The organism is Rhodococcus sp. 06-156-4, from assembly GCF_002259345.1.
In the GTDB taxonomy this organism is placed as follows: Bacteria; Actinomycetota; Actinomycetes; order Mycobacteriales; family Mycobacteriaceae; genus Rhodococcoides; species Rhodococcoides fascians_E.
Genome location: NZ_NPGB01000031.1, coordinates 57,672 through 173,014, shown reverse-complemented (window position 1 = coordinate 173,014; position 115,343 = coordinate 57,672). Strand labels below are relative to the sequence as shown.

Sequence of the window (115,343 nt, the reverse complement as noted above, 5' to 3'; positions counted from 1 at the left end):
GTACCTGATTCATACCGGTGCGGGGGTGCGCTCGCGGTACGCGCGCCAGCCACCGAACTTCGTGATGTCCACAGCCGCGTCGGCCGCCTCGTACGAGCAGCAGAAACCCGTGACCCACCGGCCGTCGGACAGTTCCACCGACGTCAGACCCATCGGCACCGGAAGACCGGCCAGGAACGTGCCCAGACCCGCCGCGGACATCCGATACAGCTCCCCGGCAATCGCAGCCCCGGTGCCGGACGCGTGCCGCACCAGTCCGGGTTTCGGCGGCGTCGTCCCCAGATCGACCAGGCGATACGCGTCGGACGTCAGCACGTCGCCGAGGAAACGTGCACCTCGATCGGTCAGCTGGTGGTGCACCGGAAAGCCCTTCAGATGCGCTCCCACGACGAGAACATCGATGCCCTCGGCGACGAGAACAGGTGCCGGGGCCGAGGTGAGCGCAGCCGCGATGTCCACGGCGACCTGATCGTGGAAGCCCGGTACGACGACCATGACCCCGAACGGGTCACCGGCACCGGTCGGCTCTCCGGGAACCGCGACGGCCGCCATGTCCAGTAGGTTGCAGAAGTTGGTGAACGTCCCCATTCGCCGATTGACGGCAAGCGGATCCGCCTGTACCGCAGCGATCGTCGGGTGCTCGGTCGTCGTCGGAAGCACTAGCCCGTCGTAGCCGTCCAGCAGGGCCACGGCAATGCGCTTGCCTGCGGCAATCGTCGACAGATCGTCGACGTACCGGTGCGCCGACGGCTCGGCGGCCCCGGAGACGATGCGCGCCACCGTAGGGTCCGCTGACGCAGGACTCGAGGCCAGGAACTCTCCCACCGCCGAATACCTCTGCGCGACAATCGCTCCGTCGTACAGCAACGTCGCGATGTCCAGAAGCGGCGAGATGTCCACCGTGTCGTACTCGATCCCCCGTACCCGCAGGCCGGCCACCGTTCTGTCGAACGCATCGCGGTACTCGGGACTCAGTGCGGCGAGGTCCTCGGCTCGGGGCACCGCCACCCTCGGCGTCGGCGACGCAGCGAGCCTCACGTCCACCGGCCACGACCGGCTGCGTGGATCGGCCTCGTCGAACCCGGCCATGACGCGGGTGGCGAGGGTCGCCGTGTCGAGGTCGGCGGCCATCACCGTCACGCAGTCGTAGTCGACGCACGCCGGGACCACACCGGTCGTCGGAACGACCCCGAGAGTCGTCTTGATCCCGACGAGACCGTGGAACGACGCCGGCACGCGTCCCGAACCTGCAGTGTCCGTGCCGATTCCGATATCCGCGATTCCCAGCGCGACCGCCACGGCCGATCCGGAACTGGAACCGCCCGACACTCGCTCGGGATCCCACGCACATCGCACTGCCCCGTACGGGCTTCTCGTCCCGACGAGACCGGTGGCGAACTGGTCGAGGTTGGTCTTGCCGAGAATCAGTGCACCCTGCTCGACGAGCCGGGCCACCGCCGTCGCGGACACCTCGGGCACGTACGAGAACTCGGGGCACGCAGCCGTCGTCGGCAGCCCGGCTACGTCGACGTTGTCCTTCACCGCGACGAGCATCCCCGCGAGGGGCAACGACGCGTCGACGAGGTCCGCATCGGCAAGCACGTCGGCCTCACTGCGCAGCGTGATCCACACCTCGGGACGATCGACCTCGGCAATTCGCGCGTACGCCTGCCGAATCCTGTCATGCAGCTGCATCGGACCCCTCCTTCTTGCTGAACTCGCCCGCTGCCGACCATGCAGCACGCTCGGCATCGAACGCTGCCGCCTGAATCGTGCGGAACTGCTCGATCGACTCGTGTTCGGCGGCGAGGAACTCGTCGTGCTCCGCCAGCGAGAATTCACCGTCGGTGATCTCCACTCCGCCGTTGCCCCTCCCGGCCGCCGTGTCCGCGCGCAGATCCATCAGTTCCTCGGGCTCGACCGGATACCACGAAATCCGGTCGAAAAACCTGAGAAGCCAGGGGCTTTCGGGTTGGAACTGGCTCGAGGAGGCAGGAGCGGAGCCTGCGGAGTGACCCGGTTGGGCAGGAGCGGAGCCTGCGGAGTGACCCGGTTGGGCAGGAGCGGAGCCTGCGGACTTTGTTTCGGCAGAATAGCGGTGGTTCCAGACCTGAGTTGTGCGGCCGACGAACTGGTAACCACCGGGGCCTTCCATTCCGTAGATGCAGAGGTATGCCCCGCCGATTCCGACAGCGTTCTCCGGGGTCCAGGTACGTGCGGGATTGTATTTGGTGGTGACCAGCCTGTGCCGCGGGTCGAGTGGGGTGGCGACGGGTGCGCCGAGGTAGACGTCACCGAGGCCGAGGACCATGTAGTCGGCTGCGAAGACGGTGTCGAACACGTCTGCGACGGAATCCAATCCGTTCATGCGCCGGATGAATTCGATGTTCCACGGGCACCACGGTGCATCGGACCGGACGCCGTGCATGTAGCGGGCGATGGCTTCGCGGGTCGACGGGTCGTCCCAGGACAAGGGCATGCGGACCGTCCGGGACGGAACGACGAGCTCCGATGCGGCGGGGAGGTCGGATTCGACCTCGTCGAGCAACCCCATCAGCGTCGTGATCGGCAGTACGTCCGGGTCGACCTTGACCTGCAGCGACCGGATTCCGGGTGTCAGGTCCAGCAGTCCCTTCGGGGCGATCGCCTCGATGCGCTGGTGCAGCGCATGTGCCCGTGCGCGCAGTGCCAGGTCCAGCTTCATGTCGCCGTACTCGACGAGCACGTTGTCGTCGCCGGAGCGCCGATACGTCACCGCGGTCTCACCGTCGCGGCGCGCGATGACGCCGTCGTCCCCGTCTCCGCCGGCGGAGAAGACAACCGGAAGCGATGCCCTGCGTTCGAGTCCCAGTGCGCCGAGCGCGGCGGCATGCGCTGCCTTCACCGGTACGAACCTGATGGTGTCCCCCGGCTTCAACTGCCCGAGCTTCCAGCGCTCGGCAGCCACCACGGTGACCGGGCAGACGAAGCCGCCGAGGCTCGGGCCGTCGGGCCCCAGGAGGATCGGGGTGTCACCGGTGAAATCGAGCGCGCCTACCGAGTACGCGTTGTCATGGATGTTCGACGGGTGAAGCCCGGCCTCACCGCCGTCCTCGCGCGCCCATTCCGGTTTGGGACCGATGAGGCGCACACCGGTGCGGTCGGAGTTGAAGTGGACTTCGTACCGCGTCGCGTACAGCGTGTCCATGTCCGCGCGGGTGAAGAACTCGGGCGCGCCGTGCGGCCCCTCGGTCACCGCGATGTCCCACGTCGTCGTCAGGACGGGACGATGTTCCATCGGAATGGATCGAATGCCGTCTCGACCGGCGCCCCCGGCGACCTCGAGGACGTCTCCTTCGGCAAGGGTGCCGCCGCGGTGGCCCCCGAATTTGCCGAGCGTGAATGTGGCTGCGCTGCCGAGGTAGTCGTCCACCTCGATCCTTCCCTGCACCGTCACGTACACACGCAGGCCTGCGCCGGTGGTGGGTCCGACGTCCAGCACCGCACCGGCCGAGACCAGGACGGGCCGCCACTGAGGCACGTCGGTCCCGTCGATCCGCACACGAGCGTCCGCGCCGGTGACGCACACGTAGGTATCGGCGTCGAACGTCAGCGCCGGGCCGGCCATCGCGGACTCGAGACCCGGGGCGCCCTCGGGATTGCCCAGGGCCACATTGCCCAGTCGGAACGACAGATCGTCCATCGGTCCGGACGGAGGAACCCCCACCTTCCAGTAGCCGACGCGTCCCGGCCAGTCCTGCACCGTCGTCAGCATGCCCGGCCGCACGACGGTCATCTTGGTGGTGCTCATGGCCTGGTCACCACCAGACGAACCGACGTCGGGTCGAACCCGTTGCACGGGTTGTTGATCTGCGGGCAGTTCGAGACCAGAACCAGGGTGTCCACCTCGGCTCGCAAGGACAGTGACTTCCCGGGTGCAGACAAACCGTCGACGATGCCGAGCGTGCCGTCCGCGTCGACGGGAACGTTCATGAAGAAGTTGATGTTGGACACCATGTCTCGCTTGCCGAGTCCCCACTTGGCGCCCTCGATCAGGAAATTCTCCACGCACGCGTGCTGGTGCCGAGTGTGGTGGCCGTACCGCAGGGTGTTCGACTCCTGCGAGCAGGCGCCGCCGACGGTGTCGTGGTTACCGACCTCGTCGGCGACGATCGTCATCAGCGGTGTCGAATCATCGCTGCGCAGCACGGTTCCGGTGGTGAGGAACAGGTTGCGCTGGGCGGTGACCGTCGCCGCGGCGGAGTACCGGAGGGCGTGATCGTCGGCGGCATAGAGCAACGTGTCCACGGCCTGGTTGCCGTGCAGGTCGATCATCGTCAGGACATCGCCTGCCTTCACGACGGCCGACCAGGGGCCCCGGGCGTCGGCGACCTGGTCCAGTACCACTGATCCGAGTGTCGTTGTCATCATGCACCTTTCGGGTTCAGCGCGTTCCAGGCGCTGTCGGTGTTCCATACCGCGCGTTCGTACTCCGGTTCGGTGTTCGCCAGTGCGAGCAACTCCTCCGACGCATCCCAGGCGGTGACGTCGAGCGCCGTCGTACCGAACGTGTCCGCGGGGTCGAGTGGGTGCGCGGTGTTCGCGAGCAGCACGACGACCGGCAGGTGCATCAGTAGATCGACTTCGGTGCCGGGGCCGGCCGAGCCGGTGCTGGTGAGTGCGCCGTCGGCCTCGACGCGTACCCCGTGGAAGAACGAGATCGACGGGGGCAGATCGCGCGGCTCCAGACCGTTCTTGGCAGCGCCGACGGTGAACATCTCGCGGCCCGCCGGCGACGAGGAATGCAGCGCCCCGGTCCCGTACTTCGCCGCATTCGTTGCTGCCGAGGTGGTTCCGCACAGCGCGTCGTGACGACCCGAACTGTCCGCGACGACGGTGGCGAGGACTCTGCCCTGGTCCGACAGCAGCGGATGTCCCGTCGTGACGTACGCCTGCCACGGGACCTTCACCGTGTCGGCCGCATTGAGTCTTTCCCACGGGGCATCGGCGCGGTAGAGCAGCAGGTGGGCGCAGGCGGCGCCGTCGACGTCGCGCAAACGCAGCCGTGTACCGCGGGCCAGGACCTTGGTGGAATACCGGCCGCCGGGAATCGTCTCGGCCCAGGTGAGCGTCACACCGTCGGGGCCGGTGGGGGCGTCGACCTCAGCGGCCTGCGAGCGAGCATGTTCCTTGGCGGCGTGGGTGGTTGCTGTGCTCATGTGTTCTACGCTCCGATCGTGACGGGTCGTGGGTGTGCTTTGGCGCGGGGGAAGCAGGCGATGCCCACCACCACGACGGCCAGGACGGTCAGCGGGGCGGCCCACTGCAGAATCGGGTATTCCCCGGTGGGATTGAAGATTTCGGCACGCGGCCAGGACAGATTGACCACCATCAGCCCGCCGTACAGAACTGCTGCGATGTTCACAGGGATACCGAGCCAGCCGAGGGTGAAGAGTTTCTTTCCTTCGGCATCCACCTGCACTCCGCCGCGGGGCCAGCCTTTCAGTCGCTGGACCAGCAGTGGGACGGTGACCATCATGTAGGCGAGGTAGATCAGGACGATGCAGACACTGGTGAGGGTCGTGAACAGGGCGGCGTTGCCGACGTTGACCGCGAGAACCGCGACACAGGCCAGTCCGATGAGAACCGAAGGGGCAATGGGCGTTCCGGTCTTGGAGTTCACCTTGGACAGGATGTCCGACGCGGGCAGTCGTCCGTCACGGGCCATGGAGAACATCAGTCGCGAGGCAGCGGTCTGGATGGCCAACGTGCAGATGAACACCGCGATGGCGACGTCGATCAGGAGGACCGTGCCCCACGGCGACGTCAGGATGGAGTCGATGACGTAAGGCAGGCCGAGCGTCGCGAGATTGCCGTCGGTGAGCGACGGTGCCGCCATCAGTGCGCCGACGATCATCAGCCCACCGCCGAGGGCCGACGCGGACAACGCAAGCCTGATCGTACGCGGCGCGACCCGACGCGGGTTGTGGGTTTCCTCGGCAAGCTCACCGGCAGAACCGAATCCGACCATCACGTAGGCGGCCATGAGTCCCGAGACGATCCACGCCCAGATGTAACCGGGTTCGGCTCCCGCGGCACCGGTGTCGAGGACGACCTGGGGTCCGCGCTGTGCGTGGGTGAAGAACACGAGTACCAGGGCGATGACTCCGACGATCTCGCACGTCACACCGATCGAGTTGATGCGTGACATCCAGTTCACGCCGATCGAGTTGATGGTCGTCGTCAGGACGAGCAACACGGACCCGAGGACCACTGCGTTGGTGGCACCGCTGGGGGACGTCAGTGCCGGATCGTCGCCGACGATCTGGAACCCGCTCCATATGCTCGGCAGAACCACCTGCAGCGCGATCGCCGCGGCCGACGCCGTGACGATCTGCGCGATGATCATGAACCAGCCGGCGAACCAGCCGACGATCTCACCGCCCATCCTGCGCGCCCACTGGTAGATGGCGCCTGAAATGGGATACCGGGCAGCAAGTTCCGCGAAGTTCAGCGCAACCATGAACTGGCCGAGGAACACCAGCGGCCAGGTGAAGAAGAACGCGGGGCCGCCGAAACTGAAGCCGAGTGCGAACAGCTGGAAGATCGTGGTGAGAATCGAGACGAACGAGAACCCCGCCGCGAACGAGGCGAATTTACCGAGCGAACGGTGCAGTTGCTGTTCGTATCCGAGCTCCGCGAGATCGGAGTGGTCACTGCGCGGTGGCGAGGACCCTTCGGGTGCGGGCAGAGTAGTCGAGCTCATGGATGTCTCCTCGAGAGAAAGAGTGACTGCGGGAAGGTGCCTGACCGCCCGTCTGCGCTGCCGGTGCGGGCTTTTCTGTCAGTCGATAGTTTTCCGGCCCGAGGTGCCCCACGAGTGACAGCAATGAAACAACTACGTTTCGCAGGTTTCTATCGAATGACAGAAACTTCACTGCCGCGTCGTCGATGCCAGGATGGACCCATGACCACCGCAGGCCGACCGAGGCTCAGTACCAAGAAGCGGCCAGGAGACACGGCTCTCGAAGAAATCCTCGACGCCGCGGCGGAGCTGTTCACCACCCGCGGCTTCACCAACACGTCCACGCGCATGATCGCCGACGCCGTGGGCATGCGTCAGGCGTCGCTGTACCACCACTTCGCCAACAAGGACGAGTTGCTGAGTCTGTTGCTGAGCGGAACCGTCGACGGTCCACTGGCCGTCGCACAGCGCATCGCCGATTCCGACGCGGCCGCTGCGGTCAAGATGTACGCGCTCGCATTGTTCGACGCCGACCAGCTCTGCCGATCCCGGTGGAACCTCGGTGCGCTGTATCTACTCCCGGAGATCCGCGAACCTCGCTTCGACACCTTCCGTGCACACCGGCACGCACTGATGGACCGCTACGCCTCGATAGCCGCCGAGGTTCTCCACGGAACGACGGCAGCACTGCCCGGCACCGAGGAGTTGCCGTTCCGGCTCGTCGAGACCGTCGTCAACGGTCGCGCCGACGCCGAGAGTGGCCGCGACGCATCAGGAGAGGACTACGCCCGCGTCGTCGCGGAAGCAGCGGTCCGGGTACTCGGCTGGACCGGCTCGGTGGACGAGCTGCACACCCAGGCCAGGCCGCTACTGAAGTATGCGGCCGATCACGTGCCCGACGCACCCACGAGGTAGGTCGCCAGCCACGTCGTCGCGCTCACACCGCTCGAATCCACCGCGTACGACGCGTATTCCTGGTGAATTCCGGAGCGGTAGAACGCCTCGATCTCACGGCGCCGCTGCTCGTTCGCCTGGTCCGACAATTGCCCCTGCAGAACCGGGAGCCCGCCGGCCGACGCGATGTCACCGAGCAGGATCTGTGCATCCTGCTGTGCCTTCGCTGCGACGTCCGGGCTCGGATCCGACGACACCGCAAGGAAACCCGCGAGCCGCGCCACGTAGTCGTCCTTCGGTGTCGAGCAGTACAGGTCACCGACCGCACAGAACGTTCGGACGACCGGGCTGACGTATCCGAACCCGCCCACCCGAGGCCCACCGACACCGGTGCCGACGACCTCGGGCCCGACCAGCGCATCGGCGTCGGACCGCTTGGGATCGGAGATCAGCCCCACCGCGACGACCTTGTCCGCCGGAACCACGCCGAGGCCGGTACCGATCGACGCCGCGAGGTCGCCTGCGGCATCCGCGCCCTGGCTGTATCCGATGATGCCGAATTTCGTTGCGCCACAACGGTCGGCCACGGACTTCAGCATGCCGCCCGCGTTGGCGGTGGCGATTGCACGCGACTCGCCGTAGATGCCGCCTTCCCACGGAAACGCCGTCGCCGGGTAGGACACGTAGTCGGTTCGGATATCGCTGCTCGCGATGCGGTCGGTGACGGCAGTGAGCATCCCCGGCCGCGGCGCAGCGCCCGAACTGGTCTCCCACGTGCCCGGAATCGCGACGACGTACATGCTGGGGCACGATGCCGGATCCGCCGACGCCGTGCTGGCAGTGACGGTGGACATCGCCGCCGACCCGGCAGCGATCGTCAACACGGATCCGATGGTGGCGACAAGCTTCTTCACGCGCATGGTGCGGCCTCACTGCGTCAGCGGACATTCGACTACTCACTGTGAGAATTCCAGTGCCTGATGTCGAATCGATGCCCAATCGGTAAACGCAGGTTACCTAAATTCATGAAGGTTCACATACGGGAACGAAAACGAGGTTTCAGCGCGTGAAACGTGCTTTTCGACCGGCCCCCAAACGCATGAATGCGCCACCGCAGCCGTCTGACGGTTGCGGTGGCGCATTCATGCCGAAGCGAGAAGAAACTACCTCTGCGGCGCCTGGGTCGGGACGATCGGCGCGGGCAGTGCGGTGGCACCCTGCAGGAAGGTGTCGACAGCGGCTGCGCAGGAGCGACCCTCGGCGATGGCCCACACGATGAGCGACTGGCCGCGGCCCATGTCACCGGCGACGAAGACGCCGGGAACGTTGGTGACCCACTCGTTCGAGCGCTTGACGTTGCCGCGCTCGTTCAGGTCCACGCCGAGATCGGTGAGCAGGCCTGGCTTCTCCGGCCCGACGAAGCCCATGGCGAGGAGGACGAGATCGGCCTCGAGGGTGAACTCGCTGCCCTCGACCTTCTCGAACTTGCCTGCCTTGAACTCGACCTCGTGAGCTTCGAGTCCGGTGACCTTGCCGTCCTTGCCGAGGAAACGCTCGGTGTTGACGGAGAACACGCGCTCGCCGCCCTCTTCGTGCGCCGACGCCACGCGGAACATCAGCGGGTACAGCGGCCACGGAGTGGACGTTGCACGCTCTTCCGGCGGACGCGCCATGATCTCGAACTGGTGAACGCTTGCCGCGCCCTGACGGTGCGAGGTACCGAGGCAGTCCGCACCGGTGTCGCCGCCGCCGATGATGACGACCTTCTTGCCCTCGGCGCTGACCGGAGGCTCGGCGAAGTCTCCCTGCTGCACGCGGTTGGCGTGGGGCAGGAACTCCATGGCCTGGTAGATGCCCTCGTTCTCGCGGCCTTCGATCGGCAGGTCGCGCCACGCGGTGGCGCCACCGGAGAGAACGACAGCGTCGAATTCCGCGCGCAGTTCGTCGGCGGTGATGTCGACGCCGACGTTGACGCCGGTGCGGAACACCGTGCCCTCGGCCTCCATCTGCGCCAGACGGCGGTCGATGTGGCGCTTCTCCATCTTGAACTCGGGGATGCCGTAGCGCAGCAGTCCGCCGATGCGGTCGGCACGCTCGAACACCGTCACGGTGTGGCCGGCACGCGTCAGCTGCTGCGCTGCAGCGAGACCCGCAGGACCGGAGCCGACGACGGCGACCGTCTTGCCGGTCAGGTGCGTCGGGTAGACCGGGGTGACCCAGCCTTCCTCGAAGGCCTTGTCGATGATCTCGACCTCGACCTGCTTGATCGTCACCGGATCCTGGTTGATGCCCAGAACGCACGACGCCTCGCACGGCGCCGGGCACAGCCGCCCGGTGAACTCCGGGAAGTTGTTGGTGGCGTGCAGACGGTCGATTCCCTCACGCCAGCGGTCCTTGAAGACCAGGTCGTTCCACTCGGGAATCAGGTTCCCGAGCGGGCAGCCGTTGTGGCAGAACGGAATTCCGCAGTCCATGCACCGGCTGGCCTGGGTCTGCAGAGTGTCCTTCGGGAAGTCTTCGTAGACCTCTTTCCAGTCCATCAGTCGCAGGTCGACCGGCCGACGCTTCGGCAGTTCGCGGACGGTGTTCTTCAGAAATCCCTGTGGGTCACCCACGAGCTGCCTCCATGATCGCCTCGTCCACGTCCGCGCCGTTCTTCTCGGCCTCGGAGATGGCAAGCAGTACCTTCTTGTAATCGCGAGGCATGACCTTCACGAAGTGGTTCACCTGCTGTGACCAGTCCGCCAGGATGCGCTCCGCGACATCGGATCCCGTTTCCTCGTGGTGACGAGTGACGATTTCCCTGAGCCAGGTGAACTCGTCGCCCTCGATGCTCTCGATGTCGACCAGCTCGGTGTTGAGGTTCGCCTCGAACGTCTTGTTCGGATCGAAGACGAACGCCACGCCGCCGGACATACCGGCACCGAAGTTGCGGCCGGTCTCGCCGAGGATGACGACCTTTCCACCGGTCATGTACTCGCAGCCGTGGTCACCGACGCCTTCGACGACGGCAACGGCACCGGAGTTACGGACCGCGAAACGCTCGCCGACTACACCGCGGATGAGAGCCTCACCCTGCGTCGCGCCGAACAGGAAGACGTTGCCACCGATGATGTTGTCCTCGGCGACGAATCCTGCAGGAGCGTTCAGCGACGGCCGCACGATGATGCGTCCGCCGGACAGGCCCTTACCGACGAAGTCGTTGGCGTCGCCGTTGAGGCGCAGGGTCATGCCCGACGGCACGAACGCGCCGAAGCTGTTACCGGCCGAACCGGTGAACGTGATGTCGATGGTGTTGTCCGGCAAGCCGACTCCGCCGTACGCCTTGGTCAACTCGTGTCCGAGCATGGTGCCGACGGTGCGGTTGACGTTGGTGATCTTGGACTCGAACGTGACCTTCTCGCCCCTGTCCAGAGCATCGCGGCTCTGCACGATGAGCTGCTGGTCCAGCGCCTTGTCGAGTCCGTGATCCTGGACGCCCGTGTTGTAGAGGTCCTGGTTCATGAACGCCGACTCGACCTCGTCGAGGATGGGCGACAGATCCAGCTTGGACGCCTTCCACGCTTCCTTCGCAGCGGTGGTGTCCAACAGAGCGACCTGGCCGACGGCTTCGTTGAGCGTGCGGAAGCCCAGCTCGGCCAGAAGCTCGCGAACCTCTTCTGCGATGAACATGAAGAAGTTCTCGACGAACTCGGGCTTGCCTGCGAAACGCTTGCGCAGCACCGGGTTCTGCGTCGCGACACCGACGGGGCAGGTGTCGAGGTGGCAGACGCGCATCATGATGCAGCCTGACACGACGAGAGGCGCGGTCGCGAAACCGAACTCCTCGCCGCCGAGCAGTGCGGCGACCATGACGTCGCGGCCGGTCTTGAGCTGGCCGTCGACCTGCACGACGATGCGGTCACGAAGACCGTTGAGCAGCAACGTCTGCTGGGTCTCGGCGAGGCCGAGCTCCCACGGTCCACCTGCGTGCTTGACCGACGTCAGCGGCGTTGCGCCGGTACCGCCGTCGTGGCCGGAGATGAGCACCACGTCGGCGTGTGCCTTCGAGACACCGGCCGCGACCGTGCCGACACCGACCTCGGAGACCAGCTTCACGTGGATGCGTGCCTGCGGGTTGGCGTTCTTCAGGTCGTGGATCAGCTGAGCGAGATCCTCGATCGAGTAGATGTCGTGGTGCGGCGGCGGCGAGATGAGGCCGACACCGGGCGTCGAGTGGCGAACCTCGGCGACCCACGGGTACACCTTGTGCGCCGGAAGCTGGCCGCCCTCACCGGGCTTGGCGCCCTGCGCCATCTTGATCTGGATGTCGGTGCAGTTGGTCAGGTAGTGCGAGGTGACGCCGAAACGTCCCGACGCCACCTGCTTGATCGCGCTTCGACGCCAGTCGCCGTTCTCGTCGGGCTCGAAGCGGTCGACGCTCTCGCCGCCCTCACCGGAGTTGGAGCGTCCGCCGAGGCGGTTCATGGCGATCGCGAGAGTCTCGTGAGCCTCGGCGGAGATGGATCCGTAGCTCATCGCACCCGTCGAGAATCGCTTGACGATCTCCGATGCGGGCTCCACCTCGTCGATGGAAATCGCTTGGCGCTCTTCGGTCTTGAAGCGGAACAGACCGCGAAGCGACGCGAGGCGCTCGGACTGATCGTCGACCATCTTCGTGTATTCCTTGAAGATGTCGTACTGACCGGTGCGGGTCGAGTGCTGCAGCTTGAACACGGTGTCGGGGTTGAAGAGGTGGTACTCCCCTTCACGACGCCACTGGTACTCACCGCCGACCTCGAGTTCACGGTGTGCACGTTCCTGACGGTTCTCGAGGTACGCCATGCCGTGGCGGGTGGCCACATCCTGTGCGATCTGCTCGAGCTCGATACCGCCGAGGTGACTGTTCAAACCGGTGAAGTACTCGTCGACGAGGCCCTGCGACAGGCCGATGACCTGGAACAGCTGTGCGCCGGTGTACGAGGCGAGGGTGGAGATGCCCATCTTGGACATCACCTTCAGCACGCCCTTGCCTGCGGCCTTGATGTAGTTGGAGACGGCCTTGTCGAACTCGATGCCCGTCAGTGCGCCGCGCTCGATCATGTCCTCGATGGACTCGAACGCCATGTACGGGTTGACCGCAGCGGCACCGAAGCCGATGAGCAGAGCCATGTGGTGCACCTCGCGGGCGTCACCGGACTCCACGATCAGGCCGACCTTGGTACGCGTCTTCTCGCGAACGAGGTGGTGGTGCACCGCCGAGGTCAGCAGCAGCGACGGGATCGGGGCCAGCTTCTCGCTCGACTCACGGTCCGACAGCACGATGATCCGTGCGCCACCGGAGATGGCGGCGGACACCTGAGCGCGGATGGCCTCCAACGACTTCTGCAGACCTTCGCCACCTTCGGCGACGGGGTAGAGGCCGCGCACGACGACCGAGCGCAGGCCTTCCTGGGTGCCCTCGTCGTTGATGTGGACGAGCTTGGCCAGGTCGTCGTTGTGCAGGATCGGCTGCGGGAGCACGATCTGCTTGCACGCGTCGGGGCCGGGGTTGAGCAGGTCGCCCTCGGGTCCGATCGTTCCGCCGAGGCTGGTGACGATCTCCTCGCGGATCGCGTCGAGCGGCGGGTTGGTGACCTGGGCGAACAGCTGCGAGAAGTAGTCGAACAGCATCCGAGGACGAACCGACAGCACGGCGATCGGAGTGTCGGTACCCATCGAACCGATGGCCTCGGCGCCGGTCTTCGCCATCGGCGAGACCAGAACGTTCAGCTCCTCGGTGGTGTAGCCGAAGATCTGCTGACGGATGAGAACGCGGTCGTGCGGCATGTGCACGTGCGGGCGGTCCGGCAGGTCGTCGATCGAGGTCAGACCTTCGTCGAGCCACTGCTGGTACGGGTGCTCGGCGGCGAGCTCGTCCTTGATCTCGTCGTCGGAGACGATGCGGCCCTGCGCGGTGTCCACCAGGAACATACGGCCGGGCTGCAGACGAACCTTGCGGACCACCTTCGCCGGATCGATGTCCAGGACGCCGACCTCGGAGGCCATGACGACCAATCCGTCGTCGGTGACCCAGAGTCGGCTGGGGCGCAGACCGTTTCGGTCCAGGACCGCGCCGATGACGGTGCCGTCGGTGAAGCACACCGACGCCGGTCCGTCCCAGGGCTCCATCAGCGAGGAGTGGTACTTGTAGAACGCCCGGCGAGCGGGGTCCATCGACTCGTGACGCTCCCAGGCTTCGGGGATCATCATGAGGACGGCGTGCGGAAGGCTGCGGCCGCCGAGGTGCAGAAGCTCGAGCACCTCGTCGAAACGCGCAGTGTCGCTTGCGCCTTCGGTGACGACCGGGAAGATCTTCTCGAGGGCCTCGGATCCACCGAACACGTCGGAGGTGATCAGTGCCTCGCGGGCGCGCATCCAGTTCTCGTTACCGGTGGCGGTGTTGATCTCACCGTTGTGCGCGACGCGGCGGAACGGGTGCGCCAGCGGCCACGACGGGAACGTGTTGGTGGAGAAGCGCGAATGCACAAGGCCGAGAGCGCTTTCCACGCGCTCGTCCTGCAGGTCGAGGTAGAAGCCCTTGAGCTGAGGCGTCGTCAGCATGCCCTTGTAGACGAAGGTCTGCGAGGACAGCGACGGGAAGTACACGGTCTCGCGGCCGGGACCGTCCTTGCCTGCACCCTCTTCGCCGAGCTCGTGCTCGACGCGCTTACGGATGACGAACGCGGCGCGCTCGAGAGCCAGATCGGTAACGGAGCCATCCGGCGAGGCGAAGAACAATTGACGGAACGTCGGCATCGCGTCACGCGCGAGCGCCCCGAGGGAGGAGTCGTCGGTGGGAACTTCACGCCATCCGAGGACCTTCATGCCCTCTTCTTCGACGATGCGGACGACGTCGTCGCTCGCGCGGGCGGCGTCCTTCTTGCCCTGCGGCAGAAATGCGATTCCGGTGGCGTACGAACCAGCGGCGGGCAGCTCGAAATCGACCACGGCACGGAAGAACGCGTCCGGTACCTGGATCAGGATTCCGGCGCCGTCACCGGTGTTGGGTTCGGAGCCGGCGGCGCCCCGGTGCTCGAGGTTGACCAGCGCGGTGATGGCCTTCTCGACGATGTCTCGACTACGACGACCATGCATGTCCACCACGAACGCGACACCACAGGAGTCGTGTTCGTTGCGGGGGTCGTAGAGGCCTTGGGGGCCCGGAGTGTGCTTCATACCTAGCCTTCGGATAAGTCCAGCCTTCAAGTACGTCGGATCGGCGCGGCACAGATAACCGGCCGTCGCGGACGGCTATTCGGTGCCGTTCGCCGTTGAAGCAGCACCACCGGAGGCGATCTTCGGATAACGTCGAGCGGGTGCGCTCGAAACGGTGAAACGAAGGTGCCTTTCGGGCGGATCGACAATTGGGTACGTCGGTCCAACAACAAACGATAAGTCAGCACCTAGGCCAACCTGCAAATAAGGTAAGCCTATTCAGGCTCTCTACCTGGGCTTTTACAATTTCCTGACCCCCGCATTGCGCCCCCCTGGCTCGCTCGATGATCGTTCGAACTCGAAAAATACCCTCATCGGCCCGCGTTCGCGGCGAGTTCTGCGGTACTGGAAGAGGATCCGGTAATTACACGGAGGAAATTTCGATCCGATCGGACGCGTCCTGGACGCACTACCCCGAAAATGACTACTGGCCGCAGCGAGTGAATCAGCTGCGGCCAGTGTTGTGGGCGGAGGGGGACTTGAACCCCCACGTCCCGAAGGACACTGGCACCTGAAGCCAGCGCGTCTGCCATTCCGCCACCCGCCCGGGCGACCGGTGAACATTAACACGCAGATATCGCTGCATGAAAATCGTGCCCGTTCGTCGGCCGACTGCAGCACCGACAGGCTCCGAGCGGCAACGTATATCATGCTGAGACGACGACCTGTAGGCGACACGCGCCTGAGGCGCAATCCAACGAAGCACGACCGGGAAGTGAGGTCACCATGGGCATTGTCCAGCGTTTCGAGCGAAAGCTCCAGGGCGCAGTGGGCGACGTCTTCGCCCGAGTGTTCGGCGGCGGTGTCGTTCCCCAAGAGGTCGAGGCGGCACTTCAGCAGGAGGCGTCGGACAGAGTCCGCCCACTCGACGGTGGTCATTATCTCGCCCCCAACAGCTATGTGATCACCATCAACAGCTCCGATCACGAGGAGCTGGCCGCGGACCAGGACCTGACCATGAAGGCTTTCTCCCGCCACCTGGGCGACTACATACGCGATCAGGGCTGGCAGACGTACGGAGAGATCGTGGTTCGCTTCGAGCCGTCCCCTACTTTGCACACCGGCCAGTTCCGGGCCAGTGGTTCGGTCGACCCCGATGTGGGACGATCACCGACTGCAGCCGGTGCCGCGCCACAGAAACCTGCAGCACCCGGTCCGCGACCCCCGCGCCCGTCCGCCCCACCTAAGTCGACATCAGGAGCCGGCCACATGACGCAGAACCCAGGTTACGACCCGCAACGCGACCCGGCCGACGGCTCTCGCCCCGACCCTCGCGCACGCGGCGGATACCCGGCGCCGGGTCAGGATCCTCGGTACGCACAGCAGAACGGGCGCGATCCGCGCGCAGCAGCAGACCAGGGCTACCGCAACGGTGCGCCGTACGGAGGCGGCTACGGCGCCCCGGCAGCACAGGCACCCGTCCAGGAGGGTCAGTACGACCCGCAGTCCTACGGCCAGGGCCACGACGACCAGGCGTACGGCGACCAGCAGTACGCAGATCAGGGCTACGACCAGCAGTATCCGGATCAGGGATACGACCAGCAGGCATACGGCCAGCAGGCGTACGCGGATCAGAACGGGTACGAGCAGGCAGGGCATGAGCAGGCTGCACGTGATCAGGGCGGCCAGGCCTACTCCGATCCGTCGTACGGACGCCAGGGTTACGACCAGCAGGCATACGGACAGCAGAACTACGGCCAACAAGCATACGCGGACCAGGGCTACGACCAGCAGGCGTACGCCGAACCCGCCGGCTACCAGCAGCCCGCGTACGACTACCCGCCGCAGCAGAACGGGTACCCCCAGGGCCAGTACCCCACCGCGGGGTATCAGCAGCCTGCCTACGGTTACGACGAGCCCGCGTACTCCGATAGCCAGGGCCTGACGGCAACGCTGCAACTCGAGGACGGCAGCGGACGGTACTTCCAGCTCCGCGACGGCCAGAACATCATCGGACGTGGCCAGGACGCCCAGTTCCGTCTCCCGGACACCGGCGTGTCCCGCCGGCACGTCGAGATCCGCTGGGACGGCCGGGTGGCGATGCTCTCCGACCTCGGATCCACCAACGGAACGACGGTCAACGGATCACCGGTCCAGGATTGGCAACTCGCCGACGGCGACGTCATTCGCGCTGGTCACTCGGAGATCCTCGTCCGCATCGTCTGACGCACCTCACCCGTATGGTGATCGACACGCGCAGCTTCCCCTTAGGATGCTGCGTGAGACGTCGTGTCATTACGATCGCTGGCGACTCGGGGGGAGATCCCGGCGTACGCCCGCGACGCCGACCAAGTACGACCTGCGAAGGAGGTGGACGGCTGTGCAGGGCTTGATTCTGCAGTTGACCAGGGCAGGCTTTCTGCTGTTGTTGTGGTTCTTCGTCTGGGCCGTACTTCGCACGCTTCGCAGCGACATCTACGCGGCGTCGGGCATGCGGATGCCTGCGCGGTACTCGGGCGGGTCGAAAGTTCTCCCGTCGTTCAACAAACAGAAGGTTGCCAAGAATCTAGTGGTGACACAGGGCGGTCTCGCCGGAACACGAATTTCACTCGGTACCCAGCCGGTTCTCATCGGCCGCGCGGATGACTCAACGCTCGTGCTGACCGACGATTACGCGTCCACTCGCCACGCTCGAATCTCGCCACGCGGCGGCGACTGGTACGTCGAGGATCTGGGTTCGACCAACGGGACCTACCTCGATCGCGCGAAGGTGACGACGGCAGTTCGAGTTCCGCTCGGCACGCCGGTGCGTGTCGGTAAGACCGTGATCGAGCTGCGCCCGTGACACTGGTACTGCGATACGCCGCCCGCAGTGATCGCGGCTTGGTGCGCTCGAACAACGAGGATTCCGTCTACGCCGGTGCGCGTCTTCTCGCCCTCGCCGACGGCATGGGCGGCCACGCGGCAGGCGAGGTGGCGTCGCAGTTGATGATCGCCGCGCTCGCGCACCTCGACGACGACGAACCGGGCGACGACCTCCTCGGCAAGCTCGAAGCCGCGACGCGCGAAGGCAACGCGTCCATCGCCGATCAGGTCGAGGACGAGCCCGAGCTCGACGGCATGGGCACAACCCTGACCGCAATTCTGTTCGCAGGCAGGAAGATCGGGCTCTGCCACATCGGCGACTCCCGCGCCTACATGCTCCGCGACACCAAGCTGACCCAGATCACCCGCGACGACACGTTCGTCCAGTCCCTCGTCGACGAGGGCAGGATCACCGCCGAACAGGCACATACGCACCCGCAGCGTTCGTTGATCATGCGCGCGTTGACCGGCAACGAGATCGAGCCGACGCTGACCGTGCGGGAAGCGAAAGCCGGAGACCGTTATCTCCTGTGCTCCGACGGATTGTCCGACGTCGTGAGCGACGAGACCATCGAGAACACGATGAACGAGGGCGATTGCGCGTCGTGCGCGGACCGCCTCATCGAATTGGCGCTGCGCAGTGGCGGTCCGGACAACGTGACCGTCGTCGTCGCCGACGTCGTGGACATCGACTACGGGCAGAGCTCGCCCATTCTCGGCGGCGCAGCCAGCACCGAGGACGAGGAAGACGCTCCGCCGCCGAACACGGCAGCCGGACGCGCCGCGGCCATGCGCCCACCCCGGACCACACCGAAGCGGGTGACGACGCCTGCACCGGTGCCGGAGAAGAAGTCGCACAAGCTGCGGTGGACGCTCGTTGCTCTCGCCGTCGTCGCTTTGCTCGTCGGTGGCGCCTTCGTCGCCAATGCGGCCATCCGTGGCAACTACTACGTGGGCGAGGACAACGGCCGCGTCGCCGTGATGCGCGGTGTGCCCGGTTCGATCCTCGGATACTCGTTGCAATCCGTGCACAGCATCGGATGCCTCGGCGACGAGGGGGCACTCACGTTGAGCGCACCCGACACCGTTCCCGCCGACTGCACCGTCTTCCAGGTCGACGACCTCGCTCCTGCCGCCCGTGAGCAGGTGCGCGCGGGGCTGCCGTCGGGCAAGCTGGACGACGTCGACAGTCAGATGAACCGCCTCGCCTCGGGAGATCTTCTCCCGCCGTGCGACGAGGTCGCCTCGACGACGAGCCAGACCACTCCGTCGCCGACGCCCGCCGCGCCGCCCGCGGATCCGGCGGCACCTCCTGCACCGCCCGCAGACCCGGCCGCGCCGCCTGCCGATCCTGCTGCGCCGCCGACCACGACCACTCCGGCACCCACGGTCACCCAGTTGCCGGGTCAGAACTGCAGGACCGGTACTTGATGAGCTCCAATCCATCTGTGGGGGCGTCCTTTCCGAGCCCACCGGGCGGATTCGCGCCTGCTCCGGTCCAGTCCAATCGCCGCAACATCGAGTTGCTTCTGCTCGGTATCGCAGTGCTCATCACGACGCTGTCGCTCGTTCTGGTGGAAGCGAGCCAGGAACAGGCGATCACGTGGGATCTGGCGAAGTACGGTCTGGCGTACCTCGCGCTGGTCACAGTCGCTCATCTGGCCGTACGTCGGTTCGCTCCGTACGCCGACCCGCTGCTGCTGCCGATCGTGGCGCTGCTCAACGGGCTCGGATTGGTGTTGATCCATCGACTGGATCTCGCGGACCAGCAGTCGGCTGCGTATCTGGGACAGGAGATTCCGTCTCCCGACGCCAACCAGCAAGTCCTGTGGACAACCCTGGCCATCGCCGGTTTCATCGCGCTCCTCGTTCTCCTCCGCGACTACCGCACCCTCGCTCGGTACAGCTACACCGTCGGATTGTGCGGTTTGGTGCTGCTCGCCATCCCGGCCGTCCTACCATCGGCGTTCTCCGAGGTCAACGGTTCCAAGATCTGGATCAGGCTGCCGGGGTTCAGCATTCAGCCGGGCGAGTTCGCGAAGATCCTGCTGCTCATCTTCTTCGCGTCGCTGCTGGTCGCCAAGCGTGAACTGTTCACCACCGCCGGTAAGCACTTCCTCGGCATGGACTTCCCCCGCGCCCGCGACCTGGGGCCCATCCTTCTGGTGTGGATCGTCTCCGTCGGTGTTCTCGTGTTCGAGAAGGACCTCGGTTCGTCGCTGCTGATCTTCGGCACCGTGCTGGTGATGATCTACATCGCGACCGAACGCGTCGGATGGCTCATCATCGGTTTCGGCCTGCTGCTCGTCGGGTTCCTGTTCGCGTACCAGGTGTTCGGCCACGTCAAGATCCGTACCGACACGTGGCTGCACCCTTTCGACGACTACAACGACACCGGCTACCAGATCGTCCAGTCGATGTTCAGTTTCGCCACCGGTGGTCTCGCAGGAACGGGCCTCGGCAGCGGACGTCCGTCGCAGGTGCCGTTCGCGAAGACCGACTTCATCATCGCGGCCATCGGCGAGGAACTCGGCCTCATCGGACTCACCGCGGTGCTGGTCCTGTACCTGGTCTTCATCATCCGTGGTCTGCGGACTGCGTTGGCGGTGCGTGACAGCTTCGGCAAACTCCTCGCCGCAGGCCTGTCCTTCACCGTCGCGATCCAGTTGTTCGTCGTCGTCGGCGGCGTCACCAAGCTCATCCCGCTCACCGGCCTCACCACGCCGTACCTGTCCTACGGAGGATCGTCGCTTCTCGCCAACTACCTGCTCGTCGCCCTGCTGATCAAGATCTCCGACGCCGCACGTGAACCCGCGACGCCGAAGAAGAAGCCGGCACCGGCCGCCCCCATCGCCGAGGCACCGACCGAGATGGTGAAGCGCTCATGAACACTCCGCTCCGTCGCGTCTCCGTCGCCGTCATGGTGATGGTCGTCGCGCTGCTGCTCAACGCCACGTACCTGCAGGTCATCAAGGCCGACGACCTGAGGTCCGATCCACGCAACTCCCGAGTCCTGCTCGACGAGTACTCCCGCCAGCGCGGTCAGATCTCGGCCGGCGGCCAGGTCCTCGCCGCGTCGATCGCCACCGACGATCGGTACAAGTACCTGCGTACCTACCCACCGAACCAGTTGGCGCCCAACAGCCCGATGGCCAACGCCCCGATCACCGGGTTCTACTCGATGCTGTACTCGAGCACCGGCCTCGAGCGGACCGAGGATCAAGTACTCAACGGCTCCGACGACCGCCTGTTCGGTCGCCGCCTGTTCGACCTGATCTCCGGACGCGACCCACGCGGCGGCAACGTCGTCACGACAATCGATCCCGTCGTCCAGCAGGTCGCCTACGATCAGCTGTTCTCCCGCGGATACACCGGATCGGTCGTGGCGATCGAACCGTCGACCGGCAACATCCTCGCGATGGCCAGCTCGCCGAGCTACGACCCGAACCTGCTGGCCAGCCACGACGGCGCGCAGACCACCGAGGCCTGGGACGCACTGAACGCCGACCCCGCGAAACCGCTTCTGAACCGCGCCATCTCGGCGACGTACCCGCCCGGGTCGACGTTCAAGGTGCTCGTCACCGCCGCGGCCCTCCAGAACGGTGCAACACCCGACGACCAGTTGACGGCGGCCCCGACCATCACGCTGCCCGGCACCGAGACCACCCTCGAGAACTACAACGGAAGCACCTGCGGCGGCGGCCCGACGGCGACGCTGCGTGAGGCCTTCGCGCGCTCGTGCAACACCGCCTTCGTCGAGCTCGGTATCGCAACCGGCGCCGACGCACTGAAGGACACGGCGAGCGCATTCGGAATCGGCAGCGAGACGACGTCGCTGCCGCTGCCTGTCGCGGACAGCACCATCGGCCAGATCCCCGACGATGCCGCCCTGGGTCAGTCCAGCATCGGACAGCGCGATGTCGCACTGACGCCGTTGCAGGACGCGGTGATCGCGGCGACCGTCGCCAACTCCGGTGTACGGATGGACCCGCACCTGGTCAGCCAGCTGCAGTCCCCTGACCTGTCCAACCTGTCGACGACGGTCCCGCAGTCCGCAGGCGAGGCGATCAGTCCCGAAACCGCGAAGACGCTCACCGACCTGATGATCGGGTCGGAGAACAACACCGGCGGCGAAGGCAAGATCCCGGGCGTGCAGATCGCGTCGAAGACCGGAACCGCCGAGCACGGCACCGATCCGCGGAACACACCGCCGCACGCCTGGTACATCGGGTTCGCGCCCGCCGACAATCCGAAGATCGCAATCGCAGTAATCGTCGAGGACGGCGGCGACCGCGCCCTCGCCGCAACCGGTGGGTCGGTCGCAGCTCCGGTCGGTCGCGCCGTCATCGCTGCCGGATTGCAGGGGAGGTGACCATCTCGTGCCACTGAAGAACGGTGCAGTCATTGCACAGCGCTACCGCCTGCTACGACTGATCGCGACAGGCGGAATGGGCCAGGTGTGGGAGGCGATGGACAACCGCCTCGATCGCAAGGTCGCCGTCAAGGTGCTCAAGGCCGAGTTCTCCGAGGACCCGGAATTCCTGCAGCGCTTCCGTTTCGAAGCCCGGACCACCGCCCAGCTCAACCACCCCGGCATCGCGGGTGTCTACGACTACGGCGAGACCCGCGACGAAGCAGGCGAGTCCCTCGCGTACCTGGTGATGGAACTCGTCAACGGCGAGCCCCTCAATGCCGTCCTCGGACGCATCGGCCGGCTCCCCCTCGGTCATGCTCTCGACATGCTCGAGCAGACCGGGCGTTCACTGCAGGTCGCCCACACCGCGGGAGTGGTACACCGCGACGTCAAGCCGGGAAACATCCTGATCACCCCGGCCGGCCAGGTGAAGATCACCGACTTCGGAATCGCGAAGGCCGTCGACGCCTCCCCGGTCACGAAGACCGGCATGGTGATGGGCACCGCGCAGTACATCGCGCCGGAACAGGCCCTGGGTGAGGAAGCCACCTCGGCATCCGACGTCTACTCGCTCGGAGTCGTCGGGTACGAGGCGTTGTCGGGGACACGCCCGTTCGTCGGCGACGGGGCTTTGACGGTCGCGATGAAGCACGTGCGCGAGACACCTGCCCCGCTGCCCGCCGACCTCCCTGCAGGCGTCCGAGAGCTCATCGAGATCACGATGGCGAAGGACCCGGCACAGCGTTACGCCAACGGCGGTGAATTCGCCGACGCCGTCGCCGCTGTCCGCGCGGGCCGAAGGCCGCCCGCTCCCGGTACCAGCCGGGGACCCGGCACGGGTCGAGTGATGATGCCGGGCGTCGTACCGGCGCCGACGCCGACCAGCACGCAGATGATGCCGACGTCGCAGAACCGCTACACCGGCCCACCAACAGGTGCCGCTGCGCCTGCGGTACCCGAACAGACCGGCATGTCCTCGGCGCAGAAGGCCCTCGCCTGGGGCGGCGGAGGTCTGCTGCTCCTCGCGATCGTCATCGGAGGGTTCGTGCTGCTGAATCGGGAGGACGAAACTCCCGCGCCGTTCGTTCCGCCGACGACGTCTCAGCAGCCGGTCACGACCACGACGACCACCACGGAGCCGTCCACCACCACGACCGAGCCGACGACGACCACCACGGAACCGACGACCACCACCACCACGACGACCACGACGGAACCGACGACTACCGAACCGACCACCACCTCGGAGACCACGACGACGAGCCGCGGCGGGATCACCATCCCGTCGTTCACGTTGCCGTCCATCCCCGGAATCGGCGGCGGCCAGGAGGAAGAACCTCAGGCGTCGGGCACCACGGACGGCGCCGCCGCAGCGGACGAATTCTCGGATCGACCCCCCACCGATCGACCCTTCTTTGATCGACTAGGACAGCCATGACGACTCCCCGCAACCTCTCGTCCCGCTACGAGCTGGGCGAGATTCTCGGATTCGGTGGCATGTCCGAGGTTCATCTCGCGCGCGACAACCGCCTCGACCGCGACGTCGCCATCAAGGTCCTGCGTGCCGACCTCGCCCGCGACCCCACGTTCTACCTGCGTTTCCGTCGCGAAGCCCAGAACGCGGCCGCACTCAACCATCCCGCGATCGTCGCGGTCTACGACACCGGTGAAGCCGAAACGGAAGCAGGACCGCTTCCGTTCATCGTCATGGAGTACGTCGACGGCAGCACACTGCGGGACATCGTGCGCGCCGAAGGTCCGATGCCCGCCAGGCGCGCGATGGAAGTCATCGCCGACGTCTGCGCTGCGCTGGATTTCTCGCACCGCAACGGAATCGTCCACCGCGACGTCAAACCGGCGAACGTGATGATCAACAACGCCGGCGCCGTCAAGGTCATGGACTTCGGCATCGCCCGCGCCATCGCCGACAGCTCGAGCCCGATGACGCAGACCGCCGCCGTCATCGGAACCGCGCAGTACCTGTCGCCGGAACAGGCCAGGGGCGAGCAGGTCGACGCACGGTCGGACGTGTACTCGCTGGGCTGCGTCCTGTTCGAGATCCTCACCGGGGAACCGCCGTTCAAGGGTGACTCGCCCGTCGCCGTCGCCTACCAGCACGTCCGTGAGGATCCCGAGCTTCCGTCACGCGTCAACCCAGACGTTCCGCGCGAACTCGACTCGATCATCCTCAAGGCGATGGCCAAGAACCCCGCCAACCGCTATCAGTCCGCCGCGGAGATGCGTACCGATCTGGTCCGCGTCCTCGGTGGGCAACGCCCCAGTGCACCGACCGTCATGAACGACGAGGATCGCACCACGATCCTCGGCGCCATGGACGCACGTGCACCGCAACCACGAGCGAAGGCGACCGCCGACTCCGCCGACAGCACGAGCACCGGGCGCCACGCGGACTCCGATGATTCCGAGCCGCGGCACCGCGGCGTCAGGATCGCCCTTCTGTCCGTCGCGGCACTGGTGATCGTGGGAATCGTGGGTGCGTTCCTGTGGTCTCTGGGCCCCGGCTCCTCACCGGACCGCGTCGCGATCCCCGACGTGTCCAACCTGTCCGCGTCCGACGCCGAAGCACGCCTGCAGGAGGCCGACCTGCGGGTGGCGATCCAGGAGAAGCCCGACGCCACCGTCGCATCCGGCGACGTCATCACCACCAGACCGGGCGCAGGCGCCGAAGTGGACTCCAAGAGCACCGTCAACCTCGAGGTGTCGACCGGACCCGAGCAGGTTCAGGTGCCGCAGTTGACCGGCAAGACCGAACAGCAGGCCGCACAGGCCCTGTCCGCGCTGGGCCTCGAACTCGACGGCACCCGCGCACGTGCACCGTCGACGCCGGAGAACCTCGACAAGGTCGTCGAGCAGAATCCGTCGTCGGGGGTCGGCATCACCGTCGGATCGTCCGTGAAGATCACCCTCGGCTCCGGTCCTGCGCAGATCCGTGTGCCGGACGTCGTCGGCCAGCAGGTCGCCGTGGCGCAGCCGAACGTCGAAGGCGCCGGATTCAGAGTTCAGGTCGAGAACATCGACTCGAGCCAACCCGTGGGAGAGGTCGTCTCGACCAGCCCGGCAGGTGGGTCCAACGCAGTCGAAGGTGACACCGTCACCCTGCGCGTGTCCAACGGCGACAAGATCCCGATGCCGGACCTGCTCGGTCTGACGGTGTCCCAGGCACTGTCCGCCCTCGAGTCCGCAGGCTGGACCGGCACGACGTCCAACATCAGCACCACGACCGAGGTCCAGCTCGACCCGACCGTCGTGAACCGCATCGTCAATCAGGCCGAACCAGCCGGGTCGGAAATCACCAAGACCCAGACCGTCAACGTCACGGTCGGCGCCCTGGGAATTCCGGGGCGCTGACGTCCGCTCTCGTTCACACACGGCGAGCGGGCAAAAACCTCCACTATCGGGGCGAAAAGTGCACGTCCTGCCGACTTCGGCCGAACAGTGGAGCAAAATGCCCGCCGCGGTGCGTGCACGTACGGATTCGAGCGGCGGGATGTGCAGGTTGGTTCGACGGGCGCCCGATGGCCGTCACATCGGCACGTTCGCTGCTACCGAAACGCCAGCGCTACCTCGGCCTCGAGCCGATCCACCAACGCGTCGTCGGCTTCCGCCCCGCATACCTTCAACCAGTTCGCCAACATTCGGTGCCCGCCCTCGGTCATGATCGATTCCGGGTGGAACTGGACACCGTGGATCGGAAAGTCTTTGTGCCGCATGGCCATCACGAGACCCGAGTCGGTTCGGCCCGTCACCTCGAGCTCCTCGGGAATGGTGTCGGCAAGCACCGTCAGCGAGTGGTACCGAGTAGCGGTGAACGGTTGCGGCAGCCCTTCGAGGACTCCGATGCCATCGTGATTCACCGAGCTGGTCTTGCCGTGCAGTAGTTCCGGCGCGCGGTCGACCGTCGCACCGAACGCGGCCCCGATCGCCTGGTGCCCGAGGCACACCCCCAACAGAGGGGTCCTTTCCTTCGCGGCGGCGGTGACGAGATCCATCGTCGCTCCCGCACGCTGAGGAGTGCCTGGTCCCGGGCTGAGCAGAATGCCGTCGAAGTCGCGGGCCACGGCATCGCGGTCGTCCAAGCGCGGATCGTCGTTGCGCCACACCGTCGCGTCGACTCCGAGCTGGCCCAGGTACTGGACGAGGTTGAAGACGAAGCTGTCGTAGTTGTCGACGACGAGGATGCGCATGCGCCCCAGAATAGGTCACGGCCTGTCGGTCATCCTGGCTGGGCGAACTGCAGCCGGAGAGACCCCTGGTATGCGGGCACCGTCAGATCGTCGGAGGCTCCGACGGTGAGACCCAGGCCGTATCGGACCGAGTACTGGCGAAAGAGTTGCACACCCGGCTCGGCGTCGAGAGCGGCGTTCAGTGCGGCCGCGTCGCCCAGCGCGGTGACGATGTACGGCGGGCTGTACGTCCGCCCGCCCAACAGCAGCGTGTTTCCGATGCACCGGGGTGCGACATTGCCGGCGACCCGCTGGTCCTGCATCGCGATCGCGGTAGCGCCGCCGGACCACAACGCGTTGAGAACGCTCTGCACATCCTGTTGATGGACCACGAGATCGTCCGGGGATGCGTCCGAGGCGTACCGCCCGTCGCTTCCCCTCGGTGCATCGGTCAGTGTCACCACGACTCCCGGGCCCGACTCCGCCTCGAGCCCGGCAGGCGCCAACAGTGGGCCGACGCCGGCGAGCGCGTCGGCGACGTCGGAGTCTCCGGCACCGGCTTCCCGCTGGAGTTGCTCGACCTGCGCCGCCAGCTCGTCCCGCGTGTTCTCGGCCTGGTCCGCATCATCCTGAGCTGATCTGACCAGCGTCGACAGGCGTGTGGTGTCGGTCCGACGGATCTCGTCACCGCTGGAGAACTGCCGCGTGGTGGACAACAGCACACCGACGAGAAGGCACACGACGACCACCATCACCTGCCACGCGCGCGACACGAGCACGCCCGAGCGGTCGTTGTCCGAAGCCATGAAATCCTCCGGTGCTCTCCCCAGCGTTTCCGCTGAGCTAGCGTGTACAGGACATGTGCACGCAGTTGGGCCTTCAGGCTGCCGTGATCATGTGACAGCACCGAACGCTACCTGCTCGGGGGATCTCCGCGGGCCGCAAGGTCACGCAGTGGCGACTCGGCCGTGTTCATCCACAGGCCGGTCCGCGATTGTCCACAGCTGTTCACAGTCCGGTATCCACAGGCACCGCTTCCGTGCACACCCAGACGAAGACCGCGACGACGAAAGGGCGAGGAATGCCGAAATCGAAGGTACGCAAGAAGAAGGACTATGTGATCGCTCCCGGGACGCGTACGCCCGGTTCGGTGGCGTCGGGCCCGTCCAGCCCGTTCTACGTTGCCGTGATGCTCGGATTCATGCTGGTCGGGCTCCTGTGGCTGCTCGTCTACTACTTGGCCGCCGAGGACATCTCGTGGATGAACAGCCTCGGAGCATGGAACTTCCTGATCGGCTTCGGGTTCATGGTGGTCGGTCTCGTCATGACGATGAAGTGGCGATGACGGCGTCGCCCTACCGTCGTCCGGCCGATCTACTTACACACATGTTATTCATCCCCAATGTGGATAAAGCCTGTGGATGAATCGGGCAGCCATCCACAGAATGTGGACAACTTGTCGTGGGCGACGCCCCTGCCTGCGGTGATCGCACTGACCGTCGGCGGGTTTGCCCTGCTCGTGGCCGCATTTCTCACCGACAACGATCCAGCGGGCCGCGTGCTGATCTCGATCGGCGCCCTGGGCCTGTGGATAATCGCCGGTCTCGCTGCGTATCAGCGACCGCGCCTGTGGATAGATTCGGCGGGACGGCTGTCCGTGAAGCGGTTGTCCGGCATTCACACGTACACGCGCGACGAGATCTCCCGGATCACGCTGGTGCCGTACCCCCGGCTGGGACGTCGCGTTCCGATGCTCGAGCTGAACGTCCGCCACCCGGGCGAGGACGACGATCGACTCGTGATCTTCGGCCGGTGGGATCTGGGGACGAGCCCCCAGAACGTGTACGACGCCCTCGAGCAACGCGGATTCGTCGAGGAGCGCTGACAGCACTCCCGACACCGGCCCCCGGAGACAGGCAGAGCGTCAGAGGCCCATTCGGGACCGGAGGTCGAGCACCCGGAAGGCGATGACCGCGAGCGCCACCACTGCGACCGCGGCTACGGCCGCCCATCCGAGGTAGCTGCGGGTCCGACGGTTCTGCACCCGCGCGGGAACGAACAGAATGCCCGCCGTCGCGAGCGCACCGGCGACCAGGCCACCCATGTGTCCCCACAGCGAGATGCCGGGGATGGTGATGCTGATGACGATGTTGAGGCCGATCACGACCAGCGCAGGCGTCGGGCTCCGGCGGAGTTTGAGCAGGATGATCGCCTGTGCGCCCAGTAGGCCGAAGATGGCACCGGATGCGCCGACCGTCGCGGTGAACGGGTCCTCGAGCAGCATCACCGACGCACTACCGCCGACGAGAGAAACCACGTACACCGCGATGTAGCGGGTCTTTCCGAGGATCGCTTCCACGTCGCGACCGATGATGTACAGCGCGAACATGTTGACGAGCAGGTGAATCAAGCCGTAGTGGAGAAATCCGCTACCGATCAGCCGCTCGTAGTCTCCGAGCGCGACGGCAGGCGGAAACAAGGCCCAGGACTCGTACAGCGACGACGCGCCGGTGTTGTCCATGACACTGCGGGACTGCAGGGCCGTCGCCGCGAACACCAGAACGTTCAGCGCCATGATGACGTACGTGACCAGACCGTACGTCGAGTCCGCAGACCCGCCGGCGACGGTGCGTGCACGACGAACCTGCACATTGCCTGCACGCACACAGTCGACGCAGTGCTGCCCGACGGCCGCTGCCTGCAGGCACTGTGGACACGCGGGACGACCGCACCGCGAGCACGCAAGGCCCGTGGGCCGGTCCGGGTGTCGGACGCACCTCGACTGAGGTGGAGTGGGCTGATCGCCGTACGCGCCACCCCAGCCGGGGTTCGTCATCTACCGATGCTCCTCTTCGAGAAAGAGAGTTGAAACTCGAGGTATCAGGCCAGCGTGACGCTGGTGATGACGACCTCGTCGACGGGACGGTCACCGCGTCCGACGGGAGTGCCGGAGATAGCGTCGACGACCTTCTTCGACGCCTCGTCGGTGACCTCACCGAAGATGGTGTGCTTGCGGTTGAGGTGCGGCGTCTTCGTCGTGGTGATGAAGAACTGCGATCCGTTGGTTCCCGGTCCGGCGTTGGCCATGGCCAGCAGGTAGGGGCGGTCGAACTGGAGTTCCGGGTGGAACTCGTCGGCGAACTTGTAGCCGGGGCCACCTGCACCGGTGCCGGTGGGGTCTCCGCCCTGGATCATGAAGCCGTCGATGACGCGGTGGAAGATCGCGCCGTCGTAGAACGGACCGGAATCGGAGCCCGACGCGTTGGACGTCGTGTACTCCTTGGAACCGTCCGCGAGGCCGGTGAAGTTCTCGACGGTCTTCGGCGCGTGGTTGCCGAACAGCTCGATGACGATGTCGCCGCGGTTGGTGTGCAGCGTTGCCGTTGATGTCTTGTTTGGTGTGCTCACCCCACCATCGTGCCACCCCGCGCTCGTCGGCCGGTCGCGGACGGTCGGATGTGGCCGCACAGGATGTGGAACAGTGGGGGCATGACGAGCACAACGAAGTCTGCGCAGTTCCGGGATGTCGCCGTGAGCACCGGGGGCACCCTCGTCAAGGCAGCGAAAATTTTCGGAACCGGATCCGCAGGCGTCGGACTACAGCTGGCGAACCGGGCGTACGCGCTGGCCCGACGCGAAGCCGCCCGTCGCCGAGTCCGTCGAGTGACCTCGGCATCGTCGAAGATCCAGACGGCGAAGACCCGTGCGTCGAAGACCTCCTCGGGCCCGTCGCTGCTCGGTACTCCGACACGCAAGATCGTCGCGGTCGGCGCAGTTCTGGGTGCGGCCGGAGGCATTGCGGTGCTCGTGTCCAAGCGGCGCAACGCGTTCGACCCGCCGGCAGACGCTCCGCCGAGCCTCGAGGACTACAGCGAGTCCCCGGTGAACGGATCGTCCGCACAGGCCGCGACGCGCGCGGACACCCCGCAGCAGACGTAGCGTCTAGCCGCTCACCTCATCGGCTCGACCCGCGATCACCAGGCCGACGTTTCGCTGTGTGGCGGTGCCGTCCGTCAGATACTCACTGTGTCCTCGGCTGTCCGAGAGACCTCCGTCGGACCGCGTCGCCAGTGGCCTGACACCGTCGAGCTCACTCGGATCCGATCCGAAGAACCCCGTATCGGCGACGACGTCCTCGCGCGCCTCCGCCACGAACGTGTGTCCCGGCGGTACCGAGAGTGCCGAGATGTCGTCGAAGCCGAGACCGGGTGAGCCCAGCGCCACGAGATCGTCCACGCCGGACACCCCTCGTAGGGCGAGCGCGGCAGTGAGAGAACCGTACGAGTGCCCCAGCAGCGTCAGATGCGGATCGTCCGTACGTGAGGCGTCGAGACCATCCAGGAACGCAGCCAAACGGGGAGCGCCGACCGCGGCCGCCATCGGCGAGACGACTGTGCGCGTCGGATCGAGCAGGTTCCAGCCGAGATGCGGCGCCTCGTAGTTCATCCACGTCACGCACGCCACCGATTCGTCCGGGGGCAGCACGCTTCGCACGGTCGAAGCCAGCGCGTCCATGTCGGAGTCGTAGCGCCCGACATCGCCGCCGATATCGGAATCCAGTCCAGGGACGAACACGGCGACGTGAGTGGCGGTCGACACGTTACCCACCGAAACAGCCGCCAACGTGTCCTCACCGCTGGTGTTGTCCAGCACCAGCAATTGGCGATTACCCTCTGCCAGAACGGCTTCGATCTCGTCGAGTGCTTTCAACCGCTTCTCGGTCTGAGCGAGACCGGCGTCCGCGTCGTCGAACAGCCCGCCGAAGACGTTGCCGTCCAACGTCCGAGCAAGCTGGTCGGCAACCGATTCCAGACGCGCTCGCTCGGAGATCAGGAGCCTCCGATTCGCGGCGTCGCGTACCTCGGCCGGAACGCCGTCGAGATTCCCGACAGCGCCGGGATCACGGACGAGCAGTGCCGTTCGCTCCGCCGGACTCGCCATCTGCCAGGACACGTTGTTCGCCGCTGCTGCCGCTGTCGGCGTGGGTAAGACGTCCGGGGCTGTATCGACGTCCGCGGCAAGCGCAGCGGCCGTTGCGACGTCGATGTCGGTGGCACGACGGATCACCTGCCGGGCTCGGGCCTCGAGCTCACGTATCACCCTGAAGCGATCGCGTGCATGGTCGAACGCATCCTCGGCCGCGACGGAGTACGTCATCAGCGGATCGGCCACCGTTCCCGAATCGGAAATCTCGAGCCTGTGTTCGACGCCGATGCTGTCGCACTCTCGCAGCGCGGCCCGCACAGGATGGGCCTGTTTCGCGAACGTCGTCACAGCGCGGGCGATGCGACCCAGCTCGTCGGCGTGAGCGCGGTAGTCCGCGATCAGGTGCGACACCGAGAACTGTGCGGCATCGGCCGCGTCTCCGCTCCACTCGAGCTGTGCAACGGCGGCCTCGATCTCGCCGACCGTGGAGGCGAGAGAGTCGGCCGTCCGTGCAACCCGCGCACCCAGCAGGGTGATCTCCGACGGTTGCCATCGCTGAATTTCGTTCCACAACAACACATCCACCCCGATGTCGGTCAGGTCGACGCGGACGCGATCGACATGACAGACAGTCAACCCCGGCCGGCGCCAGGCTGCGGAGCGTTGTCCACAGCCTGTGGACGAAATCTGTGGAGCAACGTCAGCGCGCTATTCTCCACTCCGACTGATCAGGCCCCGACGTGCCCGGCCGGGGCGGTGTGGACGGGCGGGGCGGTGCGGACGGTGCGGACGGGCGGGCCGACTTGGGAGGACGGCTTCGCTTGGCTCGATACAGATCGGCGTCAGCCGCGCGGTAGATCTCCGCCCAGCGACGCGCAGCAGGCATGCAGACGATGCCCACACTCCACTCGGCACGATGTGCACGCCGAAGACGGTCGATGATCTGCCACGCCTCGGCCTCGAGCACTCCGGGCATGAAGAGCACGAACTCGTCGCCGCCCAGACGGCCCAGCACGTCCCGTCGGCTCAACTCCGCCTTCCAGGCCTTCGACACGCGCGCGAGAAGGACATCGCCTGCGATGTGTCCGTACTCGTCGTTGATGTCCTTGAAATGATCCAGGTCCAGAACGGCCATGCTGACCGACAGACCGCGCGCCGCGCATACGGGCAACATCTTGGCGACCTTGGACTCGAAGCCGAATCTGTTCAACAATCCGGTGAGCGCATCGTGGGTGGCGGTGTATCGCATACGCCTGGCGAAGGCCCCGAACACTTCGGTGGCACCCACGACGCCGAGGGCGATGAGTACGTACGCGATGAACGAGGACTCGAACGGGCCTGCCGCGGCGCCGAGTACCGCGAACACCGCAAGCGCGCCCACCCACATCCCGGCGTTGCGCTCGGACCAGAAAGCGCCGATGTGCATGCCGAGGAACATCGTCGCCAGGACACAGATCAGGTACGTCGGCAAGGTGTTGCTGGCCGAGAAGGACAGTGCGACAGCAACGATCCCCATGAAGGTGACATGACCGATCGTGCGCTTGGGGCTCGGACCCTTCAACCGCATCAACATGACGGTCGCCGCGACACCGAGAATCAGGGACACGAGAACCGCACACCGCGCCCAGGTACTTGCGCTCGGCCAATACGCGCTTCCCCCTGCCGCGTACAGAACCGTCGTGCCCCCGATGTACACCAGAAGGGTGAGCGCGGACTCGTCCAGCTTTCGAGTTTTCGCCATCAGACGATCCAGCATTGCCGCCCCACCTCCCCCAGAACATCGCATCCAGCGTCGACGGCGACGTCTGTCGTGCGGGACTTTAACACCTTCCGCCGACATCCGAACGCGAAGCGAACCCGGTGAACCGTAGGGAACGAGCCGAAGGGGAGAAAGCTAGGACACCAGTTCGGCTCGAGCCGACTCGCGGGCAAGGAGGCGATCGCGCGACTCCTCGAACTTGGTCGCCTTCACCCCGAGTTGCTCGACGAATGCCGCGAGGCGATCCCTGTCCTGCTCGCCGTCGGGCCCGAAGTCGTTGCGGTCGAAGATGCGCCACTTCCGCAGGACCGGCATCAGTACCTCGTCGAGGTGCTGGCGTAAATCGTAGATTCCGTGCTTGGCCAGGGACATCGCATTCTTGCGGAAGTTGGGCATGTTGAGTCCTGGCATGGCGAAGTCCGTCACGACGTCGGCGATTGCCCGCACCGTCTGATCCGGTGTCAGGTCGAGCGCGGCCTCGCCGAGGTTCCGGTAGAAGATCATGTGCAGGTTCTCGTCCGCGGCGATTCGAGCCAGCATTCGGTCCGCCACCGGGTCACCGCACGCATGGCCGGTGTTGCGGTGGGACACACGGGTCGCAAGCTCCTGCAACGTCACGTAGGCGACCGAGTGCAGGAAGTTCGCACCGTCCATCGGAGCGTCGACGCCTGTGGTCATGTGCTGCATCCGTGCCCGTTCGAGCTCCACAGGGTCCACCGCTCGGGTCACGACGAGGTAATCCCGCATCACGATGCCGTGCCGGTTCTCTTCTGCCGTCCACCGACCGACCCACGTACCCCAGGCCCCGTCGAGCGAGAAGTTGTCCGCCAGACCTCGGTGATACGACGGCAGGTTGTCCTCGGTGAGCAGGTTCGTGATCATCGCCGTACGCGCCAGGTCGGACAGTGACGACTGCGACTCGTCCCAGTCGTCACCGCCCATCGCCGCGAAGTTCCTGCCTTCGTCCCACGGAATGTAGTCGTGGGGATGCCATTCCTTCGCTATCGCGAGGTGGCGGTCGAGGTTCAGCTCCATCGTCGCCTCGAGTTCGGTCAGCAGTTCGGTGTGATCGAGGTTGCGCATCGCTGATTCCTGTTCACGAGGTCGATACGCACGTCGCGTCCGAGTGGCCTGATACGCGCTGACGCTAGAGCAGTCCCCGGCGCCCGGTCCCCCGTCCGCCGGTTGTCTGGGAATCTCCACATCCGGACCGCGGCCGTTTGGCCACCGTCACAGACATTGGCAGTTTTTCGCGGAAGTATGACATAACTGCCACTGTTCGACGTGGCCTGCACCGATCGACACTTGCACCATGGCAACTTTCCTCGCACTGGTACTCGTACTCGGATTCATCCACGTCGCCGCCACCACCTACGTGCGGCACCAGACCTCGAGCTCGGTCAGCAGACTCTGGGCCAGCCCATACCGATACAACTACTTCCGTCCCGACGAGGAATCCGTTCCCACCCACCGCACCCCGACGGACAGCCGCGCTGCTGCCGACTGCATATCAGGGACCTGAACCCTGACACACGCACCTCACGATGAAGTCGACCCCACAACACAGTGACCCCACAACACAGTGACCCCACAACACAGTGACCCCACAACGCAGTGACCCCGACACGCATTCGCGTATCGGGGTCACTGTCGATCTGTGGGGCTATCGAACTATGGAGCTATCTAATTGTGGAGCCTAGGAGATTCGAACTCCTGACATCTGCCTTGCAAAGGCAGCGCTCTACCAACTGAGCTAAGGCCCCGGGGTGGTGCAAGCGAACAGTACCTTACGAAATCTCGAACTCGAAATTTCCTGGTCCTGACGCCTCCGTGCGGACGATCAGCGAGTGGAAACCTCGTGCCACACACCGTCACTGTTGCGGAGGGACCGCACCTTCGACGCTGCCGACACGACTGCTATCACTGCACCGATCAGAAGAAGGATTTTCATGATCATGTCCCTCTTCCGTATTGCTCGGTGTGGGCCTAGGAGGACTTGAACCTCCGACCTCTTCCTTATCAGGGAAGCGCTCTAACCGCCTGAGCTATAGGCCCGTGAACCTCGATTCGGACAGAAGATTTCTCTTTCCGAACCGAGGAGAGAGATTACCGCATCGAACCGCCGTACTCCAAAACGGCTCGATCCGGCACTCTCGAGCGACCTGGTTCAGTCCCGATCCGCGAGGGTTACTTCGACGCCCCCGACCAAGTCGGAGGACAAGTTGTAGATGAACGATCCGATGGTCGTCAACGCCGTGAACAACACCACGTTGATGACACCGATCACTGCGGCGTAGCCGAATACCTGTCCGGCACTGACCAAGCCACCGTCACCCGACTCGGACACAATGTCGGTGAACGCACTGTTCAAGCGATCCCAGACACCCATTCCGTCGAGAACCGCGTACAGCAGCCCGACTGCGACCATCCACACGAAGAACAGCGATACCGCGATGACGAGGGAGATCTTGAGCGTCGACCACGGATCGATCTTGCGCAGTTGAATCGTGGCACGCAGAGGAGTTCCGTCCTCACGCGCTGCGATAGCGACCGGCTGAGCGATCTGCTGCGTCTCCGACGCCGGTGCCGTGTGCCGGACCTCCGACAGGTCCGGCATGTCCTTCGCCAGATCCTTGCGTTCGATGTGCCGCGTCGGTCCGTCGATGCCGGCGGCCTTCGTCTTGGCTGCTTCTCGACGCTGTGAACTGTCCGCCGAACTCTCGGCGCCCACTGCGGCGGTGGCTGCTGCTGCGGCCCCTGCCTGGGTTCCACGACGATCGTCGCCTGGCTGTCCGGACTGTCCCGGCTGGCCCGATTGAGCGCCCGGTCCGACCGGCGGCAGCGTTCCGCCGCGCGCCGACAGGTTGGTCTGCGGCTGGCTCTGTGCGCCGTTCGCCGGACCGCGCTGCCACGGAGGTGCGCCCTGACCCGAACCACCGACCTGTCCCGAGGCACTGCCCTGACCCGAACCGTTCTGGACAGGCGCACTGCGCACCGGTCCCGGACCGTTCTGGTAGCCACCCGCCGGCGGCTGCGTGACATCACCCGCACCCAGTGGATCGAACGGACGCTCGTTGTCCACCCGTGGTGCCGCCTCGGTGGGCGGCTGCTGGGCAGCAGCCGGGCGTGCCGGTGCAGGCGGACGCGGCTGATTCTGCGGCTGCGACTTCGGTGCCTCCGCGGGCCGCTGGTTCTCCGGCTGACGCTGATCCGGACGCTGAGGTGCCGATGCCGGAGCCTGCTGAGTAGCCGGCGGCTGGGCAGTAGTCGGCGGCTGGGGAGCTGCCGACGGCTGAGGAGGCCGAGCTGTGGCCTGCTCACGCGCCGAGCCGTCGGACGTCCTCGCGGTTTCCGGAGCACCTCCCTGACGTTCGGGTGCCTGACGTTCGGGTGCCTGACGCGCCGGCTGGCTCGGCGGTTGCCGATCGCCGCCGGCGGGACGCGCACCGTTCCCTTGCCGTGGGTCGGACTGCTGTGGAGCGCCCTGCTGAGGACCGGCCTGCTGAGGGGCCGGCGCACCGGGTCGCGACGGAGGACGCCCGCCGCCGTTCTGCGGCGTTCCGGGGCGAACCGCCGGCTGCGGCCGCGCAGAAGTGCGTGGCTGCTCGGCGTCGCTGGGCGGAACGGGCCTGCTACCAGGCCTGTTGGGAGTGCTCACTTACGACTCCTTCGGTGCGTCGTCTTCGTCTCCGGCGGCGCCGGGCTCGGGTTCGGCTTCGTCGGCGTTACGGGCAATAGCGAGCAGTGTGTCGCCTTCCCCGAGATTCATCAACCGAACGCCCTTCGTCTGTCGACCGGCCTTCCGTACCTGCTTCGCTGCGGTCCGGATTACACCACCACTGGAGGTGATGGCGTACAGCTCGTCCTCGTCGTCGACGATGAGAGCCCCCACCAGGGTGCCACGCTTCGGGTCGTACTGGATCGTCAGCACGCCCTTTCCGCCGCGGCCCTGCGCCGGGTAGTCCTCCATCGCAGTGCGCTTGGAGTAGCCACCGGAGGTGGCCACCAGCAGGTACTTGCCCTCCCGCACCACGTTCAGCGACAACAGCTCGTCCTCGCCGTTGAACCGCATGCCCTGGACACCGGAGGTCGCGCGACCCATCGGACGCAGAACCTCGTCGGTTGCGGAGAAGCGAATCGACTGACCCTGAGCGGACACCAGCAACAGGTCGTCGTCGGACGACGCCAACACAGCGCCGACCAGTTCGTCCTCGCCGCGGAGGTTGACCGCGACGATGCCGCCGCTTCGGTTGGAGTCGAAGTCGGTGAGCTTGGACTTCTTGACCAGGCCACCCTTGGTGGCGAGCACCAGGTACGGCGCGTCCTCGTAGGTCTTGATCTGAATGACCTGCGCGATGCGCTCGTCGGGCTGGAACGCCAGAAGGTTCGCGACGTGCTGCCCGCGGGCCGTCCGGTTGGCCTCGGGAAGCTCGTACGCCTTGGCGCGATAGACCCTGCCCTTGGTGGTGAAGAACAGAATCCAGTCGTGCGTCGAGCAGACGAAGAACTTGCTGACGATGTCGTCCTGCTTCAGTCCCGCGCCCTGCACTCCCTTGCCGCCGCGCTTCTGCGAGCGGTACAGGTCGGTTCTGGTGCGCTTGGCGTAGCCGGTTTCGGTGATGGTGACAACGACGTTCTCGCGGGCGATGAGATCCTCGTCGTTGACGTCTCCGTCGCTGGCGATGATGCGGGTACGACGGTCGTCGCCGTACTTCTCGACGATCTCGCCGAGCTCGTCGCGGACGATCTGACGCTGACGCTCCGGCCGGGCCAGGATGTCCTGCAGGTCGGCGATGGTGCGTTCGATCTCGGCCAACTCGTCGATGATCTTCTGACGCTCGAGGGCAGCCAGACGACGCAACTGCATCGCGAGGATGGCGTCGGCCTGGATCTCGTCGATGTCGAGCAGTTCGATCAAGCCGGCCTTGGCGTCGTCGGCGGTCGGCGAACGACGGATGAGGGCGATGACCTCGTCCAGAGCGTCGAGTGCCTTGACCAGTCCGCGCAGGATGTGAGCGCGCTCCTCGGCCTTGCGCAGCCGGTATCGCGTGCGCCTGATGATGACGTCGAGCTGATGAGCCACGTAGTAGCGGATCATTTGATCCAGACGCAGGGTGCGCGGCACACCGTCGACGATCGACAACATGTTCGCGCCGAAACTCGTCTGCAGCTGGGTGTGCTTGTAGAGGTTGTTCAGCACCACCTTCGCGACGGCGTCGCGCTTGATGGTGACGACGATGCGCATGCCGACGCGGTCCGAGGACTCGTCGTCGATCTTGGAGATGCCGGCCAGTTTGCCGTCGCGCACCTGCTCCGCGATCGACGTGATCAGGTTGTCCGGGTTGACCTGGTACGGAAGCTCGGTCATGACGATCGTGGTGCGGCCGTTGGAGTCTTCCTCGATCTCGACGACGCCGCGCATGCGAATGGATCCGCGTCCGGTCGAGTACGCATCCTGGATGCCCTGCCCGCCGACGATCAAGCCGTGGGTCGGGAAGTCGGGGCCCTTCACGCGTTCCATGCACGCGGCGAGGGTCGCTTCTTCGTCGGCCTCGTGGTTGTCGAGTGCCCAGAAGACGGCGTCGCCGAGTTCACGCAGGTTGTGCGGCGGAATGTTGGTGGCCATACCGACGGCGATGCCGTTGGAGCCGTTCATCAGCAGGTTGGGCACCCGCGACGGAAGTACCGTCGGCTCTTGGGTTTTGCCGTCGTAGTTGGGGATGAAGTCGACGGTTTCCTCGTCGATGTCCCGCAACATCTCCATGGCGAGAGGCGTCAGACGTGCCTCGGTGTATCGCATGGCAGCCGCGCCGTCGTTGCCACGGGAGCCGAAGTTGCCCTGGCCGTCGACCAACGGGTACCGCATGGACCAGGGCTGAGCCAGACGCACCAGCGCGTCGTAGATCGAGGTGTCACCGTGCGGGTGGTAGTTACCCATCGTTTCGGCAACGGGGCGTGCGGATTTGACGTAACTGCGGTCCGGGCGGAAGCCGGAGTCGTACATCGCGTACAACACACGACGGTGCACGGGCTTGAGGCCGTCGCGTACTTCGGGAAGTGCGCGGCCGACGATGACGCTCATCGCGTAGTCGATGTAGCTACGCTGCATCTCCTGCTGGATGTCGACCGGATCGATGCGGTCGCCGCCCTCGGCGTTCGTGGTCTGTCCGGGAGGCCCGACAGGAGGCTCGGTTATGTCCGACATGGAATCTCCTTCAGCGAAAGTCTAAGAGGTGTAACGAATTTCAAGTAGTGCGTGAAAGTTCGTCACACGTCCAGGAAGCGGACGTCCTTGGCATTGCGGGCGATGAAACTGCGCCGGGCACTGACGTCTTCGCCCATCAGGACACTGAACAGCTCGTCCGCGGCGGCGGCATCGTCGAGGGTGACCAATCGGAGCACGCGCACCGATGGATCCATCGTGGTCTCCCACAGTTCCTTCGCGTTCATCTCGCCGAGGCCTTTGTAACGCTGGACGCCGTCCTCGATGTTGATCTTGCGCTTGTTGGCGATACCGGCCTCGAGCAGTCCGTCGCGTTCGCGATCGGAGTACGCGAAGTCGGGTTCGCCGCGGCTCCACTTCAACTTGTACAGCGGCGGCATGGCCAGATAGACGTGGCCGTGCTCGATGAGCGGACGCATGAAACGGAACAGCAACGTCATCAGCAGCGTCGAGATGTGCTGGCCGTCCACGTCGGCGTCGGCCATCAGCACGATCTTGTGGTAGCGGAGCTTGGTGATGTCGAACTCGTCGTGGATACCGGTGCCGAACGCGGTGATGATCGACTGGACCTCGTTGTTCTTCAGAACGCGGTCGATGCGAGCTTTCTCGACGTTGATGATCTTTCCGCGGAGCGGGAGGATCGCCTGGTACATCGAGTCACGACCGGACTTGGCCGAGCCGCCGGCGGAGTCGCCCTCCACGATGTAGATCTCGGACTTGCTCGGGTCGTTGGAGCGGCAGTCGGCGAGCTTGCCGGGCAGGCCACCGATGTCCGTCGCGCTCTTGCGGCGCACCAACTCTCGCGCCTTGCGCGCGGCCATACGGGCCTGAGCCGAGGACACGGCCTTGTTGATGATGGTCTTCGCGTCGGCCGGGTTGGACTCGAACCAGTGCGCCAGGTGCTCGTTGCACGCCTTCTGCACGAACGAGCGAACCTCGGTGTTGCCGAGCTTCGTCTTGGTCTGACCCTCGAACTGCGGTTCCCCCACCCGGACGGAGATGACCGCGGCGAGACCCTCGCGGATGTCGTCGCCGGTGAGTTTGCCGTCCTTCTCCTTGACGAGCTTCTTGTCCGCTGCGTACTTGTTCACCGTCGAGGTGAGCGCGGTACGGAAGCCTTCCTCGTGCGTGCCGCCCTCGTGCGTGTTGATCGTGTTGGCGAAAGTGTGGACCGACTCGGAGTAACCGGCGTTCCACTGCATCGCGATCTCGACCTCGTGGCCTTCACCCTTGGCGGTGAAGCCCACGACGGAGTTGTGGATGGATGTCTTCGTCTTGTTGATGTGCTTGACGAAGTCGACGAGGCCGTCGGGGTAGTGGTACGTGCGCTTCTTGACCTTGGCGGGCTTGGCCTCGACGGCCTGAGCTTCTTCCTCGGACGCGGACTTCGGTGCCTCCGCGGTCTCGGCCAGCTCTTCCTCGCTGGCGTCGGTTGCTGCCACGCGCTCGTCGGTGAAGTTGATGGTCAGTCCCTTGTTCAGGAACGCCATCTCCTGGAGGCGACGGTGCACGATGTCGAAGCTGAAATCGAGTGTCTCGAAGATCTTGCCGTCCGGCCAGAAGCGGACGATCGTGCCGGTGTCCTCGGTGTCGCCGACGGTCTCGAGCGGGCCTGGTTTGGCGTAGTCGTACGTCTGCGTGTAGCGGTGACCGTCGCGAGCGATCTGGAGTTCCACCTTGGTGGAGAGAGCGTTGACCACGGAGATGCCGACGCCGTGCAGACCACCGGACACGGCGTACGAGTCCGAGTCGAACTTTCCACCGGCGTGCAGCTGCGTCATGACGACCTCGACGGTGGGAACACCGGAGGCGTGCGTGGCGACGGGAATTCCTCGACCGTCGTCCTTGACCTCGACGCTGCCGTCCTCGTGAATGGTGACGTCGACGGTGGAAGCGTATCCGGCCATGGCCTCGTCGACGGAGTTGTCGACGACCTCCCAGATCAGGTGGTGCAGGCCTCGCTCACCAGTGGATCCGATGTACATACCGGGCCTCTTGCGAACTGCTTCCAGTCCCTCGAGCACGGTGATCGACGAAGCGCCGTAATCCTTGTTCTCGGTCTTACCCGACTTCTCGGCAGCCACGATTCGGTTGTTCTCCTTCAGCGTCAAGGTCCCCCTCGCACCGAATGGGTGCTGCCGTGTGGGCACCGGGTGGTGCCACCGCACGAGTCTGCTCGGCCGTCCTGCCTCACCCTGCGGGTAGGCCGTGACGGTGAGCAGATCCGAAGGGCTTCTCTGTTACCCGTCCATACTACTGGTACGTACCGACGGCATGGGGACGATGACACCCCGAAATGCCCCCTGGTTGCCTCACAGACGCATTTTTTCGCGTCCCGACGGCAAATATGGACAGCAGAATCAGCTCCGAGGGCTACAGATCGAGGACGATCCGTCCACCCGCTGCCCGCGACACGCAGATCAGCATCTCGTTCTCCTGCTCCTCGGGGGTCAGCCGAGTCTCGCGGTGTTCGGGAGTGCCGACGAGCACTCGGGTTCGGCACGTTCCGCAGAAGCCCTGCTGACACGAGTACGCCACGGACGGCTTCACCTCACGGATCGCCTGCAACGCCGTCTGTTCTGCGCCGACGGTGATCACGTCACCGGAATCGACCAATTGGACCTCGAACTCCACACCGTTCCGAACCGGAGGTGGAGAGAAACGCTCGAAGTACAGATGGGTGGCGTCGGTGCCGTCGACGGCCACGCGCACCGCGTCGAGCATCGGCGGCGGGCCACAGCAGTAGACGGCACCGCCCGCCACGCGACCGAGCAGTTCACTACCCGACGCGATCCCGTCGACGTCGTCGGTGCGGACGTTCACCCGTTCGCTGTCCAAGGCGAGAATCTCGTCGAGGAACGGCAGCGACTCCCGCGAGCGCCCCCGGTACTCCAGGTACCAGTCCATCCCGGAGGCGCGGGCTGCCCGCACCATCGGAAGGATGGCGGTGATACCGATTCCGCCTGCGACGAACACCGCCCGGCCGTCGGCGACGAACGGAAATCCGTTGCGCGGACCTGTCACGGTGACGGGCGTTCCGATCTCGAGTGCATGCATCTCCGCCGAACCACCGCCGCCGTCCGGAATGAACCGCACCGCAACGGTGTACGCGCGTGCATCCGACGGGTCACCGCACAACGAGTACTGCCGGCGTCGACCGGACGGCAGGACGAAATCGAGGTGCATTCCCGGAGCCCATGCCGGAAGTTCTTCGCCCAGTGCACTTTCGAATTCCAGCCGGACGACCTGTTGGTCCACGCACAGAACCTCGCGCGAACGGAGCGTCAATGCGATGTCGCGGACTACCGGCGCAGCCGCGTGGCTGTCGTCGAACTCGCCGTTGTCCAGCAACGCGAACCACTTGTCCAACGCGTCGGTGACGAGAGACATCGTCTGATCGGGCACGGCGCGCCCGTACAGATCCTGTGGAACCTGACGACCCTCACGAAAGGTGTCGACCGTTCTGGCCATGTCGGACAACCGCTTTCGCAGTCCCTGCTTCTTCTTGGACACCACGTGCTCGACTCTCGATTCCGGATTCGAAACCGCGGTCACCGTGCGCACGCTCGTGCGGCGGGCGACGTTGCCAGGTACTGCACGGCTTGCTCGGTCGACCCTTCGCTCGAGGGGTGGTAGTCACGGGCGAAGTAGCGAAGCGAGGCCTTCCAGATCATCTTGGGGCCGGGGAAGAGACCACGTGCAGCAACCGCGCGATAATGTCGAAGCGACGGCCGGCGTTGCTTCGCGGGCAGGTGAGCCAGCGTCGGATCGCGATCCATCAGGTACCGCACACCACGAGTCCAGAACCACACCAACGTGGGTGCGATCGCGACGTAGGTTCGGATGCGCCGGGCGGGGCGAACATCGAAGTACTGCATGACCTCGAATGCCACCGAGCGGTGCTCGACTTCCTCGGCCCCGTGCCACCGAAGCAGGTCGAGCATGGTCGGATCGAAATCGACCTCGTCGAGCGCACGCGCGTTGAGCACCCAGTCACCGAGGAACGCCGTCAGATGTTCGACGGCTGCGATCAGCGCCACTCGTTCCACCAAGCTGTTCCTGGTGTGCGTGCGCCTGTTTCCGAGCGCGCGACCGAACAGGAACTGCATCTGCTCGACGTACGGTGCGACATCGATACCGTGGGCGGTCAACGAATCGAGCACCTGGGTGTGGGCCGTGGCGTGCATCGCCTCCTGGCCGATGAAACCGATGACGTCTTCACGTAGGCGCTCGTCGTGAATCAGAGGAAGCGCTTCCTTGAAGGTACGGACGAACCACTCCTCACCCTCGGGCAGGAGTAGATGCATCACGTTGACCAGATGAGTCGCGAGCGGATCGCCGTCGACGTAGTGCAGCGGCAGAGCAGACCAGTCGAATCTGACGTTTCGAGCCTGGAGCACCACGCGGTCCTCCGGCTGTCGGTCGATCGCCGACCTGTCGGATTCTTCTTTGGCGTCGGGTGAGAACACACGGTCCCTTCGTCGTAGCGGGTCGGATCACGAGCAACGATCCCGATCTCGTTGCTTGTGATCGATCACCGAATTACGCTACGCACCGAGGCTGTGCAGAGCAACCAAGATCACCTTGATTCATCAGTATGATCCAAGCAATAGGGACAATTCACAGCGTCGGTCCGCTTCGGTAGGAGTTGAATCTACCCGTACGTGTCTCGCGGCCCGCGGCCCTTGATGTGGCGGTCGCCCTTACGCCAACTCTTGGTCGTGGGTCCGTGGATCTTCAAGGACTTCACGACGCCGTGTCCCACTGCCGCGGCGATCTTGGCCAGAATCTGCGCTTGCATCAAGCGCAGCTGCGTCGCCCACGCCGTGGACTCGGCGGTGACGCTCAGAACACCGTCCTCGAGTTTCGTCGGCGTCGCGTGGGACGCGATGTCCTCGCCGACCACCGCGGGCCATCGCCCGAGCACCGTACCTTCCGCCACCTTGTCCGACCATCCGCGTTTCTGCGCGATCGACCCGGCGAGCGAACCCAGAGTCTGCGGGTCACGGTCGTCAGGACCTGCACCGGACCATCCGCGCTTACGTCGACCTCGAAGTGCGCGGACGCCTCCCTTCGGCGAAGAACGCCCCTGCCCGACGGATTTGCCGCTCGCCTTGGCGGCAGCTCGCGCGTCCTCGAGGGCACGGCGCGCCAAGTCGACGCCCTTGAGCTCGTCCGTTCCTTCGCCTGATTCTTCGTTCACGTCTCATACTCCTTCGGTGGAGTCGACGGTGGCGTCGATCGGGGTTATCGTCGAGATTCGTTCCGAACTATGTTGCACTGCTTCGACTTTCCACCGACGAGCATCGATCTCCGGCGGAATGTCCTCCGCGACGGCGGCGGTGATCAACACTTGCTCCGCCTCGGCCGCGACGGCGGCCAGGGCACTGCGACGCTTGCGGTCGAGCTCGGCGAAGACGTCGTCGAGCATCAACACCGGGTCGGTACCCTCCGCCCGTAACAACCGAAAAGACGCCAGCCGCAACGACAAGGCGTACGACCACGATTCACCATGGCTGGCAAACCCTTTCGCGGGCTGATCACCGAGCATCAACTCGAGGTCGTCTCGGTGTGGTCCCACCAGACAGACTCCGCGCTCGATCTCGCGTTGACGCATCTCGTTCAGCCGATGGAGAAACGCAGCTTCGAGCACATCGACGTCGTCGGGCTCCGGTACACGGGCTACATCCGCGAACTCCGGCGGCAGTACGTCCCCCAGACTGCTTCTGTATGTCACTGCGGCAGGGCGTGATTCAGGCGCAATGGATGCGTAGGACTCGGCCACCAACGGTTCGAGTTCGTGAACCAAGCCGATGCGCGCGGCCAGCAACTGGGCACCGTGCGCCGCGAGATGACCGTCCCACACGTCGAGCGTGGCGAGCGCGCTGGCACCGTCGGTCGACCGTGAGCCACGACGCAATGCCCCACCCGCAGTCTTCAGCAACGCCGACCGTTGCCGAAGCACCTTGTCGTAATCTGCTCGCACACCAGCCATTCGAGGCCTACGGGTGGTCAGCAACTCGTCCAGATAGCGACGTCGATCCCCTGGATCTCCCCGCACGAGGGACAGGTCCTCCGGAGCGAAGAGCACGCTGTGCAGAACGCCCAGTATCTCCCGCGGTCGGCGCACCGGGGAGCGATTCATCCTGGCCTTGTTGGCTTTTCCCTCGAGCAACTCGATGTCGATGGTCAGTTCTCGACCGAGGTTGACCACCGAGGCACTGGCGAACGCACGCTGTGCACCCGCACGGATCATCGGAGCATCGGAGGACACCCGGTGCGACGACAGCGTCGACAGATAGCCGAGCGACTCGAGCAGGTTCGTCTTGCCGTGACCGTTGGGACCGACGAACACCGTCGAACCCGGCTCGAGTTCGACGGTGACGTCGTCCCAGGACCTGAAGTCCCGCACGGTGAAAGAGCGAACGAACAAGATCTATTTCTTGGGATCGGGTGCGCGAAGAGTTTCTTCGGTCGACGCACGTTTGACGGCGTGACCACCGAACTGATTGCGCAGCGCGGACACGGCTTTCATCGCCGGTGAATCGTCCTGGCGGGATGCGAATCGAGCGAACAGGGCCGCAGAGATGACCGGTGCCGGAACCGCGTGCCGAATCGCTTCTTCGACCGTCCACCTTCCTTCGCCGGAATCCTCTGTGTAACCGGAGATTTCAGCGAACTCGGGGTCCTCGGCCAGCGCCTGAACCAGCAGGTCGAGCAGCCACGACCGGACAACGGTGCCCTTGCTCCACGCACGAAGAACACCATGAGTATCCTGCACGAGTTCCTCGGCCTCGAGCAGCTCGTACCCCTCGGCGTACGCCTGCATCAGCCCGTACTCGATGCCGTTGTGCACCATCTTCGAGTAGTGGCCGGCACCGACAGGGCCCGCATGGACGAAACCGTCGGCCCGCTCACCTTCCGGACGAAGCGCGTCGAAGATCGGCTGAGCGCGTGCGACATCGTCTTCCGATCCTCCGACCATCAGGCCGTAGCCGTTCTCGAGGCCCCAGACTCCGCCGGACACGCCTGCGTCGATGTAGCCGATGCCCTTCTTCGCCAGCAGTTCCGCGTTGGGTCCATCGTCGGTGAAGCGCGAGTTACCACCGTCGATGACGAGGTCGCCCTCCTCGAGGGCATCCGCGAGCCCGACGATGGTGTTTCGGGTGATCTCGCCCGACGGGACCATCACCCAGACGATGCGCGGCGCGGTGAGCGCCTGCGCCAGACCCTCGAGCGACGGGGTATCCGTGACCTCGGGCCGCGGGTCGTAACCGATGACTTCGTGGCCGTGCGAGCGCAACCGCTCGCGCATGTTGAAGCCCATCTTTCCGAGGCCGACCAGTCCCAGCTGCATGCGAAGTGTCCTTTGCGTCGAAGATGCTGCCGATGATGAGGGCGTCCACCGACGTCCTCGCGGGTGGTACCCGATCAGCCGGGAAGGCGCACCGGCATCAGCAGATACGTGTAGGCGCTCTGCGGTGCCGCGAACTTACCCGAGGAATCCGGTACCAGTTCATCATCCGTCGTCGGCCGGAGAACCGCAGGCCTACTGGGAGTCGTGAATCCGAATGTGACCTTCTCGCTGTGCAGCGACGACAACCCGTCGATCAGATAGCCGGGGTTGAACGCGATGGTCAGCGGCTCACCCTGGAAGTCGGCGAGCAGTGCCTCCTCGGCCCGACCGGCATCGTCACCACCGGCCGACAGCAGGACGCCTTCGGAGGAGAACTCGAGGCGAACCTGCGCACCACGCTCGGCGACGAGCGCCACACGCTTGATCGCTTCGACGAGAGGTGCGATCTCCACGACGGCAACCGCCGTGTGCTCGGGTGGCAACAGCTGTCGGAACTTCGGGAAGTCGGCATCGAGGAGGCGCGTCGTCGTCCGACGACCTCCGCTGATGATGCCGAGGAGGCCGTCGGCGCCGATCGACGATCCGGACCCCAGAGCGAGCTCCACCGGCGAACTTGCGTTGCCCGTCAACGTCTTTGCCGATTCCGACAACGTACGGGCCGGGATCAGGACCTCGGTCTTGGTCTCTCCGCCGACGGGCAGCCACTCGAGCTCGCGGACTGCGAGCCGGAAGCGGTCGGTCGCCGCGAGGACGACCGTCGTGCCGTGGATTTCGACGCGGATACCGGTGAGCATCGGCAACGTGTCGTCCTTGCCTGCGGCGACGGCAACCTGCGCGATTGCCTCGGAGAACACATCCACTGCGATCGACCCGGTCTGCGTCGGCAGCTCGGGCAACTGGGGGTAGTCCTCGACGGGCATCGTCGGAAGCGAGAATTTCGCGCTTCCGCAGTTGATGAGCACCCGGGTGCCGTCGACGCTGACGTCGACGGGCTTGTTGGGAAGCGACTTCGTGATGTCGGCGAGCAACTTGCCGGACACCAGGACGCGACCGGAAGTCGCCACTTCCGCAGAGACGCGGACCTGAGCCGAGACTTCGTAGTCGAAACCGGAGACGGTCAGACCTTGGTCGTCCGCGGCGAGCAGTACACCACCGAGCACTGGTACCGGCGGCCTGGACGGCAGGCTACGAGCAACCCAGGCAACGGAATCGGAAAAATCTTCGCGAGCAACGCGAAACTTCAGACTTCCAAGCTCCATCGCTCGGTTTTTCCTCTCGTTCGGCAGCGGATCGTCTCGAAGGGGTCTTCGTCGAGCATCGGGTGAGCTCGTTTACCGGTGCGTCAAAGAGTCTGACACAGGCTGCGGTGATGAACACCGTATGCCCTTCGTGACCAACTTGAAAGCGGAACGTCCCGACGGCGGGCGCCGACGGAGACCCTCGAGCGACCCTGTGAACGGATTGGTCCCCAACACCTGTTTTAGAAGAGATTCCTTCGAAGAGAAAATCTTCTTATTAATAGGTCCTGTGGAATCTGTGCACACACACCATGCGGCGCTGGTCGTCAGGCGTGGTGTCGTGGGGATGAACTCTGAACCAATCGGTGGCCAACTCGGGACCGCCTGTGGACGAAATTCGGCGGTGCACAGGCCCTCACAGTTCATCCCCAGAAGTCCTCCACTATCCACATGGTTATCCACAGGTGTGAATCAATGGAGTGAAGTACGAAAAAAACTCCTCGGTACCGACTCGAGGGTTGTTTCCGGAGGTCGAAACATGACCTGGAACACACCACATCCCTCGAGTCACGACGTGAAACGGCGCGAGCCCCGTACCTCCGGGTGACTCGCGCCGTGATCGTTCCTCGAGGGATGTCCGAGCGGTGTCGCTAGCGCTTCGAGCGCTGCTTGATCCGCGCGGTGAGCTCCTGGACCTGGTCGTATACCTTGCGACGCTCGGTCATTTCCTTGCGGATCTTCTTGTCGGCGTACATGACGGTCGTGTGGTCGCGGCCGAAGGTCTGGCCGATCTTGGGCAGCGACAGATCCGTCAGTTCCCGGCAGAGATACATGGCGATCTGCCTGGCCATGGCCAGGGCGCGGGCCTTGCCGGGGCCACACAGGTCGTCGATGGTGGTGTTGAAGTACTCGGCCGTGACCGCCATGATCGTTGCCGCGTTGATCTCGAGGCTCGTCGAATCCGGCATCAGATCCCGGAGTACGACCTCGGCCAGCGTCAGATCCAGTGCTTGTCCGTTCAGCGAGGCGAAGGCTGTGACGCGAATCAGCGCACCTTCGAGCTCACGGATGTTGCGTTCGATTCGACTGGCGATCAGCTCGAGGACGTCGTGGGGAACGTCCAGGCGATCCATTCTCGCTTTTTTGCTGAGGATCGCGATCCGAGTTTCGAGCTCGGGCGGCTGGACGTCGGTGATCAGACCCCATTCGAATCGCGTACGCAGGCGCTCCTCGAGGGTGGCCAACTGTTTGGGTGGCCGATCGGAGGACACGACGATCTGCTTGTTCGCATTGTGGAGGGTGTTGAAGGTGTGGAAGAACTCTTCCTGGATACCTTCCTTGCCCTCGATGAACTGGATGTCGTCGACCAGCAGCACGTCGGTTTCGCGGTAGCGACGCTTGAAGGCGACTTTGCGGTCGTCACGAAGCGAGTTGATGAAGTCGTTCGTGAATTCCTCGGTGGAGACGTACTTCACGCGCATGCCGGGGAAGAGTCGCTGCGCGTAGTGCCCGGCGGCATGCAACAGGTGAGTCTTGCCCAGACCCGACGCGCCCCACACGAACAAAGGGTTGTAGGCGCGGGCCGGAGCTTCGGCGATCGCGACGGCGGCCGCGTGAGCGAACCGGTTGGAAGCACCGATGACGAAGGTGTCGAAGGTGTACTTCGCGTTGAGACTTCCCGCACCCGGGGTGGTGGTGGTCGTCTCCGGCGGCTTGGTGAAGTAGGTCGGCCACGAGTTCTGCACACTCGCGAGCGCTTCTCGCTCGTCGTCGACTTCCTCGTAGTCCGCGGTCTCCGAGTCCGACGGCTCGTCGTCGGAGCTGGTGAGGAAGCGGCGCCGATACGTCGGAGAGCTCGGAGTCTCGGGATAGCCGGTCCGTTCGGGCTCGGGCTTCTCGTCCTCGGGAGCGGAGATTCTGACGCCGAGGCCTTCGACTCCCTGGCCGAGATGACGGCCGAGTGCGTGCAGAATCGGCTCACGTAGGTCGCGTTCGATCGCTTCCTGCGCGAAGGACGACGGCACCGCGAGCAGCGCGAACCCCTGTGTCAGAGTGAGCGGCTCGACCAGAGCGAGCCATGCCTTCTGACCTTTGGTCAACGGTTGACCACTGTGTCTGTCGGACGTCAACTCCGTGACAACCTCTGGCCAGACGCGCGCCAGCGCACCCGGATCGTCGCTCACGGCGCCTCCTACTAGACCAAACCGAACTGTGCAGATTTCAGCGAAACGAAGATCGCCGAAGCGGTCATGCGGCGCTTCGATGTCGACTAGCGTCACCGACGGCGAACGGATGCCGGCGAGTTCGAAGACGGACATTGCGCGCGCCCGGTACGAATATGCCACCTGCGGGCTGTTTCCACACAATTATCCACAGGTGTGGATGAACGACACCGGTGTTACCCCCGAACGTCGAAATCCGTCGAAAAACGGCCACTCATGGTCCCTGAGCTGCAATGTTGCGTTCGACGAAATCCTCGAGCTACGGAAGAATCCTGTCGACGGCGTCGCCGGCACGCGTCCGAGCGGTTATTCACACACCTCTGTCCCCACCCTTGTGGATGAATTACACCGATGTAGTCTTCTGGGAGACGAATTGCTTGGGTCGTTCCTTCAGGCTCCCCACCCGGTTGGGCGAGTTTGACCCGTCCGCGCTCCATCAGTACTCTCGAACAGTCACCCGAAGCGAGGTGACCGATGCTTGCTGGGTGTTTACAGTTCGGTGGTCGGCCTTCTCGCTGTGGGATGTAATTCGAGTTCGACCGAACTCGGTACTACCGCCAGTAGGCGCCTGGAGTGGGCGCCGAAAATTTTCGAGGAGTGTTGACCGTGGCCAAGGGCAAGCGGACGTTCCAGCCGAACAACCGACGCCGCGCGCGCGTTCACGGCTTCCGTCTTCGTATGCGTACGCGTGCAGGTCGTGCAATCGTTTCTGCGCGTCGCGGCAAGGGCCGCAAGGAACTCACCGCCTAAATCATTGTTCGTCTGAGTTACGGAGCTCGGGGTGTTACCTGAGCCGAACAGACTGCACCGCAGCGCGGATTTCTCGCGTGCCGTGCGTCGAGGCCGTCGAATGGGAAGACAAGACGTGGTTGTTCACGCGTTCGCGCGAGACGACGCACGTTCGGTCTTCTCTGTCGGCTCCCCCAGATTCGGACTGATCGTGAGCAAGGCAGTCGGGCCGGCGGTAACTCGTCATCGAGTTGCGCGCCGGCTTCGGCATATCTGCGCTCAGCTCGTGGTGGATGTGCCGCCGAGCACCGACGTGGTGATCAGAGCTCTACCAGGAGCTTCGGTGCTGACGTCGAAAGAACTGCATCGTCAGGTCCGGTCCGGACTGAAGAAGATGGGCTACCTGGATGCATCCGGCCCCACTGCGTCGAAAGATGCATCGTAAATGAGCCTCCTCCCTCTCGTTCGTTCGCTCCCGGTGCGAACACTTGTCTTCTCGATCGAGCTGTACCGCAATTACGTGTCTCCGCTTCGGCTGCCGACCTGCAGGTTCACCCCCACCTGCAGTGAGTACGCCGTCGACGCGTTGAAGACCCACGGTGCAATCAAAGGCTTGATCCTCGCTTGCGCACGCTTGCTCAAATGCGCCCCCTGGCACTCTGGAGGTTGGGATCCGGTGCCCGAGCGCGGTTCGTGGCGACACCGAACCAGCAGCGACGCAACACAGACTTCGACCGAAGACATCCACTCGTTCGTAGGAGTGGACGAACAGAGGAGTACATAGACCCGTGCTCGATTTCATCTACTATCCGGTCTCCTGGATTCTCTGGGTATGGCACAAGGTGTTCGGCGCCGTTCTCGGCGACGACAACGGCTTCGCCTGGGCGCTGTCCGTGGTGTTCCTGGTGTTCACGCTTCGCTTGATTCTGTACAAACCCTTCGTCAAGCAGGTGCGTACGACTCGGCAGATGCAGGAGTTGCAGCCGCAGATCAAGGCCCTGCAGAAGAAGTACGGCAAAGACAAGCAGCGCATGGCCGTCGAAATGCAGAAGCTGCAGAAGGAGCACGGCTTCAACCCGATCATGGGTTGTCTCCCGGTCCTTGCGCAGGCGCCCGTCTTCATCGGCCTGTTCCATGTGCTTCGGTCCTTCAACCGAACCGGCACCGGATTCGGTCAGCTCGGTCTGAGCGCACAAGAGACTCGATCGCTTCCGAACTACGCGTTCAACGTCGACGACGTCAACTCGTTCCTGGACGCCCGCTTGTTCGGCGCTCCGATCTCGGCCTTCATCACGATGCCGCAGGATCAGCTCGACGCCTACGCCAACCCAGACCTCGGTCTCGGGATCCCGGCTGTGTGGACGATCGTCGCAGTGTCGGTGCCGCTGATGATCATTGCGGCTGTCGCGACACACCTGAACTCGCGTGCGTCGGTCGCGCGTCAGAGTGAGGCTGCAGCGGCCAACCCGCAGTCCGCGATCATGAACAAGCTCGCGCTGTACGTCTTCCCCCTCGGCGTCCTGGCGTTCGGTGCGTTCCTGCCCATCGCCATCCTGCTCTACTGGGTGAGTAACAACGCGTGGACCTACGGTCAGCAGCACCTCGTGTTCGGCAAGATCGACAAAGAGGAAGCAGCGAAGAAGCAGGTTGCCCTCGAGAAGCGATCGGAGAACGCGCCGAAGCCCGGAGTGAAGCCCGTCAGCAAGCCCAAGCCCGGTGCACGTCCGAAGCTTTCGAAATTGGCTCCCGACGATGTTCAGGCAAGCGGACAGGTCGAGGACGGCGACGCGGATTCGACCGGCAGTTCCTCCGGCGCCGCGAAGCCCAAGCCGCGACCACAGGCCAACCGAAGCAAGTCCAAGCGCAAGCGTCGCTGACGCGGGGATACCGAGGATCAAGAGATGTCTGCAGATACCGATCAAGAAACGAACACGGACAACGCGGTGAGCGCTGGGGATGGAGCGAGTGAGGTCGTGGTGGTCGACACCGAGCAGTCGGACAAAGAACCTGTAGTTGCCGAACCCGAGAATGTCGATGCCGCACAGGTCGACGACGAGGACATCGACGACGAGGATTCGGAAGACTACCTCGTCGAAGAAGGCGAGATCGCCGGCGACTACCTCGAGCAGTTGCTCGACGTTCTCGACTTCGACGGCGACATCGATCTGGACGTCGAGGGCGATCGCGCGGTTGTGAGCATCGACGGTGGCTCCGACCTGTCGAAGCTCGTCGGACGCAAGGGCGAGGTCCTCGACGCGTTGCAGGAACTGACTCGTCTTGCGGTTCAGCAGTCGACGGGCGAGCGCAGCAAGCTGATGCTCGATGTCGCCGGTTGGCGCGCCAACCGACGCAGTGAACTGAGCACCTTGGGTGTGGAAGCGGCACGTCGTGTTCTGGAAAGTGGAGAACGCGAGGAGCTCACGCCGATGACTCCCTTCGAGCGGAAGATCGTGCACGACGCCGTCGCGAAGATCGACGGCGTGGACAGCGAGAGTACGGGCGTCGAGCCGTCCCGACGAGTGGTCGTCGTGAAGGCGTAGTCACCGACGTAGATCCCGTCGAGTCGAGTCTCTCGACGAAGATGTCAGCTCGAACCGAAAGCCCCCGGCAATCAGCCGGGGGCTTTCGTGTGTCAGGACTAGGTCGAATTGCATCGATGTTATTCGTGGACCGGTTTGCATTTACAAGTGTTTTCCGGTGCAGTCCAGTGTGGCCGTGAAACGTCACTGTGACAGTTTCCTACGCACGTCGTGTCGGACAGCTCGATCATCGACATAGCGTCGACGCCGATGCGCGGAGTGGGTGTGTTTCACGTGAAACTGGGAGCCGCCTCGGTCGGTTCGACGCATCGGATCGGTTATCGATGGACTGACCGTGTCGGAATCTCAGCGAGGTTGGATCCAGACTTCGGTGATTGGCGGCGGTTTGGTGCCGGGTATAGCGGAGCCGGATCACGGCGACCCTAGCGAGGGCGTCAACTCTTCGGTGACCATTCGGCGCCGCGTCGATATCGAAAGTCGGAACGGGTCGTCGTTCGGACGGCCTGTTTCACGTGAAACCCGATGGGCGTGCCGACGGGATTCGGGTTTGGGTCGGAGCCGTACGCGGCCGTAGGTGTCGGTGGGTCGTGGTCCGTCGTCGGATCGTCTCCCACTCCCCCGGCTGTAGGCGGTGTTGGTTGTGAGATCCGAGACCGCCGGAGTCACGTCGTCACCGTGTTTCACGTGAAACTTGGGTGACTGGTGGAGGTGCGAATAATTTATGGTTCGAAATCATCATTGTTCGAGAGGATCAGTCGAGCGTCGCCCGATCGTCAATGTCCACTCAGGGTCCGGTTCGCAGGATCCGACCGATGGAGCCGTACTGGGTCACGTCTGACAGCCGACTGCTGATGTTGCATTGATGGTCGCATCGGCTCGGTAGCGCATTGTTCCGAATGCGAGAAGGAGACTCGACGGCGAACCGCGGATTCTCCGGCGTCGGAACGAACGGTCGGCCACACAACCCCATACGCGATGATCGGAGAATCGACGGTGGGAGTCCGATTGCGAGACATCCGGGCCGGCGGGTCTGCGAGGAGTGCGCCCGGTCGTGAAGTGATCCGGCGGCCTTATGTATCGAACGAAGGTCGAAGAAGAGAGTTTGGTGTCTACGTGGCGGGATTTGTTTGTAAGGGTCCGCCCGATGACAAGAGGCCGGTTCGGGTCGGAACCAGGCACCGGCTGGAACCGGCCGCGGACTCTCGGGGGGCGGTGCGGTGCTGATGCACGATCGAGTCTGGAACGGTCGGTCCGGCCGAGACGCGTTGGTTCCGCGAAGAAGGCCGGATTCGCAGTCGAGGGTTATCGCACAAAGAGGTGTGCGCGATGGACGTGGTCGAGTGGATAGAGACTAAACACCGAGTTGGGAATGCCCAAGCCCGAGTGCGCCTGTTTCACGTGAAACCAGGATGCGGCTTTGCGACCCGATGGGCGGGTCAGTGGGCAGCCATGTAAGTCGTGTCGTGACGGACCCGAAGTCGGTAGCTCACTGTAGACCGGCGGTATCGAGTCTGGTCGGTCGCGATCTGTAGATGACCACACCGGAGCCGACCCTGTTGCCTTGTTCCACGTGAAACGTCAAAACGGGCGTGGCTACGATCCCACGGGTGCCGGATCGTCGCGGATGCGCAACGAGTTTCAAGACAGGCGAACTCCCCCGTCAATGTTCGTACACGACCGCTGCCAACTTCCTTGAGCTCATCGACGGCCTCCGGAAACCGTCGCAGTGAGCCCGCCGGGGCGCCTGAGCGATATGAAGTTGAAGTGCGTCCGTCCACTGCGAGCGAACCGGTCACTGAACGGTGACGAGTGGGTCCGAACCAAGCTGGGTCGAAGGCGTCCAGGAATGATTGCCGAACTGTCAAGCACTGTGTGTCCGTCCAGCGGGGCGGTGGTCGAATCTCCAGAGTTCGGCTCCGAGGCAGCCATGCCGCTGCAGGCGTCTCTTGTCGGCGGCCGACATCCACGGGGTCACATCCGATCGGGTGGAACTGTTTCACGTGAAACTCCACCGATCGTACGAATTTGGGTGATTTCCGAGCCAATACGCCTCGAGGGTTTGGTGAAGCGACCCCGTACACGGGAGGATGGAGGACGTGCAACCAGAGCCGCTTGATGACGACAAAGTATTGGCCATCGCCGAGCGCGTGTTCGGTCCGCGGCTCGATCTGGCACAGCAGTATCACGAGTCGTTGGCGACGCTCGGTGTCGAGCGAGGGCTGATCGGTCCGCGCGAAGTTCCTCGGTTGTGGGAGCGGCACATCTTGAATTGCGCCGTAGTCGGTGAACTGATCGACGAGGGCGAGCGTGTGGTGGACATTGGAAGCGGAGCGGGGTTGCCCGGTATCCCTCTCGCGATTGCGCGTCCCGATCTCCACGTGACACTCGTCGAGCCGCTTCTTCGACGCACCGTCTATCTCGCTGAATTCATCGAGGGCGCCGGGCTGGATGTGTTGGTGGTCCGGGGCCGCGCCGAGCAGCCGGGCGTGAAGAAGGAAGCAGGTGGGGCCGACGTCGTCACCTCCCGCGCCGTTGCCCCGCTCGAGAAGCTCGCCAAATGGTCTCTCCCGCTGATCCATGAACGCGGGCGGATGCTCGCCCTCAAGGGAAGTAGCGCCGAAGAGGAAATCGAGCGCGATCGCTCTTCCCTTGGTCGCATGGGTGCTGGCAAGCTGGAGGTCGTCAAGTGTGGCGTGGACATTGTTCCGACGCCGACGATCGTGGTTCGTGCCGAACGAGTCCCCCGTCGCTTTCCGCGTTCATGACACTGCACTTGGCTTCGAGTCAGGTCCCTCAATCCACGTAGTTCAATCCGTTCCGCATTAAGGAGCACATATGTCGGGTGGATCCGATCCCACTGTTTCACGTGAAACAGAAGGCAACGTTTCACGTGAAACAGAATCATCTGCGCCCAGTTCACGAAGTTCTCGGAATGGCGCAGGATCGAAAGCGACGGACGGATCTGGTTTCGGCGCGTACAGCAGTATCTCTCCCGACGACACTCCTATCGGTGCGGCGGCGCACAGAGCGAGTCAGGTACTGCACCCGGGCAGCGTCACGCTCCCCAAGCCCGACAAGCGACGGATGTTGACGATCGCCAACCAGAAGGGTGGAGTCGGTAAGACGACGACGGCCGTCAACCTGGCTGCTGCGCTCGCGATTCAAGGGCTGACTGTTCTGGTTGTCGATCTCGACCCTCAGGGCAACGCCAGCACCGCTCTGGGCGTCGAGCATCATTCCGGGGTGCCCTCGAGCTACGAGGTTCTGATCGGTGAGGTCAGCGCCCGCGACGCCATCCAACAGAGCCCCCACAGCGAGCGCCTGTACTGCATTCCGGCGACGATCGACCTCGCCGGTGCGGAGATCGAACTGGTCTCCATGGTGGCCCGTGAGGGACGCCTGAAGACGGCACTGGCGGACCTCGACTCCATCGACGCGGACTTCGTCCTGATCGACTGCCCGCCTTCGCTCGGACTGCTGACCGTCAACGCGCTGGTCGCGGCGACGGAAGTACTGATCCCGATCCAGTGCGAGTATTACGCCCTCGAGGGTGTGGGTCAGTTGCTCCGCAACATCGAGTTGGTTCAGGCACATCTCAACCCCGCTCTGCACGTGTCCACCGTGATCCTGACGATGTACGACGGTCGTACGAAGCTCGCGGATCAGGTCGCCGAAGAGGTTCGGAAACACTTCGGAGATGCAGTCCTCCGCGCGGTGATTCCGCGCAGTGTGAAGGTCTCCGAGGCGCCTGGCTATGGAATGACCGTCTTGGATTACGACCCCGGCTCGCGCGGCGCGATGAGCTATTTGGACGCGGGTAGAGAACTGGCAGCGCGGTCCGCCGGCGCAGCAACCGACGGAACGCAGGAGCACTAGGAACCATGAGTCAGACACGTAAAGGCGGTTTGGGCCGCGGACTGGCCGCACTGATTCCCACCGGACCCGACGCAGGACCAAGGCTCGGCAACGCAGCCGCGGACGTCGTCATCGGTAAGGACAACTCGGCCACACGGGCCAAGCCGAAGCCGGCTGCCATGGGATCGGCCGAAGAGGTGGCGTCGGCGCCCACCCCGACACCGCCGGTACGGAGTTCCGACGAGGACCTCTCCCCCGCGGGCGCGGTGTACCGCGAGATTCCTCCGGGGCTGATTCAGCCGAACCCGAAGCAGCCGCGCAGCGTCTTCGACGACGAGGCGCTCGCCGAGCTGGTTCACTCGATCCGTGAATTCGGGTTGATGCAACCGATCGTCGTACGCACGCTCGAAGGCGGCAAGTACGAGCTCGTGATGGGCGAGCGTCGGTGGCGCGCGAGCCAGGAAGCGGGACTGGATTCCATCCCGGCGATCGTTCGAGAGACCGCGGATGACGCGATGTTGCGCGACGCCTTGCTCGAGAACATTCACCGAGTTCAACTCAATCCACTCGAGGAGGCCGCGGCGTATCAGCAACTCCTCGAGGAATTCGACGTCACTCACGAGGAACTGGCGGCCAAGATCGGCCGATCTCGGCCGGTTGTCACCAACATGATTCGTCTTCTCAAGCTGCCGATCGCGGTGCAACGACGCGTCGCAGCGGGTGTTCTGTCCGCCGGCCATGCGCGTGCGTTGCTGTCGCTCGACGCTGGGTCCGACGCTCAGGAGGCTCTCGCGGCACGGATCGTTGCGGAAGGCATGTCCGTCCGAGCAACGGAGGAAGCGGTCACTCTCGCAAATCGGGAGGACAGTTCGGGTCCCAATCCGGCTCCGCGGCGGAAGCCGATTCAGATGCCGGGGCTCCAGGATGTCGCGGATCGTCTCTCCGATTCGTTCGACACCCGAGTCACGGTGAGCCTCGGCAAGAAAAAAGGCAAGATTGTGGTCGAGTTCGGCTCGGTCGATGATCTTCAGCGCATCGTCGAGATGATGGAAAATCAGAAGAAGAAGTAGCCGCGAAAATTCAGGTACAGACACACACGGTCATTACGTCACGGTGACGTAAGTGCTGGAAGATCGGACGAAGATGTATGTCGAGAACGTGAAAAGTACTGCAGTGCAGAACTTTACAGCGAACACGTCGATTCGAGGTGTGACCGGACGAGTTCAATCGGCTCAGCGCCCGCTACATGAGGCGCGACGGGCAGATCGATCGCATATTCTTGACGTGCGTGCCCGATGTTCTGTGCGGGACGCCGAAAGTTCTAGGGCTTGGAAGCTGAGGTAAGCAGTGTCGCCGCTCGTCACGGGAGTCACGTTGGACTCCTTCGATCGACTACCGACCCATACACGGCGATGCCGCTTCTGGGTACTCGATCCAGCTACCGACAAAGCAGATGGCGGTGCCGTAGATCTCGAGCTCGAGAACGAAGCATGGTTGTCGATGATCATGCTCGAGTGGGGATCCTGCGGACAACTGCTCACACTCGACGGTGCGACAGCGGGCTGTGCCCTGTATGCCCCTCCGAGTGCTGTCCCCCGAGCAGCGCAATTCCCGACGTCGCCGGTAAGTGCCGACGCCGTACTGTTGACGACCCTCCGAACCGAATCCGATGTCGACAGCGAAGGAAACTCAGCAGCGCTGATTCAAGCTGTCGTCGCAGATCTGGTCAACCGCGGCGTACGGGCACTCGAGGCATTCGGCCTACGACGCACAGACGACGAGGTGCAGGGGCCGAGAGCATCGGCGTCGTTGGTGTGCACGGAGGCCACGTGCATGATCGACGCGGACTTCCTCGAAAAAGCAGGGTTCGAAGTTGTTGCGCCTCATCACCGTTACCCTCGCCTTCGCCTCGAGCTCGACCGTGACCACGGTTGGAAGGAAGACGTCGAATCGGCGCTCGAGCAGCTCCTCATCGCAGCGAGCCTGACGATGGTGGAAATCGAGCACAAAACGCCCGTCGGAGTCCGCTGACACACCCGCCGACATTCGCCTGTCGGCTGGTTTCTCAGCGCCTGTCGGCGGGTGTGTCAGCGCCTGTCGGCTGCGGCCAGTTCTTCGGCCAGGAGTTCCGCGAACGTGAAGGTGCCCGTCGGCTGATCGTCCTGACCGAGAAGGTAGAGACGCTTGACTGCGATCAGGATTGCTTCGGCGATGATGTCGCGTGAGCGAGGATCGCCGAGGACGGCTACGTCTGCCGAGTTGGTGAGGTAGCCGAGGTCCACCTGAACGGTGGGCATGTTGGTGAGCCGCAACAGATCCCACGTTCGGCCGTGGCTACGGCAATCGAGAAGCGGTGTGCGGGCGACGATTTCGCGCTGGATGTAGCCGGTGAGGACCTGGCCGATGAGCGAGGTGGAGCCGTGCGAGTTACCGAAGTGGAAGCTCGCGACACCATTGGCGGCGGTGCTGGAACTCGACGCACATCGGAGCGAGATCATCAGGTCGGCGTTGAAGGCGTTGGAAGTCTCGGCACGTTCGGCCACACTGGGATTGGTGCCGCGCGCCCTCGAGAGGAACGTCTCCATACCGGTTGCCGCCATGCGGCCCTCGAGTCGGCTTGCCACGTCCCACAGAATTTCGGCTTCGGAGATTCGGCCGTACAAGCCGTCGACGATCAGACCGGTATCCGCTCCGCCGAGATCGGGGTCGATGACGATGCGCTTGCCGGTCAGCTGTGGCCCGGACTGCCGCACCAATTCTTCTTCACTGATGGCATGCGGGGATCCACCCGTGACGCGAGCACCCAGCAACTCGAGGGAACGCAGTGTGGCGGGCCCGCAGATGCCGTCGGGAGAAAGTCCGATTTCACGCTGGAACGAGGAGAGACCCTCGTGTGTCTTGGGGCCGAAGTAGCCGTCGACACGTTCGCTGTAGAAGCCCAGATCTTGCAGACGAGTCTGGAGGGTGGCGACGTCGTCGCCGTACAGCGGCGCGGACAACTGGTAGATCAAAGTGCGAGCGCCGAGCCGGTAGGACGCTTCCTTGAGAGACCGGTACGTCGCGGGCCCGACGATGCCGTCGACCAGTAGACCGCGGTGTTGCTGGAATGCACGGACGGCGCCATCGAGGGACGAATCGAAGTCCGAGGTGGGTGCACTCCAGTGCAGCGCGTCATCGGTGGTGGGCGACGCGGTGTCCAGCAGGAATCCGAGAGAAACCAGCGTGCTCCGTACCTCTGCGACGGCGGGACCGCTGTCGCCGTGACCGAGTCGGTGCATACCCCAAGACCTCCTGCTGAAGAACGCTGATCGTCGGCCGCGTCGCGTTCCGGAGGAACCGTGACCACCGGTGGCTACGACGCCGACGAACAACAGTCGATGTGCCGACACTGCGTCGGCACATCAGACGATTGTCGCAGAAAGTAGCCGACGGACCGCAATCCACGCCCGAGTGGACCCGGACGAGCGACCTTGCGCAGTCGGGCGTGGATGAGGTACGACCGTGTACCTGCTACAGAACGGCGTCGAGGTCCTTGAGCAGTGCTGCCTTGCCCTTGGCGCCGACGATCTGCTTCACGGGCTTGCCACCCTGGAAGAGGATGAGCGTCGGGATGGACATGACCTTGAAATCGCGCGCGGCCTGGGGGTTGGCGTCGATGTCCAGCTTCGCGATGGTGAGCTTGTCGGAGTGCTCGGCGGCGATCTCCTCGAGGACCGGGGCGACCATCTTGCACGGTCCGCACCATGTCGCCCAGAAGTCGACGAGGACCGGCTTTTCGCTGGTCAGCACGTCGTCGACGAACGACGCATCGGTGATGGTCACGGTCTTCTTGTCATCGGACATATTCGGTGTGCTCCTGAGGGTTGGGACGAAAGATGAAGCAGGGTCGATCAGGCGGAAACAGCGTCGACCGGCTGGTCAGCGTGTTCGAGCGTATTGCTGGTGATGTCACCCTGCTCCGCGAGCCAACGCTCGGCATCGATCGAGGCGGTGCATCCGGTACCGGCTGCGGTGATGGCCTGCTGGTACACGTGGTCGACGAGATCTCCGGCGGCGAAAACGCCGGGCAGCGACGTTGCCGACGACGGCGAGGCGACCTTGACGTAGCCCTCGTCGTCCAGGTCCACCTGGCCTTTGACGAGTTCGCTGCGGGGATCGTGGCCGATCGCGACGAACAAACCTGTGACGTCGAGGGTGCTGGTCTCGCCAGTGCGGGCGTCTTCGATGATCAGGCCGGTGACGGACGTGTCACCGAGGACTTCGTTGACCTTGGTGTCGGTGAGGAAGCGGATCTTGTCGTTCTTCTTCGCACGTTCGAGCATGATGCGTGACGCACGGAATTCGCTGCGGCGATGGACGATCGTGACACTGCGCGCGAACCGAGTGAGGAATGTCGCCTCCTCCATCGCGGAGTCCCCGCCGCCGATGACGGCGATGTCCTGGTCGCGGAAGAAGAAGCCGTCGCAGGTGGCGCAGGCGCTGACGCCGCGGCCGAGCAATTTCTCTTCCCCGGGAATGCCCAGGTAGCGGGCTGCTGCGCCCATCGCGAGGATGACGGCACGTGCCTGGTAGGTCTCACCGTTCGCGGACACGGTCTTGATGTCGCCGGTCAGGTCGAGTTCTTCGACGTCCTCGGTGCGGATGTCGGCTCCGAAGCGCTTGGCCTGCTCGCGCATCTGCTCCATGAGGTCCGGTCCCATGATTCCTTCCCGGAAACCGGGAAAGTTCTCCACCTCGGTGGTGGTCATCAGTGCGCCACCGAACTGAGTGCCCTCGAACAGCAGTGGCTCGAGCTCGGCCCGGGCTGCGTAGACACCAGCGGTGTAGCCGGCCGGTCCCGAGCCGACGATGATGAGGTCGTGAACCTTGGGCGTAGTCATGCGGACCTTCCGATAGATGTTCGGGTAGCAATCGCGTGAAGCAAGTGAACTTCAGACGTGTGTGACAACACCAGGGTAAGGGGTGTTGTTCCCGCTCGTATCGGGCCAGTCACTCGATGTCGCGTCGAACCAACGTGGCCGGATTGTTCGCCCCGCAGTCCGGTCCGACCGCCAACAGCACCATGCCGTCGGCAGCCGAGGCGGTCGCGATCACCAGCATCACTCCCGGCTTGCCGTCGAGTTCCACGGGCGCAGATCCGAGCACCGTGCTGTTCGAGCGAAAGCCGTTGGCGATCAGGCATTCGCGAAGGTTGCCCGCGTCGGTGACCTCGTTTCGCCCCCGCGTCGCCATGACGTCGAAGGCGAGGGAGCTGTCCAGATCGTCGGAGCTCAGCACCAACGTGGGTGCATCCGCTCGAAGATCATCCGCGTACCCGCCGTCGGTGACGCCCGATTTGTCCGACGTCGCCACCACCACCGCTGCCGCGACCACCGTCACCAACACGACCGACGCTGCGATCCCGGCCGCCAGGACGGTGCGTGACATACGACGACGCGACGCGAGTGGAACCGGCGCCCGGTTCTGGGTCGAGGAGTCCGTCGGAGCCTGAACCGGGGGTGCGGCGGACAGTGCGCGATCGATACGTTCCGCGACCTCGGGAGGCATCGGCTCGCCCGAGGCCAGCTCACGGCCTGCGGTAGCCAACCGCCCGGTGACGGCGTCGAGTGCGTCGAGAATCCGGGCCGCATCGGGGTCCTGTCGGACGCGTGGCCACAGTTGCGCACTCACTGCATCCGGAAGAACGCCTGCATGGAGATCGGCCAGGAGATCCGGCGAGTACGGAGGCTCCAGGAGACCGGCGTCGGATGAAGTCATGCCGATCTCCTTCCACGCATGATTCGGTCCTACACACTGTAAGACGCACCGACCTGGTTATCGGTTCCCCTCCTCGCGGAGAAAGTCGAGAAGCCCCGCGAGCTTCAATCTGCCGCGCGCACATCGGCTCTTGACGGTGCCCGTCGGAACACCGAGGATCCGGGCCGCGTCGGACACCGAGTATCCCTCCATGTCCACCGCCACGACCGCCGCGCGTTGCTCCGGGGCCAACTCCATCAGTGCGTTGTGCACCTCGATCGACGTTTCGACCGCGGACATTTGATCGCGGACGTCCGGCAGTTCGGCGGAGTCACCCTCGGGCAGCGGAACCGTCGGCCTCGAGCGATTGCGTCGGATGCGATCGAGGCAGGCGTTGACGACGATCTTGTGGAGCCAACTACGTACGGCCGCATCCGCTCGGAACGACGCTGCGGTCCGATGCGCGGACAGCAGAGCTTCTTGCAAGGCGTCGGCGGCGTCCTCGGTGGTGTAGCTGGTTCGCCGCGCCGTCATCCACAGATGCTCGTGGTGTCGATGCACGAGCGTCGTGAACGCCCGCTCGTCGCCTGCAACGTGCGCAGCCAACAACTCCACGTCGGAACGCCCACTCAGAACATCCCCGACGCCGCTTAGATCTGCACTCCCCATACGAAAACGGCTCCCCCCGTGTTACCGCATTGCTGGAGAGCCTAAGCCATAGAGACCGCGGAGTACGAAACGTTGTCGAATTCAAGCATTCTGCAGGTGAGGGGAGATCCCGCAGACTGTTCGTCAGGATTGTGCGGTGAACCCGAAGTCCGCAATCGACGACTGATTGCGGCCGCTGTCCGAGCTCAACCCGGTGATCCACAGCAGAACGTGGCTTGTCGGCTCGCTGACCTGCAGCGGGATATCGGTCACTCCACTACCCAGAGTTGCCTGACCGATCACGGTGGTGTCGCTCAGACTCGGCGAATCGCTGGGTGCGGACCTGATCTCGACGACCGTTCCCGGTGACGGGGAATTGACGAACGCGCTGGTGAGCACCTGTGACGACGGGAGCGTTGCGATCAGGCCGACACCGTCCTTGAGCGACGGGAACGGCTGGAAGTAGGAGTCCGTCGCCCAGACGGTCGACTGGTCCCCGTCGATGGCATTGGATGCCGATCCGGCGTTGTCCGCGCTGCCCTGCGGCGAGAACACCTCCACCGAATCGATTGCCACCGGGCTCGACGCCGGGGCCGCAGGAGCGGGCGCACCCGGTGCGGGCGGTGCCGTCTCCTCGGTGGTCAGACCGAGGGCTTCCTGAGACGTCAGTGGCTCGTCCGAGCTGCCGCCCGCGATGAACGTGAACAGCCAGTACCCCGCGAATCCCAGCACGACCACCGTGAGAACGCCCAGCACCGCCAAGGCGATGTTGGTGCGACGGGACCGCTCCTGCTGCGCCGCCATCTCCTCCGGATCGGCGAGCGAATGGCCGGATGCACCGGGTGCCCGCTGTCCGAGCCTCAATGCGGGCATCAGATCGGTCTTGTCGTTGACGACGGCTGCCTGGTCGAGGACATGCTGAACCGTCGCGGCGGTCCTGATGCCACTGTTCTGCTCGAGGGCACGCACCGCCACCGCGGAGATCTCGAACGGTACGTCCGAACGGACTCGGCGTGGCTCGACGGCGTTACCGTTCGAGTCGCGATCTGCGGGCTTCATGCCGCCGACCGATCGAGGCTGCCCGCCGGACGAGGCGTCGACGAGGGGCCAGCGCGCCGTGATCAACGCGTACAACATCGCGCCGAGACCACGGACGTCGGAACCTGGATCGGCGTCGGCCAACGTTGCCGGGAACGCCAGAACAGCGTTGCCGCTGGTACTGATACGGACGCGGTCCGGATGGTCGATCGACAGTGCGCCGCCGCTGCGGTGGGCAGCCTCGGCCGCGGCCGCCAATGCCTTGATGGCCCGTGCTGCACCCGTCGGCGACGGAACGGTGTCCGCCATCTCGCGGAGCGAGCGACCCGGAGTCCACTCGGCGACGACGATTCCGCCGGAACTTCCGCGCACGACGTCGAGCACGCGTGCCAGGCCGGGGGAATTGATGCGGCCGAGGCGCAGTGTGCGGGACAGGATGGCCTGCGGACCCTCGGGGCGGTCCACCGAGACGTCGGTCGATTGCTGCTCGGAGTCGACGAACGTCAACGCGACCTCGCGGTCCAGCTTGACGTCGTGCGCCTGCCAGAACTTGAGGCCACGTGCACCGCCGTGCGGTGCCAGCAGTCGATAGCGGCCGCCGGCAACCGAAGCGCCGGGGATCAGCTTCGGACCGCGGAGCGAACGCGGGTTCTCGGTCGGGGCACCGGACTTCACCGGCGTCACCTCGGCGGCCGGAGCGTCCTTGGCCGGAGCTTGCTTGGCCGGAGCCTGCTTGGCTGGGGTTGCGGCCTTCTCGGCCGATTCCGCGCCTGCTGCGGACGTCGATTTCTCGGTTGCATCTTCAGCCGTGGAGGCTGTCTCGGAGTCCGCTGTCGCGGCTTGCGGTGCCTTCGAAGTAGGTGTCTTGCTCGCTGCCGGCTCGGCGGCAGCAGGCGTCGAAGCCGACTCGGACTCGGCCGCGGTCGCACCCTTGATCAGAGACGTCTTCTCGCCGGCGCTCTTCTCGGAAGCGGGCTTGTCGGAATCGGGCTTGTTCACCGGGAGCTTGGCTGTGGCAGTGCTGTCGGACGACGCTGCTGTGGTCGGCTCGGTGGAGTCCGACGATGCGGCCTGCCGCTCGTCCACCTCCACGCCACCTTGTGCTCGGTCGCCGCCCTTGTGTGCGGACTCGGCCGGCCCCCCAGCCACTTCGTCGTCGGTCACTCTCACTCCTTCACGCGTGTATGCCCCGGGTAGCCCCATGCGCCCGCCAGGTTCAGGCAGGCGCGACGAGGACGGCGTCCCGGTCCGCCGACGTCCAGGGTACGGGAGTCGGTCGGGTGCAGTGTCCCATGCAGAAACAGAACTGACGACCGGTATGGAATCGGGATGTGCTGGGACGACGGGCTCGGGAGCGGGCGCTGACCTTTTCAGGACGCGGTCGACGATTCTGCGGATGGCGACGGTGACGGCCAGGACTTCCGGGATGCGTCCGAACCACAGGATCCCGAAGGTGATGCCGAGCATCAGCACTGCGCAGATGCCGACGCGGACGATGGCACCGATCATGCCGAACGGTTCGGTGAGGCCACCGAGATCGACGATTCGGTCGATCGCGAGCATCGCCGTTCCGCCTGCGGCCGACGCGATCAGAACCATCCAGATCGTCTTGCCGACGTTGGCCATGCGGAGATTTCCGAGGCTGCGGTGCAGCAGAAATCCGCCGATACAGGCGCCGACGACGAAACCGATGCCGTTGGCGACACCCAGCCACAGCACGACCTGCTCGTCCGAGCTGGCGACGACCGGGGCGAGCGCGGACAGGGCGATCTTGATTCCGGTGATGCCGAGGATGATCCACGTCGGTGTCCATGCCTGTTCACGGGCGTAGAACACGCGGAGGTGGATCAGCACCAGTGCGTACGGGATGAGGGTGAAGGCCGACCAGCTCACCGCTTCTCCCAATCGCGGGGCCTCGTCCTTGAAGTTGCCGAACCCGAACAGAGCTTCGCCGACCCACGGGCCGGTGAAGGTCAGGAACACGACGATCGGCACCAGGGCGACCAGTGTCAGGCGAGTCGCGACGGACAGGTCGTCGACGACGGCCGGCGTGTCACCGTTGGCGGCATTGCGGCTCAGTCTCGGCATGATGGCCGTCAACACCGTCACGCCGAGGATGCCGTACGGCAGTTGCAGCAGGATCCAGGCCTGTGAATAGATGGCCGGGCCTGCTTCGTCGGCGCCGGCGGAGATGTTCGTCGCGAACACCAGGCCGACCTGGCTGATGACCACGTAGAGGACGATGGCGGCGGCCATCCCACCGAAGGCCTTCAGGCGGGCGTCGAATCCCCACAGTGGTCGTAGGTCGATCTTTTCGCGCCGCAACGCCGGGATCAGAGCCGCGACCTGCGTCACCACACCGGCGGTGACGCCGAGGCCCAGGATGAGGATGTGCGGATCGCTCATCTCGACCGGATTCAGCGTGATCTCGCCCGGGACGAAGAAGTAGAGGGAGAAGACACCGAGCACGATCAGGTTGTTCCACACCGGTGCCCATGCGCCGGGCCGGAAGTTCTGGCGGGTGTTCAGCACGGCCGTCAGCAGGCCGGACAGTCCGTAGAAGAGGATCGCGGGGAGAACCAGGAAGGACAGCGCGGTGGTCAGGTCGCTGCTGACCTTGGCGTCGTCCTTGATCAGGACGCGCGAGAGGAGGGGCGCGCTGATCGTCGCGGCGACCGATACGACGAACAGCATGGTGAACGCCAACGTGAAGAGCCGACGGATGAAGGACGCGCCCCGATCGGGGTCCTCCATCTCGGCCCGGACGAGGACCGGTACGACGATCGCGGTGAGGACTGCGCCGAGCACCAACTCCGAGATCATGTTCGGCAGGATCGTGGCGGCGGTGAACGAACTCGCGATGGCTCCGCCGAGGATCGCCAGCATGATCATCTGCTTGAAGAAGCCGGTGATACGGCTGACGAGCGTCGCCACCGCGATCGAACCGGTGGCGGCGAGCAGGCTCTTCTGCGGTTTCGGCTCGTCCATCTGCGGCGGTGCCGCCTCCGGCGGAGGGGGCTGCGGATAGTCCTCGTCGCGGAATCGCGGGATCAGCTGGGTGACCGAGTTGTCCGGGGCAGGGCCACCGTCGGGGGACGGCGGTGCCGGGTAGCTCCGCATCTCCCGAGGCGGTACCGCGGTCCGTCCGTCGCGTTCCCACGGCGCAGGCCTCGGCGGCTCGGTGCGTCGGAAAACCTGAGCTGCGGGCAGCCGTTCGCGAGGCCCGCCGCCGGCGGGCGGCGCTCCCTTATAGGGCAAGTTTCCCGAATACGGGAAGTCGCTACCCGTCATGGTCGTTCGTACCCTTCGTCTGCAGGATCCGGCTGACCCTTGAACCGATGCCACAATCTGCGGCCGGCGAGCAGCAACAGAAGGACCCCGGCGCAGGCGGTGATGATCGCCAACGCCTGTCCGTACGCGTTCGACCGTACGGACACCGTGGACGCTTCGCCCAATTGTTGGCCGTCCAGAGTGGTCAAGGAGAAGTCGACGGCGAGGTTTCTGCTGTCGTCGACCTGGGCGGGCACGGTGATCGTTCGACTTCCGCGCGCCGGTAGTGCCATCGCTCCAACGTCGCTGACGGTCATCTCGGGGGGAGCGTCGACCTTCAGCCGAACGTTGACCCCGATGGGGAGATCGTTGCGGGCGACCAACAGCAGCGGGCTCTGCTCGGACGCCAGGGTGTAGACGCCACCGGGAGCCAGAACCGTCACGGCTTCGAAGATGGAGTTCAGCCCCGCCTCGGACGTATCCAGACGGATTCGAGCCGTGTTCGATGCGGCCGTCGGGTCCACCGATCGGTCGGCGGTCCCGATGGCACGCAGCAGGTCCTCACGCAGCGGTGCGGTGAACCGGCGCGGCGTCAACACCGATTGGGGGTCCTCGACAAGCGATCCACGCAACGCCTCGATGCGTTTGCTCTGTGCTCGAATGCGATCCTCGAGGTTCTGGTCCCGATCGCTCACACTCGTCGTGACGGTCTCGACGGGCAGCCCGGTCGGTTGCTCCTCGGCCAGCTCGGTGAACGGGCGCGGCGTCGCCAGACCGGTCCGGAGCAGCGAGGACACCGTGCCGAGAATCGCATCGGGTTCGTCACCGCCTGCCGTCCAGTACTGAGGCGGAGCGATGGTCAGAGCTCGAGGAGCGCCGTCGGGCGGCGTCAACGCGTGGTACGTCACCGCGCCGAGCGCATCCTGCAAGCGAGCGGTCCGCGAGTCGCCGGCCAGGTCGTACCGCTGGTCGTCGGGCGTGAAACGCGGCGTCGACGGATCCGTCCCGACGCCGGCCAGAGCCGTCGCCGTCGGGCCGTCGAACACGGTCGCGTTCAGCTCGGCTGCGACAGTGGTGTCTCCGACGACGCGGGCCACGGCCCCCGCAGCTCCGGGAGCGATGCTGTTGTCGGCGACGAGCGCGGTGCGTTGGCCGACGGACCGCACCGTCGCCGCGCCTGCCTCACCGAGTTGACCCGTCGAACTCCACACCACACCGCGTACCGACGTCACGCCGAGGATCGCGTCGACCACCTCGGCCGGCGACTCGAGGGCGGTCGACGCCAACGACGCGTCGCCCACGTTCCCCAGCGTGTCCAGATCCACCTGCGCGAACGGCAGCGCTGTCACGCACATCGATTCGGTGAGGGTCTCGAGCCGCGACAACCACGCCGTCGCTGCGTCGCGACCGTTGCCTTCCCTGCTCGGTCCCGCAGGATCGGCGGGATCGGCGACGACAAGATATCCGCGCGTCATGTTGGAGACGGTGACCAGCAGGTCCGGATCCACCGCGATACAGAGGCTCTGTGCGAGCTTGCCGCCCGGGTCGACGTCCGACGCGGTCGCCGATTCCACTGCATCCAGAAGTTGATCGAGCCGTCCGCCCGACGCCAACTCACCGGCAAGATCGTCGTCGACGAGTCGAACCCTGTCGTCGATCGAACCCGGAATGCCCGCCGCGAGGCGAGGTTTGTCCGCCAACGGCCACAGAACCGTCGTCGCCACCGGGTCCGCGGTGCTCGGCGGCAGCGGGACGGCGTCGGGAGCCATCGGGTCCGGCACCGTCGGATCGCGTGGAACCCCGGTGACCGGGAGCAGGAAGCGGGCGTCGTCGAGCCGCGCCGTTCCGCCGTACTCCGGCGTTCCGTTGGCGTTGAGAAGCAGCGGATACACGCCGGGGCGGTCGATGCCCAACGACGGAGACTGCGTTCCGCGAAGCGGCATCGACACCGTGAACTGAGCGCTGGCGCCCTGCTCGAGACTGTCCGCGACGACCTGGAATTCACCGACGTCGGCGTACTCCTGCTGATCCAACGACAGCGTCGTCCGCAGCTCGTCCGGTGACTCCACAGCGTCCGCGCTCTGCATACGGACGCTGATGTCGTCGACCCGGCGGTCCCCGGTGTTACGGACAGTGGCGCGCACCGTCACGAACGGCTCGCTCGTCGTCGTCACCGTCCCGGGAGCAACCGCGTCGATCGACATCTCGAGAAACTGAGTACCGCGCGTCGTCCGAGGAAGATCGGACGCCGACGACTGGTACGTGACGGTCCCGTCCTCGCTCTGCGAGCTCTCCGGTGGATCCTGTGCGGCTGGATCCTGCGCGGCTGGATCCTGTGCAGCAGCAACACCGGTCCCCAGCAGCAGCGACGCACCGAGAACGAGCACCGACGTCGCTGCAGTGATCCTGGAACGTAGCGCCATCACTGCTTGCCGACGGGCGTTTCGGGGTCGTTCGTCTCGCCGCTCATACCGTCTATAAGGCGGCTGGCGATGGCCGCCAACTTCCGTTCGTCCGCGTACGCCAACCGCGAGTTCAGTTCACTCAGCGGAACCCACGCCACTTCGGTGACCTCGACGTCCTCGTCGGAGAGTTCACCACCCAGAAACCTCAGCAAGTAATGGTGCACGGTCTTGTGGACGCGACGGCCCTCCGTCACGAACCAGTAGTCGATACTTCCCAGCGACGCCAACACCGAACCCTGGATACCGGTCTCCTCGGCGACCTCACGCATCGCCGTCTGCTCCGCCGTCTCGCCCTGCTCGATATGCCCCTTCGGCAGCGACCACAACAACCGGCCCCGACGATCCGTTCTGCCGATCAATGCCGCGCAACGCTGCGCAGGCGGGCCGTCCAGCCCATCCACCACCAACCCACCAGCAGACGTCTCCCGAACCGTTCGAAGCCGCGGTTTGTCCGTCTCGGCACGCGAATTCCGCCGCCGCGGGTTGCGGCGGCTCCTGTTCGCACGTTCGCCAGCAGACACCCAACCAATACTAGAGGGAAAGAACCAATGCTTCGGGCTGCCATTCCGAGCTCGTTCCGCGGGCTCCACTCGCGGCCATTCCGAGCTCGTTCCGCGGGCTCCACTCGCGGCCATTCCGAGCTCGTTCCGCGGGCTCCACTCGCGGCCATACCGAGCCTGTTCACGTGGGGCCCTTCCCCCGGTCGGACCGCCTGCTAATAGGCTCTGTCGACGTGGCCGAGAAGTCTCCTGTTCCCCAGCAGCCCGACGTGTCCGCCGACCGTCGCGCACGATTGCTGGCGTCGGCTGCCGTGTCGTTGAAAGAACTGTCGGACATCCTGACGCCGCTGGCCGGTCGGTTCGCCGCCGAGGGACATGAATTGTTCCTGGTCGGCGGCAGTGTGCGCGACGCTGTGCTGGGTCGGCTCGGCACGGACCTCGACTTCACGACCGACGCCAGGCCTGAGGTCGTCCAGCGGCTCCTGACCGGGTGGGCCGACAATCAGTGGGACACCGGTATCGCGTTCGGCACGATCAGTGCGGCGAAGGGCGATCAGCTGGTCGAGATCACCACGTTCCGCACCGATTCCTACGACCAGGTCTCGCGTAATCCCAAAGTTCGGTACGGCACCAGCCTGGAAGAGGACCTGGTTCGTCGTGATTTCACCGTCAACGCGATGGCCGTTCGTCTCGGCGCCGATGGCTCGCAGGAGTTCGTCGACCCTCTCGGCGGCATGGACGCACTGCTCGAGGGACTGCTGGACACTCCGTCGACCCCGGAGAAGTCGTTCAACGACGACCCGCTGCGGATGCTTCGTGGCGCACGGTTCGTGTCGCAGCTCGGGTTCGCGCTGATGCCGCGGGTGCACCAAGCGATCACGGAGATGGCCGGTCAGATCGAACGCATCACGGCCGAGCGTGTTCAGGTGGAGTTGGACAAGCTGATCCTCGGCGAGTTCCCGCTCGAGGGTGTCGACGTGATGTGCGAGACGGGACTGGCCGGGTACGTGCTGCCCGAGGTGCCTGCGATGAAGCTCGAGATCGACGAGCATCACCAGCACAAGGACGTCTACTGGCATTCGTTGACGGTGCTGAAGCAGGCGATCGAGCTGGAGGACGGCGACCCGGACCTCGTATTGCGCTGGGCTGCACTGCTTCACGACATCGGGAAGCCGGATACGCGTCGGCACGAGCCGGGCGGAGGCGTCAGCTTCCACCACCACGAGGTGGTCGGCGCGAAGATGGTGCGCAAGCGGATGCGCGCGCTGAAGTACTCCAAGAAGATGATCGACGACGTGTCGCAGTTGGTGTTTCTGCACCTCCGTTTCCACGGATACGGCAAAGGCCAGTGGACGGATTCGGCCGTGCGCCGTTACGCCACCGACGCCGGAGAGCTACTTCCCAAGCTGCACAAGCTCGTTCGCGCCGACAGCACGACGCGTAACAAGCGTCGGGCGGCGGCACTGCAGGCCACCTACGACGATCTGGAACAGCGGATAGCTGCCCTGGCGGCGCAGGAGGACCTGGCGCGGGTTCGTCCCGATCTCGACGGCAACGCCATCATGGAACTTCTCGGTATTCCGGCGGGCCCCGAGGTCGGCAAGGCCTGGAAGTTCCTGAAGGAGCTCAGACTCGACCGAGGTCCCCTCCCCCGCGAGGAGGCGGAGAAGGAACTGTTGGCCTGGTGGAAAAACGTCCTGTGAGTTGAAATGTAGGCCAGGGCCTACATTTCCACTCACCTGCGGAGTATCGCTACCACTCCCACCAGGTACACCGCGGCACCAGCCAGGACGACGACGTGTGCAGAGGTTTCACCAGCGAGGTCGGTGGTGTCCGGACCGACGACGAACGCCGCGACTGACAGAGCGGCGACGAAGAAGATGTTGAAGACGGTGTCCTGCAGGGCGAAGACACGTCCGCGGTGATCGTCGTCGATTTCGGTCTGCATCGATGCGTCGCCGGTGAGCTTGATCGTCTGGCCTGCGACACCGAGCAGGAACGCGCCGATGAGCAGGCTCGTCTGAGTGAGGGTGTTGATGAACGTGACCTGGACGATGGCGGCGGCCGCGAGAGCCACCATGATCGAGCGAACACGGCCGAATCGTGGCAGAACGAACGGCGTCAGCAGGGCAGCGACGAACATTCCGGCTGCCGTGGCGCCGACGGCTATGCCGAATCCGGCGAGTCCGCCGGGCAGGGAACTCGACGTAGTTTCGCGCAGGATGAGCACCATGACGAGGGTGTCGACGCCGAACACGATTCGGTGGGCGCCGATGCCGGTCATGGCGGCGGTGACCGTCGGCGATCTCCAGACGGCCACGGCACCGGATCCGAGTCCGTGGGCGATGTCCACCGCGGCTTTCATCGCGCCGTGGTCACCACGCTCGGGGAGTGTTTCCGGGCCGAGTGACCTACGTGCGAATCGAGCGGCGGCGACGGTGCCCACGATCGAGCCCGACGCTGCCGCGGCCACGGCCATTCCGGAGCCGAAGTCTCCCGCCCCGACGTATCCGATGATTCCGACGGCTGCGCCCGCCCCGGCAGCGGCGAAGCCGGAACCGATGGTGGCGAGGAGGGAGTTCATGGGTACGAGCCATTCGGTTCGTACGACGTGCGGGAGCGACGCCGAAACGCCGGCGAGGACGAATCGGCTGAGTCCGACGGTGGTGAGGGCAAGCAGGAGCAGGGGTGTCTCACCGCCGCCGACGCAGAGCAGGGTTGCGGTGACGGCGATGAGAACGATGCGAAGTACGTTGGCCCACAGTACGACTGCGCGGCGATCCCAGCGGTCCAGCATGGCGCCTGCGAACGGGCCGATGACGGAGTAGGGGACGAGGAGGACAGCGAACCCGGCTGCGATGGCAGCCGGATTCGATTCCCGCTCGGGGTTGAACAGGATGGCGCCGCTGAGTGCGGCTTGGAAGAGTCCGTCGCCGAACTGGCCTGCGAAACGAATGGCGGTGAGCTTGCCTGCGCCCGGCGAATCGCGCAATCGCGCCAGGAATGTCGTCTCGCTCACTCGCTGAACTTTAGCCTGACGTACTTTACGAGGTCGGAGTCAGCTCCTCGGCGTTCCACCATGCGACGGTGGCTGCGGTGCCGTCGTCGAGCGGGGTCGGGTGAAGGCCGAGGAGTGTGTCGCTGTCCGTGCTGTCCAGGACGTACGGGTACTGGAACTGGTACAGCGTGTCGCCCAGTTCTTTCATCTGCCCGGGTACGACGCCCAGCGCTCGGACGATCCATGCCGGGATCGCGGTGACGGTGGGTGCGGGTACTCGGGCGGCGTCGGCCAAGAGTTCGATCATGCGTCGTTGCGTGACGGCAGGTGCGGTGGGGGCGTGCAGGAACGTGTTCCACAGGTCTTTCCTTGCTCCGGCGGCGATCATCGCTGCGGCGAAGTCCGGTATGTAGGTGAAGGAGTGGGGTACGTCGGCCTTCGCGATGACGCTGACGGATTTGCCTGCCGTGACCTTGGGGACGATTCGTTCGCCCATGTGCGACGTCCTCACGCGAGGACCGTAGAAGTCCGATGCGGCGACGCTGACGGTCGGGGTGCGGTGGGCGTCGCGGGCGGCCAACAGGAGGGTTCGGACGCCCAGTTTGCGGTGTGTCGCCGTGCGTGGGCTGTCCTCTCGGATGGGGCCGTCGACCTTGCCGTAGGAGTACAGACTTTCGGGGAAGACGACGACGGTTCCGGCGGCGGCGTCGAGCACCCGTTGTTCCATCGCGGGGAGCTTCTCGCGCCAGACCTTGTTCTGGTAGGCGACGTGAGTGCAGAGATAAATGGCGGTGGCACCGGCGAATTCGTCGGTCAGGTCGTCGGTCTCGATGTCCACTCGGTGACGTTCGACGGCCGGGTGATCCGGGCCCGATCCGGACCTGGTGAGGATCCGTACCGAATGTCCCTGTGCAGCAAGCTGTTCTGCAACGGTCCAGCCGACCGGTCCGGCTCCGATGACGACGTGTAGCTGGTTCATGGTGTCTCCCTCGTTCGAAATGTGAGCACTGCTCTCTGTTTTCTCCAGTGTGCACTCGTCGGCTGGGAAAAGCAAGAGCAGTGCTCTCGTTTCTGACGGGACGGTTTCGCCGCCGGGTACGTGTCGGCCGGGCCGATACTGTGAATCCATGCCGACCACGCCCCGCGCTCGAGCGAGACAGCAGACCCTCGCCGACATCACCCGTATCGGACGGGAGCATTTGGCTGCCGACGGTGCCGCGGCGTTGTCTCTGCGCGCAGTCGCCAGGGATCTGGGTGTCGTGTCCTCGGCGGTGTACCGGTACGTCAAGAGTCGGGACGAGCTGCTGACCCTGCTCGTCGTCGACGCGTACACCGAGCTCGGCGACGTCGTGGACGAGGCTGTCGACGAGGTCGCCGGTCCCGTCGAGAAGTTCCTCGCGCTCGGTCGTGCGGTCCGTGGGTGGGGGCTGCGGGAACCGGCGCGGTATGCGCTGTTGTTCGGAAGCCCGGTGCCCGGATACAACGCTCCGGCCGAGCAGACGACCGGTCCTGGTACGAGGGTGATCGTCAAGCTGGTGTCGATTTTCGATCAGGCGTGGACCGCGGGAACGCTGGCGGAACGTACGGAGCCGGTGTCGCTGGCTGCGCTGAGCCGGAGTTTCACGGACGTTCGTAACGAAATGGGAACGGAAATGTCCGACGAGGTGATCGCTCGCGGAGTTCTGGTGTGGGCGGCACTGTTCGGTGCCGTCAGCTTCGATGTGTTCGATCAGTACGGTTCGGACACCTTCAGCAGCCGAGATGCGTTGTTCGAGTACCAATTGGCGAGCCTGGCCGAGCTCTCGGGGTTCGATGGGGCGCCGAACAACACCTGAGCTTCCTTGCGTTACATCCGTAGGTGCGCGGTGCCACAATGTGTTGCATGGCGGCGCATGCGGAAGAACCCGAAGACCAGACGGCACCGGCCCCGCAATCGGTGCGACCGGGGAGCTTGCTGGTGTCGTCGATCGAGCTGGTCGAGCCCACGTTCCGGCGCACTGTCGTGTACGTCATCGAGCACAACGACGCAGGCAGCCTCGGTGTCGTGATCAATCGGCCGAGCGACACCGCGGTCCAGAACGTGTTACCGCAGTGGACCGACCTCGCGGCACGTCCGAAGGCCCTGTACGTGGGCGGTCCGGTGAAGAGGGATTCCGCTCTCTGTCTGGCGACGGTGAGGACGGGGGTGGACATCGACGGGATCGCCGGGGTGCGCCGCGTCGACGGTCGGGTCGTCATGGTGGATCTGGATTCGGATCCGGCCGACATCGCGCCGCACGTCGAGGGGGTTCGCATCTTCGCGGGATATTCCGGCTGGACGCTCGGGCAGCTGGAGGGCGAATTGGAGCGGGACGACTGGATGGTCGTCTCCGCCCTCGCCTCCGATGTCATCGGTCCACCGAAGATCGATCTGTGGGCCCACGTGCTGCGTCGTCAACCCCTGCCGCTGGCGATGCTCGCCTCTCACCCGATCGACGTCGACCGCAACTGAGGTCCCAGGGTGCAACTGAGGACTCAGTGCGCGAAGTGGGTGGCCGACGAGTGTCCACCTCCTGCGGCCGATGCGTCGAGTTGATCGATCACCTCGGTGATGGCGCCGCACAGCAGCCTGCCGAGGTCTGCGCTGAATCCCTCTCGCACGACGATGCGGAGCACCGCTACTCCGGTGGCGTCGTCCGGCATCGTGTACGCGGGAACCTGCCAGCCGCGTGCGCGTAGTTCGTGGGAGATGTCGAACACGGTGTACTCACGGTCGCCGGCGAGTTCGAATGCGACGACGGGGATGGCGCTGCCGTCGGTGATGACATGGAACGCGGGATGCTCGGACAGGTGGCCGGCGACGCGAACGGCGGTGTCGCGCAGTGCGTGCATGATGTCGCTGTATCCGGAGCGTCCGAGCCGGAGGAAGTTGTAGTACTGGCCGATCACCTGGTTGCCGGGGCGTGAGAAGTTGAGTGTGAAGGTCGGCATGTCGCCGCCGAGGTAGTTCACCCGGAACACCAGGTCCTCGGGTAGGTCCTCGCGTGTCCGCCACACCGCGAAACCGATTCCGGGATAGGTCAATCCGTACTTGTGACCGCTGGCGTTGATGGACTTCACCCGCGGTAGGCGGAAGTCCCATTCGAGGTGGGGATGAAGGAACGGTACGACGAACCCGCCGCTGGCCGCGTCGACGTGGACGGGGACGTCGGGTCCACCGGACGCGGCGACGGAATCGAGCATCGCGCAGATCTCCGCCACGGGCTCGAGTTCGCCGGTGAAGGTGGTTCCGAGGATGGCCACGACGCCGATGGTGTTGTCGTCGACGGCATCTCGAACCTGCTCCGGGGTGATGACGTACCGCCCCGGTTCGACGGGCAGGTACTTGGGTTCGACGTCGAAGTAGCGGCAGAACTTCTCCCACACGACCTGAACATTGCTTCCGAGAACCAGATTGGGACGCGAGGTGTCGGTGCGGCCTTCACGCCAACGCCATTTCAGGGCGAGGCCGGCGAGCATGACCGCTTCGCTCGATCCGATCGTCGACACTCCCGTTGCGGACTTGGAATCCTCCGGGTCGAGTCCGGGCGCGTGGAACAGGTCCGCGACCATGTTGACGCAGCGTTCCTCGATCGACGCCGTCGCCGGGTACTCGTCCTTGTCGATCATGTTCTTGTCGAACGTCTCGGCCATCAACTTCTCGGCCTGCGGGTCCATCCAGGTCGTGACGAACGTCGCGAGGTTGAGGCGGGAGGAGCCGTCGAGCATCAGTTCGTCGTGGATGAAGCGGTACGCGGCTTCGGGGTCGAGTTGCTCGTCGGGGAGCCGAAGTGCGGGGATGGGATCGGTGGCGAGTCTCCCGGTGTATGCCGCGGCGATGACTCCGCCTGGGTGTTTGCCTGGCTTCGACAACTCTTTCCGCACGTCGATCCTCCACATTCGTCGTCTGTGGTGCCGACGCTAATCCGCCAGGGCGGATTGCGCATCATCCTTGTCAGGCGATAGCCGGGCTTCGGCTCGGCGCGCGTATCGCTGGGCGAGTACGGCGCACACCATCAGTTGGATCTGGTGGAACAGAAGCAGAGGAAGGACGATCAGGCCGACGGGCCCGCCGACGAAGAGGACCGAGGCCATGGGTAGTCCACTCGCAAGGCTCTTCTTGGAGCCGCAGAACAGGAGGACGATGCGGTCTTCGACGGAAAAGCCGATGGCGCGGCCGATCCAGTACGTGAACGCCAGAATCAGCGCGAGGACGACGATGCAGACGAGGACGACCGCGACGATCTGCAGGGGCGTCACGGACGACCAGACGTTCTGATTCATGCTTTCGCTGAAGGCGGCGTAGACCACCAGCAGGATCGAGCCGCGGTCGACGATTTTCGTCGGCCCGGAATGGCGGGTGAGCCAGCTTTTCACGAACGGTCGGAGGGCCTGCCCGAGGAGGAAGGGCAAGAGCAGCTGAGCGCAGATGCTCAGGATCGACGATGCGTCGACGTGCGCGTCCCCGGTGGTGTTCATCAACAGGATCACCAGCAGCGGTGTCACGAACACGCCGATGATGTTGGAGAACGAGGCGCTGACGACTGCTCCGGCGACGTTGCCGCGTGCGATCGAGGTGAAGGCGATGGAGGACTGAACCGTCGACGGCACGAGGCACAGGAACAGGATGCCGGTGTAGAGGTCCGCTGTGACGACAGTCGGTTCGAGGACGCGGAGGGCGAGTCCGACGAGGGGGAACACGAGGTACGTGGTGGCCAGCACGACGGAGTGGAGTCGCCAGTGTTTGACGCCTTGCCATGCTTCCTGCGGCGACAGGCGGGCGCCGTAGATCAGGAACAGCAGCCCGATGGCGATTCGGGTGACCCAGTCCAGGACGGTTTCCGAGGTACCCGACGCCGGGAAGATGCTGGCCAGTACCGCGATCGCGATGATGCTCAGGACGAAGCCGTCGGGCCGGATCTGCCGCAGAAAGTTCACTGGGCTCACGATATCGTTCGACGATTGATCGCGAAAGTCGATAGCAGCGTTAACTGTGAACGTGAATAGTGATAGGAAAGACGGGTGAATCTTGATCCGATTCTGCTTCGAACCTTCCTCGCTGTCGAAAGGGAAGGCGGCTTCACCGCAGGCGGCGAGCTGCTGGGGCTGCGTCAGTCGACGGTCAGCGGTCACATCACGCGGCTGGAGAAGGCCGTCGGGCGCGAGTTGTTCCTCCGGGACACCAGAAACATGGAGCTGACGGCCGACGGCACCGCGATGATCGGATTCGCTCGCTCCATCCTCGACGCCACCGCGGAGGCGGAGCACTACTTCGCCGAAGCCCCGTTGGCGGGCAGGCTCCGGCTCGGGGTGTCCGACGACCTGGTCTCGACCGAGTTGCCGCACGTCCTCTACGACTTCCGTCGGGCGCATCCCGGCGTGGACCTCGAGCTGACCGTCGGGTTGAGCGAGACATTGCGGTCCAAGTTCGACGGCGGCGAGCTGGACCTGGTGTTCGGCAAGCGTCGCCCAGGTGAGACGCACGGTGATCTGGTGTGGGCGGATCGGTTGGTCTGGGCAGGTATTCCGGGAACGCGGGTGGAACCGGGCCCGGTGCCGTTCGTGACGTATCCACCACCGAGCATCACGCGGTCCGCGGCGTTGGCTGCACTCGGTCGGGAGGGTAGGGGCTGGCGGTTCACCTGCGTCACGGACAGCGAGCTGGGGTTGCGTGCAGCCGTTCAGGCGGGCCTCGGCTACCTGGTGCATGCGGAGTCGACGCTTCCCGACGGCGTGGTCGCGCTGGACGGCCAGGACCTCCCGGAGCTCGGAGGTATCGAGTTCGTGCTGCTGACGAAGGACACGGCCCGATCGCCTCGTGGAGCGTTGCGTGACGCGATCATGACGCGTCTCGGCCGCTGATCGGCGCGGACGGCTGTTGCTGGGTTGTGACTGGACCCAACTGTCGCTGCCGTCGGACGACCACGTTTCCAGACGTGTGGCGCGGGTGTGCTAAGTGATCGGTGTCACTTCTACCGTCTGCTGTGGTTCAGCGAACAGCATCGCGCTGTAACCGAGTCACGACCTTCTCGTCAGCGATGCCGAAGAAGAAGAGGGACGCGCATGGTTCAACAGCTTCGGTCGACGTCGATCGACCATTCACGAGTACGGGGCAGAGCACGACGGACGGCGACCCTCGCGGCGTTGTCCGCGGCGGTCGTGTTCGCCGGGATGTCGGTTGCGTCCGCGCAACCCGCCGAGCCGAGCGAGCCCACCGGGCCCTCCGCGTCGGCGCTGCCCGCGACGATCAGCGACGACGGCACGGAGGTGATTCCTCCCGAGGGGTCGGAGGCGGAGCGGCCGAAGGCGGAAGAGCAGGGCATCGAGAAACCCGATGTCGCCGACGCTGCGCCGGCGCGGGTGACCGACGATCCGGAGACCGAGACCATCGGGTACGGGCCCGAGCAGAAGAACTTCCTCGCCGGGTTCCTCTACAGCATCGTCAAGCCGGATGTCGCGCCGCCGGGCGCCAACGACTGGAGCTGCAAGCCGACCGAAGAACACCCCAATCCTGTTGTGCTGCTGCATGGTACGTGGGAGAACGCATACAACAACTTCGCTCGAATCTCCCCGGCACTGAAGGCGGAGGGATACTGCGTCTTCGCGCCGAACACCGGTGACAAGGATTCGAGTGCACTCGGCCACGTCAAGGCGCTGCGAGGCACGGGCCCGATCACCGAGAGCGCCAAGGAAATCGCCTTCTACATCGATGCGGTCCTCGAACGGACCGGGGCGGCGCAGGTCGACATCGTCGGGCATTCCCAGGGCAGCCTGGCGTCGCGTCAGTACATGCGGTTCGAGGGCGGCGCCGATCCGTCGGATCCGAGCAAGAACAAGGTCGGCAGAATCGTCAGCCTCGGTGGGTCCAATCACGGGACGACCCTCGTCGGAATCGGAACCCTGGGGCGGACCATCAACAATCTCGGCTTGAACGTGCTCGGGCTCGTGGGTGCTGTCGCCGGGCCCGCGGCGTCGGACCAGGTCGTCGACTCCGACCTCATCAAGGCATTGACGGCGGGCGGTGACACCGAGCGCGGTGTCGACTACACGGCCATCGCCACTCGGTTCGACGAGGTGGTGACTCCGTTCCGGACGACGTTCCTCGAAGCCGGACCCGATGCAACGGTGAACAACGTTCTGTTGCAGGACGGCTGCGGCGTCGACTTGTCCGATCATCTGTCGATGTCGGTGTCCCCGCGGACCATCGGGTACATCAAGAACGCACTCGACCCGGACGGCTTCCCGGTCGGTGACGTCCCGTGCGTGTGGAACGCTCCGGTCACGGGAGGCTAGGCCGGCCGGCAATCAGAACCGAGCCCGGGCTTCCACGGTGAAGTCCGGGCTCTCTGCTGGGGTCGTCCGGGTTCGGGGTGTCAGAGTTGAATCGAGGCGGTGCGGTTGCCGCCGTCGTACTTGGCTCGATACATCATCGAGTCGGCGGCCCGGGTGGCCTTGGTGATGGTGGCGGCATTGTCGTTCCACAGGTCCGACGGGCTCGACACCACGGCGGCTCCGACGCTCACCGTGATGGGGATCCGATCGTCGCCGCGGTAAAGGCTGTGGCCGATTCGGTGCACCATGTCGTGGGCATGTTCGATCGTGCCGGTGAACACGACGAGGAATTCCTCGCCCCCGGTGCGGGCGACGACGCCGTCGTCCTCGAAGAGTTCTCGTAGACGGTGGGCGACGGTGACGATGACGTCGTCGCCTGCATCGTGGCCGAAGTAGTCGTTGACGGCCTTGAATCGGTCGATGTCCACGACGACGACCACCAGGCAGTGACCTCGTGCGTGGCTGCGCGACATCAGGGTCAGGGCCGCGTCTTCGACGCCGCGACGGTTGAGCAGTTCGGTCAGTGGGTCGAGCAGCGAGCGTCGGGCATCTCGGCCGATCGCGGTCCACGCGATGTGGGCGAGCAGGGGTATCGCGGAGTTGATGGCGATGGCGACGAGTCCGCCGGCCAGGGCTGTCGGTACGTCCTCGGACCCCGTGAACATTGCTCTGACGGCCGTGATGGAGACGAACACGACGCACCAGGCGAGGTGGGCGAGCAGCCAGCGTTGGCTGAGGAAGTAGGTGCACAATGCGCCGGTGACGACGAACAAGCCGGATCCGATGAGTGCACCGAACGGCTCGTACAGCACGAGCACGGACGTCAGGCCGACGTCACCGAAGATGGCGAAGGCGATGAAGTCTCGGCGTGTGGGCAGCGGGCCGAAGAACCAGCGCAGTGCGACGGCGACCTGAAGAAGCAGAACGAGGCCGACCCAGGCTTGGGCGAAGAGTCCCTGTGGTCCGCGTGAGCTGAACAGCATGAGGATCGACGCGGCCGCGTACAGCAGTGTGGCCGCGCCGAACATGTTCTGAAGCGATCGGTGCAGGCCCCGCGTGGAGCGGTGGTGAATGATCCACTCGTAATCGAACGGCTGCTGATACCACTCCTGCAGCGTGGTCCACACGGTATCGGTCGACGGCTTCCTGTGGTTGCCGGTGCGGACCGATCCGGGCTTGTCGTCCGCTGATGATCGTGTGTCGTCCGTGCCGGCCTCCAGCCCTTACCCCTTTACGATCACAGCCTAGATGTAAAAAGCGGCGATCGGTTTGTTTCAGCGCAATTCAACGCTCGGACGCCAGCGAGTTGACGGTACCCGCGATTGCGTCCGCGCCGTCGACCGTGACGGTCAGTTTCTGTCCGTTCGCGAAGGTGAGGAACACGGCGGGACCTTTACGGGTGGCCACCGCGTAGTTGCCGCGGCCTTTGACGCGGAGGCCCCATCCGCCGAAGTCCGAGAACGGGTCCACCTCGCGAACCGAGGCCCCGGTGACTTCGCCGATGGAGTATTCGAAGGCGGGCATGCCGAGGCTGCGGACGTGGATGCCGAGTTTGTCGACGATCAGCTCGTACCGCATGAGCGACGAGGTGAACGCCGCGATCGGTGCGAAGACGGCGACCGGCCACCAGGACTCGGACAGCCAGCAGGTCAGTGCGGCTGCCGCGGCCAGGATGGTGAACACGATCGCGATGGATGTGCGGCTCGCGCCGATGGGTTCGACGATGGGGAGTTCGGCCCTCGCGCGCGGCAACGTCGCCGGCGGCGGTGAAGTGGCGTCGACACGGTCTCGGTAGTCACGCAGCTGGGTCGCGCCGAGGAGTCCGACGGCGAATCCGACGAGCGTTCCCACTCCGATCGCCCAGCCGGGGATCTCGACGTTGGTGACGGTCGTGACATCGAGTTGCCTGGCGAGTATCGCCAGTTGCAGGACGGTGATGAGGCCGACGACGGTGAGGCCGATCATCAGCATCGTCCGGCGCAGGATGAGCAGGGCGTGGGACAGCGCTGCAACGGCGCTGCATCCACCGCCGACGAGCACGATGACGATCGCGAGAGTCCAGGCGCTCGTCGACGGACTCATGAATCCGTCCGGTTCGGTGCCCGACCAGTGGGTGGCGATCTGATCCGGAAGCCGGGTGCGCCAGACCTGCACGGCCACGAGTCCGAGTGCGGCCGCAGCGATCGGCACGACGACGCCGAAGATCACTCCAGCCGGGTCGATCGTCCGCTGCTTCACTGCTGTCGGTCTGGTCACTCCGCAGGCTCCGCTCCTGAGCTCAGCTCGGGGCGCACGCGTCCTTGAGGCTGCACGAGATGCAGGAGTGACCGCACCCACCCGTCTCCGGGGCAGGCTTGGCGGCGGCCGCACGCGCACCGATGGATCCGCCGACACCGGCGGTGACGAATGCGGCGACCAGGCATGCGACGACGGCGATGATCGAGAATGCGCCGCCGAGCATCAGTGCCGCTGCACCGCCGATGAGCAGCAGTAGCGCCGACGCTGCCGTGGTGGGGCCTGCGACTTTGTTGGCCATGACGAAGGTCTCGTCGTCGCGCATGGACTCCGCCGTTCGGACTCCCGCCCACCGGTTGCGGGGGAGCTTGCCTGTCAGCGAGGCCGTGGCAACGGAGCCGACGACGAGCGCGAGGACGAACATGAGTATGGACACGACGATCACGCTGGTAAGGATACGTCTTCTGCGCGCGCCCGTAGTACGCGCATCTGAGCTGGGCGGATTCCCGCTCACAAGGGCAGCAGGTGGCTACGACTAAACTGCGTGGGTGACTGTTCCAGTGGACGCAACGCCCCAGCACCGCTACACCGCGGATGTGGCCGCGCGCATCGAGAAGCAATGGCAAGACCTGTGGGAAGAGCAGGGCACGTTCGACGCTCCCAACCCGGTCGGTGCGCTTGCCGGTGACGTCCCGAAGGACAAGCTATTCGTTCAGGACATGTTCCCGTACCCGTCGGGAAGCGGCCTCCACGTCGGTCACCCGCTCGGGTACATCGCGACGGACGTGTTCGCGCGTTTCCATCGGATGCACGGACGCAACGTTCTGCACGCGCTCGGATACGACGCCTTCGGTCTGCCTGCGGAGCAGTACGCCGTCCAGACGGGTACGCATCCGCGGACGACGACGGAGGCGAACATCGCGAACATGCGTCGCCAGCTGGGACGTCTCGGCCTCGGTCATGACCGGCGTCGATCCCTGGCGACGACGGATGTCGACTTCTATCACTGGACGCAGTGGATCTTCCTGCAGATCTTCAACTCCTGGTACGACGAGGAGCAGCAGAAGGCGCGCCCCATCTCGGAGCTGGAATCGTCGTTCGCCGACGGTTCGCGTGCGCTCGAGGACGGCCGGGAGTGGTCGGCTCTGTCGGCGGCGGAGAAGGCTGAGGTGCTGGATTCGTTCCGCCTCGTGTACGAGTCCAATTCGCTGGTCAACTGGTGCCCCGGCTTGGGTACGGTGCTGGCGAACGAGGAGGTCACGGCCGACGGTCGCAGCGACCGTGGCAACTTCCCGGTGTTCCGAAAGAACCTGAAGCAGTGGATGATGCGTATCACTGCGTACTCGGATCGCTTGATCGACGACCTCGAGTACCTCGATTGGCCGGACAAGGTCAAGACGATGCAGCGCAACTGGATCGGTCGATCGCGCGGCGCCGAGGTGTCATTCGGTGACATCACGGTGTTCACGACGCGGCCGGACACGCTGTTCGGTGCCAGTTACGTGGTGCTCGCGCCCGAACACGACTTGGTCGACGGTCTGGTGGCTGCCTCCTGGCCCGACGGTGTGTCGGAGATCTGGACCGGCGGCGCCGCGACTCCCGCGGAAGCCGTTACAACGTACCGCTCTTCGATCGCCGCGAAGTCCGACCTGGAGCGTCAGGAGAACAAGGAGAAGACCGGTGTCTTCACCGGCTCCTACGCCGTCAATCCCGTCAACGGTGAACAGGTCCCGGTGTTCATCGCGGACTACGTCCTCACCGGCTACGGCACGGGCGCGATCATGGCGGTGCCGTCCCACGACCAACGCGACTGGGAATTCGCCACGAAGTTCGGGCTGCCCATCCGCGAGGTCATCTCGGGCGGAGATGTCACCGAGGCCGCATACACCGGCGACGGCCCGTTGGTGAACTCCGGCTTCCTGGACGGGCTTTCGGTCGACGACGCCAAGGCCGCCATCGTGAAGAAGCTGGAAGCCGACGGCACGGGCATCGGCAAGATCCAGTACAAGCTGCGGGACTGGCTGTTCGCCCGTCAGCGGTACTGGGGCGAACCCTTCCCCATCGTCTACGACGCCGACGGCAATGCCCACGCACTCCCGGACAGTGTGCTCCCCGTTCAGCTTCCCGAGGTCGAAGACTACGCACCGGTCTCCTTCGACCCGGACGACGCAAGCTCCGAGCCCTCCCCGCCCCTGGCGAAGGCGTCGGATTGGGTGGAGGTGGAGCTGGATCTCGGCGACGGGCTGCAGACGTACCGCCGCGACACCAATGTGATGCCGCAGTGGGCGGGTAGCTCGTGGTACCAGCTGCGGTACATCGATCCGACCAACTCGGAGACGTTCGCGGACCCGGAGAACGAGAAGTACTGGACGGGGCCGCGTCCGGAGATCCACGGCCCGAACGATCCGGGCGGCGTCGATCTGTACGTCGGCGGCGTCGAGCATGCGGTGCTGCACCTGCTGTACTCGCGGTTCTGGCACAAGGTGCTGTTCGATCTGGGGCATGTCAGCTCGAGCGAGCCGTACCGTCGCCTCTACAACCAGGGCTACATCCAGGCCTATGCGTTCACCGATGCGCGTGGCGTCTACGTTCCGGCCGAGGAGGTGGAAGAACGCGACGGCGGGTACTTCTACCAGGGCGAACCTGTCAACCGCGAGTACGGGAAGATGGGCAAGAGCCTGAAGAACTCGGTCTCGCCCGACGACATCTTCACCGAGTACGGTGCCGACACCCTGCGTGTGTACGAGATGTCGATGGGTCCGCTGGACACCTCGCGTCCGTGGGCGACCAAGGACGTCGTCGGCGCGCAGCGTTTCCTGCAGCGTGTGTGGCGGCTGGTGCTCGACGAGGAGACCGGCGCTGTGCGCGTCACCGACGACAAGCCCACCGAGGACACGTTGCGCGTCCTCAATCGGGTGATCGACGGTGTGGAGGCGGATTACACTGCGCTGCGCGACAATACGGCCGGTGCCAAGCTCATCGAGCTCACCAACCACCTCACGAAGGCGTATCCGGACGGTGCACCGCGCGGTGTCGTGGAGCCGCTGGTCCTGATGCTCGCACCGATGGCTCCGCATCTGTCCGAGGAGCTGTGGAAGCTGCTCGGCCACGATCGTTCTCTCGCCCACGGGCCGTTCCCGCGGGTCGAGAAGAAGTGGCTCGTCGCGGATACCGTCGACTACCCGATCCAGGTCAACGGCAAGGTCCGTAGCCGTGTCTCCGTACCTGCCGATTCAGCTCCGGCCGACGTCGAGAAAATCGCGTTGGAGGACGAGAAGATCGCAGCCCTGCTGGACGGAAAGGCGCCGACGAAGGTCATCGTCATTCCGGGACGCATGGTCAATATCGTTCTGAAGTAATCCCCTGCGTGAGTGGACCCATCCTTTGAGGATGAGACTTGCGATCAGTGGTGCCACAGGGGGCATGGGTGCGCTTTAATCTGTCTCATGTCACGAGTTGGTAAAGGCTTCTTGGTCGGCGTGGTCGCTGCCGTGGTCGTCGGGTCGAGTGCGTTCGTTGCCCAGGCGGATCCGGGTCCCGGGTCGCCAATTCCGGCGAACGATCCGTTCTACAGCTACGACGGGTCTCTCGACGTTGCGCCGGGCACGGTGCTGCGGAGTCGGCCGATGGTGTTCGCAACGCCGACCCTGACCACGCCGATCACCGGGGATCAGGTGCTGTTCCGCACCACCGATCAACAGGGTCGCGGTGCAGTCACCGCGGCGGCCGTTCTGCGACCGCTGATTCCCGGCCCGACCAAGATCGTCTCGTACCACATGGCGTACGACGCTCTCGGATCGCAGTGCGACCCGTCCTACACCCTCAGCGGTGGTGCGACGAGTCCTATTGCCGAGGCGGAGCAGGCAGTGATCGCGGGTTACCTCGCTGCGGGATACACCGTCGTCGCGCCGGATTACGAAGGTGAAGAACTGGAGTGGACGATCGGACGACAGTCCGGATACGCGGCGCTGGACGGTATTCGCGCGGCCGAGCAGTTCCTGCAGGTGCCGACGTCGACTCCCGTCGGGATGATCGGATACTCGGGAGGCTCGGTTCCGACGCAGTGGGGTGCCGAGGTTGCACCGAGTTACGCGCCGGAGCTCAACCTTGTCGGCGTCGCGGCGGGTGGTCTCCCGGTCGACCTCGCGCACAATCTTCCGTACGTCAGCGGAAGCGCGCAATGGGCGGGTGTGATTCCGGCACTCATCGTCGCGTACCAGCGGGCGTACGGACTGAACACCAGCGAATTCGTCTCGGACTACGGGCTGCAGGTGATGGACCAGGTGGATCAGGAGTGCATCGCGCAGTTCGCCGACGACTACCCCACCCTCACCGATGCAGACATGGTGAAGGCGCCGTACACGTCACTTCTGGATGTGCCGGAGGTAGTCGAGGCGATCAACGACAACATCATGGGCACCGCAGGTACACCGCGTGTTCCGATGTTCTTGGCCGTTGGCCACGCGGATCCGATCGGTGACACCATCATGATCACTGCCGACGTTCAGGCGCTTGCACACCAGTACTGCAGCCAGGGCGTCGACGTCCAGTACTCGCAGTACGACGGGTTGACCCACGGCGAGGCTTTTCCGCCGTTCGAGGCCCAGGGCCTGCTGTTCATGACCGAGCGTTTCTCGGGGGCTCCGACGCACAGCAATTGCGCCACGATTCCCCCGGGCAACAGCCTCGCGCCGACGCCGGTGCCCTAGAGCAGCGTGGGTAGGACTCCCCCGTCGACTCTGACCGCTGCGCCGTTGGTGGCCGAGGCGACCGGGCTGGCCAGGAACGTCACCATGTTCGCGATTTCGGCCGGTTCGATGAAACGTTGCAGCAGGGACGTCGTGTTGGAGATCGCGATGGCAGATTTCAGGTCGTCGACGGGGATGGACCGCGCCGCGGCGAGAGCGTCGACGGTCCGTGCGACTCCGTCGGAGTAGGTGGGTCCACCGAGGACCGAATTGACCGTCACAGCAGTGCCTTTCGTGAGCTTGGCCAACCCGTTCCCCAGGGACAGCATCGCGGTCTTGCTCGTGCCGTAGTGGATCATGTCGGCCGGCACGTCGACTCCGGATTCACTGCTGACGAACAGGATTCGTCCCCATCCACGCCCCAGCATGCCGGGCATGAGGCGTCGGGCCAGACGCACTCCGCTCATGACGTTGACGTCGAAGTATCGCTGCCAGTCGTCGTCGGAGATGTCGGTGAAGGGTGTGAGTTCGAACAGACCGACGTTGTTCACGAGGATGTCGACGTCCCCGAGTCGGTCGAGAAGGAGTTCGACGTCGGTGGCCACGGCGAAGTCGGCGACGATTCCGCGGACGGTGGCGTCGGGGGCGTGGTGTTGCAGTGATTCGACGGCACGATCGAGCCGCGCAGTGTCGCGGCCGTTGATCGTCACGTCGACGCCTTCGGCGAGCAGCGCCCGCGCGACGGCGTATCCGATTCCTTCGGTGGAACCGCTGACGAATGCCGATTTTCCGGTGAGGTTCATGTACATGCGTCGATCGTCGTGCACGTCGATCAGCGGCCGATCAGCGCGAACTAGAATCGCAGCGTGAGCGAGCTTCGGATCCGCGTTCTCGGCCCGGTGGAGGTGGAGATCGACGGTATGCCGGTGCGCATCTCGAAGCCGCGTCTACGCGAGATGCTCTGCCTGCTGGTGATCGCTCGCGGTAAGACGGTGCGCACGTCGAGTCTCGTCGACGATCTGTGGGAGGACGCACCTGCGGGTGCACTCGGCATCGTGCAGACCTTCGTGGGTGAGCTTCGGAAGATCCTGGAGCCTGGCAGGCCGGCGCGCACTCCCCCGACGACGTTGGTGACCAGGGGTGCCGGATACGCACTCGTTCTGGCCGCCGACGCGGTGGATCTGTGGCGCGCGGAGCAGTTGGTTCGGGACGACGAGCCCGAGCATGCACTCGAGCAGTGGAGCGGACATGCGTTCGAGGAGTTCGCGGATCGTGCGTGGGCAACGGGAGAACGCGCGCGAATCGCAGAGCTCAGGGCCGGTGCCGTGGAGCGACGTGCGGAGGCGCGGATCGCCGAGGGCAAGGGGGACAGCATCATTGCGTCACTCGACCGCCACGTCGACGAGCACCCGTGGCGTGAGGAGGGGTGGCGTCTGTTGGCTGTTGCGTTGTACGGGGCGGGTCGGCAGGGTGACGCGCTCGAGGTTCTGCGGCGTGCTCGCGAGACGTTCGTTCGTGGGCTGGGCCTCGATCCGAGTGATCGCCTGGCAAGTCTGGAACAGCGTATTCTGACGCGGGATTCTGGGCTGCTCTCTCACGGTAGCTCTGTCCTGATGCAGACTGCGGCGGCGCAGGCTCGCGGCGGTGCGCGATCGCAGATCGAAAGTGCTACAGCGCTTCTGCCGCTTCTTGCCCAGTCCGGATCGGTCGACGCGGCCACCGAGCAGCGCGTGGCGACGATCCGCGCTGCCGAGCAGTTCGGTGATCCGGAGCTGACGGCACGCGTCGTCGTGGGTTACGACGTTCCGGGAGTCTGGACGCGGTCCGACGATCCGGCGAAATCAGCGGCCATCGTCGAGGCCGCCGACCGGACTCTGGCGATCCTCCCGCCGACGGCGTCGACCCGGGTACGGGCCCGTCTGCTGGCGACGATCGCGATGGAATCTCGTGGCGTGGACAGCCGGATGGACGAGGCACGAGAGGCCGAGCGGCTGGCGCGGACCCTCGCCGACCCGGCGCTACTCTGCCTCGCGCTGAGCGCACGCTATCTGCAGACGTGTCGGAGGACCGGCCTGGCCCGCGATCGTGAACGCATCGGTGCCGACATCATCGACATCGCCGTGGCATCCGAGTTGCCCACCTTCGACATCGCCGGTCGACTGATCCGCATGCAAGCGTTGTGCGCGCTCGACGACATCGACGAAGCCTCGGCGGAGGCAGACCTCGTGGACGGAATCGCCGCCAGATTCGATCGCCCCCTCGCGTCGGTGTTCACCGCGTGGTTCCGCTACACCTTCACCGGCGGACCACCTCCACCGGACGGTGACGAAATGCCTGGATTCCGAACCGGATTGACCGCCATGTCCGCGCTGACCACGGCTCTGCGGAACGACACTGCACTACCCAGGGGAGACTTCGGCCCCTATGCGCCGTGGGCCCAACCGCTCCTCGCGACCGACGCGGAGGCGTCGGGCATGCTCGAGACGGTCCCCGATCCGCCGCACGATCTGATGGCCGAAATCTGTTGGTACCTGGTCGGTACAGCTGCCCTCCGCGTCGGGCATCACGGCGCTGCTCGACGCGCACACACGGCCCTGCTCCCTGCAGTCGACGAGCGCGCGGCGGGGTCCGGAGCACTCGATCTCGGCCCGATCGGCCCGTTGATTACGGCGTTGGAGTGACTCCGCGGTTCGCGGTCAGAAGAAGCGGTCGGCCAATTCGCCGACGAGGGAGAGATCGCGTGCGTCGGGAATCAGGTACTTGGTGACCGTTCCGCTGATGAACGGGTGCCAGGCGCCGCCGCCGAACTCGTCGGCAACTACCACTGCTTGCCCGACGAACACGCCGGGGAAATGCCGAGCCGCCAGTGTGCCGTTGTGTGCGGCGATGGCCAGGAGTTCCTCGGCGCGGCTGCGGTCGATGACGTCGCCCATTCGTGCCAGGAGTTCGCGGCCCGTGTCGGCGGCCTGCGGACGTGGTTCGGCCGACACCAGAACGAGCTGCCCGACGCTCACGCCCCGGCGCTGGAGCTCGACGGCTATCGCGTGGGCGAGAACGCCGCCGAAGGAGACACCGAGAAGATGCACGGTGCCCGACGCCTGGACCGCCACGATCTCGTCGGCGTAGAGCGCGGCGAGCGATGCCAGAGACTCGGCCTTGGTGCTGATCGCCTGAACCCCATACACGGGCCGATCTTCGCCGACATGCTCCACGAGCTCGGCGTAGCAGCTGGTCAGCCCCTCGATCGGGTGGATGCAGAAGACTGGAGCCTGGGTGCCGGTGGTGCGAATGGGCAGAACCGCAGGCGTTGCGTAGTTGGTGACCGCAGTGTCGGCGTAATCGGTGAAGGCCAACTTCGAGTAATCGTTCACTACGGTCATGCGGTGCCTCCAGGGTCGAGTCTGTCGGAATGTCTTCAGTGGGTCTCTTGTGCCGCCTGAGGAGTATGTCGCGCATTCAACCAACACTGTTACCCGCGTCACAGACTCGTTATATTACGATTCGGTCGAGCCCCCGAATGACACTGGTGGGATTCGTGATTCATCCAGTCCATCTCGAGTTCGCACTTGTGCAGACGACACGCCGGTGAGGACCTGCACAAGTGCGAATTCGACGGGTTCAGAACACCCAGTTCTGCAGGATGACGCAGGTGACGGTGCCGCCGAGGATGCTGAGGGCGATGTTGCGGCGCCAGAGGTGCAGGCCGATGGTGACGGTGACGCCGGCGAGGGGTGGGATGCCGTGGGCGGCGCCGGTGAGGTCGATGGAGGACAGGGCGTAGACGGCGAGGATGGCGACGGCGCCGAGGGGCATCCACTTACCGAGTGAGTCGAGGAGGGCGGATTCTCGCAGGGACGATCGGACGAGGAACGGAATTGCTCTCAGCGAGAATGTGATTCCGACGGCGACGGCCAGGGCTGCGGCGATGTACCAGTAGTCAACCACGCCGGTGCCTGACCATCAGGGCTGCGGTGAACACGCACATTGCCACGACCAGCATGGATCCAGGCGCGAGCACCCACCCGATCATCCCGGCGCCGACGGCCAACATCAGCGTCACCCGGTCGGGATTTTCGCGGTAGACGTCGAGGAACAGCACGACGAACAGTGCGGTGAGAACAAAGTCGAGTCCTTCGAGTCCGGCGAGCAGGGAGCTGCCCACACCGGCGCCGACGAGGGATCCGACCATCCACGACGAGTGCAGGCCGAACTGGGTCCACAGGATCTGTCGGCCTCGTAGTCGGGCGGATGCGAGGGCGAAGGCTTCGTCGCAGAGCGCGAAGATGCTGTACAGCTTGGCCATTCGGCCGTCGACGCGTTGCAGGGGAAAGGTGAGACCGTAGAACAGGTGCCGTGAGTTGACCAGCAGTGTGGTGATGGCGATCGCGGCGAGGGGCGCGGATGCGGCCAGGAGCCCGACCAGAATGAATTCGACGGAGCCGGCGAAGAGGACGCCGGAGATGATGGGCGCGAGCCACCACGGGAGATCGTGTGCGGTGACGATCACCCCGAAACCGATTCCCAGAACGAACAATCCGAGCCATACGACGCCTGCTGATCGGGTGGCGTCGCGGAACGGGGAGCGTAGCTGGGTGGGGGCGAGCGTGGTCATGCGGCAATGATAGGAAATACGTCGCGCGATTTTGTTGCCGCTTCTTGTGTAAAGCCCGAGATGCGCGCAATATCAGAGATGTGGATGCCATCGATGAGCACATTTTGTTGCTGCTGCAGGAGAACGGCCGGTTGACCAATCAGGAGTTGGCTGCGCAGGTGGGGCTCACGCCTGCGCCGTGCCTGAGGCGCGTCCGCAAGTTGGAGGAGGACGGCGTCATCACCGGTTACTCCGCCATAGTCGATCGAACACGCATGGGGCGGGGGTTCGAAGTCATCATTCATGCCGACCTCGTCGCGAAGGACTTCCGGACGGTGGCCGCATTCGAGGAACGCATGGCCGGGATGTCGGAGGTCGCGGAGTTGCGCAGGATGTTCGGCATCCCCGACTATTTCATTCGTGTTCGTGTGGCGGACCTTGTAGCGTTCGAAAAATGGCTCACGACACAACTTATGGGTGATCCGGCCATCGCGCGGGTGGACTCGCGCATCACCATGAAAATTCTCAAGACCGATGCTCCGTGAGTCTCGCTGACTTACCATCGTTCTCGTGAGAAAGCTGATTGCGTTGTGTGCGATCGTCGTTGCCGCACTGCTCGTCGGGAACGTTCCCGCGCACGCGCAACCACGTCCGTTGAGGGTGGCGATCGTCGGCGATTCCTTCAGCGCGGGTATCGGCGCGAGCAGCGGCTACGGCGGCTACGCCACTCTGCTCGGGGCCAGGGGTTGCTGGGATCTGAATCTGGTGGCGCGGTCCGGCAGCGGGTACGCGGCAAGCACCGACCCGTTCGTCAGTGTCCCGCGGGTAGCGGCCGTCGCGACGTCGCTTCCGGACGTGATCATCGTGCAGGGCAGCGGAAACGACCGCGGCGACGGCAGGTTGTTCGCGGCGGCGACCGGCCTGTATCTCACTTATCGCGTGGTGGCGCCGCAAGCGCGGATCATCGTCGTCGGGCCGACCGGTGCCCCCAATGCCAAACACGGCAACATCGACGAGATCCGACGCCACCTTCGCGATGCGGCCGGGGTGGCAGGCGTGACGTTCCTGGATCCGAAGGCGGAGCGATGGTTGAACCCGGCCACCGATTACGCGCCCGACGGAATTCACCCGAACGACGGCGGTCACGCTCGATTGGCGGACCGACTGTTCTCCGCGCTGTCCGGCCTCGGCGTCGGCGGTAGTTGCGGCTGATCGGTACGGCCGAGCTGTAGATCGCGCAGCCACACCAGCAGCGACAGACCGGCGAACACCACTCCGGTGATGCAGACTCCGGTCCAGCCGTAGTGCTTCCAGGCGAGCGTGCCGACGGCGGACCCCACCGACGCTCCGACGAAGTACGTCGTCATGTAGATCGAGTTGATGCGCGCCCGTGCTTCGGGTTCCAAGGCGTAGACGACGTTCTGATTGCTGACGTGCACGCCTTGCAGTGCCAAATCGACCAGGACGAAGGCAAGCACGAACACGAGCCAGACGTGGCTTCCGATCATGAACAGCGGCCACACGGCGATCAGCAGTACGACGCCGATTCCGGTTCCCCACTGAACCAGTCCGCGGTCGGCCAGACGGCCGGCGACCGACGCCATCAGCGCACCGGCCACGCCGGCGAGCCCGATCAGCCCGATCTGAGCTGCGGAGAAGCCGAATTCGGTGGTGAGCAGCAACGTCATCGTGGCGAACACTGCGCTGACCGACGCGAAGGACAAGGCACCGAGGGCGGATCGAACACGCAACCGGGGGTACCGACGGACGAGCACGCCCATCGACGCCAGCGCGGGCAGGTAGGACACGCCTGCTGTCCCCGAGTGTCGCGGCAGTACCCGCCACAAGCCCGCTGCCGCGATCAACATCAGGACCGAGGCCAGCCGGTACACCCCCTGCCATCCGGTCACGTCGGACAGTAGGCCGGAGATGCTGCGGGCCAGCAGAATTCCCGTCAGCAAACCGCCCATGACGATTCCGACGACTCGGCCCGACTCCGACGGGTCGGCCATCGAGGCTGCGAACGGAACGATGACCTGCGCGGCAACGGAGAACAATCCGGCCATGGCGGTCCCGACGAGCAACCACGAGAGTCCGGGCGAGAAGCCGGCGAGAGCCTGCCCGACGGCAGCCAGCGCCATCAGTCCGACGCTGAGCTTCCGTCGATCGACCACATCGCCGAGCGGAACGAGGAACAGCAGACCGAGTGCGTAGGAGATCTGCGCGACGGTGACCGACACTGCGGCCGCGGACTGCGAGACTCCGAAGTGTTCGGCGATGAGGTCGAGCAGTGGCTGGTTGAGGTAGTTGCCGCCGGCGCTCAGTCCCGTTGCCACCGCCATGAGGGCGACGACGGGAGTCCCCATCCCGGTTTTGTTCGACGTTGTCGTGTTCACGGGTACAGCCTTCTCCTGATCGATCATGCTGTCCAATAGATCGATCAGCACCATCGATCGCGCTAAGCGATAGATTGAGTGGGTGGAACTCCGTCATATCCAATACGCCGTCGCGGTGGCCGAGGAACAGCACTTCAGCCGAGCTGCCGCCCGCCTGCACGTCGCGCAATCCGCTCTGAGCAGTCAGATCCGCGACCTCGAGCGAGAGCTCGGCGTCGAGCTGTTCACTCGCACCAGCCGTAGCGTCACCGTCACCAAGGCGGGCCAGATCTTCCTCGAACGCGCCTACGGCGTGCTGGGTGCGGTGGCGCGCCTCGTCTCGGACGTCTCGCCGTCGAACACCGAAGTTCGACGCCTCCGCGTCGGAATGATCGTTCCTTTGACCCGGGTGGATGTGGTCGCGGCCGTCGCCGCGTTGGGGACCTCGCATCCCAACACGACGGTGTCTCTGCTGCCGAGGGGCAGCGCGGATACCGTCGCAGGTGTCGCCGACGGTTCCCTCGACCTGGGGATCATCGGCCTCGCGCCGGGCCGGACGCACGTCGGTCTGACGTCGACTGCGCTGTGGACGGAGAAGCTGTCGTTGTTCGTCTCCCCCCGTCACGAGTGGGCAGGCAGGGTGACGGTGCGCCTGGCTGAACTGGGCGGAGTCCCGATGATCGACCGGCCCGCGGGGAGCGAAGCCCGCATGCAGACCGATCACGCGTTCACGCAGTCGTCCGTCGAGCGGGGTCCGGTCATCGAAGCGGACTCGGCGGAACTCGTCACCGGGCTGGCGGAGGCGCAGCTGGGTGTCACACTGCTGCCGTCGTCACTGGCCGAGTTGTTTCCTCGGCTTCATCGGATCGACGTGGTCGACGCACCGACGCGCACCGTCTCGGTGATCACCCACCCCGAGCACATCACCTCGGTGACAACAGCGTTCACCGAGATCCTGCTGAATCAGGCGTCCTGAGTCCGGATCCGGGGGTAAGTGCCGTCGCCCAGGTTCGGGTCCGGCAGAACACCGTCGGGATCGATGAGCGCGACGTCTCGGCCGTCGAGCACGATGCGTCGCATACCTTCGAGAGTCATTCGTCGGCCGACGTCGGAGAACCGGTTCACCCGGGAGACGTCGAAAACGATTGTGCCCGAGGATGTGTCGCGGGACAAGGCGTCGAGCAGCATCTCCGCGCCACCGAACTGTACGACGCCCTGCAGCTCGACCGTCGATTCGCCGTCCTCGTCGCGGATGCTCCGCAGGACCGACGAACCGTAGGGCTCGACGTCCATCAGATGCATGCCCATGTCGTCGGACAGCCGCTCGAAGACCTGCACGCCGCGGACGCTGTTGCCGTGCGAGTCGAGTCTCGGTGACAGGACGCCGATTCCCACCTGGCCCGGCAGCGAACCCAGAAGACCGCCCGCCACACCACTTTTCGCGGGAATACCCACCGACGTCAACCAGTGGCCGGCTGCGTCGTACATGCCCGCTCCTGCCATGACCGACAGGGTCTGCCGGGCGACCGCCCTGCTGACGACCTGTTCGCCGGACGTCGGGTGAACCCCGCCGGACGCCAGCGTGGCTCCCATCAGCGAGAGGTCGCGGACCGTGACGTTGATGGAGCACTGCGTCGTGTAGCCCTCGACGACGGCATGGGCCTCGTCGGGGAGAATGCCGTAGTTGCGCAGCATGTGCGCGATGGCGAGGTTTCTGTCCGCAGTGTCCAGCTCGGACCGGCAGACGGACTCGTCGACGGACAGCTGCCGTCCGGCGAGGGTCGAGAAGAAACTCAGTGCGCGAGAGGTTCTTTCCTCGACCGACGAACCCAGCAGAGAATGTGTGGCGATGGCGCCTGCGTTGATCATCGGATTCTTCGGCCGGCGAGTGTCACCTTCGAGGGACAGCTCGTTGAACGCCTCGCCCGACGGCTCCACCCCGACCGTGTCGAGCACGGCGTCGAAGCCCCGGTCGGTCAGCGCGGCCGCGTACGCGAACGGCTTGGAAATCGACTGGATCGAGAACTCGGTCTCGTCGTCGCCGACGGAATGAGTCCGTCCGTCGACCGTCGTCACCGCAATCCCGAACACGTCGGGGTTCGCATGCGCGAGATCGGGAATGTAGTCCGCGACCTCGCCGTCCGTATTGCTCGACAGGCTGTCCAGTACTTCCCGCAGGTAATCGGGAACAGGTGACTTCACGGTACGAAATTTAGCACCGGGTCACCGGGCGAGGCTCAGATAGCGCCCATGTCTGCGGACAACCAGTGTCGAGGCTCTAGGTAGAACGCGACGTGTTCACCCAGGGTCTTCTCGAACTCGAGGTATCCCTCGACCTTGTCGGGCGCGAGGTAGCGGCTGGCCATCTCTCGTGACTTCTCCTCGCTGCCCGGCTCTTCGCGGAGCAGAGGCCCGTCGATCGAAACGTAGCGGATGGACGGCTCCGTGCGCTCGACCATCAAGCTGAATCGCCCTGCAGCACGGATCAACTCGGCCTTCCTGGAAGTCTTCCCGGTGAGCACCCAGGCTTCGCCGCCGGGGGTGTACTGGTACCAGATGGGTACGGTCAGTGGACCTCGATCGTTGCCGGCGAAGACCGACAGGGCCGCGATGTGCGGCTCGGACAGAAACTCTTCTCGTTCCGATTTCGACAGTGGCATGCGCTCAGTTTAGGTCCGTCACTCCAGCTCGTCGAAGGGTTTCGCATACCGAAAGCTCCCGTTCACCGGGCCTGCACCGAGCTGGAGGGCCTGGAAGAAGTGGCCCCACGCGGGGTCGGGCGATTCGACGCCGACATCGAAGGCCGCGCGAAACCCGAACCGGCTGTAGTAACCGGGGTCGCCCAGCAGAGCCAGCACCGGGATGTCGAGTGCCTCCGACGCGCCGATCAGCGCGTACATCAACGCTTTCCCGACGCCGGTGCCCTGGAACTCCGGGAGCACGGCGAGCGGTCCGATCCCGACCCCGAAGTCGACGCCGCGGCTACCGATGACGTACCCCGCGATTGTCCCGTCCACGACCGCGACCAGCGACAACTCGGGGACGTACCCGTCGGCGAACAGCTTCTCGGTCAACCCGACTTCGACAGGTTCGGCGTCGTCCTGGCGGAATGCTGCCCGCACGACGCCGAGCACGGCCGGGCGGTCGGCTGGACGTTCGCGTCGAATCATCACCGCCCGAGTATGGCTGCCGTTCATCGGTGTTCCGATTGCTCAGCGGGGAATCGGCTTGAGCACGATGTCGGTCGGATCAGCGTCGGCCGGTGTGTCGACTGCATTGCGGACTGCCTGTGCGACGGTGGATGCCCGCAGGAAGTGCGACGGCTCGTAGTGATCCCCTTCGTGTTCGACGATCGCCCTCTGCATGTCCGTGTCGATGCGTCCGGGGTGAATCGACGTGACCCGAAGCGTCGGCTCCTCCGCGCGCAACGCGTCGCCGAAGGCCCTCAACGCGAACTTCGACGCGGCGTACGCGCCCCACCCTGGATTGACACGCAGACCCGCCCCGGAATTGATGAGTACCACGTGGCCGCCTGCCCGTCGCAAAGCCGGCAGAAGAGCCTTCGTCAGGGACACGACCGCGAGAACGTTCGACTCGTACTGGGCGCGCCAATCCGCAATCGAGGACTCGGCAACCGTCCCCAGCGCGGCAACGCCTGCATTGTGCACCAGCACGTCGAGAGACTCGATACCCTCCGCCGCCCTGGCCACAGCGTCGTGATCGAGAAGATCCACCGGCCACGGCGTCGAACCCGGCAGTTCCGACGCAATCGACGCCAGCGAGTCCGCCGACCGTCCGCCCAGTCGAACCTCGTGATCCGACGCCAATACCCGGGCAATCTCCGCCCCGAGTCCCCGGCTCGCACCCGTCACCAGCGCAGTGGAAGTCATGCTTCCACCTTAGATCCGTGCACTGTGCCGGACCGAACGTGACGTTCGGTCACTTGGAGTGACCGAACGGTTCATTCGGTCCGACGGATCGGGCTCAGTCGAATGTCATGCCCGCTTCGGCGGCCATGGACATGGTGGTGCTGCCGCCGTCGAGGGATTCGCGGATGATGTCGGCGTGGCCGGCGTGCTGGGCGATTTCGCGCAGGATGTGCAGCAGGGTGAACCGTGCCGATTGCCATGCGCGTTCGGGAGCCCAGGGTGCCGTCGGGAGTGGGATTTGGGCGTCGAGGTCCATGGTGGCGAGTGCTGTTTCGGTGTCGGCGGCGACGCGGGCGAGGTCGTCGATCAGTCCGGCAACGGTCTCGTCGGGACCCATGACGTATTCGGTGCCCATACGGGACATGTCGAATTCTGCGTTCTCGTCCATGTCGGCGATGGTTTTCATCCAGCCGCGCTCGTTGCTGACGACGTGGTGGAGCAGGCCGCCGAGGGTCAGTTCGCTGACGGTGGTTCGGGTGCGGGCCTGGTCGTCGGTGATGCCGGTGACGGTGTACAGGAAGTTCTTGCGCTGATCGGCGAGCATTCGCGCAATGTCGGCTTTTTCACCGGTGAGAGTCATGGTGTTCCCTTTCGTTGCTGGTGAGAACGACAGTAGAGACGATTGCGGACAGTTACGGTCCTGAAAAAAACTCGAGTCTCGATGGGCGGAAAGTACGGAAGGGTCGCAAACTAGAGGGATGGGCGACCGTGGATTCACTTCGACACAGTTGGCCGCGCGGGCTGCCTACCTTCTGCGCGGCAACGACCTGGGCACCATGACGAGCGCCGCCCCGAAGCTGTATCCGCACATGTGGAGCTGGGACGCGGCGTTCGTGTCGGTCGGGTTGGCGCCGCTGAGCGTGGAACGCGCGGTCGTCGAGTTGGACACGTTGTTGTCGGCGCAGTGGAAGAACGGGATGATTCCGCACATCGTGTTCGCCAACGGCGTCGACGGGTACTTCCCCGGTCCGGCGAGGTGGGAGACGTCGGAACTGGCGGTGCACGCTCCGTTGGGGCCGCAGACGTCGGGCATCACCCAGCCACCCGTCCACGCGATCGCGGTGCAGAGAATTCTCGATCATTCCCGTCGTCACGGCCGCACCACCCGAGCGGTCGCGGAGGAGTTCCTCGACCGCCGGTGGGACAACCTGGTGCGGTGGCATCGCTGGTTGGCCGAGGCGCGCGACATTGCGGACAACGGCCGCGTCACCCTGTTTCACGGCTGGGAATCCGGGATGGACAACTCGCCGCGGTGGGACGCGTCGTACCGGGGTGTCGTGCCCGGGGAGATGCCGCCGTATGTGCGCAAGGACGACACGGTCGTGACCGACGCGTCGCAGCGGCCGAGCAATATCGAGTACGACCGTTACATCTGGCTCGTCGAGGAGATGAAGCAGGCGGGGTACGACGACGCTGCGCTCAAGGAGAAGATGAGCTTCGCGGTCGAGGACGTGTTCGTCAGCGCGATCTTCGCCATGGCGTGTGATGTGTTGGCGACCATCGGCGAGGAGCATTCGAAACCGAATTCCGATGTGCGCGAGTTGCGTGGATGGGCCGAGAAGTTTCGCACAGGCGTCATCGCCACGACGGACAGCCGGTCGGGTGCGGCACGAGATTACGATCTGCGGGCTCGGCGCTGGATCACCACCGACACCATCGCGATGTTCGCGCCGCTGTTGTGCGGTGGACTACCGCGTGAGCAGGAGCGGACGCTACTGCGGCTGTTCGAGGGAACACGTTTCTGTGGGCACCCCGACCTTCGCTACGCGGTACCGCCGTCGACGTCGCCGGTGTCGCGAGATTTCCGCCCGCGCGAATACTGGCGCGGTCCGGTGTGGCCCGTCATGACGTGGTTGTTCTCGTGGGCGTTCTCGCGCCGGGGTTGGGCGGAGCGTTCACTGGACCTGCGTGAGGAAGGCTTGCGGCAGGCCAGCGACGGTACGTTCGCCGAGTACTACGAGCCGTTCACGGGTGAGCCACTCGGCAGCATGCAGCAATCCTGGACTGCTGCAGCAGTTCTCGACTGGCTCGGCTGACTCACATGGGGGTTACCAGCGCGCCAACGGACGGATGTCGTCGCCGGAGTAGTGGTTGATGTCCGTCGGTGCATCGATCCCGGGGATTCGGCCGCTGTCGGTGTACTGCCAGAACAACCAGTTCGTCCACCCGCCGGGGAGTGGTCCGAGGGTGTCGTTGTAGTCCGCGATCCACAGTGGGTAGTGGTTGAACTCGTGGGTGTCCGCCATCGCGGTGCGCCAGAAGTTCGGATAGGTGTAGATGATCGGCTGACGTCCGGTGAGCAGGTGCACCGTGTTCAGGTACCGGTGGGTCCAGTCGATGAGGTGCTCGGGCGGCAGTCCGTGCGAGTGTTCGAGGTCCAGCACCGGAGGCAGGTCGCCTGGCCCGTTGATTCCGAGCACCACCGTCGAGTAGTAAGCGGCCTGTGCTTCGGGTGAAAGCCGTACGTCCGCATAGTGATACGCGCCGCGGGCCACTGCGGCTGCTCGCATGACGAGGCAGTCCTGCACGAAGTACGGGTTGATGTAGTCGAGCCCTTCGGTTGCCTTCACCATCGCGAAGTCGTGGCCGGACTTTCGCACGCTGTGCCAGTCGATCTTGGTGCCGTCGATGTGTTGCCACGAGGAGACGTCCGGCCCCTGCGCGCCCAGTGTCTGCGGGTTGGCCGACGCCACTGCGGGCATGCCGCAGATCAGTGCGCCGGCGATGACGAGAGATTTCAACGCACGGGTCATGCTCACAGCTTTCGTAGAATATAAATTTTGCACGTGAAAAGGCGTCAGCCGGCCAGCGCGCGCTCCAGGGTCGGCCAGGATGCGCGGAGAGCGTCCTGCCAGTACAGCCACGAGTGCGTACCCGGGTGTCCCAGGTCGAACTGCGCTGGAATACCCAGTTCGCCGAGCCGCTGCTGCAGCCGTTCGGCGCACCCGTTGGCGACGGCTTCGATCACCCCGCCCAGCAGAATCTGCTCCTGCAGTGGGGGTGAACCGACCGGGCGTACGGCGTTCGGCATCTCGTGCGGGCCGGGAAGACCGGTTGCGTTGGAGACGAACAGTTCCAGGCCGCGCAGCCCCTCGGCGTTGACGTACGGGTCGTGCTCGACCCAGCGAGGATCACCGTCGGGACCCCACATGTTGTCGGTGTCGCCTTTGCCGCGCACGGCGATGAGAGTGCGAATGAAGTTGCGTGCTACTGGATCCGATGTCTGCGCACACCCGCTGTACGACGCCACCCCGCGGTAGAGGCCGGGTGCCTGGATCGCGAGATCGAGGACGCTACCGGCGGACATGGACAAGCCGCCGATCGCGTTGACGCCGTTGGCCCCGAGTGCGTCGTCGAGGACGGGAGGCAGTTCCTCGGTCAGGAAGGTCTGCCACTTGTTCCGCCCGAGTCCGGGGTCGTCGTGCTCCCAGTCGGTGTAGTAGCTGAGGTAACCGCCGACGGGGATGACGACGTTGACGTTCTTGTCCGCGAAGAACTCCGGCATGTCGGTCTGCTTCAGCCAGTTCGCGCCGTCCTCGCCGCCGCCGGCTCCGTTGAGCATGTACAGCGTCGGCCGCGGTGCCGAGGTGTCCGCGGGTCGGAGGACCTGCAGTGGGATTACGCGATCCATCGACGGTGAGTAGACGTGCACGTCCCACCGTCGATCGCTGATCTTGTCGATGTGGTCGACGGAGCTCACCGCGCCGGGCGTCTCCGGTTGGGCGACGGCGACCGAGGTCGGTCCCAGCAGGAGTGCGGCGGCGGTGACCACGAGGGCCCGACGGAGAAATACCCTCACGCGCCGACCTCGAGGTGCCGTGCCACGAGCGGACCGACAGCGCGTAGCGCCGACGGCGACGTCATCTGCCAATGCGTGTGCGACACCGAGAAGTTCGAGATATCGCCGGTCACGTACGGGTGCCACGTCGCGAGTCCGTGCAGTTCCTCGTGCCCGGCGCTGACGAACAGGACGTCACCGTCGTAGACGCCGGGGGTGTGCCCGACGGCCAACTCGTGGTTGTGTCGTGCGGCAGCGATCAGCCGTTCCACCTCGTGCGTCTCGATGATGCCCGATCCCGCGACGAGCGACGGGAGCGAATCGAGGCGGATGCGCTGCCCCCCGCCCGGTCCGAATCCGTCGATACCGGGCATGGTGATTCCGACGGCGTCGAGCAGGTCCGCGGCGGGAAGCTCTGTCTCCCAGACGTCCTGGTTCTGTACTGCATGGCTGTCCAGCAGCACCAGGGATCCGACGGTTTTGCCCTGGGCCCGGAGGCGGACGGCCATGGCGTGGGCGATCGTTCCGCCGAGTGACCATCCGAGCAGGTGGTAGGGGCCGTCCGGGAGGATCTTCTCGATTTCGTCGATGTAGCGCTGTGCGAGGGCGTCCAGGCTGTCCGGCAGGTCGGACGGCGCTGGGGTCTGGATGCCGTAGATCGGCCGGTCGGTGTACTTGTCGAGTCCGTTGTAGCACCAGGACAGTCCGACGATCGGGTGGATGCAGAACAGTGGTACCCCGTCGCCTGTGGTGCGGATCGGGAACACCACGTCGAACGACGAGCTGCCGTCGGATCCGGAGTCCAGGAGTGTCGCAATCGATTCCGGCGTGGGTTCGGCGAGCAGTGCCTGCAGGGACAGAGCCGTGCCGGTCGATGCCCTCAGCTTGCTGAGCACACGCATCGCCGTGAGCGAGGACCCGCCTCGGTCGAAGAAGTCGTCTGTCACCGAGATGTCGTTCACTGCCAGTACCTCCGAGAATGCTTCTGTGACGAGCCGTTCGGTCGCCGTGGACGGGAGTCTGTTCGGGCCGGTGTCGCGGCCGAAGTCGGGTGGTGGAAGCGCACCGGCGTCGAGCTTTCCGGTCGGTGTGCGGGGGACGGTCGTCAGATATGTGACGGACGCCGGAATCATGTATCCGGGAAGCCGTTTCCGTAGGTAGCTCCGAAGTGCGTCACCCTGCACCGCGTCACCCTGCACCGCGTCTCGGTCGCCGAGGACGTAGGACACGAGCACCGTCTCGCCCGACGGCATGCCGTGGCCGACGGTCACCGCGAAGTCGACGCCGGGGTGAGTCGACAGTGCGGCGTCGATCTCACCGAGCTCGATGCGGAACCCGCGGATCTTGATCTGTGTGTCGCTGCGCCCGCTGTACCGGAGCCGACCGTCGGGTGTGCGGCGGACGATGTCCCCGGTCCGGTACATGCGGCCGCCGCTGATCGGATCGGCGAGGAATCGTGTCGACGTCAGCCCTGGCCGGCCGTGATAGCCACGTGCGACGGCGGGGCCGCCGACGTACAGTTCGCCGGGCACGCCGTCGGGCACCGGGTGGAGGCGTCCGTCGAAAACGTGAGCGACGAGGCCGGCGACGGGCCTGCCGATGTCGATGGGAGCGTCGGCGGTGATCTCGCCGAGTGTCGATATGTCCGTGGCTTCCGTGGGTCCGTAGCCGTTCACCATGATTCGGCCCGGCGCCCACCGCGCGATCAGTTCGGGGCTGCACGCCTCGCCGCCGACGCAGACGACCTGCACGGTGTCCAGGCCGCTCGGATCGAGCGTGGACAGAGTGGAGGGGGTCGTCAGCGTGTGGGTGACGGACTCGTCGCGCAGGAACGCGGCCAGTTCGTCGCCGCCCAGTATCTCCGGTGGTGACACCACCAGTGTTGCGGCTGCGGACAGGGCGGACACCATTTCCCCGACGGCCATGTCGAAACTCGGTGAGGTGTTGTGCAGGAACCGCGACGACTGTTCGATGCGGTGCACCTCGCGCCTGGACTCGGCGAGGTTCGCGAGTCCCCGGTGCGAGACGACGACGCCCTTGGGCAGGCCGGTGGAACCGGAGGTGTAGATCATGTACGCCGCACTGTCGAGTCCGGCGACGCCGTTCAGCTCTTCCGCTGCGACGGCGTGACGCGGTGCCCGCTCCACTTCGCTGCGGATCTCCGGGTCGTCGAGTTCGAGCCAGGTGATGTCGCCCGGCAGCGCACTGCGGTGCGAGGTGAGCGTGATGCCCATGACCGCACCGGAATCGGAGACCATGTGCTGCAGTCGATCCTGCGGATATGCGGGGTCGACGGGCACGTAGGCGGCGCCGGTCTTCGTCACGGCCCACACGGTCAGAACCGAATCCACCGAGCGGGGAAGCCCGATCGCGACGACGGTCTCGGGGCCGATTCCGTATCCGAGCAGTACCCGAGCCAATCGGGTCGACGCGTCGTCGGCCTCGCGGTAGGTGTGGTCCTCCCCGTTCCAGCGGATCGCGACCCCGTCGGGATTCTGCGCGACGGCCTGTCCGATCAACTGAGTGAGGGTACGGGGGCTGACCGCGTCCGGGCCGCGGACTGGTTCGCGTTCGAACGGTGCGAGGATGTCGATGTCGCCGACGACCTGCGCCGGGTTCTCCACTGCTGCCGTCAGAATCCGCGTGAACCGATCCACGAAGCCGTCGATGGTGGCGGCGTCGAACAGGTCGGTGCTGTAGCGCAGGGAACCGCCGAGGCCGTCTGCTGTTTCCCGCAGCGTCAGAGCGAGATCGAATCGCGTGACGCCGGATTCGTACGGAAATTCCGAGACCGTGAGGCCGGGCAGTCCGAGCGTCGACGGACGATCCGGTTCGAACGCCAGCAGCGCCTGGAACAGCGGGGAGTGGGATGTCGCGCGTGTCGGTCGCAGTGTTTCCACGACCTGCTCGAACGGGACGTCGGCGTTCTCCAGGGCTTCGAGGTTGGTGCTGCGCACCCTGTCGAGGAGATCGGCGAAGCTTTCCCCCGGCCGAATCTCGTTGCGCAGAACCACGGTTCCGACGAACATGCCGACGACGTCGTCGAGGCTACCTGCGCTTCGACCCGCCACGGTGGTGCCGATCGGGATGTCGGTGGTACCGGACAACCGGGCCAGCAGGACTGCGTAAGCGGCTCCGGCGACCATGAACACCGAGGCACTGTGGCGATGGGCAAGCGACCTGATCGCCGACGCTACGGCCGGGTCGATGTCGAACGCCACCTCGGCCCCGCGTTGGGACGAGACAGCAGGCCGCGGCCGGTCCGTGGGCAGATCCAGCACGTCGGGAAGGCCGTCCAGCCGGGTACGCCAGTAGTCGAGCTGCGTGGACAGGACGGACTCGGGATCGTCCGCGGAACCCAGAACGTTCGATTGCCACAGCGCGAAGTCCGCGTACTGCACCGGCAGCGGTTCCCACGGCGCCGGCGCGCCGTGTGTGCGGGCCGCGTACGCGGTGACGACGTCGCGGGCGAGCGGGCCCATGGACAGCCCGTCCGCAGCGATGTGGTGAACGACGAGAAGCAGTACGTACTCGGTCGGGGATGTGCGAAGAACACTGCCGCGCAACGGTACTGCTGCTGTCACGTCGAATCCGCGATTGAGGACCGCTGCAGCCGAGGCCAGAACGGCCGATTCGTCGATGTCCTGCGGAGCGAGATCGAGTTCGACGTCGTCGGCCGGAAGGATCACCTGATGTGGGTCCTCGGCGACGGGGTAGACGGTCCGAAGCGACTCGTGCCGATCGAGTACGTCACGCACGGCTGCGGCCAAGGCATCCGCATCGAGGTCTCCGCTCAATCTCACGGCGAACGCGATGTTGTAGGCCGCCGAAGCTGGTTCGGCCTGATTCAACAACCACATTCGGCGTTGCGCGGCGGACAGCGGGATCACCTCGGGACGCGGACCCGGACGCAGCGCAGGCAGCGCCGACGATTCCGAAGCGTCGACGACCACGGCCAGCTGCGCAGGCGTCGGAGCTTCGAACAGCGCGCGCACCGGCAGTGCCCGCCCGACCCGCTCGTTGACGTGCGCCATGACCCGCGTGGCGACGAGCGAATTGCCTCCGAGGTCGAAGAAGTCGTCGTCGACACCGACGCGTGCGGCGCCGAACACCGCCCCGAACACCTCGGACACCACCGTTTCCGTGGGCGTTCGAGGAGCGAGAAACTCACGGGTCGCGAACACCGGTGTCGGCAGTGCGGTCCGGTCGGTCTTGCCCGTCGGCGTGCGCGGCACCCGGTCGATGATCGTGACGGCCTGCGGCACCATGTGAGCCGGCAGCGACCGCCGAGCGTGCTCGATGATCTCGGATGGCTCTGTATGTCCTCCGGACACTGCGCCGGAGACGACGACGTAACTCACCACGCTGTCGGCGTGCACGATCGACACCGACTGTTCGACGCCGGGGTGGCGGGTCAGGACGGCGTCGACCTCACCGAGTTCGATGCGGAATCCGCGGATCTTGACCTGGTGGTCGATTCGCCCGTGGTACTCGAGGGCGTCTCCGACGCGCCGCACCCGATCGCCGGTGCGGTACAGCCGATGCCCGCGCGGGTCGAACGGGTTGGCGACGAAGGACGCAGCCGTCGTTGCCGGGTGAGCGTGGTATCCGCGGGCGAGTGCGCCGCCGCCGAGGTAGAGCTCGCCGACGACTCCCGTCGGTACCGGGTGCAGGCGCGCGTCGAGCACGTACGCGTCGATTCCTCGGGTGGGTGCTCCGATTCGGATCGGCGCACCGACTGTCATCGGATCGGACATCGTCGCGACGACGGTGCTTTCCGTCGGTCCGTACGCGTTGAACAACGAGACCCGATCGGCCCAGGTGGAGATCAGATCGGGACCGCAAGCTTCCCCGCCGACGACGAGGACACGCAGGTCCGGTACCGACGCCGGGTCGATCGTTGCGGCAGCGGCGGGCGTCAGGAAGGCGTGGGTGACGCCGTCGAAAGCCGCTGCGAGCTCGGCGCCACCATAGATCTGGGGATCGGCGATGTGCATCGTGCTGCCGCTGCCGATCGCGAGGAGCAGTTCGAGGATCGACGCGTCGAAGCTGGGTGACGCGAAATGCAGTGTTCGACTGGTTCTGTGGAGACCGAGGCGCTCGACCAATTCTGCGCCGAGGTCGGCAAACCCGGCGTGGGTGACCGACACACCTTTCGGTGTTCCGGTGGACCCGGAGGTGTAGATGACGTAGGCCGGATGGTGGGGGCTCAGTGCGGCGTTGCGTTCGCGGTCGGTGATCGGAAACGCCGAACCGAGCGTCGGGTCGAGTTCGTCGGGATGAATCCAGTCGACACCGACCGACTCCGAACCGAAGCTTCCGTATGTTTCCGAGATACCGTTCATGTCCGAAATGCCAAGCCGTGCGCCGGAATCGGTGATGATGTGCAGAATCCGGTCGTGCGGGTAGCGCGGGTCGACGGGCACGAACGCGGCGCCGGTCTTGGCCACCGCCCACAGCATCGTCATCGCGGTGATTCCGCGCGGCAGCGCGATCGCCACCGCGGTCTCGGGGCCCGCTCCGCGCGCGATGAGCTGACGGGCGATGCGGGTCGAGGCGTCGTCGAGCGCCGGATAGTCGATGGAGACGGAGCCGGAGACCACCGCGGTACCGCCGGCGGACGAGACGACGGCTGCGGACAGTGCGTCGGGCAGGGTGCGGTGTCGCAGTGACGGCGTACCGCGAAGCGGATCGACGGACACCAGGTCGATGTCTCCGACGATCGTTCGAGGATCGGCGACCACCGCGTCGAGGACCGTCCGGAACAGCTCGGCGAAGGACCGAGCGGTACCGGCGTCGAAGAGATCCGTTGCGTAGGTCAGGGTTCCCGTCAGATCTTCCGACTCGAACGCCAGCTGCAGATCGAACTTCGCCACGGCGCCCACCGGAGCGAGAGGTGCGACCGTCAGCTCGGGCAGCTCGACCGTCGGTACCGGATCCTCCAGCGACAGCATCACCTGGAACAGCGGATGATGCGCGGTGGACCGGACGGGGGTGAGCTCCTCGACGACACGATCGAAGGGGATGTCGGCGTTGCCGTAGGCGGCCAGATCCCGGTCGCGTACCGACGCGAGCAGATCGGTGAACGGTGCGGCCGGATCCACGTCCGACCTCAGAGTCAGCGTGCCGACGAACATTCCGACGAGATCGTCCAGAGCGCGTTCTCCACGGCCTGCCACCGGTGTTCCGACGGTGATGTCGGACGTCCCGGACACTCTCGCGAGCATGATCGCCAACGCTGCATGGAGAACCATGAACTCGGTCGCACCGGAGTGCCGGGCAAGCTCGGTCAGTGCGCGTCGGGTGTCGGGGGCCACCGCGAACGTGACCGTCTCGCCTCGATGCGACGCGGTCGGCGGGCGAGGCCGATCGATCGGTAGCGGCAGGTGATCGGCGACACCGGCGAGTTCCCCTCGCCAGAAGGACAATTGACGCGCAGCGACGGATTCCGGATCCTGCTCGGAACCGAGCGACTCGATCTTCCACAGCGCGTAGTCGGTGTACTGAACCTCGAGGGCCGGCCACTTAGGTGTTGAACTTCGGGGTGTGGAACTTCGGGGTGTCGAACTTCGGGGTGCAGTTGTTGCGGCACGTGCGGTGTACGCGATCATCACGTCACGTGCCAGGGGCCGCATGGACCATCCGTCGGCCGCGATGTGATGGGTGACGACGACGAGCACGTGATCGTCTGCGGCGAGACGCAGAATCGCCGCGCGCACGGGTGGTCGTTCGGTGACGTCGAAACCGCGGACCGCGAGCCCGGCCACGGCGCCCGGCAACCCGGCCTCGGTCGTGGTCGTGATGCTCACATCGAGAAAATCCGAGTCGACGACGACCTGACGTGGGCCGTCCGTCGCCGTGGTCTTCCCTGACTCGGAGTCGGGGTAGAACGTTCGGAGCGCTTCGTGACGATCGACGACATCGAACACCGACTCGACGAGCGCCTCGGCGTCGAGCACACCGGTCAGCCGGACGGCGCCGGCGATGTTGTACGCACCGGACGCCGGGTCGAACCGATTGAGCAGCCACATCCGGTGCTGATTGGGGGCGAGTGGAACGTGCGCCGGCCGATCCCGACGGACGAGCGCGGGACCACCACCGCCGTTGCGAGAGAAGCGGTTCAGCCGTGTCGTCAGGCCGCGCACGGTCGGTTCCTCGAACAGGTCCCGGACACCGAGATCGCCCTGCAGTTCCGCGTTCATGCGCGCTACCACCTGCGTGGCGGTCAGTGAGTTGCCGCCGAGTTCGAACCAGCTCGCCGTCACACCGACACCGTCGACTCCCAGCACGTCGGCGAAGATCTGCGCGACGGCCGTCTCGGCTGCACCGTCGGGTGCGACGTGCTCGGCCTGGCCGACGGACGGCTCGGGCAACGCACTCCGATCGAGTTTTCCGTTGCGGCCCAGGGGAAGACGAGCCAGTGGCACGTACACCGTGGGAACCATGAACGCGGGTAGTTCGCCGTCGGCGTGTGCCCGGACGGCATCGGTCTCGGCGTCACCGCAGACGTAGGCGACCAGCTTCTCCGAGGTCCCCTCGCCGTGGACGGTGACCACGACAGCCGTGACACCTTCGGCGCGCAACAGGGCTTCCTCGATCTCACCGAGTTCGAGGCGCTGACCGCGAAGCTTGACCTGGAAGTCGTTGCGGCCCAGATAGTGCAGCTCACCGTCGAGGGTCCAGCGGACGAGGTCGCCCGTCCGGTACAGCCGACCGTCGCCGTGCGGGTCGGCGACGAACCGTTCGGAGGTCAGGGCTGCTCTGCCGGTGTAGCCGCGTGCCAGTTGCACACCGGAGAGGTAGAGCTCACCGACAGCTCCGATCGGGACGATCCGCAGCGCGTGGTCCAACACTCGGACTCCGGTGTTCCAGACCGGAACCCCGATGGGTACCGGCCCGGTCTCGGCGGCGTCGGTGCGGTGGTAGGTGACGTCGACGGCGGCCTCGGTGGGACCGTAGAGATTGTGCAGTTCGGCGGTCAGAGTGCTGTGGGAACGCTGCACGGTTCGGCGGCTCAACGCTTCACCGCTGGCGAAGATCCGGCGCAGTGAACCGGTGTCCTCGTGATCGCCGTGGTCGAGGTACAGGTCGAGCATCGACGGCACGAAATGGGCGGTGGTGACCGACTCGTCTCGTACGAGGCGCGAGAGGTACTTGGGATCGCGATGGCCACCGGGTTCGGCGATGACCGTCCTCGCCCCGGTGATGTGGGGCCAGAACAGTTCCCACACCGACACGTCGAACGTGGCCGGGGTCTTGTGCAGGACGGCGTCGGACGTGTCCAACGGGTAGGTGTCCTGCATCCACAGCAACCGATTGACGATGGCCGCGTGCGAGACCGCGACGCCCTTGGGTCGTCCGGTCGAGCCGGAGGTGAACAGGACGTACGCGGTGTTGCCCGGGCGAACCGGTGTGGGGCGCTCGTGCTGGGCGATGGGACCGGTGGCGAACGCCGACAGATCCAGGGTGCGCGGGTCTGCACAGGGCACCGATGTCTCGATATCGGTGCCGAGAATCAGTGCAGGAGAGGCAGTATCGACCATGTAGGCGATACGCGACGCGGGCAAGGTGTCGTCGAGCGGCAGATACGCCGCACCGGCATGCACGACGGCATGGATCGCCACGAGCTGGTCCATCGACCTCGGTAGAGACACCGCGACCACGGACTCGGCGCCGATTCCGCACCGGATCAAGTAGCGCGCCAGGCAGTGCACGCGGGCGGCGAAGTTGTCGTAGGTCAACGAGTGGCCGTCGTACACCACGCACGTGGACGAGCCGTACACCGTCGAGGACCGGCCGAGCAGATCCAAGAGAGTGTCGGTGCCGCAGTCGACCTCGGTCGCCACCCAGTCCGACGTGACGGCCTGACGCTCCAGTTCGCCGAGCACGTCGATGTCCAGAACGCGCCCCTCGGGCCGCTCGGCCATGGCCCGGATGGCCCGCTGGAGACGGTCGGCGAACGTCGCCACCTGACCGCGGGAGAAGGCGTCGGGCGAGAAGCGCAACGTCATCGTCGGAGTCGGCTCGAGCACGGTCACCAGAGTGAGCGGATAGTGCGTGGAATCGGAGACGTCGATACCGCGGACCGCCATGCCCGCGATGTCGGTCGCGGCGTCGAGTGCGCTGTGATCGACGGGGTAGGACTCGAACACCACGAGGGTGTCGAAGTCCGCGCTCCGCCCGGCCGCCGCGTGGATCTCGGCGAGTCCGACGTGATGGACGTCCAACAGTTCCACCTGCTCGCGCTGCACCCGCTCGGTCAGCGACTCGACGGTGTCCTGCACGTCGATCGAGACGCGGAGCGGCAGTGTGTTGATGAAAAGACCCAGCATCTCGGTGGCACCGGCGAGATCACCTGGCCTGCCGGACACGGTGGCACCGAACACGACGTCGTCGCGCGAGAGGACGGTGGACAGCACGATCGACCACGCGGCCTGCACCACGGTGTTGACGGTGACGTTCGACGCACGTGCGATCGACGCCAGGACGGAGCCGTCGATGCGAACGTCGACGTCCTCCGGCAACCGTCCGCTGGGAACGTGTGGGCCCGCGAGCAACGTCGGGCCGTCGACGCCTGCGAGGTGCGCAGCCCAGCGGTCGACATCCGAGTCGGAGCGACGAGCACTCGACCACGCCAGGAAGTCCCGGTACCGACGGACCGGAATCCCGATCTGCGTGTCGGCTGCGTAGAGGACCAGGAGCTCCTTGATCAAGATCGGCATGGACCAGCCGTCGAACAGGATGTGATGGTTGGTGACCACCAAGCGCGTGCCGGCGGGCCCGTGCACCAGGGCGAACCGGATGAGCGGTGCGTCACCGAGGTGGAAGCGACGGCCGCGTTCCGCCGCGATGGTCGCAGCGACATCGTCCGTCCGCACTTCCTGCCACGGGACGGCCACGTCGTCGACCACCAGCTGGACGGGGAGCCCCGCAGCGTCGTGCACGAACGCGGTCCGCAGGTTCTCGTGACGATCCAGCAGGCGCTGCGCGGCACGACGCAGACGGTCTCCGTCGACGACGCCGTCCAGATCGAAGACGATCTGCGCGGTGTACGGATCCACCCCGTCGCGCATCAGATCGGCGTGGAACATCAGTCCCCGCTGCAACGGGGTGAGCGGCCACACGTCGGAGACGTTCCCGAATTCGCTGTGCCACAGATTCAATCGAGCCTGGTCGACGGTCACCAGTGGAACGTCGCTCGGTGTCAACTCCCCCACGCCCTCGGCCCGGCCGTGCTCTGCGAGCTCGGTGATGGCATCGGACCACAGATCGGTGAGACGGCGGACATCCGCGGCGTCGAGCACACCCGTCGGGAAACCGATGCGGACGATCAACGAGCCGCCGCGTACCAGTGCGTTGATGTCCAGCTCGTACGCGGTACGCAGGGCAGACCCGCTCCCGACGTCGTTGCCGACGGTCAGGTCCGGTGTCCACGGTTGATCCGGCGTTCCCCCCGGCACCTTGCCCAGATAATTGAAGCTGATCCGCGGCGCGGGCGAATCGACGAATTCACCACGCGCCGAGAGGAGCCCGAACATCTGCGGTTCGGTGGGAATGCTCCGCAGCTGTTCCTTGAGCGCCTTGACGATCGAGGCGGCATCGGGACCGGACGGCGCGTCGATACGCACCGGGTGAGTGGAGGTGAACCACCCGACGGTCCTGGTGAGATCCGCACCGACAATCGAATCGGTATCGCGGCCATGGCTTTCGATCGAGACCAGGTGCGACGCCTGGACCCTCCACGTCCGAAGGGCCACCGCCAGGGAGGCGAGCAGAGCGTCCTCGGGACCCATCCGATAGCGGTTCGGCAGTTGTTCCAACAGCGCCTGAGTGGTGTCGGACGACACGGCCAGTTGGGCGACCTGGGTCGTGGCCCCGGTGTCCCGTGCGTCCAGTGGACGTGACCCGAGCAGGGCGTTGTCACCGCTCAACAGTGCGCGCCACGCGTCGGCCCCGTGCGACGGGAGGTCGTCGACAGCATGAGCCCACCGGCGGAACGAGGTCTCCACCGGCTGGAGGGTCGGTCCGGACTCGCGCAGCGCGTACGCCGTGACGAGATCCGGGAGCAGAATCCGCCACGACACACCGTCGACGACCAGGTGATGGGCGACCAGCACGATCCGCGGGCAGTCGGGGTCGGTGACGTGAACCACCTGGAGCATCACTGCATCCCGCGGCCGCAGACGCGCACCGGAACGAGCAATGATGCCCTCGAGATCGATCCCCGATTCGCCCCCCGAATCCACAGTCGAGCACTCCGTCGACACCAAGGCCGCAGCATCCACGGATCCGGTGGGCCCGACCACGAGACCGTCGTCGACGAGCCGTGCCCGCAGCGCATCGTGGTGATCGATCAGCACCGCCAGCGCGGCCACCAGATCCTCGGTGTTCAGATCGGACGGCGCGACCAGCACGAGAGCCTGATGAAAGTTGTCGAGGTCCGACGGCTGCTCGGCCCGCGCCAGGACGCTCGCGGCGATGGGCAGCAGCGGCAGGTCACCGACCCCGCCGCCGGGCAGTTCCTCGAGCCGGACTCGGTCGGTGTCGCTGACTGCGGCGTCGGCGAGGCCGGCGACCGTGCGACGCTCGAAGACGTCCCGCGGTGTGAACACCACCCCGGACGCCTTGGCGCGCGAAACAAGTTGAATGGCAACGATACTGTCGCCGCCGAGAGCGAAGAACGAGTCGTCGACGCCGACGGAGTCCTTGCCGAGCACCTCCGCCATCGCGTCGGCGATGATCTGTTGGACAGGATCGCTCGCGGCGCGGAACGGCGCGGCTTCGACGTGGGCGAGCGGATCCGGCAGAGCAGATCGATCTACCTTGCCCGACGGTGTGATCGGAACCGAGTCGATCTCGACCAGAAGGGAGGGAACCGACTGCCGGGGAAGGAATTCCGATGCCAATGCGATGAGGGCGTCGCGATCGAACTCGTGACCGGCCTTGGTCTTGACGTAGGCGACGAGGGTGGATCGGTCGCCGCGTCGGGCCACCGTCGAGACGACGAAGTCCACGGACTGATGCCAGGACAGAACGGCGTCGACTTCGCCGAGTTCGATACGCAGGCCGTGAAGCTGCACCTGGAAGTCGCTGCGGCCGAGGAACTCCAGATCCACACCCGCTGTGTTCGATACACGCCACCGAACCACGTCTCCGGTGCGGTACAGGCGCTGACCCGAGCCGTACGGATCCGCGACGAAGCGGGTCGACGTCAACCCCTCACGGTTGTGGTAGCCGCGGGCCAGACCTGGTCCGCCGACGTAGAGTTCACCACTCGAGCCGACCGGTACGGGTCGAAGCCACCGATCGAGCACCACGGCGGTCGCACCCTGCAAGGGCCGCCCGATGGTGATCGCCCGCGGATCCTTCTGGGGTTCGGTCATCGTGATCACGATGGTCGATTCGGTAGGGCCGTAGCTGTTCCGCAGCTCTGCTCGCGACCGCATCCTGTCCACCAGGTCCGGGGGGCAGACGTCACCGCCGACGACGACGGACGTCAACGACTCGACCTTCTCCACCTCGACGGTGGACAGCAATGCAGGAGCAGTGACGATGTGTGTGACGGCGTGCTGCGTGAGCAGCTCCGTCAGTTCGCTGCCGCCGTGAACATCCGCAGGCGCGACGACCATCGTGGCA

General features: G+C 65.2%; 87 protein-coding genes and 3 tRNA genes (2 of these 90 cut by a window edge). 34 read left to right on the top strand and 56 right to left on the bottom strand.

Going from position 1 to position 115,343, the window contains the following annotated elements:
- A protein-coding gene (locus tag CH290_RS23310) for an MFS transporter (protein ID WP_033189427.1) crosses the window boundary here: on the top strand, positions 1–8 show its 3' portion. The gene continues 1,498 nt to the left of window position 1, outside the view; the window shows 8 of its 1,506 coding nt (coding positions 1,499–1,506); the start codon falls outside the window, past its left edge; its stop codon occupies positions 6–8.
- 1 nt (position 9) lies between these two features.
- Here CH290_RS23310 and atzF read toward each other — a convergent pair whose 3' ends face one another.
- The 5 genes from atzF to CH290_RS23285 are packed head-to-tail and all read right to left on the bottom strand — an operon-like array spanning position 10 to position 6,745.
- Positions 10–1,695 carry an allophanate hydrolase gene (atzF, locus tag CH290_RS23305; protein WP_033189428.1) on the bottom strand — a complete coding sequence of 562 codons (1,686 nt, stop codon included), beginning with the start codon at positions 1,693–1,695 and terminating at the stop codon, positions 10–12.
- A complete protein-coding gene (locus CH290_RS23300) occupies positions 1,682–3,790 on the bottom strand; it encodes a 5-oxoprolinase/urea amidolyase family protein (protein ID WP_033189429.1) in 2,109 nt (702 codons plus the stop codon). Before CH290_RS23300 ends, atzF begins: the two co-directional genes overlap by 14 nt.
- Positions 3,787–4,407 (bottom strand): urea amidolyase associated protein UAAP2, encoded by a 621-nt coding sequence (locus CH290_RS23295; protein ID WP_170947522.1) that lies wholly within the window; start codon positions 4,405–4,407, stop codon positions 3,787–3,789. Before CH290_RS23295 ends, CH290_RS23300 begins: the two co-directional genes overlap by 4 nt.
- On the bottom strand, positions 4,407–5,198 hold the full coding sequence (locus CH290_RS23290) for an urea amidolyase associated protein UAAP1 (protein WP_019665023.1): 792 nt from the start codon (positions 5,196–5,198) through the stop codon (positions 4,407–4,409). Before CH290_RS23290 ends, CH290_RS23295 begins: the two co-directional genes overlap by 1 nt.
- Positions 5,199–5,203: 5 nt before the next feature.
- A complete protein-coding gene (locus tag CH290_RS23285; protein ID WP_020112267.1) occupies positions 5,204–6,745 on the bottom strand; it encodes an amino acid permease in 1,542 nt (513 codons plus the stop codon).
- Between the two features lie 201 nt (positions 6,746–6,946).
- Here CH290_RS23285 and CH290_RS23280 point away from each other — a divergent pair, with 201 nt between their 5' ends.
- Entirely contained in the window at positions 6,947–7,639 is a 693-nt protein-coding gene (locus tag CH290_RS23280) for a TetR/AcrR family transcriptional regulator (RefSeq protein ID WP_033189431.1), read from the top strand.
- Here CH290_RS23280 and CH290_RS23275 read toward each other — a convergent pair.
- From CH290_RS23275 to CH290_RS23260, 4 genes are all read right to left on the bottom strand, one after another.
- Positions 7,612–8,538 carry a cutinase family protein gene (locus CH290_RS23275; RefSeq protein WP_033189432.1) on the bottom strand — a complete coding sequence of 309 codons (927 nt, stop codon included), beginning with the start codon at positions 8,536–8,538 and terminating at the stop codon, positions 7,612–7,614. The genes CH290_RS23280 and CH290_RS23275 overlap by 28 nt on opposite strands.
- A 243-nt stretch (positions 8,539–8,781) precedes the next feature.
- Entirely contained in the window at positions 8,782–10,233 is a 1,452-nt protein-coding gene (locus CH290_RS23270) for a glutamate synthase subunit beta (protein WP_019665027.1), read from the bottom strand.
- On the bottom strand, positions 10,226–14,815 hold the full coding sequence (gene gltB / locus CH290_RS23265; protein WP_033189433.1) for a glutamate synthase large subunit: 4,590 nt from the start codon (positions 14,813–14,815) through the stop codon (positions 10,226–10,228). The genes CH290_RS23270 and gltB overlap by 8 nt, the downstream gene beginning before the upstream one ends.
- Positions 14,816–15,318: 503 nt before the next feature.
- Positions 15,319–15,401 (bottom strand) — tRNA-Leu (locus tag CH290_RS23260).
- A gap of 179 nt (positions 15,402–15,580) precedes the next feature.
- On the opposite strand from CH290_RS23260, the gene CH290_RS23255 reads away from it, so the two are divergent.
- The 7 genes from CH290_RS23255 to pknB all read left to right on the top strand — a co-directional run bounded on the left by CH290_RS23255 (position 15,581) and on the right by pknB (position 25,442).
- The gene (locus CH290_RS23255) at positions 15,581–17,020 is read left to right on the top strand and encodes an FHA domain-containing protein (RefSeq protein ID WP_020112264.1); all 1,440 of its coding nucleotides are present in this window, start codon (positions 15,581–15,583) and stop codon (positions 17,018–17,020) included.
- 154 nt (positions 17,021–17,174) lie between these two features.
- Positions 17,175–17,639: an FHA domain-containing protein FhaB/FipA gene (locus CH290_RS23250; protein ID WP_020112263.1), complete on the top strand. Its 465-nt coding sequence runs from the start codon at positions 17,175–17,177 to the stop codon at positions 17,637–17,639.
- The gene (locus tag CH290_RS23245; protein WP_019665031.1) at positions 17,636–19,090 is read left to right on the top strand and encodes a PP2C family protein-serine/threonine phosphatase; all 1,455 of its coding nucleotides are present in this window, start codon (positions 17,636–17,638) and stop codon (positions 19,088–19,090) included. Before CH290_RS23250 ends, CH290_RS23245 begins: the two co-directional genes overlap by 4 nt.
- Positions 19,090–20,547, top strand: a complete 1,458-nt coding sequence (locus tag CH290_RS23240; RefSeq protein ID WP_026347777.1) for an FtsW/RodA/SpoVE family cell cycle protein — start codon at positions 19,090–19,092, stop codon at positions 20,545–20,547. The genes CH290_RS23245 and CH290_RS23240 overlap by 1 nt, the downstream gene beginning before the upstream one ends.
- The gene (locus tag CH290_RS23235; protein WP_019665033.1) at positions 20,544–22,031 is read left to right on the top strand and encodes a peptidoglycan D,D-transpeptidase FtsI family protein; all 1,488 of its coding nucleotides are present in this window, start codon (positions 20,544–20,546) and stop codon (positions 22,029–22,031) included. The genes CH290_RS23240 and CH290_RS23235 overlap by 4 nt, the downstream gene beginning before the upstream one ends.
- 7 nt (positions 22,032–22,038) lie before the next feature.
- On the top strand, positions 22,039–23,511 hold the full coding sequence (locus CH290_RS23230; RefSeq protein WP_179276779.1) for a serine/threonine-protein kinase: 1,473 nt from the start codon (positions 22,039–22,041) through the stop codon (positions 23,509–23,511).
- Complete coding sequence (gene pknB, locus CH290_RS23225; RefSeq protein ID WP_019665035.1) at positions 23,508–25,442, top strand: Stk1 family PASTA domain-containing Ser/Thr kinase; 1,935 nt, start codon at positions 23,508–23,510, stop codon at positions 25,440–25,442. Before CH290_RS23230 ends, pknB begins: the two co-directional genes overlap by 4 nt.
- Before the next feature lie 194 nt (positions 25,443–25,636).
- Here the strand turns inward: pknB and CH290_RS23220 are convergent, their stop codons facing one another.
- Together CH290_RS23220 and CH290_RS23215 are read right to left on the bottom strand one after the other, a co-directional pair.
- Positions 25,637–26,278: an aminodeoxychorismate/anthranilate synthase component II gene (locus CH290_RS23220; RefSeq protein WP_033189435.1), complete on the bottom strand. Its 642-nt coding sequence runs from the start codon at positions 26,276–26,278 to the stop codon at positions 25,637–25,639.
- Between the two features lie 29 nt (positions 26,279–26,307).
- Positions 26,308–27,063, bottom strand: coding sequence for a DUF881 domain-containing protein (locus CH290_RS23215; protein ID WP_033189436.1), 756 nt, complete (start codon positions 27,061–27,063; stop codon positions 26,308–26,310).
- 275 nt (positions 27,064–27,338) lie between these two features.
- Between CH290_RS23215 and crgA the strand changes: the two genes are divergently transcribed.
- Both crgA and CH290_RS23205 read left to right on the top strand, forming a co-directional pair.
- Positions 27,339–27,602: a cell division protein CrgA gene (crgA, locus tag CH290_RS23210; protein WP_019665038.1), complete on the top strand. Its 264-nt coding sequence runs from the start codon at positions 27,339–27,341 to the stop codon at positions 27,600–27,602.
- A 57-nt stretch (positions 27,603–27,659) separates the two neighbouring features.
- Entirely contained in the window at positions 27,660–28,142 is a 483-nt protein-coding gene (locus tag CH290_RS23205) for a PH domain-containing protein (protein ID WP_170947521.1), read from the top strand.
- A 39-nt stretch (positions 28,143–28,181) separates the two neighbouring features.
- On the opposite strand, the gene CH290_RS23200 is transcribed toward CH290_RS23205, so the two are convergent.
- Together CH290_RS23200 and CH290_RS23195 are read right to left on the bottom strand one after the other, a co-directional pair.
- Positions 28,182–29,093, bottom strand: a complete 912-nt coding sequence (locus CH290_RS23200; RefSeq protein ID WP_033189437.1) for a rhomboid family intramembrane serine protease — start codon at positions 29,091–29,093, stop codon at positions 28,182–28,184.
- A gap of 44 nt (positions 29,094–29,137) precedes the next feature.
- Positions 29,138–29,665 carry a peptidylprolyl isomerase gene (locus CH290_RS23195; RefSeq protein WP_019665041.1) on the bottom strand — a complete coding sequence of 176 codons (528 nt, stop codon included), beginning with the start codon at positions 29,663–29,665 and terminating at the stop codon, positions 29,138–29,140.
- Between the two features lie 81 nt (positions 29,666–29,746).
- Between CH290_RS23195 and CH290_RS23190 the strand changes: the two genes are divergently transcribed.
- Positions 29,747–30,196 (top strand): hypothetical protein, encoded by a 450-nt coding sequence (locus CH290_RS23190; protein WP_019665042.1) that lies wholly within the window; start codon positions 29,747–29,749, stop codon positions 30,194–30,196.
- 3 nt (positions 30,197–30,199) lie between these two features.
- Here CH290_RS23190 and CH290_RS23185 read toward each other — a convergent pair whose 3' ends face one another.
- From CH290_RS23185 to CH290_RS23175, 3 genes are all read right to left on the bottom strand, one after another.
- On the bottom strand, positions 30,200–31,819 hold the full coding sequence (locus tag CH290_RS23185; protein WP_052083170.1) for an alpha/beta hydrolase: 1,620 nt from the start codon (positions 31,817–31,819) through the stop codon (positions 30,200–30,202).
- A 64-nt stretch (positions 31,820–31,883) separates the two neighbouring features.
- Positions 31,884–32,939 carry a GGDEF domain-containing protein gene (locus CH290_RS23180; protein WP_033189439.1) on the bottom strand — a complete coding sequence of 352 codons (1,056 nt, stop codon included), beginning with the start codon at positions 32,937–32,939 and terminating at the stop codon, positions 31,884–31,886.
- A 138-nt stretch (positions 32,940–33,077) separates the two neighbouring features.
- Positions 33,078–34,025: an acyl-ACP desaturase gene (locus CH290_RS23175; protein ID WP_033189440.1), complete on the bottom strand. Its 948-nt coding sequence runs from the start codon at positions 34,023–34,025 to the stop codon at positions 33,078–33,080.
- Positions 34,026–34,254: 229 nt separating this feature from the next.
- Between CH290_RS23175 and CH290_RS23170 the strand changes: the two genes are divergently transcribed.
- Positions 34,255–34,464: a hypothetical protein gene (locus tag CH290_RS23170; protein ID WP_033189441.1), complete on the top strand. Its 210-nt coding sequence runs from the start codon at positions 34,255–34,257 to the stop codon at positions 34,462–34,464.
- Between the two features lie 168 nt (positions 34,465–34,632).
- On the opposite strand, the gene CH290_RS23165 is transcribed toward CH290_RS23170, so the two are convergent.
- From CH290_RS23165 to dnaA, 12 genes are all read right to left on the bottom strand, one after another.
- A tRNA-Ala gene (locus tag CH290_RS23165) sits at positions 34,633–34,705 on the bottom strand.
- Between the two features lie 218 nt (positions 34,706–34,923).
- Positions 34,924–34,997, bottom strand: a tRNA-Ile gene (locus CH290_RS23160).
- 112 nt (positions 34,998–35,109) lie between these two features.
- Complete coding sequence (locus CH290_RS31185; RefSeq protein ID WP_441347095.1) at positions 35,110–36,600, bottom strand: DUF3566 domain-containing protein; 1,491 nt, start codon at positions 36,598–36,600, stop codon at positions 35,110–35,112.
- On the bottom strand, positions 36,601–39,147 hold the full coding sequence (gene gyrA / locus CH290_RS23150) for a DNA gyrase subunit A (RefSeq protein WP_020112254.1): 2,547 nt from the start codon (positions 39,145–39,147) through the stop codon (positions 36,601–36,603). It abuts the gene before it with no gap.
- Positions 39,148–39,209: 62 nt separating this feature from the next.
- A complete protein-coding gene (gene gyrB, locus CH290_RS23145; RefSeq protein WP_026347781.1) occupies positions 39,210–41,249 on the bottom strand; it encodes a DNA topoisomerase (ATP-hydrolyzing) subunit B in 2,040 nt (679 codons plus the stop codon).
- A gap of 289 nt (positions 41,250–41,538) precedes the next feature.
- A complete protein-coding gene (locus CH290_RS23140; RefSeq protein WP_033189443.1) occupies positions 41,539–42,729 on the bottom strand; it encodes a PDR/VanB family oxidoreductase in 1,191 nt (396 codons plus the stop codon).
- Positions 42,717–43,634 (bottom strand): metal-dependent hydrolase, encoded by a 918-nt coding sequence (locus CH290_RS23135; RefSeq protein ID WP_033189444.1) that lies wholly within the window; start codon positions 43,632–43,634, stop codon positions 42,717–42,719. The genes CH290_RS23140 and CH290_RS23135 overlap by 13 nt, the downstream gene beginning before the upstream one ends.
- A gap of 185 nt (positions 43,635–43,819) precedes the next feature.
- On the bottom strand, positions 43,820–44,368 hold the full coding sequence (locus tag CH290_RS23130; protein ID WP_019665053.1) for a DUF721 family protein: 549 nt from the start codon (positions 44,366–44,368) through the stop codon (positions 43,820–43,822).
- Between the two features lie 3 nt (positions 44,369–44,371).
- The gene (recF, locus tag CH290_RS23125; RefSeq protein WP_026347783.1) at positions 44,372–45,598 is read right to left on the bottom strand and encodes a DNA replication/repair protein RecF; all 1,227 of its coding nucleotides are present in this window, start codon (positions 45,596–45,598) and stop codon (positions 44,372–44,374) included.
- Between the two features lie 3 nt (positions 45,599–45,601).
- Entirely contained in the window at positions 45,602–46,597 is a 996-nt protein-coding gene (gnd, locus tag CH290_RS23120; protein ID WP_371828588.1) for a phosphogluconate dehydrogenase (NAD(+)-dependent, decarboxylating), read from the bottom strand.
- Complete coding sequence (dnaN, locus tag CH290_RS23115) at positions 46,597–47,781, bottom strand: DNA polymerase III subunit beta (RefSeq protein ID WP_026347784.1); 1,185 nt, start codon at positions 47,779–47,781, stop codon at positions 46,597–46,599. The genes gnd and dnaN overlap by 1 nt, the downstream gene beginning before the upstream one ends.
- Before the next feature lie 629 nt (positions 47,782–48,410).
- Positions 48,411–49,943 (bottom strand): chromosomal replication initiator protein DnaA, encoded by a 1,533-nt coding sequence (dnaA, locus tag CH290_RS23110; protein ID WP_026347785.1) that lies wholly within the window; start codon positions 49,941–49,943, stop codon positions 48,411–48,413.
- Between the two features lie 645 nt (positions 49,944–50,588).
- On the opposite strand from dnaA, the gene rpmH reads away from it, so the two are divergent.
- The 9 genes from rpmH to CH290_RS23055 all read left to right on the top strand — a co-directional run bounded on the left by rpmH (position 50,589) and on the right by CH290_RS23055 (position 59,137).
- A complete protein-coding gene (gene rpmH / locus CH290_RS23105; RefSeq protein WP_026347786.1) occupies positions 50,589–50,732 on the top strand; it encodes a 50S ribosomal protein L34 in 144 nt (47 codons plus the stop codon).
- Between the two features lie 31 nt (positions 50,733–50,763).
- Positions 50,764–51,156: a ribonuclease P protein component gene (rnpA, locus tag CH290_RS23100; protein WP_026347787.1), complete on the top strand. Its 393-nt coding sequence runs from the start codon at positions 50,764–50,766 to the stop codon at positions 51,154–51,156.
- Complete coding sequence (yidD, locus tag CH290_RS23095) at positions 51,157–51,495, top strand: membrane protein insertion efficiency factor YidD (RefSeq protein WP_033189446.1); 339 nt, start codon at positions 51,157–51,159, stop codon at positions 51,493–51,495. It begins immediately after the preceding gene.
- A 4-nt stretch (positions 51,496–51,499) separates the two neighbouring features.
- Complete coding sequence (yidC, locus tag CH290_RS23090) at positions 51,500–52,588, top strand: membrane protein insertase YidC (RefSeq protein ID WP_033189447.1); 1,089 nt, start codon at positions 51,500–51,502, stop codon at positions 52,586–52,588.
- A 24-nt stretch (positions 52,589–52,612) separates the two neighbouring features.
- A complete protein-coding gene (locus tag CH290_RS23085) occupies positions 52,613–53,251 on the top strand; it encodes a Jag family protein (RefSeq protein ID WP_033189448.1) in 639 nt (212 codons plus the stop codon).
- Positions 53,252–55,338: 2,087 nt separating this feature from the next.
- Entirely contained in the window at positions 55,339–56,016 is a 678-nt protein-coding gene (gene rsmG, locus CH290_RS23070) for a 16S rRNA (guanine(527)-N(7))-methyltransferase RsmG (RefSeq protein ID WP_019665065.1), read from the top strand.
- 70 nt (positions 56,017–56,086) lie between these two features.
- Positions 56,087–57,127 carry a ParA family protein gene (locus CH290_RS23065; RefSeq protein ID WP_033189451.1) on the top strand — a complete coding sequence of 347 codons (1,041 nt, stop codon included), beginning with the start codon at positions 56,087–56,089 and terminating at the stop codon, positions 57,125–57,127.
- A 5-nt stretch (positions 57,128–57,132) separates the two neighbouring features.
- Positions 57,133–58,176, top strand: coding sequence for a ParB/RepB/Spo0J family partition protein (locus tag CH290_RS23060; protein WP_033189452.1), 1,044 nt, complete (start codon positions 57,133–57,135; stop codon positions 58,174–58,176).
- Between the two features lie 277 nt (positions 58,177–58,453).
- Positions 58,454–59,137, top strand: coding sequence for a hypothetical protein (locus tag CH290_RS23055; RefSeq protein WP_033189453.1), 684 nt, complete (start codon positions 58,454–58,456; stop codon positions 59,135–59,137).
- Between the two features lie 56 nt (positions 59,138–59,193).
- Here CH290_RS23055 and CH290_RS23050 read toward each other — a convergent pair whose 3' ends face one another.
- From CH290_RS23050 to CH290_RS23015, 8 genes are all read right to left on the bottom strand, one after another.
- Positions 59,194–60,384 carry an N-acetylmuramoyl-L-alanine amidase gene (locus CH290_RS23050; protein WP_019665069.1) on the bottom strand — a complete coding sequence of 397 codons (1,191 nt, stop codon included), beginning with the start codon at positions 60,382–60,384 and terminating at the stop codon, positions 59,194–59,196.
- Between the two features lie 232 nt (positions 60,385–60,616).
- Positions 60,617–60,949: a thioredoxin gene (gene trxA / locus CH290_RS23045; protein ID WP_019665070.1), complete on the bottom strand. Its 333-nt coding sequence runs from the start codon at positions 60,947–60,949 to the stop codon at positions 60,617–60,619.
- A 47-nt stretch (positions 60,950–60,996) separates the two neighbouring features.
- The gene (gene trxB, locus CH290_RS23040) at positions 60,997–61,986 is read right to left on the bottom strand and encodes a thioredoxin-disulfide reductase (RefSeq protein ID WP_019665071.1); all 990 of its coding nucleotides are present in this window, start codon (positions 61,984–61,986) and stop codon (positions 60,997–60,999) included.
- A 109-nt stretch (positions 61,987–62,095) separates the two neighbouring features.
- A complete protein-coding gene (locus CH290_RS23035) occupies positions 62,096–62,863 on the bottom strand; it encodes an RsmA family anti-sigma factor (RefSeq protein ID WP_020112247.1) in 768 nt (255 codons plus the stop codon).
- A gap of 57 nt (positions 62,864–62,920) precedes the next feature.
- The gene (sigM, locus tag CH290_RS23030; RefSeq protein WP_051104895.1) at positions 62,921–63,511 is read right to left on the bottom strand and encodes an RNA polymerase sigma factor SigM; all 591 of its coding nucleotides are present in this window, start codon (positions 63,509–63,511) and stop codon (positions 62,921–62,923) included.
- A 123-nt stretch (positions 63,512–63,634) separates the two neighbouring features.
- A complete protein-coding gene (locus CH290_RS23025; protein ID WP_033189454.1) occupies positions 63,635–67,819 on the bottom strand; it encodes a lipid II flippase MurJ in 4,185 nt (1,394 codons plus the stop codon).
- Positions 67,816–70,221, bottom strand: a complete 2,406-nt coding sequence (locus CH290_RS23020) for a DUF6049 family protein (RefSeq protein ID WP_033189455.1) — start codon at positions 70,219–70,221, stop codon at positions 67,816–67,818. Before CH290_RS23020 ends, CH290_RS23025 begins: the two co-directional genes overlap by 4 nt.
- Complete coding sequence (locus CH290_RS23015; protein ID WP_026347790.1) at positions 70,221–70,784, bottom strand: NUDIX hydrolase; 564 nt, start codon at positions 70,782–70,784, stop codon at positions 70,221–70,223. Before CH290_RS23015 ends, CH290_RS23020 begins: the two co-directional genes overlap by 1 nt.
- A gap of 212 nt (positions 70,785–70,996) precedes the next feature.
- On the opposite strand from CH290_RS23015, the gene CH290_RS23010 reads away from it, so the two are divergent.
- The gene (locus CH290_RS23010) at positions 70,997–72,466 is read left to right on the top strand and encodes a CCA tRNA nucleotidyltransferase (RefSeq protein WP_033189456.1); all 1,470 of its coding nucleotides are present in this window, start codon (positions 70,997–70,999) and stop codon (positions 72,464–72,466) included.
- A 32-nt stretch (positions 72,467–72,498) separates the two neighbouring features.
- On the opposite strand, the gene CH290_RS23005 is transcribed toward CH290_RS23010, so the two are convergent.
- Positions 72,499–73,782 carry an MFS transporter gene (locus CH290_RS23005; protein WP_033189457.1) on the bottom strand — a complete coding sequence of 428 codons (1,284 nt, stop codon included), beginning with the start codon at positions 73,780–73,782 and terminating at the stop codon, positions 72,499–72,501.
- Between the two features lie 25 nt (positions 73,783–73,807).
- Positions 73,808–74,740, bottom strand: coding sequence for an NAD-dependent epimerase/dehydratase family protein (locus tag CH290_RS23000; protein WP_033189458.1), 933 nt, complete (start codon positions 74,738–74,740; stop codon positions 73,808–73,810).
- Between the two features lie 148 nt (positions 74,741–74,888).
- Here CH290_RS23000 and CH290_RS22995 point away from each other — a divergent pair, with 148 nt between their 5' ends.
- Together CH290_RS22995 and CH290_RS22990 are read left to right on the top strand one after the other, a co-directional pair.
- On the top strand, positions 74,889–75,596 hold the full coding sequence (locus CH290_RS22995) for a TetR/AcrR family transcriptional regulator (protein WP_033189459.1): 708 nt from the start codon (positions 74,889–74,891) through the stop codon (positions 75,594–75,596).
- A 47-nt stretch (positions 75,597–75,643) separates the two neighbouring features.
- Positions 75,644–76,252 (top strand): YqgE/AlgH family protein, encoded by a 609-nt coding sequence (locus tag CH290_RS22990; RefSeq protein WP_019665081.1) that lies wholly within the window; start codon positions 75,644–75,646, stop codon positions 76,250–76,252.
- Between the two features lie 23 nt (positions 76,253–76,275).
- Here the strand turns inward: CH290_RS22990 and gad are convergent, their stop codons facing one another.
- Positions 76,276–77,679, bottom strand: a complete 1,404-nt coding sequence (gad, locus tag CH290_RS22985; RefSeq protein WP_052083171.1) for a glutamate decarboxylase — start codon at positions 77,677–77,679, stop codon at positions 76,276–76,278.
- A gap of 21 nt (positions 77,680–77,700) precedes the next feature.
- A complete protein-coding gene (locus CH290_RS22980; protein ID WP_033189460.1) occupies positions 77,701–78,717 on the bottom strand; it encodes a bile acid:sodium symporter family protein in 1,017 nt (338 codons plus the stop codon).
- A gap of 84 nt (positions 78,718–78,801) precedes the next feature.
- Here CH290_RS22980 and CH290_RS22975 point away from each other — a divergent pair, with 84 nt between their 5' ends.
- Together CH290_RS22975 and CH290_RS22970 are read left to right on the top strand one after the other, a co-directional pair.
- Positions 78,802–79,641: a LysR family transcriptional regulator gene (locus CH290_RS22975; protein ID WP_033189461.1), complete on the top strand. Its 840-nt coding sequence runs from the start codon at positions 78,802–78,804 to the stop codon at positions 79,639–79,641.
- Positions 79,642–79,842: 201 nt separating this feature from the next.
- Positions 79,843–81,072 carry an esterase/lipase family protein gene (locus tag CH290_RS22970; RefSeq protein ID WP_033189462.1) on the top strand — a complete coding sequence of 410 codons (1,230 nt, stop codon included), beginning with the start codon at positions 79,843–79,845 and terminating at the stop codon, positions 81,070–81,072.
- Positions 81,073–81,152: 80 nt separating this feature from the next.
- Here the strand turns inward: CH290_RS22970 and CH290_RS22965 are convergent, their stop codons facing one another.
- From CH290_RS22965 to CH290_RS22955, 3 genes are all read right to left on the bottom strand, one after another.
- Entirely contained in the window at positions 81,153–82,238 is a 1,086-nt protein-coding gene (locus CH290_RS22965; protein ID WP_033189463.1) for a GGDEF domain-containing protein, read from the bottom strand.
- 157 nt (positions 82,239–82,395) lie between these two features.
- Entirely contained in the window at positions 82,396–83,367 is a 972-nt protein-coding gene (locus CH290_RS22960) for a DUF1648 domain-containing protein (protein ID WP_371828586.1), read from the bottom strand.
- A 22-nt stretch (positions 83,368–83,389) separates the two neighbouring features.
- The gene (locus CH290_RS22955; protein WP_033189465.1) at positions 83,390–83,791 is read right to left on the bottom strand and encodes an SdpI family protein; all 402 of its coding nucleotides are present in this window, start codon (positions 83,789–83,791) and stop codon (positions 83,390–83,392) included.
- Between the two features lie 103 nt (positions 83,792–83,894).
- Between CH290_RS22955 and leuS the strand changes: the two genes are divergently transcribed.
- Both leuS and CH290_RS22945 read left to right on the top strand, forming a co-directional pair.
- Complete coding sequence (gene leuS / locus CH290_RS22950) at positions 83,895–86,705, top strand: leucine--tRNA ligase (protein ID WP_371828587.1); 2,811 nt, start codon at positions 83,895–83,897, stop codon at positions 86,703–86,705.
- 87 nt (positions 86,706–86,792) lie between these two features.
- Entirely contained in the window at positions 86,793–88,055 is a 1,263-nt protein-coding gene (locus tag CH290_RS22945; RefSeq protein WP_033189467.1) for a lipase family protein, read from the top strand.
- Here the strand turns inward: CH290_RS22945 and CH290_RS22940 are convergent.
- Complete coding sequence (locus tag CH290_RS22940; protein ID WP_170947520.1) at positions 88,052–88,843, bottom strand: SDR family NAD(P)-dependent oxidoreductase; 792 nt, start codon at positions 88,841–88,843, stop codon at positions 88,052–88,054. The two genes, CH290_RS22945 and CH290_RS22940, sit on opposite strands and share 4 nt — an antisense overlap.
- Before the next feature lie 57 nt (positions 88,844–88,900).
- Between CH290_RS22940 and CH290_RS22935 the strand changes: the two genes are divergently transcribed.
- Positions 88,901–90,715, top strand: a complete 1,815-nt coding sequence (locus tag CH290_RS22935) for a BTAD domain-containing putative transcriptional regulator (RefSeq protein WP_033189469.1) — start codon at positions 88,901–88,903, stop codon at positions 90,713–90,715.
- A gap of 15 nt (positions 90,716–90,730) precedes the next feature.
- Here CH290_RS22935 and CH290_RS22930 read toward each other — a convergent pair whose 3' ends face one another.
- The 3 genes from CH290_RS22930 to CH290_RS22920 all read right to left on the bottom strand — a co-directional run bounded on the left by CH290_RS22930 (position 90,731) and on the right by CH290_RS22920 (position 92,646).
- Entirely contained in the window at positions 90,731–91,414 is a 684-nt protein-coding gene (locus CH290_RS22930) for a thioesterase domain-containing protein (protein ID WP_019665093.1), read from the bottom strand.
- Between the two features lie 238 nt (positions 91,415–91,652).
- Positions 91,653–91,979 (bottom strand): branched-chain amino acid transporter permease, encoded by a 327-nt coding sequence (locus CH290_RS22925; RefSeq protein WP_033189470.1) that lies wholly within the window; start codon positions 91,977–91,979, stop codon positions 91,653–91,655.
- Complete coding sequence (locus CH290_RS22920) at positions 91,972–92,646, bottom strand: AzlC family ABC transporter permease (protein ID WP_033189471.1); 675 nt, start codon at positions 92,644–92,646, stop codon at positions 91,972–91,974. The genes CH290_RS22925 and CH290_RS22920 overlap by 8 nt, the downstream gene beginning before the upstream one ends.
- Positions 92,647–92,726: 80 nt before the next feature.
- On the opposite strand from CH290_RS22920, the gene CH290_RS22915 reads away from it, so the two are divergent.
- Positions 92,727–93,170, top strand: coding sequence for an Lrp/AsnC family transcriptional regulator (locus CH290_RS22915; protein ID WP_033189472.1), 444 nt, complete (start codon positions 92,727–92,729; stop codon positions 93,168–93,170).
- A 25-nt stretch (positions 93,171–93,195) separates the two neighbouring features.
- A complete protein-coding gene (locus CH290_RS22910; protein ID WP_019665097.1) occupies positions 93,196–93,837 on the top strand; it encodes an SGNH/GDSL hydrolase family protein in 642 nt (213 codons plus the stop codon).
- On the opposite strand, the gene CH290_RS22905 is transcribed toward CH290_RS22910, so the two are convergent.
- Complete coding sequence (locus CH290_RS22905) at positions 93,768–95,072, bottom strand: MFS transporter (protein WP_033189473.1); 1,305 nt, start codon at positions 95,070–95,072, stop codon at positions 93,768–93,770. The genes CH290_RS22910 and CH290_RS22905 overlap by 70 nt on opposite strands.
- 31 nt (positions 95,073–95,103) lie before the next feature.
- On the opposite strand from CH290_RS22905, the gene CH290_RS22900 reads away from it, so the two are divergent.
- Positions 95,104–95,976 carry a LysR family transcriptional regulator gene (locus CH290_RS22900; RefSeq protein WP_019665099.1) on the top strand — a complete coding sequence of 291 codons (873 nt, stop codon included), beginning with the start codon at positions 95,104–95,106 and terminating at the stop codon, positions 95,974–95,976.
- Here CH290_RS22900 and CH290_RS22895 read toward each other — a convergent pair.
- From CH290_RS22895 to CH290_RS22875, 5 genes are all read right to left on the bottom strand, one after another.
- Positions 95,964–97,202, bottom strand: a complete 1,239-nt coding sequence (locus tag CH290_RS22895) for a glutaminase (protein WP_033189474.1) — start codon at positions 97,200–97,202, stop codon at positions 95,964–95,966. The two genes, CH290_RS22900 and CH290_RS22895, sit on opposite strands and share 13 nt — an antisense overlap.
- A 35-nt stretch (positions 97,203–97,237) precedes the next feature.
- Positions 97,238–97,660 carry a pyridoxamine 5'-phosphate oxidase family protein gene (locus CH290_RS22890; protein WP_019665101.1) on the bottom strand — a complete coding sequence of 141 codons (423 nt, stop codon included), beginning with the start codon at positions 97,658–97,660 and terminating at the stop codon, positions 97,238–97,240.
- Between the two features lie 18 nt (positions 97,661–97,678).
- Positions 97,679–98,170, bottom strand: coding sequence for a GNAT family N-acetyltransferase (locus CH290_RS22885; RefSeq protein ID WP_033189475.1), 492 nt, complete (start codon positions 98,168–98,170; stop codon positions 97,679–97,681).
- A 42-nt stretch (positions 98,171–98,212) separates the two neighbouring features.
- Positions 98,213–98,890, bottom strand: coding sequence for an SDR family oxidoreductase (locus CH290_RS22880; RefSeq protein WP_033189476.1), 678 nt, complete (start codon positions 98,888–98,890; stop codon positions 98,213–98,215).
- Between the two features lie 94 nt (positions 98,891–98,984).
- Entirely contained in the window at positions 98,985–99,509 is a 525-nt protein-coding gene (locus tag CH290_RS22875) for a DinB family protein (RefSeq protein ID WP_033189477.1), read from the bottom strand.
- A 118-nt stretch (positions 99,510–99,627) separates the two neighbouring features.
- Here CH290_RS22875 and ggh point away from each other — a divergent pair, with 118 nt between their 5' ends.
- Positions 99,628–100,965 carry a glucosylglycerate hydrolase gene (ggh, locus tag CH290_RS22870; protein ID WP_019665105.1) on the top strand — a complete coding sequence of 446 codons (1,338 nt, stop codon included), beginning with the start codon at positions 99,628–99,630 and terminating at the stop codon, positions 100,963–100,965.
- 12 nt (positions 100,966–100,977) lie between these two features.
- Here the strand turns inward: ggh and CH290_RS22865 are convergent, their stop codons facing one another.
- The 3 genes in view from CH290_RS22865 to CH290_RS22855 are tightly spaced (at most 44 nt apart) and all read right to left on the bottom strand, a layout consistent with a single transcriptional unit that may run on beyond the window.
- Positions 100,978–101,682 (bottom strand): glycoside hydrolase family 25 protein, encoded by a 705-nt coding sequence (locus CH290_RS22865; RefSeq protein WP_033189478.1) that lies wholly within the window; start codon positions 101,680–101,682, stop codon positions 100,978–100,980.
- Between the two features lie 44 nt (positions 101,683–101,726).
- On the bottom strand, positions 101,727–102,701 hold the full coding sequence (locus tag CH290_RS22860; protein ID WP_033189479.1) for an alpha/beta hydrolase: 975 nt from the start codon (positions 102,699–102,701) through the stop codon (positions 101,727–101,729).
- A gap of 23 nt (positions 102,702–102,724) precedes the next feature.
- Positions 102,725–115,343 carry the 3' portion of a non-ribosomal peptide synthetase gene (locus CH290_RS22855; protein ID WP_033189480.1) on the bottom strand. It continues 2,054 nt past the right edge of the window, so 12,619 of the gene's 14,673 nt are visible here — the last part of the coding sequence; its start codon lies off the right edge, out of view; it ends in the stop codon at positions 102,725–102,727.

Excerpts from the sequence above, each read along its gene's own strand:
- atzF (WP_033189428.1), bottom strand. The coding sequence starts at position 1,695 with ATGCAGCTGCATGACAGGATTCGGCAGGCGTACGCGCGAATTGCCGAG.
- CH290_RS23300 (WP_033189429.1), bottom strand. The coding sequence starts at position 3,790 with ATGAGCACCACCAAGATGACCGTCGTGCGGCCGGGCATGCTGACGACG.
- CH290_RS23295 (WP_170947522.1), bottom strand. The coding sequence starts at position 4,407 with ATGACAACGACACTCGGATCAGTGGTACTGGACCAGGTCGCCGACGCC.
- CH290_RS23290 (WP_019665023.1), bottom strand. The coding sequence starts at position 5,198 with ATGAGCACAGCAACCACCCACGCCGCCAAGGAACATGCTCGCTCGCAG.
- CH290_RS23285 (WP_020112267.1), bottom strand. The coding sequence starts at position 6,745 with ATGAGCTCGACTACTCTGCCCGCACCCGAAGGGTCCTCGCCACCGCGC.
- CH290_RS23280 (WP_033189431.1), top strand. The coding sequence starts at position 6,947 with ATGACCACCGCAGGCCGACCGAGGCTCAGTACCAAGAAGCGGCCAGGA.
- CH290_RS23275 (WP_033189432.1), bottom strand. The coding sequence starts at position 8,538 with ATGCGCGTGAAGAAGCTTGTCGCCACCATCGGATCCGTGTTGACGATC.
- gltB (WP_033189433.1), bottom strand. The coding sequence starts at position 14,815 with ATGAAGCACACTCCGGGCCCCCAAGGCCTCTACGACCCCCGCAACGAA.
- CH290_RS23255 (WP_020112264.1), top strand. The coding sequence starts at position 15,581 with ATGGGCATTGTCCAGCGTTTCGAGCGAAAGCTCCAGGGCGCAGTGGGC.
- CH290_RS23240 (WP_026347777.1), top strand. The coding sequence starts at position 19,090 with ATGAGCTCCAATCCATCTGTGGGGGCGTCCTTTCCGAGCCCACCGGGC.
- CH290_RS23235 (WP_019665033.1), top strand. The coding sequence starts at position 20,544 with ATGAACACTCCGCTCCGTCGCGTCTCCGTCGCCGTCATGGTGATGGTC.
- pknB (WP_019665035.1), top strand. The coding sequence starts at position 23,508 with ATGACGACTCCCCGCAACCTCTCGTCCCGCTACGAGCTGGGCGAGATT.
- CH290_RS23220 (WP_033189435.1), bottom strand. The coding sequence starts at position 26,278 with ATGCGCATCCTCGTCGTCGACAACTACGACAGCTTCGTCTTCAACCTC.
- CH290_RS23215 (WP_033189436.1), bottom strand. The coding sequence starts at position 27,063 with ATGGCTTCGGACAACGACCGCTCGGGCGTGCTCGTGTCGCGCGCGTGG.
- crgA (WP_019665038.1), top strand. The coding sequence starts at position 27,339 with ATGCCGAAATCGAAGGTACGCAAGAAGAAGGACTATGTGATCGCTCCC.
- CH290_RS23205 (WP_170947521.1), top strand. The coding sequence starts at position 27,660 with ATGTGGATAAAGCCTGTGGATGAATCGGGCAGCCATCCACAGAATGTG.
- CH290_RS23200 (WP_033189437.1), bottom strand. The coding sequence starts at position 29,093 with ATGACGAACCCCGGCTGGGGTGGCGCGTACGGCGATCAGCCCACTCCA.
- CH290_RS23190 (WP_019665042.1), top strand. The coding sequence starts at position 29,747 with ATGACGAGCACAACGAAGTCTGCGCAGTTCCGGGATGTCGCCGTGAGC.
- CH290_RS23180 (WP_033189439.1), bottom strand. The coding sequence starts at position 32,939 with ATGCTGGATCGTCTGATGGCGAAAACTCGAAAGCTGGACGAGTCCGCG.
- CH290_RS23175 (WP_033189440.1), bottom strand. The coding sequence starts at position 34,025 with ATGCGCAACCTCGATCACACCGAACTGCTGACCGAACTCGAGGCGACG.
- CH290_RS23170 (WP_033189441.1), top strand. The coding sequence starts at position 34,255 with ATGGCAACTTTCCTCGCACTGGTACTCGTACTCGGATTCATCCACGTC.
- gyrA (WP_020112254.1), bottom strand. The coding sequence starts at position 39,147 with ATGTCGGACATAACCGAGCCTCCTGTCGGGCCTCCCGGACAGACCACG.
- dnaN (WP_026347784.1), bottom strand. The coding sequence starts at position 47,781 with ATGGAGCTTGGAAGTCTGAAGTTTCGCGTTGCTCGCGAAGATTTTTCC.
- yidD (WP_033189446.1), top strand. The coding sequence starts at position 51,157 with ATGAGCCTCCTCCCTCTCGTTCGTTCGCTCCCGGTGCGAACACTTGTC.
- CH290_RS23085 (WP_033189448.1), top strand. The coding sequence starts at position 52,613 with ATGTCTGCAGATACCGATCAAGAAACGAACACGGACAACGCGGTGAGC.
- rsmG (WP_019665065.1), top strand. The coding sequence starts at position 55,339 with ATGGAGGACGTGCAACCAGAGCCGCTTGATGACGACAAAGTATTGGCC.
- CH290_RS23065 (WP_033189451.1), top strand. The coding sequence starts at position 56,087 with ATGTCGGGTGGATCCGATCCCACTGTTTCACGTGAAACAGAAGGCAAC.
- CH290_RS23060 (WP_033189452.1), top strand. The coding sequence starts at position 57,133 with ATGAGTCAGACACGTAAAGGCGGTTTGGGCCGCGGACTGGCCGCACTG.
- CH290_RS23050 (WP_019665069.1), bottom strand. The coding sequence starts at position 60,384 with ATGCACCGACTCGGTCACGGCGACAGCGGTCCCGCCGTCGCAGAGGTA.
- trxA (WP_019665070.1), bottom strand. The coding sequence starts at position 60,949 with ATGTCCGATGACAAGAAGACCGTGACCATCACCGATGCGTCGTTCGTC.
- trxB (WP_019665071.1), bottom strand. The coding sequence starts at position 61,986 with ATGACTACGCCCAAGGTTCACGACCTCATCATCGTCGGCTCGGGACCG.
- CH290_RS23035 (WP_020112247.1), bottom strand. The coding sequence starts at position 62,863 with ATGACTTCATCCGACGCCGGTCTCCTGGAGCCTCCGTACTCGCCGGAT.
- sigM (WP_051104895.1), bottom strand. The coding sequence starts at position 63,511 with ATGGGGAGTGCAGATCTAAGCGGCGTCGGGGATGTTCTGAGTGGGCGT.
- CH290_RS23025 (WP_033189454.1), bottom strand. The coding sequence starts at position 67,819 with ATGACGGGTAGCGACTTCCCGTATTCGGGAAACTTGCCCTATAAGGGA.
- CH290_RS23020 (WP_033189455.1), bottom strand. The coding sequence starts at position 70,221 with ATGGCGCTACGTTCCAGGATCACTGCAGCGACGTCGGTGCTCGTTCTC.
- CH290_RS23000 (WP_033189458.1), bottom strand. The coding sequence starts at position 74,740 with ATGAACCAGCTACACGTCGTCATCGGAGCCGGACCGGTCGGCTGGACC.
- CH290_RS22995 (WP_033189459.1), top strand. The coding sequence starts at position 74,889 with ATGCCGACCACGCCCCGCGCTCGAGCGAGACAGCAGACCCTCGCCGAC.
- CH290_RS22990 (WP_019665081.1), top strand. The coding sequence starts at position 75,644 with ATGGCGGCGCATGCGGAAGAACCCGAAGACCAGACGGCACCGGCCCCG.
- gad (WP_052083171.1), bottom strand. The coding sequence starts at position 77,679 with ATGTGGAGGATCGACGTGCGGAAAGAGTTGTCGAAGCCAGGCAAACAC.
- CH290_RS22970 (WP_033189462.1), top strand. The coding sequence starts at position 79,843 with ATGGTTCAACAGCTTCGGTCGACGTCGATCGACCATTCACGAGTACGG.
- CH290_RS22945 (WP_033189467.1), top strand. The coding sequence starts at position 86,793 with ATGTCACGAGTTGGTAAAGGCTTCTTGGTCGGCGTGGTCGCTGCCGTG.
- CH290_RS22940 (WP_170947520.1), bottom strand. The coding sequence starts at position 88,843 with ATGTACATGAACCTCACCGGAAAATCGGCATTCGTCAGCGGTTCCACC.
- CH290_RS22930 (WP_019665093.1), bottom strand. The coding sequence starts at position 91,414 with ATGACCGTAGTGAACGATTACTCGAAGTTGGCCTTCACCGATTACGCC.
- CH290_RS22920 (WP_033189471.1), bottom strand. The coding sequence starts at position 92,646 with ATGACCACGCTCGCCCCCACCCAGCTACGCTCCCCGTTCCGCGACGCC.
- CH290_RS22890 (WP_019665101.1), bottom strand. The coding sequence starts at position 97,660 with ATGCCACTGTCGAAATCGGAACGAGAAGAGTTTCTGTCCGAGCCGCAC.
- CH290_RS22885 (WP_033189475.1), bottom strand. The coding sequence starts at position 98,170 with ATGATTCGACGCGAACGTCCAGCCGACCGCCCGGCCGTGCTCGGCGTC.
- CH290_RS22880 (WP_033189476.1), bottom strand. The coding sequence starts at position 98,890 with ATGACTTCCACTGCGCTGGTGACGGGTGCGAGCCGGGGACTCGGGGCG.
- CH290_RS22875 (WP_033189477.1), bottom strand. The coding sequence starts at position 99,509 with ATGACTCTCACCGGTGAAAAAGCCGACATTGCGCGAATGCTCGCCGAT.
- ggh (WP_019665105.1), top strand. The coding sequence starts at position 99,628 with ATGGGCGACCGTGGATTCACTTCGACACAGTTGGCCGCGCGGGCTGCC.
- CH290_RS22865 (WP_033189478.1), bottom strand. The coding sequence starts at position 101,682 with ATGACCCGTGCGTTGAAATCTCTCGTCATCGCCGGCGCACTGATCTGC.